Annotated in this window: 102 protein-coding genes, 2 tRNA genes and 1 pseudogene (1 of these 105 running past the window's edge); 32 read left to right on the top strand and 73 right to left on the bottom strand. The window is 43.5% G+C overall.

The genetic code is table 11. The features are described 5' to 3' along the window. The 4 genes in view from FHS57_RS08100 to FHS57_RS08085 are tightly spaced (at most 21 nt apart) and all read right to left on the bottom strand, a layout consistent with a single transcriptional unit that may run on beyond the window. A protein-coding gene (locus tag FHS57_RS08100) for a hypothetical protein (RefSeq protein WP_183972375.1) crosses the window boundary here: on the bottom strand, window positions 1–217 show its 5' end (the start). It extends 488 nt beyond the left edge of the window; only the first 217 of its 705 coding nucleotides appear in the window; it begins with the start codon at window positions 215–217; the stop codon falls past the left edge of the window. Window positions 218–219: 2 nt separating this feature from the next. Continuing rightward, the gene (gene brxC, locus FHS57_RS08095; protein WP_183972373.1) at window positions 220–3,828 is read right to left on the bottom strand and encodes a BREX system P-loop protein BrxC; all 3,609 of its coding nucleotides are present in this window, start codon (window positions 3,826–3,828) and stop codon (window positions 220–222) included. Between the two features lie 21 nt (window positions 3,829–3,849). Continuing rightward, the gene (locus tag FHS57_RS08090) at window positions 3,850–4,407 is read right to left on the bottom strand and encodes a hypothetical protein (RefSeq protein WP_183972371.1); all 558 of its coding nucleotides are present in this window, start codon (window positions 4,405–4,407) and stop codon (window positions 3,850–3,852) included. After that, a complete protein-coding gene (locus tag FHS57_RS08085) occupies window positions 4,394–5,146 on the bottom strand; it encodes a BrxA family protein (protein ID WP_183972369.1) in 753 nt (250 codons plus the stop codon). Before FHS57_RS08085 ends, FHS57_RS08090 begins: the two co-directional genes overlap by 14 nt. Window positions 5,147–5,724: 578 nt before the next feature. Between FHS57_RS08085 and FHS57_RS08080 the strand changes: the two genes are divergently transcribed. The 3 genes from FHS57_RS08080 (at window position 5,725) to FHS57_RS08070 (ending at window position 8,154) form a co-directional block, all read left to right on the top strand. Next, window positions 5,725–6,144, top strand: coding sequence for a hypothetical protein (locus FHS57_RS08080; RefSeq protein ID WP_183972366.1), 420 nt, complete (start codon window positions 5,725–5,727; stop codon window positions 6,142–6,144). Next, complete coding sequence (locus tag FHS57_RS08075; RefSeq protein WP_183972364.1) at window positions 6,141–7,010, top strand: hypothetical protein; 870 nt, start codon at window positions 6,141–6,143, stop codon at window positions 7,008–7,010. The genes FHS57_RS08080 and FHS57_RS08075 overlap by 4 nt, the downstream gene beginning before the upstream one ends. Window positions 7,011–7,134: 124 nt before the next feature. Continuing rightward, on the top strand, window positions 7,135–8,154 hold the full coding sequence (locus FHS57_RS08070; protein ID WP_183972362.1) for a pYEATS domain-containing protein: 1,020 nt from the start codon (window positions 7,135–7,137) through the stop codon (window positions 8,152–8,154). Between the two features lie 286 nt (window positions 8,155–8,440). Here FHS57_RS08070 and FHS57_RS08065 read toward each other — a convergent pair whose 3' ends face one another. The 9 genes from FHS57_RS08065 to FHS57_RS08025 form a co-directional block, all read right to left on the bottom strand. Further along, complete coding sequence (locus tag FHS57_RS08065) at window positions 8,441–10,153, bottom strand: phospholipase D-like domain-containing protein (protein WP_183972360.1); 1,713 nt, start codon at window positions 10,151–10,153, stop codon at window positions 8,441–8,443. An 18-nt stretch (window positions 10,154–10,171) separates the two neighbouring features. After that, the gene (locus FHS57_RS08060; RefSeq protein ID WP_183972358.1) at window positions 10,172–11,224 is read right to left on the bottom strand and encodes a DUF2278 family protein; all 1,053 of its coding nucleotides are present in this window, start codon (window positions 11,222–11,224) and stop codon (window positions 10,172–10,174) included. 313 nt (window positions 11,225–11,537) lie between these two features. Continuing rightward, a complete protein-coding gene (locus tag FHS57_RS08055; RefSeq protein ID WP_183972356.1) occupies window positions 11,538–12,146 on the bottom strand; it encodes a ribbon-helix-helix domain-containing protein in 609 nt (202 codons plus the stop codon). A 388-nt stretch (window positions 12,147–12,534) separates the two neighbouring features. Continuing rightward, a complete protein-coding gene (locus FHS57_RS08050) occupies window positions 12,535–15,150 on the bottom strand; it encodes a DUF6371 domain-containing protein (RefSeq protein ID WP_183972354.1) in 2,616 nt (871 codons plus the stop codon). A gap of 94 nt (window positions 15,151–15,244) precedes the next feature. Continuing rightward, window positions 15,245–15,532, bottom strand: a complete 288-nt coding sequence (locus FHS57_RS08045; RefSeq protein ID WP_183972352.1) for a hypothetical protein — start codon at window positions 15,530–15,532, stop codon at window positions 15,245–15,247. A gap of 108 nt (window positions 15,533–15,640) precedes the next feature. Next, the gene (locus FHS57_RS08040) at window positions 15,641–16,486 is read right to left on the bottom strand and encodes a hypothetical protein (protein ID WP_183972351.1); all 846 of its coding nucleotides are present in this window, start codon (window positions 16,484–16,486) and stop codon (window positions 15,641–15,643) included. After that, window positions 16,422–17,627: a site-specific integrase gene (locus FHS57_RS08035; protein ID WP_183972350.1), complete on the bottom strand. Its 1,206-nt coding sequence runs from the start codon at window positions 17,625–17,627 to the stop codon at window positions 16,422–16,424. Before FHS57_RS08035 ends, FHS57_RS08040 begins: the two co-directional genes overlap by 65 nt. 318 nt (window positions 17,628–17,945) lie before the next feature. Beyond that, window positions 17,946–18,019: transfer RNA gene (locus tag FHS57_RS08030), tRNA-Asp, on the bottom strand. A gap of 35 nt (window positions 18,020–18,054) precedes the next feature. Beyond that, a tRNA-Asp gene (locus FHS57_RS08025) sits at window positions 18,055–18,131 on the bottom strand. A gap of 257 nt (window positions 18,132–18,388) precedes the next feature. On the opposite strand from FHS57_RS08025, the gene FHS57_RS08020 reads away from it, so the two are divergent. From FHS57_RS08020 to FHS57_RS08010, 3 genes are all read left to right on the top strand, one after another. Further along, window positions 18,389–19,489, top strand: coding sequence for a Nif3-like dinuclear metal center hexameric protein (locus tag FHS57_RS08020; RefSeq protein ID WP_183972349.1), 1,101 nt, complete (start codon window positions 18,389–18,391; stop codon window positions 19,487–19,489). 68 nt (window positions 19,490–19,557) lie between these two features. Then, window positions 19,558–20,289, top strand: a complete 732-nt coding sequence (locus tag FHS57_RS08015; RefSeq protein WP_183972348.1) for a zinc ribbon domain-containing protein — start codon at window positions 19,558–19,560, stop codon at window positions 20,287–20,289. A gap of 157 nt (window positions 20,290–20,446) precedes the next feature. Then, on the top strand, window positions 20,447–22,285 hold the full coding sequence (locus FHS57_RS08010; RefSeq protein ID WP_183972347.1) for an alkaline phosphatase: 1,839 nt from the start codon (window positions 20,447–20,449) through the stop codon (window positions 22,283–22,285). On the opposite strand, the gene FHS57_RS08005 is transcribed toward FHS57_RS08010, so the two are convergent. Together FHS57_RS08005 and FHS57_RS08000 are read right to left on the bottom strand one after the other, a co-directional pair. Next, window positions 22,265–23,395 (bottom strand): glycerate kinase, encoded by a 1,131-nt coding sequence (locus FHS57_RS08005; RefSeq protein WP_183972346.1) that lies wholly within the window; start codon window positions 23,393–23,395, stop codon window positions 22,265–22,267. The genes FHS57_RS08010 and FHS57_RS08005 overlap by 21 nt on opposite strands. A gap of 6 nt (window positions 23,396–23,401) precedes the next feature. Further along, the gene (locus FHS57_RS08000) at window positions 23,402–25,726 is read right to left on the bottom strand and encodes a penicillin-binding protein 1A (RefSeq protein WP_183972345.1); all 2,325 of its coding nucleotides are present in this window, start codon (window positions 25,724–25,726) and stop codon (window positions 23,402–23,404) included. Between the two features lie 184 nt (window positions 25,727–25,910). On the opposite strand from FHS57_RS08000, the gene FHS57_RS07995 reads away from it, so the two are divergent. After that, a complete protein-coding gene (locus tag FHS57_RS07995; RefSeq protein ID WP_183972344.1) occupies window positions 25,911–26,546 on the top strand; it encodes a TetR family transcriptional regulator C-terminal domain-containing protein in 636 nt (211 codons plus the stop codon). Next, the gene (locus tag FHS57_RS07990) at window positions 26,543–27,877 is read left to right on the top strand and encodes an ABC1 kinase family protein (protein ID WP_183972343.1); all 1,335 of its coding nucleotides are present in this window, start codon (window positions 26,543–26,545) and stop codon (window positions 27,875–27,877) included. Before FHS57_RS07995 ends, FHS57_RS07990 begins: the two co-directional genes overlap by 4 nt. 45 nt (window positions 27,878–27,922) lie before the next feature. Here the strand turns inward: FHS57_RS07990 and FHS57_RS07985 are convergent, their stop codons facing one another. The 7 genes from FHS57_RS07985 to FHS57_RS07955 form a co-directional block, all read right to left on the bottom strand. Further along, the gene (locus FHS57_RS07985; protein ID WP_229601286.1) at window positions 27,923–28,483 is read right to left on the bottom strand and encodes an SCO family protein; all 561 of its coding nucleotides are present in this window, start codon (window positions 28,481–28,483) and stop codon (window positions 27,923–27,925) included. Window positions 28,484–28,587: 104 nt separating this feature from the next. Then, the gene (locus tag FHS57_RS07980) at window positions 28,588–29,154 is read right to left on the bottom strand and encodes a toxin-antitoxin system YwqK family antitoxin (RefSeq protein WP_183972341.1); all 567 of its coding nucleotides are present in this window, start codon (window positions 29,152–29,154) and stop codon (window positions 28,588–28,590) included. A 14-nt stretch (window positions 29,155–29,168) separates the two neighbouring features. Continuing rightward, entirely contained in the window at window positions 29,169–29,912 is a 744-nt protein-coding gene (locus FHS57_RS07975) for a YHYH protein (RefSeq protein ID WP_183972340.1), read from the bottom strand. 171 nt (window positions 29,913–30,083) lie between these two features. After that, window positions 30,084–30,599 (bottom strand): Spy/CpxP family protein refolding chaperone, encoded by a 516-nt coding sequence (locus FHS57_RS07970; RefSeq protein ID WP_183972339.1) that lies wholly within the window; start codon window positions 30,597–30,599, stop codon window positions 30,084–30,086. Between the two features lie 9 nt (window positions 30,600–30,608). Next, window positions 30,609–30,914 (bottom strand): hypothetical protein, encoded by a 306-nt coding sequence (locus tag FHS57_RS07965; RefSeq protein WP_183972338.1) that lies wholly within the window; start codon window positions 30,912–30,914, stop codon window positions 30,609–30,611. A 21-nt stretch (window positions 30,915–30,935) separates the two neighbouring features. Further along, a complete protein-coding gene (locus tag FHS57_RS07960; protein WP_183972337.1) occupies window positions 30,936–31,508 on the bottom strand; it encodes an RNA polymerase sigma factor in 573 nt (190 codons plus the stop codon). 50 nt (window positions 31,509–31,558) lie between these two features. Further along, on the bottom strand, window positions 31,559–33,079 hold the full coding sequence (locus tag FHS57_RS07955) for a D-apionate lactonase family protein (RefSeq protein WP_183972336.1): 1,521 nt from the start codon (window positions 33,077–33,079) through the stop codon (window positions 31,559–31,561). 216 nt (window positions 33,080–33,295) lie between these two features. Here FHS57_RS07955 and FHS57_RS07950 point away from each other — a divergent pair, with 216 nt between their 5' ends. After that, the gene (locus FHS57_RS07950) at window positions 33,296–33,454 is read left to right on the top strand and encodes a hypothetical protein (protein ID WP_164489961.1); all 159 of its coding nucleotides are present in this window, start codon (window positions 33,296–33,298) and stop codon (window positions 33,452–33,454) included. A gap of 94 nt (window positions 33,455–33,548) precedes the next feature. On the opposite strand, the gene pepT is transcribed toward FHS57_RS07950, so the two are convergent. The 3 genes from pepT to FHS57_RS07935 all read right to left on the bottom strand — a co-directional run bounded on the left by pepT (window position 33,549) and on the right by FHS57_RS07935 (window position 36,316). Further along, window positions 33,549–34,787 carry a peptidase T gene (gene pepT / locus FHS57_RS07945; protein WP_183972335.1) on the bottom strand — a complete coding sequence of 413 codons (1,239 nt, stop codon included), beginning with the start codon at window positions 34,785–34,787 and terminating at the stop codon, window positions 33,549–33,551. A gap of 267 nt (window positions 34,788–35,054) precedes the next feature. Further along, window positions 35,055–35,579: a hypothetical protein gene (locus FHS57_RS31655; protein ID WP_221225572.1), complete on the bottom strand. Its 525-nt coding sequence runs from the start codon at window positions 35,577–35,579 to the stop codon at window positions 35,055–35,057. 65 nt (window positions 35,580–35,644) lie between these two features. After that, window positions 35,645–36,316, bottom strand: a complete 672-nt coding sequence (locus tag FHS57_RS07935; RefSeq protein WP_183972334.1) for an NUDIX hydrolase — start codon at window positions 36,314–36,316, stop codon at window positions 35,645–35,647. A 71-nt stretch (window positions 36,317–36,387) separates the two neighbouring features. Between FHS57_RS07935 and FHS57_RS07930 the strand changes: the two genes are divergently transcribed. The 10 genes from FHS57_RS07930 (at window position 36,388) to FHS57_RS07885 (ending at window position 46,545) form a co-directional block, all read left to right on the top strand. Next, entirely contained in the window at window positions 36,388–36,825 is a 438-nt protein-coding gene (locus FHS57_RS07930; protein ID WP_183972333.1) for a DUF2721 domain-containing protein, read from the top strand. 82 nt (window positions 36,826–36,907) lie between these two features. Beyond that, a complete protein-coding gene (locus FHS57_RS07925) occupies window positions 36,908–37,687 on the top strand; it encodes a pentapeptide repeat-containing protein (RefSeq protein ID WP_183972332.1) in 780 nt (259 codons plus the stop codon). A 120-nt stretch (window positions 37,688–37,807) separates the two neighbouring features. Then, window positions 37,808–40,291 carry a S9 family peptidase gene (locus FHS57_RS07920; RefSeq protein ID WP_183972331.1) on the top strand — a complete coding sequence of 828 codons (2,484 nt, stop codon included), beginning with the start codon at window positions 37,808–37,810 and terminating at the stop codon, window positions 40,289–40,291. 100 nt (window positions 40,292–40,391) lie between these two features. Beyond that, window positions 40,392–41,180 (top strand): hypothetical protein, encoded by a 789-nt coding sequence (locus FHS57_RS07915; RefSeq protein ID WP_183972330.1) that lies wholly within the window; start codon window positions 40,392–40,394, stop codon window positions 41,178–41,180. Window positions 41,181–41,272: 92 nt separating this feature from the next. Then, window positions 41,273–42,148, top strand: a complete 876-nt coding sequence (locus FHS57_RS07910; RefSeq protein ID WP_183972329.1) for an Rpn family recombination-promoting nuclease/putative transposase — start codon at window positions 41,273–41,275, stop codon at window positions 42,146–42,148. A gap of 7 nt (window positions 42,149–42,155) precedes the next feature. Next, window positions 42,156–42,554 carry a ketosteroid isomerase-related protein gene (locus FHS57_RS07905; protein ID WP_183972328.1) on the top strand — a complete coding sequence of 133 codons (399 nt, stop codon included), beginning with the start codon at window positions 42,156–42,158 and terminating at the stop codon, window positions 42,552–42,554. An 86-nt stretch (window positions 42,555–42,640) separates the two neighbouring features. Then, on the top strand, window positions 42,641–43,234 hold the full coding sequence (locus tag FHS57_RS07900; protein ID WP_183972327.1) for a GNAT family N-acetyltransferase: 594 nt from the start codon (window positions 42,641–42,643) through the stop codon (window positions 43,232–43,234). A 50-nt stretch (window positions 43,235–43,284) separates the two neighbouring features. Beyond that, the gene (locus tag FHS57_RS07895) at window positions 43,285–44,184 is read left to right on the top strand and encodes a carbon-nitrogen hydrolase family protein (RefSeq protein WP_183972326.1); all 900 of its coding nucleotides are present in this window, start codon (window positions 43,285–43,287) and stop codon (window positions 44,182–44,184) included. Window positions 44,185–44,230: 46 nt separating this feature from the next. Beyond that, window positions 44,231–45,280 (top strand): winged helix DNA-binding domain-containing protein, encoded by a 1,050-nt coding sequence (locus tag FHS57_RS07890; RefSeq protein WP_183972325.1) that lies wholly within the window; start codon window positions 44,231–44,233, stop codon window positions 45,278–45,280. 38 nt (window positions 45,281–45,318) lie between these two features. After that, entirely contained in the window at window positions 45,319–46,545 is a 1,227-nt protein-coding gene (locus FHS57_RS07885; RefSeq protein ID WP_183972324.1) for an MFS transporter, read from the top strand. Between the two features lie 61 nt (window positions 46,546–46,606). Here the strand turns inward: FHS57_RS07885 and FHS57_RS07880 are convergent, their stop codons facing one another. The 21 genes from FHS57_RS07880 to FHS57_RS07780 all read right to left on the bottom strand — a co-directional run bounded on the left by FHS57_RS07880 (window position 46,607) and on the right by FHS57_RS07780 (window position 73,153). Next, window positions 46,607–47,062 (bottom strand): hypothetical protein, encoded by a 456-nt coding sequence (locus FHS57_RS07880; protein WP_183972323.1) that lies wholly within the window; start codon window positions 47,060–47,062, stop codon window positions 46,607–46,609. Between the two features lie 138 nt (window positions 47,063–47,200). Next, the gene (locus tag FHS57_RS07875; protein WP_183972322.1) at window positions 47,201–48,127 is read right to left on the bottom strand and encodes a nucleoside hydrolase; all 927 of its coding nucleotides are present in this window, start codon (window positions 48,125–48,127) and stop codon (window positions 47,201–47,203) included. A 73-nt stretch (window positions 48,128–48,200) separates the two neighbouring features. Next, window positions 48,201–49,952, bottom strand: coding sequence for an ABC transporter ATP-binding protein (locus FHS57_RS07870; RefSeq protein ID WP_183972321.1), 1,752 nt, complete (start codon window positions 49,950–49,952; stop codon window positions 48,201–48,203). 97 nt (window positions 49,953–50,049) lie between these two features. After that, a complete protein-coding gene (locus FHS57_RS07865) occupies window positions 50,050–50,457 on the bottom strand; it encodes a Dabb family protein (RefSeq protein WP_221225571.1) in 408 nt (135 codons plus the stop codon). 19 nt (window positions 50,458–50,476) lie between these two features. Further along, window positions 50,477–52,723 (bottom strand): TonB-dependent receptor, encoded by a 2,247-nt coding sequence (locus tag FHS57_RS07860; RefSeq protein WP_183972319.1) that lies wholly within the window; start codon window positions 52,721–52,723, stop codon window positions 50,477–50,479. A 121-nt stretch (window positions 52,724–52,844) separates the two neighbouring features. Further along, a complete protein-coding gene (locus tag FHS57_RS07855; RefSeq protein ID WP_229601285.1) occupies window positions 52,845–54,119 on the bottom strand; it encodes a HupE/UreJ family protein in 1,275 nt (424 codons plus the stop codon). Beyond that, on the bottom strand, window positions 54,061–55,461 hold the full coding sequence (locus FHS57_RS07850; RefSeq protein ID WP_183972318.1) for a DUF3500 domain-containing protein: 1,401 nt from the start codon (window positions 55,459–55,461) through the stop codon (window positions 54,061–54,063). Before FHS57_RS07850 ends, FHS57_RS07855 begins: the two co-directional genes overlap by 59 nt. 114 nt (window positions 55,462–55,575) lie before the next feature. Next, window positions 55,576–56,331, bottom strand: coding sequence for a LytR/AlgR family response regulator transcription factor (locus FHS57_RS07845; RefSeq protein WP_183972317.1), 756 nt, complete (start codon window positions 56,329–56,331; stop codon window positions 55,576–55,578). Continuing rightward, window positions 56,328–57,302: a sensor histidine kinase gene (locus tag FHS57_RS07840; protein ID WP_221225570.1), complete on the bottom strand. Its 975-nt coding sequence runs from the start codon at window positions 57,300–57,302 to the stop codon at window positions 56,328–56,330. Before FHS57_RS07840 ends, FHS57_RS07845 begins: the two co-directional genes overlap by 4 nt. A 427-nt stretch (window positions 57,303–57,729) precedes the next feature. Next, window positions 57,730–60,027 carry a glycoside hydrolase family 3 protein gene (locus FHS57_RS07835; RefSeq protein WP_183972316.1) on the bottom strand — a complete coding sequence of 766 codons (2,298 nt, stop codon included), beginning with the start codon at window positions 60,025–60,027 and terminating at the stop codon, window positions 57,730–57,732. A gap of 275 nt (window positions 60,028–60,302) precedes the next feature. Next, window positions 60,303–61,298 carry a zinc-dependent alcohol dehydrogenase gene (locus tag FHS57_RS07830; RefSeq protein WP_183972315.1) on the bottom strand — a complete coding sequence of 332 codons (996 nt, stop codon included), beginning with the start codon at window positions 61,296–61,298 and terminating at the stop codon, window positions 60,303–60,305. Between the two features lie 11 nt (window positions 61,299–61,309). Continuing rightward, entirely contained in the window at window positions 61,310–62,569 is a 1,260-nt protein-coding gene (locus tag FHS57_RS07825; RefSeq protein ID WP_229601284.1) for an MFS transporter, read from the bottom strand. Between the two features lie 99 nt (window positions 62,570–62,668). Then, window positions 62,669–63,787, bottom strand: coding sequence for an alpha/beta hydrolase (locus FHS57_RS07820; protein ID WP_183972313.1), 1,119 nt, complete (start codon window positions 63,785–63,787; stop codon window positions 62,669–62,671). Window positions 63,788–63,890: 103 nt separating this feature from the next. Next, window positions 63,891–64,766, bottom strand: a complete 876-nt coding sequence (locus FHS57_RS07815) for an amidohydrolase family protein (protein WP_183972312.1) — start codon at window positions 64,764–64,766, stop codon at window positions 63,891–63,893. A gap of 101 nt (window positions 64,767–64,867) precedes the next feature. After that, the gene (locus FHS57_RS07810) at window positions 64,868–65,974 is read right to left on the bottom strand and encodes a 5-methyltetrahydropteroyltriglutamate--homocysteine S-methyltransferase (RefSeq protein WP_183972311.1); all 1,107 of its coding nucleotides are present in this window, start codon (window positions 65,972–65,974) and stop codon (window positions 64,868–64,870) included. Window positions 65,975–66,046: 72 nt separating this feature from the next. Next, window positions 66,047–66,814: a 3-hydroxyacyl-CoA dehydrogenase gene (locus tag FHS57_RS07805; protein ID WP_183972310.1), complete on the bottom strand. Its 768-nt coding sequence runs from the start codon at window positions 66,812–66,814 to the stop codon at window positions 66,047–66,049. 40 nt (window positions 66,815–66,854) lie between these two features. Continuing rightward, window positions 66,855–68,657 (bottom strand): feruloyl-CoA synthase, encoded by a 1,803-nt coding sequence (locus FHS57_RS07800; RefSeq protein WP_229601283.1) that lies wholly within the window; start codon window positions 68,655–68,657, stop codon window positions 66,855–66,857. Then, entirely contained in the window at window positions 68,654–69,439 is a 786-nt protein-coding gene (locus FHS57_RS07795) for a crotonase/enoyl-CoA hydratase family protein (RefSeq protein ID WP_183972309.1), read from the bottom strand. The genes FHS57_RS07800 and FHS57_RS07795 overlap by 4 nt, the downstream gene beginning before the upstream one ends. Window positions 69,440–69,626: 187 nt before the next feature. Then, window positions 69,627–70,241, bottom strand: coding sequence for a response regulator (locus FHS57_RS07790; RefSeq protein WP_183972308.1), 615 nt, complete (start codon window positions 70,239–70,241; stop codon window positions 69,627–69,629). After that, on the bottom strand, window positions 70,238–72,211 hold the full coding sequence (locus FHS57_RS07785; protein WP_183972307.1) for a tetratricopeptide repeat-containing sensor histidine kinase: 1,974 nt from the start codon (window positions 72,209–72,211) through the stop codon (window positions 70,238–70,240). The genes FHS57_RS07790 and FHS57_RS07785 overlap by 4 nt, the downstream gene beginning before the upstream one ends. Before the next feature lie 132 nt (window positions 72,212–72,343). Then, the gene (locus tag FHS57_RS07780) at window positions 72,344–73,153 is read right to left on the bottom strand and encodes a LuxR C-terminal-related transcriptional regulator (RefSeq protein ID WP_183972306.1); all 810 of its coding nucleotides are present in this window, start codon (window positions 73,151–73,153) and stop codon (window positions 72,344–72,346) included. Window positions 73,154–73,274: 121 nt separating this feature from the next. Between FHS57_RS07780 and FHS57_RS07775 the strand changes: the two genes are divergently transcribed. The 6 genes from FHS57_RS07775 to FHS57_RS07750 are packed head-to-tail and all read left to right on the top strand — an operon-like array spanning window position 73,275 to window position 80,758. After that, on the top strand, window positions 73,275–74,381 hold the full coding sequence (locus tag FHS57_RS07775; RefSeq protein WP_183972305.1) for an OmpA family protein: 1,107 nt from the start codon (window positions 73,275–73,277) through the stop codon (window positions 74,379–74,381). A 15-nt stretch (window positions 74,382–74,396) separates the two neighbouring features. Then, window positions 74,397–75,311, top strand: coding sequence for a hypothetical protein (locus tag FHS57_RS07770; RefSeq protein ID WP_183972304.1), 915 nt, complete (start codon window positions 74,397–74,399; stop codon window positions 75,309–75,311). 10 nt (window positions 75,312–75,321) lie between these two features. Continuing rightward, window positions 75,322–77,355 (top strand): tetratricopeptide repeat protein, encoded by a 2,034-nt coding sequence (locus FHS57_RS07765; RefSeq protein WP_183972303.1) that lies wholly within the window; start codon window positions 75,322–75,324, stop codon window positions 77,353–77,355. 21 nt (window positions 77,356–77,376) lie between these two features. Next, window positions 77,377–78,648, top strand: a complete 1,272-nt coding sequence (locus FHS57_RS07760; protein ID WP_183972302.1) for a hypothetical protein — start codon at window positions 77,377–77,379, stop codon at window positions 78,646–78,648. A 19-nt stretch (window positions 78,649–78,667) separates the two neighbouring features. After that, window positions 78,668–79,678, top strand: coding sequence for a hypothetical protein (locus tag FHS57_RS07755; RefSeq protein ID WP_183972301.1), 1,011 nt, complete (start codon window positions 78,668–78,670; stop codon window positions 79,676–79,678). Between the two features lie 48 nt (window positions 79,679–79,726). Beyond that, entirely contained in the window at window positions 79,727–80,758 is a 1,032-nt protein-coding gene (locus FHS57_RS07750) for an OmpA family protein (RefSeq protein WP_183972300.1), read from the top strand. Window positions 80,759–80,845: 87 nt separating this feature from the next. On the opposite strand, the gene FHS57_RS07745 is transcribed toward FHS57_RS07750, so the two are convergent. Next, window positions 80,846–82,012, bottom strand: a complete 1,167-nt coding sequence (locus FHS57_RS07745; RefSeq protein ID WP_229601302.1) for a PQQ-dependent sugar dehydrogenase — start codon at window positions 82,010–82,012, stop codon at window positions 80,846–80,848. A gap of 142 nt (window positions 82,013–82,154) precedes the next feature. Next, entirely contained in the window at window positions 82,155–83,150 is a 996-nt protein-coding gene (gene mgrA / locus FHS57_RS07740) for an L-glyceraldehyde 3-phosphate reductase (RefSeq protein WP_183972298.1), read from the bottom strand. A 100-nt stretch (window positions 83,151–83,250) separates the two neighbouring features. Here mgrA and FHS57_RS07735 point away from each other — a divergent pair, with 100 nt between their 5' ends. Next, on the top strand, window positions 83,251–83,835 hold the full coding sequence (locus FHS57_RS07735) for a Crp/Fnr family transcriptional regulator (protein WP_183972297.1): 585 nt from the start codon (window positions 83,251–83,253) through the stop codon (window positions 83,833–83,835). 38 nt (window positions 83,836–83,873) lie between these two features. On the opposite strand, the gene FHS57_RS07730 is transcribed toward FHS57_RS07735, so the two are convergent. Together FHS57_RS07730 and FHS57_RS07725 are read right to left on the bottom strand one after the other, a co-directional pair. Beyond that, the gene (locus FHS57_RS07730) at window positions 83,874–85,592 is read right to left on the bottom strand and encodes a tetratricopeptide repeat protein (protein WP_183972296.1); all 1,719 of its coding nucleotides are present in this window, start codon (window positions 85,590–85,592) and stop codon (window positions 83,874–83,876) included. A gap of 23 nt (window positions 85,593–85,615) precedes the next feature. Then, on the bottom strand, window positions 85,616–86,131 hold the full coding sequence (locus tag FHS57_RS07725; protein ID WP_183972295.1) for a nuclear transport factor 2 family protein: 516 nt from the start codon (window positions 86,129–86,131) through the stop codon (window positions 85,616–85,618). 103 nt (window positions 86,132–86,234) lie between these two features. Here FHS57_RS07725 and FHS57_RS07720 point away from each other — a divergent pair, with 103 nt between their 5' ends. Beyond that, the gene (locus FHS57_RS07720) at window positions 86,235–86,603 is read left to right on the top strand and encodes a hypothetical protein (RefSeq protein WP_183972294.1); all 369 of its coding nucleotides are present in this window, start codon (window positions 86,235–86,237) and stop codon (window positions 86,601–86,603) included. Further along, entirely contained in the window at window positions 86,600–87,118 is a 519-nt protein-coding gene (locus FHS57_RS07715; RefSeq protein ID WP_183972293.1) for a hypothetical protein, read from the top strand. Before FHS57_RS07720 ends, FHS57_RS07715 begins: the two co-directional genes overlap by 4 nt. Window positions 87,119–87,176: 58 nt before the next feature. Here the strand turns inward: FHS57_RS07715 and FHS57_RS07710 are convergent, their stop codons facing one another. After that, entirely contained in the window at window positions 87,177–88,490 is a 1,314-nt protein-coding gene (locus FHS57_RS07710) for an amidohydrolase (protein WP_183972292.1), read from the bottom strand. Between FHS57_RS07710 and FHS57_RS31765 the strand changes: the two genes are divergently transcribed. Both FHS57_RS31765 and FHS57_RS32145 read left to right on the top strand, forming a co-directional pair. Next, window positions 88,453–88,905, top strand: coding sequence for a nucleotidyltransferase family protein (locus tag FHS57_RS31765; protein ID WP_229601282.1), 453 nt, complete (start codon window positions 88,453–88,455; stop codon window positions 88,903–88,905). The genes FHS57_RS07710 and FHS57_RS31765 overlap by 38 nt on opposite strands. 12 nt (window positions 88,906–88,917) lie before the next feature. Continuing rightward, a complete protein-coding gene (locus tag FHS57_RS32145; protein WP_183973138.1) occupies window positions 88,918–89,076 on the top strand; it encodes a HepT-like ribonuclease domain-containing protein in 159 nt (52 codons plus the stop codon). A 3-nt stretch (window positions 89,077–89,079) separates the two neighbouring features. On the opposite strand, the gene FHS57_RS07695 is transcribed toward FHS57_RS32145, so the two are convergent. The 4 genes from FHS57_RS07695 to FHS57_RS07680 form a co-directional block, all read right to left on the bottom strand. Continuing rightward, window positions 89,080–90,402, bottom strand: coding sequence for a DUF418 domain-containing protein (locus FHS57_RS07695; RefSeq protein ID WP_183972291.1), 1,323 nt, complete (start codon window positions 90,400–90,402; stop codon window positions 89,080–89,082). Between the two features lie 150 nt (window positions 90,403–90,552). Continuing rightward, window positions 90,553–91,035: a RidA family protein gene (locus tag FHS57_RS07690; protein ID WP_122930757.1), complete on the bottom strand. Its 483-nt coding sequence runs from the start codon at window positions 91,033–91,035 to the stop codon at window positions 90,553–90,555. A gap of 21 nt (window positions 91,036–91,056) precedes the next feature. Beyond that, entirely contained in the window at window positions 91,057–92,604 is a 1,548-nt protein-coding gene (locus tag FHS57_RS07685) for a SusD/RagB family nutrient-binding outer membrane lipoprotein (RefSeq protein ID WP_183972290.1), read from the bottom strand. A 15-nt stretch (window positions 92,605–92,619) separates the two neighbouring features. Next, a complete protein-coding gene (locus tag FHS57_RS07680) occupies window positions 92,620–95,802 on the bottom strand; it encodes a SusC/RagA family TonB-linked outer membrane protein (protein ID WP_221225569.1) in 3,183 nt (1,060 codons plus the stop codon). Between the two features lie 275 nt (window positions 95,803–96,077). On the opposite strand from FHS57_RS07680, the gene FHS57_RS07675 reads away from it, so the two are divergent. Beyond that, on the top strand, window positions 96,078–96,836 hold the full coding sequence (locus FHS57_RS07675) for a DeoR/GlpR family DNA-binding transcription regulator (protein ID WP_183972288.1): 759 nt from the start codon (window positions 96,078–96,080) through the stop codon (window positions 96,834–96,836). Window positions 96,837–96,884: 48 nt separating this feature from the next. Here FHS57_RS07675 and FHS57_RS07670 read toward each other — a convergent pair whose 3' ends face one another. From FHS57_RS07670 to FHS57_RS07660, 3 genes are all read right to left on the bottom strand, one after another. Beyond that, the gene (locus FHS57_RS07670) at window positions 96,885–98,135 is read right to left on the bottom strand and encodes a PQQ-dependent sugar dehydrogenase (RefSeq protein WP_183972287.1); all 1,251 of its coding nucleotides are present in this window, start codon (window positions 98,133–98,135) and stop codon (window positions 96,885–96,887) included. Between the two features lie 111 nt (window positions 98,136–98,246). Next, the gene (locus FHS57_RS07665) at window positions 98,247–98,603 is read right to left on the bottom strand and encodes a cyclophilin-like fold protein (RefSeq protein WP_229601281.1); all 357 of its coding nucleotides are present in this window, start codon (window positions 98,601–98,603) and stop codon (window positions 98,247–98,249) included. Window positions 98,604–98,710: 107 nt separating this feature from the next. Continuing rightward, complete coding sequence (locus tag FHS57_RS07660; RefSeq protein ID WP_183972285.1) at window positions 98,711–99,481, bottom strand: hypothetical protein; 771 nt, start codon at window positions 99,479–99,481, stop codon at window positions 98,711–98,713. Between the two features lie 146 nt (window positions 99,482–99,627). On the opposite strand from FHS57_RS07660, the gene FHS57_RS07655 reads away from it, so the two are divergent. Continuing rightward, window positions 99,628–100,515 carry a helix-turn-helix domain-containing protein gene (locus FHS57_RS07655; RefSeq protein ID WP_183972284.1) on the top strand — a complete coding sequence of 296 codons (888 nt, stop codon included), beginning with the start codon at window positions 99,628–99,630 and terminating at the stop codon, window positions 100,513–100,515. Between the two features lie 2 nt (window positions 100,516–100,517). Here the strand turns inward: FHS57_RS07655 and FHS57_RS07650 are convergent, their stop codons facing one another. The 15 genes and pseudogenes from FHS57_RS07650 to pcaDC all read right to left on the bottom strand — a co-directional run bounded on the left by FHS57_RS07650 (window position 100,518) and on the right by pcaDC (window position 115,263). Then, window positions 100,518–101,711: an ATP-binding protein gene (locus FHS57_RS07650; protein WP_183972283.1), complete on the bottom strand. Its 1,194-nt coding sequence runs from the start codon at window positions 101,709–101,711 to the stop codon at window positions 100,518–100,520. 167 nt (window positions 101,712–101,878) lie between these two features. Then, a complete protein-coding gene (locus FHS57_RS31760; RefSeq protein ID WP_310586988.1) occupies window positions 101,879–102,538 on the bottom strand; it encodes a 3-oxoacid CoA-transferase subunit B in 660 nt (219 codons plus the stop codon). 72 nt (window positions 102,539–102,610) lie between these two features. Beyond that, a pseudogene (locus FHS57_RS31755) lies at window positions 102,611–103,297 on the bottom strand (CoA transferase subunit A); the annotation flags it as partial. A 126-nt stretch (window positions 103,298–103,423) separates the two neighbouring features. Then, a complete protein-coding gene (locus FHS57_RS07640; protein WP_183972281.1) occupies window positions 103,424–103,873 on the bottom strand; it encodes a DUF3237 domain-containing protein in 450 nt (149 codons plus the stop codon). Between the two features lie 89 nt (window positions 103,874–103,962). Continuing rightward, a complete protein-coding gene (locus tag FHS57_RS07635) occupies window positions 103,963–105,198 on the bottom strand; it encodes a flavin-dependent oxidoreductase (protein WP_183972280.1) in 1,236 nt (411 codons plus the stop codon). Between the two features lie 49 nt (window positions 105,199–105,247). Further along, complete coding sequence (locus FHS57_RS07630) at window positions 105,248–106,474, bottom strand: multidrug effflux MFS transporter (protein WP_183972279.1); 1,227 nt, start codon at window positions 106,472–106,474, stop codon at window positions 105,248–105,250. A gap of 169 nt (window positions 106,475–106,643) precedes the next feature. Then, complete coding sequence (locus FHS57_RS07625) at window positions 106,644–106,982, bottom strand: type II toxin-antitoxin system RelE/ParE family toxin (RefSeq protein ID WP_183972278.1); 339 nt, start codon at window positions 106,980–106,982, stop codon at window positions 106,644–106,646. Then, window positions 106,972–107,184, bottom strand: coding sequence for a hypothetical protein (locus tag FHS57_RS07620; RefSeq protein WP_183972277.1), 213 nt, complete (start codon window positions 107,182–107,184; stop codon window positions 106,972–106,974). The genes FHS57_RS07625 and FHS57_RS07620 overlap by 11 nt, the downstream gene beginning before the upstream one ends. Before the next feature lie 67 nt (window positions 107,185–107,251). Continuing rightward, on the bottom strand, window positions 107,252–108,460 hold the full coding sequence (pcaF, locus tag FHS57_RS07615) for a 3-oxoadipyl-CoA thiolase (RefSeq protein WP_183972276.1): 1,209 nt from the start codon (window positions 108,458–108,460) through the stop codon (window positions 107,252–107,254). A 5-nt stretch (window positions 108,461–108,465) separates the two neighbouring features. Next, complete coding sequence (madM, locus tag FHS57_RS07610) at window positions 108,466–109,224, bottom strand: malonate transporter subunit MadM (RefSeq protein WP_183972275.1); 759 nt, start codon at window positions 109,222–109,224, stop codon at window positions 108,466–108,468. A 1-nt stretch (window position 109,225) separates the two neighbouring features. Then, window positions 109,226–109,594 carry a malonate transporter subunit MadL gene (gene madL, locus FHS57_RS07605; RefSeq protein WP_183972274.1) on the bottom strand — a complete coding sequence of 123 codons (369 nt, stop codon included), beginning with the start codon at window positions 109,592–109,594 and terminating at the stop codon, window positions 109,226–109,228. Window positions 109,595–109,699: 105 nt separating this feature from the next. Further along, window positions 109,700–111,187, bottom strand: coding sequence for an acyl-CoA synthetase (locus tag FHS57_RS07600; RefSeq protein WP_183973136.1), 1,488 nt, complete (start codon window positions 111,185–111,187; stop codon window positions 109,700–109,702). A 73-nt stretch (window positions 111,188–111,260) separates the two neighbouring features. Then, window positions 111,261–112,604 (bottom strand): 3-oxoacid CoA-transferase, encoded by a 1,344-nt coding sequence (locus FHS57_RS07595; protein WP_183972273.1) that lies wholly within the window; start codon window positions 112,602–112,604, stop codon window positions 111,261–111,263. A 206-nt stretch (window positions 112,605–112,810) separates the two neighbouring features. Then, a complete protein-coding gene (locus FHS57_RS07590) occupies window positions 112,811–114,001 on the bottom strand; it encodes a 4-hydroxybenzoate 3-monooxygenase (protein ID WP_183972272.1) in 1,191 nt (396 codons plus the stop codon). Between the two features lie 47 nt (window positions 114,002–114,048). Further along, window positions 114,049–115,263, bottom strand: coding sequence for a bifunctional 3-oxoadipate enol-lactonase/4-carboxymuconolactone decarboxylase PcaDC (gene pcaDC, locus FHS57_RS07585; RefSeq protein ID WP_445508834.1), 1,215 nt, complete (start codon window positions 115,261–115,263; stop codon window positions 114,049–114,051). Window positions 115,264–115,343 lie beyond the last annotated feature (80 nt).

Here is a 115,343-nt window from a genome sequence, read left to right as displayed (position 1 = left end):
TTACAATATCAATTGTGTTATCAGGAATTGCTAATTGTTGTGAAAATAAATCCCCTCTTTCTGACTGGCTATGATTTGGAAAACGAATCCCAATTCGGTCAAAATCAGTCCCATTTTGTCCCCATATTTCTGAATGAGGCATATAGCCCGTCTGAAAATATCCATTAAGTCTTAAAAATAAGCCTACCAGCCTTTCCTGAAATTCGCTCTTTTTCATAATCAATTAATTTCAATATCGTCACTATCAGCGGCTCCCGCCAGTTTTTGCAATTCCTGTTGCAGCCATTTTTTGTAGTCACTCACCTTTATTTTTCGGCCCGGCAGCAGGGAAGAATAGGTTTTGGGAGCGGGGGGCGGCGGTGGTGTACCGGGCGGGGGCACAAGAGGAACCGTTCTGACCAAGCTCGAAGCGATGATTTGAATGTCCGTTTTTTTGCTGTTGTACAACTCCAGAAAAGACAGCATTTCCGAATACGTAAACTTCGTCTGTCGGTCTTTGACCTCAAAGGCAATATCCACAGCAGACGAAGTGCGTTGCGAAGCGTATTGCAGAATTGTGTCGGCTTTTTGTTTGGCGGCCATATTCAGAGACGACGGTAGGCTACTGATTTCCTGCACCAGAGCAGTGGCGTCTTTTTCCAATAGCAGATAGTTGGCCGCCATGTCGGTAGCAGCCGCCTGCATGAGTTGGAAATAAGCATCTTTTATCTTCTGAACGGTTTCCTGCAACAGTCTGAAATTCTTCACTACTTCGCCTTTATACAGACTGTTGAAGGTGGCCACCAGCGACGCAATCAAGTCATCATTTTTGGCCGCTTTGGTAAGTTCATCCGTTACGCCATCGGCAAAGCTTTTCCATAAGCGGAGCTTCTCAAGGTTGTTTCGTATAAACCGTTCCGCTTTTTCAATTTCGTAAATGGCATCGGCATACACCTCCGTCTGCGAGAGGTAGTTTTCGGCTTTGTCCATGTAGTTGGCTTCACTGACCGCGCCCGTAAACGAGCCCAATTGATCTTTGCAGCCTTCCAAATTGCTGAACAGCGCCTCAAAATCTTTGTGCGCCCGCTTCATATCGTCTACCTTATCGCAGAAACGCTTGGCGAGTTCTTGGACAGCTTTTACCAAGTCAAAATCATTGGTATTCCAATCCACTTTTTTACCAATGTGGGTTTCACAATCCAACGCCTGAAGGGATGTGACGATGCTGTTCTTTTGGGTCGTGGAGAGTGATTTGGCAATGGCTTTAAACGAGGCTTTTCGCAGTTCCCGGTCGTTGGTGAACAAGGCTGCTACTCCGTCATCTTTCCACGAGAATTTTTCGGAACCGTTGTACTTGGCCATGACCTTTCCACCCCGTAACAGAGCCGCCAGGGTAGTTTTGACAGTCCCCCACCCAAAACCCGTAGGGGGTTGTACCAAGTCCCGCTCAATGGTGGCGACATCCACAAACGTATTTCGGATCTTGTACAGGATTTGTTCCGCCGATTTCAGGGATTCGCCGATGAAATTGCCCTGGGCATCATAAAACTGAAAATCGGTACCAAGTCCGGTAAAGTAGGTGGACAGCCGTTGGGTATTTCCTTCTTTGATGATCCGTTCGGCGATCGTATCCGGCAACTGCGCCGAAAGACGTTGACTATACACATTCTGAATCACCTGCCGTTGGAGGTTGTTCAGGGTCGTTTGCCAGTTATTACGGTCGAGTTGAGCCGTGTTGTACAGATAAACGGACGTGCCCTGCATGAGAGATTGTTCCACCAATTCTTTCAGTCGATTCTCTTTGGTGGAGCGTTCGGCCTGAAAACCCCTCACAATAGCCCCTTCATCCGATTGAGGATTGGTGTATTTTTCTTCGAGAAATTTGATGCGTTCAATTTCGTCCATCAGTTTGTCGATCTCTCGGAACGAGCCATTGTCGGGAGCCAGCCAAATGACATCTTTATCATCGCGGTATTGGGTTTTGAGCTGTTCAATGACGGCCGTTCGGTTAGTGGTAGCGTCGTCTCCGTAATTGTACAGGCTTTTGACCTTCAGCTTGAGATGTTTCAGTGGAGGGTTAGACAGTTCATCGTCGTTGTCGGAGGTGATATAAAAATCGTAAGCGGTGGTGCTGTCATTGATCCGAGCCAAGGCTTTGATGAAAGCCGCATTTTTGAAAGCTGTAATTACCTGCTGTTTCTTTTTGAAGATCTGCACCGGGTACTGCGTCATTTCGTCCAGCAGGCGTTGCTCAATATCGGACGTAATTCGGTAAGTACCGTCGGTCAGCAACAGGATTTTGTGCTCCACTAAGGTTTCCAAGGCTTTAGAAATCAGCCTCTGCGTGGCATGAAAATCTTCGGGTGATTTGATATACGCCTTTACGATATTACTCAGGGAAGTAGTGGCCGTTTCGGCTTCGGTCAGAAAATGAATGGTTTCCAACAAGCGGCGTCCGGGCAAGTCAATGTGCTCGTTTTTTAAGATGCTGTCCGCATTGGAGTAACGGTTCACCAACCGAACGGGAGGGGACGGCTGCGCTTCCTTAGCGATCTGCCACCCGGTCGCTACGCTGTATAGTGTTTCATTTTGAAGTTCATGTTTCAGAATATCGTAGGTGGTAATGATCATCCCCCTTGCTGCCACCTTGGTGGAGGCGTATCCCTGTCGGCCAAAGAGGAAATTTTGCAGTAGGCCGAATTGGTTTTGGTAAAAGGGATAATAAGTGACAAAAGAACTTACATCCTCGGTTTTTCCAGCCCCCGTCAGGCCACTGTGGTCGGCTATTTTGCCCGAGTGGAGTTGGTAGTGTTCCTTTAGTTTCAGCAGCGCAGCATCGTTCTTTTTCAACAAACGGCTTCGGATGATCACATCCACTTCCGTGGCTTCCAGGTGTATCTTGGTTTTAAAGCGGTCGGTTACTTTGGTGAGCTGCGCCTTGCTTACGTTTGAGTTATTGATGACATCATCCAGTTTTTCCTGCGCAATGGCAATGGTCCATACTTTACCACCCATGGAAGACAGCGCTTCGCTGAGTCCTTCCAAATCGAGCAGGGTGAATTTTTTGGAGTTGATGGCTTCACTGGCTTCATCAAACAGAAAAACAACTTTCTCGTCTTTTACGGTTTTAAAGTAATTGCTCAGTTCATCCCGCAATTTTCCCGCGCTGAACTCGTCAATCTCCCGTCGAATGGTTGTGAGGATGTTGGTATAATCCGATTCAGAATTGCCCAAATCAAGGTAAATGTTTTTGATGCCGGCTATGTAAAGCGTTCGGTTGGATTTTAACTCGTACCACGTTTTGCCAGCCTTATCCTGTACAAAATCAGCGGGGTTTCCGTAGGACGCATCGCACATTAGGGAAAAGAGCAGGAATCCGTGTTCGTTTTCGGGTAATTCCAAGGATTTTAGGAAGTTTTTGAACAGGGCATACGCAAACCCTTTGGACGTATCCTGCTTGGCACTGTCTAAAAAAACCACTCGGGCATTGATGCTGTTGAGTTTGGAAATGGTATTTTTGATCAATGCCTCATTTTCAATACCGGCAAATCGTTGCAGGATCCTGTCGCGGGCGGGGGTGCCGTTGATAAGTCGGTTGCTCATCAAATAGCCGAGTAACTTACCGAAATACGATTTACCGGAACCATAAAAGCCTGACAACCATACGCCGGTTTCAATGATATTGGAAGTGAATACCGAAACAAAGCCCTCATATTCTTTGGCAAGGCCATCGGTTATGATATAATTCTCGATCTCTGACTGAATGGCGGCTTCTGAAATGTCCTCCAAGTCAATCACATTTTTAATATCCTCGCTTAAATCAATGGTAAGTAAATCTTTTATCAACATAATGAATGGTCTTTCTAACTATTATTCAATAATCATACAACGGTATTTGGATGCAGGCTGCTTACCGAGAAAAAGCAGTCGGTCGGCTTCATGGGTAGCCGGGTACAGGATAATGATGGGCAAATTTGCCTTCATTACGCTTTCATTCTCCATGATGTGGATATTTTGAATGCCAGTACCGTACAGGGCACCGGTATTGATAAGCACGGGTACTTGGTTCTGTTGAAATGCCGCATGGATTCGGTTTATGATTGCCCTGAACAGGTCCGGAGATTCTTCGCCGACGGGTGCTTTAAAAATTTCGTGCGTAGCCGATTGTAGCATTTCGTACAGTTCAGCCACTTCAGCCCTGTATTTTGACACAAAATCTATCAGGCATTCATTCAAATCAATGATTGAATAACCCTCTCTTGGCAAAAGCCCTTCCAAATAGCGAATGTATTCGACTTCCTTCATGGGGTCGCATACCATGAGGATGGAATTGCCGCCGTTGGCTTTCAGGGTTATTTCCGAGCGCCTTTCCGACTGTACAAGTCGAATCGTTTCATGAATAGTAAACTGTAGATTACCGAAGGACATCGTAAAGCGTTGAGTAAGGGGTCAGGGTTTCTATTTTCAGTTTATCGCCGGTATAATTCAACTCAAAGTAAGTGGAGAACCTTTTTTGCATGATTCTTTCGATAAATACTGGTCGTTCACAGAAAGAATATTTCAACCATTCGCTTTCCAGCAAATTGGGTTTTGGCTCTACCGAGGTAATCCAATAGACAAAAAGCACAAACATTTTATCATTTAGGTACGGATGGAGGATGGTTTTGTTGTGCGAACCTTCCATCAGACCGAACTTCTTGAGCAAAGTTAGGTATTTAGAGGCTGTTACGTTCAATGTCGAATCAGACCATTTTTTCAATTCTCTTTCCGTTTCACTCAACTCTTTTAAGCAAGCAAAGACCTCATCCTGTTTTATACTGATCCTTCCACTGTAAAAAGAGACAAAAAAAGTGTGCTTATTGAGGTAATGTAATAATTCATTATTGAATGAAGCATTCCAGAATAAAAGGAGCAGGCTATCCTGGGAAAGCCCCTCGGACATCAAACTATCTCGTACTAACGCCTCAATCTCAGGGTTCTGGAATTTTATCAGGGTTGCAGAGATCGCATTTTCAAACCGCTTTACCGACTTATCGGTCTTAATTGCCGTAAACGTATGTACCCCTCCACTTTCGCGCATGGATTCCAAACTTTCCCTTAAGAAGACAGAGAGCAGGTTCCAATCAGGGAGGCCGCCTAAAATATTAATATCTGAGTTAATTAACATCGGTTCTATTGAAGCAATAATGTATAAATATTTTTTAAATTTTCTAATATTTTATTTTTACAATAGTTATTTGTATTTTTTTTGTACAATTCCTATTTTTTGATTTTTGTTCATAGATTTTAAAAAGGCTTACTTTGTGGGCAAACTTATCGTTTAAGTAGTATAGCAATGTTAAAGACCCAAAAGTACATACAAATCGTAGTACACCGCGTCATACATTCAAAACACTTTCATCCACTTTTGACACCTAAAGAGAAAAAACTATGTAACATACTGTTTATCAGATGTTACATGATTTTCTAAACACACACAGTTCTACCAATACCGATGTAATTACATTTTGTCGTTACAAAGCTCAAAAATCAAGAACAGAAAGACGCTATTCTACGTATTTGGGCTTTCAAGTAGAAAACACTTTACGGATAAGGAGGCATCTGAGTATCTGAAAAATAGGAGAACCAAGGCCCGTAAACCGTTTGATAACTTTTTCCTGAACTTTTTAGGGGGAAACATCTTCACTACTTCTAACAAAGGTATCTTTGTTAAAACCTTATCTCACAATCAACTACTTACAACGTATGGAAACAAACCTCAGATTAGACCTGACCATTGAAGAGCTCCAATTTTTGATTGAAACCCTTCATAACTTACCCGATAAGCCCGACGAGCTACTGGAAAAACTTTTGAATAAATACTTCAAGGCAATTACCCCTGAAATAAAAGAAACTCCCCCTGAAACGGAGCTTTCGATTGAAGTGAGGGAATTAATTACGCGTGCAATTTCTATTCTAACTGGAAAACCACAAGCAGAGATTCAACCGACAGACGAACTGGTAAACTTAGGATTAACACCTACCAAACTCGAAAATCTACGAGTGCATATCAATCAGTTTATTAATAAAAAAGGGAGTAAAAAGTTTATCACGACGGCAGACATGGGCAAAATTGAAACAGTTGGTGAATTAAAAGATCTCACATTAACAAAACTAAAGCCATGATGAAGCGACTATTAATTATCGGACTTGTTACGGCACTGGGAGCAAGAGCACAAAAACCTCAAGAAAAGTTCTTCAGCCGATTGTCACTGCGCCAGTCATTTCAGGGAAAACTAGAAAGAGAGGAAGCTGCGTACCTTAACTTAGTCTATCCCAAGGGTGACACCAATAGTTTCAACTATAGTGTTGCCGTAGGCTATCAAGTACTTAACATCAATCTCACTCAAGCTAAACTCCGCCCCTTCGTAGAATTGCAGAAGAATACCCTCATCAAAAACAAGCAAGATGTGGTATTAAGTGGGCTTGACTTCCAAAGTCCGTTATGGGATGTTTTAAAAAATGCGCGTAGTTGGACACCCTATGTGACATCAAAGGTCAATTATAAAAAAGACAACGTAAAAAAAACGGAAGGTGCTCAAGGGAGTCTGTATGTCTCACCTGTATTCAACGGAAAAGACGGAAAGTTTACCTTATTACCTGATGCTGTCACAGACGTTAAAGACTCGGTGTTGCTTTTCTATTACAATTTATACGGCGGAGTTGAATATGAAGATAGAAATAGCTCAAATAAGGCATCTAGTGGTGATGTATGGCGCCTCGCTTACCGATTAACTGCAAATTTGACGCTCTGGAAAAAAGTTGAAATTATTCCAGATTATATAAGTCGTCAACTGATATATCGAACAACCGATACTGAAAAGACAAGAAGCGAACTGTTCAAACTCACGTGTAATTTTATACTGGCAGAAAAATCAAAAAACAAGTTTGCAGACATCAAAATTGGTATCGACCATACCAAGGGAGTCGACCCCACGAAGGGCTTTGACAATCAGGAATTCACTACCATTACCTTCAAAATGAAGATTTAAGCACCGCAATTATTCGTTTTGGAGAAAACGAAAGTGCTTTCCTTCCCTTTTGTGAAAACTCCCTCACTGAACTTGGGAATGTAGAAAATCTGAACAATGACAATCTTAAACACATTCGTTGATCATGTTACAAAATCTCAAACTCATATTTACACCCAATACTAAAGACCCCTTCGGGGCGAGGTTTACATTCAGCCTCATGGTATTTATTGCTGTTGGTCTACTTTTTATCGTTTGTCAAGGAGTTGCCCTTATCAACATCACCTTACTTTTGGCCGCAGCTTGTCTAGTAATAGGAGTCTTGGTTGGTTTTTTATTTGGGATTCCTAAATTTTTACAAAATAACAGAGCCCAACCTATCTTAAACTCTACTACCTACCAGTACGTTCCCAACACCAATTTGGAAGAAATTTCGGATTGGCTTACCAAAATTATTGTAGGTCTTGGATTAGTACAGCTCAAAAGCGTTCCCCAGCAACTCCAGCAGACTTCCGAGTATATAGCGCCTAAAATCGTTAAATCTGCCATAGACAATGAAGCAGCCATAACATTGGTTAATTCTCTAATAATCTATTTCCCAATTGTTGGGTTTATTGGTGGCTATCTTATCACCCGTATGTACCTGTCGGGCGCAATACGAAAAGCCGATTTAGAATTAACAGATTCAAACGATTTGAAAGAGGTATTAAAAAATACACAGGAAGCTTTTTTTAATGTTCAAACCGTTATCAATGAAATACAAGCTAAATCCTCCCAAACAGAGCAAGGTTTGTTAAGCCTGCGAGGTGATGATAACAATGACCCTCAAAAAGGACAATGGGGTGGCCTCAATGAAAGAAATGGAAGAAGGCTAAGCGCTATTGTAAAATCATCAGAAGGCAAAGAAGGTCTATTTGATGTTTTCCTAAAAGTGGAAAGCATCGACGCCAATCTACCCTTGACAGGCGCTGTGAAGTTTCACTTACATCCTACATTCTTCAACTCCAACCCCATTATTTTTGTACAAGATGGCAAAGCAGAACTCAAATTGGTAGCTTGGGGAGCATTCACAGTAGGGGCTGAAACTGAAAATGGAAACACCCAACTCGAACTTGACCTGGCAGATGAGAAATGGGGTTTCCCAGAGGCATTTAGAAACCAATGAGGTTGTAATTTCAACAAATAAGTAATCAATTTTTGTCTTGCTAAATCTCCTTTGGCAAGACATTTTTTTGTTTTTAAACAACCAAGACTGGGTAAGTCACTAGTGTTCATACAAATCGTAGTACACCACGTCATACACACATAATTCATATTCTATTCTTTTACTCTCAAAAAAGAAAAAATCATGTAACATACTGTTTATCAGATGTTACATGATTTTATAAACACACACTATTCGACCAATACCGATGTACTTACATTTTGTCGTTACAAAGCCTAAAAATTAGCTACGAAAACAGTAAACGGTCTCGGTGTTTGCTAGTAGTTTCAGTAAATGCTTCCTTCCACCACGCTTCCTGGCCACTTTGTGGGGGTTTCGACAAGAAAATCTTTGCATTACGTGCTTCCGCCTGCTTCACTCGAAAATGATAATGGTCAAAAAGCCGTAGCGCTTCTATCATGTATGAAACTGCTACTTTTTTATCCTTGATGAGTACCAAATTTTCGCCGTTATTTCGGTCGGCAGCATTTGAAAAATTATAGGAACCTAAATACACTCGTGCCGATGGCTTATCGAAATCCAAAACGACAAACTTATGATGCAACTGTGTACCTGTCCCCCCACTTGGCTCCGACTTGAATGGCTCAGGGAGGGCTTCATCCGTTAAGTTGGAGGCAAAGACAGGAGCTACATTTCCATTCGGTTTCTGTAAATCAAGCCCTCCCCTACGTTTGTCAGACATTCCGTAAACAAAAATTCGCGGATCAGCCGTTACTTCGTCAATAGCCGTTACTAATGCCCCTGTTTTACTCATTTGGTGTAAAAAAGCCAATGAATAGAAAACAGAGGTTTTTGCTTTCTTGATGTCAGCAGCTATGGACTCCAAAACAGAATTGTCACGGCTGTGAGGTGAAAAAGTAACTTTTGCGTCAATCGTTGGTAGCCCTAAATCATTCCAAACCGCAGAGTTTGTTTCAACAAATTTGGCTTTAATATTATCACTATCCCAGTAATTGTTAAAAGCAGCTTTAGCAACGTCAACCACCTGCTTCCCTTGCACAATCAGTGCATTATTGGCCTGTACAAAAAAGCCGCGCCAGCTAAAATTTGTGGACCCGAAAACAACTGCTTTTCGCCTAGGACTATCTACCACAATCATCTTATTGTGCTGCAATCCCCCCAAGTTTTGGCGTTTTACATTGCCATTTCCAGCAGAAAGAGCCAGTTTTGAGGCAACCTGATTTTCCCCTGAGTCATGTTCGTTGTGGTCACCACTGTCATCAATAATAATTTTCAGTCGAGCACCTAGTTCTTGTAGTTTATCAGCGATTTCTTTAATGCTTAAATCATAAGCCACCACGTACACCTTCGACTCTTGATCTTCTATGGCCTCAGAAAGCAACTGATTGATTTTTTCGCGGGCCTCAAAACCCATCCATTCAAGTGCTTCCTTTGACTTTGGATGCGTAGGAACGAAATCTACTCCCAAAGCGGCCTTAAGTGGCAATAATGTTTTCACTGCCTCTTTACCATATCTATCAACAAAAGCTTGTGATGCAATAAAACCTCGCGTAAAAGTGACATTTAGCTCATCAGGGTAGGTGTCGGAAAACAAGTCGATAGAAACAACTTGGGGCTCGCCATACGTGAGTTCACTTTTTGAGCTCATAAAAACGGGTGTAACACGGTAGGTAAACAACCCAACATCATTGGTTCGAGTAGGAAAATGAACCCAACGAAACATTTGAATGGGTGAACGTAACGAAGAATACCTGTCCGAATCTTTCTCAAAACCTTCAAATGTAATACGGTTTTTAATCGGTATGTAGCGATTACCCTTAGGGTACTTATACTCGATTGCAAATCCGACAAAATCATTTGTTGGAGTGCCATTGAGCCAATTCATTGCTAATAATGCCATTCCTTCGCCCCGATGCACCTTGAGGCTGAATAAAGCATTAGGGTTTTTACCCACAATTTGAAATGAATTTGTTGCCATTGTGTGTTTGTTTCAAGATTAGAATGAGATAACCCGTCCTTCTTTACTAGCCTGCTCTTTGGTATACTGAACCCCCGCAACTTTGATGTTGTCACCGTTAAGCAAGGAAATGGTTCCCCCAGTATTTCCCAACTTGAATACACTGCCTCTCGATATTCGGATGTCAGTGGTTCCTCCAGCTGATAAAATCACATTCATAATCGTAAACTCATTTCGATTCCTATCCACGAGTTTCCAACCACTCAATTCAATATCGTTTTCGGTGGTGTTCAATAAAATCACTTTTTCTTTACCATCTTCATCACCTCTTGGATTAACCAAGGCACCGACAATAACTACATCTTGCTCCAACACTGAAGGCGAATCAGCAGGTGTAGGACCACCTGATACATTGATTCGATTCCCTGTGGTATCGTCGGTATGTAGCGTAGTTGGATTTAGCGAATTAAACTGAGATTGGAAAGCTAATAGAATGGCAGTCCATCGGTTTAGACTCGGATAATAAATTAAAATGCCACCATCCTGAAAAACCCCATTGTCCCTTTCAAAGCGTCCAGGTGGGTTTCCTTGGTTCATGTGAATATCGTGGATTCCTTGGTCTCGTATCTCAGGAAAATACCTATCGTTTCCAGGAGTGCTCGGCCATTTTTCACCAAAAACAAAAACAAGTGAATTGGGATCTGCTTTTGACTTTTCTAAAGCAAGTCGAAGTTTGTCCTCTAAATCATTATCAAGCCCTGGAGCATTGTTGGGTAAAGGCATCATTTTATTGAAGTCTCCTACCATGTTACGCCGTAAAAAATCAAGCCCAAATTGTTTTCTCTTGACCGCTTGTCCAATGTCATACACACCTTGTTGGGTAAACTCAGCTAATAATCGACTACAAAGCTCATGTCTAAAATCATTATCTACGAGCGTCATCAACATAGAACCATCTTGCGAACGAACATTCACCGCAACCCGATAAAAGTCGCCACCGGTATTTAACTTTATTTCAAAATGATTGGCGTCGGGAGCCATTAAACCTCGTTCGTAGCGGCCGACAAATAAGTGATAGTGTGAGAGGGGCATAAATATGTTGTTTAACGTGAGTAATTATACTGTGAATGAAGGTCATGAGTTTTTTAATTAAATACAACATACTGACCATAAACCTATTGTTAAATTTATCAAACGGTCAAAAAGACTAGTTTTAAAGCTACTTTCACAGTTTTGTACATACAGTTTGAATAACAATTAGTATGCACATCTAAAATAATCGTAGGAATTGTGGCAAAAACAAAAAAACAGCACGTAACATGCTGTTTTTCAGAGGAACCCTTATTTTAGACCATGCTCCAGCAGTTATTTATCCAATTGAAGCAGTACCAATACACTGTAGGCTTCACTTTTTTACATCAGATTCCTTTTTTTCCTTAAAAACCTCAACAATTCGAGGTCGCTTGGAAAGCATCCAAGTCCAGCGCCAATACAATACCATAATCAACCCCAAAAGCAGAGTTCCAATTAATAACCTGTATCGTTTGGTAAGCTCCACAGCCATAGCCCATGTAAACGGTTCACTTTCTTGAATTACAACAGGACTTGCTTCTAACTCAATAATGGGTACATCTATAGCTCCTTCTGTTGAATTTTCATTTGCGTCATTTATTCTGATTTCAGCTTTGCTTATCAGGAGCGTTAAAATGTCTTTTTTCGTGGAAATAATTTTCCCATTTATTTCCATTCCTTTTGCTCGTACAAATAACGCATCAAGGACATCATTTTCCTCGTACTGTCGCAAACGTATTGAGGTTGAAGTGAGTAAATGATTCGTAGCATTCCATTTTCGTAGCAGTTCATCGTATTTTACAGCATTTTCTTTTGCACTTTGAAGGCTAAAAATTGCTTGTCGAATACACTCACTTTCACTTAGTGAATATTCTGCCGAAAGTTCTTTAAGAAGTTCTTTTGTTGAAGTATCGGCACGGAGGGTTATCACCTGATTTTTCATGGTGGTCTTAAGATTAAAAGTTAAACAATAATTTGTTTGAAAAAAGCTCTAAAAAGGACACAACGTAAGTCGATAGTCTGCAAGATTCCACCGTACCTTACTTTTTACACTAAAAAAAAGGGGTCGTTTTTTTACAACACAACAACACCAACACATCTAACTGTATATCAGTAACTTACAAATTTTTTGTCGTTGTAAATTCGTTGTAAATCGTTGTAAGCGCTACAACAACCAAAAAATATTTTAGTTACAACTTTACAACAGGTTTACAACAACATTACAACACTAGAAAACAATTTATATAATTGATTATCAATACTTTACTTACATTGTTGTAATGTTGTAAAAAATAAGGCTCATTTTTTCGAAAAAAACTTCTTACCAGCTTCTAACTGGAAAATTCAAGGCCAAAACGTTTCTTAACAAACTCGTATCTCACAGAAAATGAATTACTTACCATATCTTTCAAGGAGCTATCATCTGTTCTATCTACGCTTCGAAACCTAATAGTCTTACAAACCTCTTTTTCTTGCCTTGGCAGTTCCATTTGAAGGATTTCGGTTACAATACTATCCTTATCTGGTGGCGTCTTAAAGAAGACATTTCTATACTTTTCCAAAAACAGTGGATATATTGATGGAAAACGTAGATACAATAGCTCTTTATCAATCCGATAGTGAATTCCTGCGTGAATCTTATTCTGTTCGTACAGAACCTGTAAAATATTGAAAAATTCAGTCAATACAGACGTATCGCTTTGAATGGAAAATTGCCGCCTAATGCTTTTTTCACCAAAACTAACAAAGTCTTCGAGCACATCTGCTTTATCTACTGATTCACAGACTCTAATTTTTCCATTGATGTGCAAGATGTAAGCACATGTTAGCGCTTGAGACATGTTCGCAAATAACCGTTCAGGGAGTCGCTCATTTTGAAATCGATCTTTTAACTCCTTGTAAAGCAACGAAAATGCTTCTAAGTAGTTGTCTTCTATCAATCTACGATGCCTTACGAGCTCAACTGTAACAGCACCTAAGCCGTTGCTTTCGAGTGAACTAAGATGAATATACGCATTATTCTGTTTTTGTGTTTTTTGTTGCGTATAAATCGGTAAAAACAAACAGCGCGAAAAGAATATAGGGTTTTGCGGAATAAAGTTACTAGTAAGCGCTACTGCCGAATTAATATCAATACTCTCAGTATCAGAGCTATTTCTTGAATTATCGGGAGTTCGATGATACCCTGAATTATCGTATGCCGCTTGTAAAATCCCTTCTTGTGGCATATTATTCTCGTATTCATCCATCCATATAATTGTATTAATAGCCTGACTCATCAGCTTTATCAAAGCTACATCTGTATTCTTGCTTTTTAAGTTGATGTCGTCTTGCTTCCCACCAAATAAGTGGGTAATGCTCCTAATGAGCGATGATTTCCCTGTTCCTGCTGGTCCTTTAGCAAATAAAATGGGTGAGAAACCCTTATGTCTCACTAAAATATCTCTATAAAGTGACATAATATAAAAGCTCATTGGTAGAAAGGCATTTTCCCAAAGATGTGTTTCACAGTAAGCTTCAAACCATTCATTGAACGTGATTTGATAATGAGTAAGTGTAAATCGGTGTTTCTTTCCATTAGGAACTTTCGGCATTGAAATACTACATCCATTGTTTGTAACGATACCAAAATCATCAGGCGAAAGCATTTCACCAAACGATGTAACTGCATGATTCGCAAACAGATACAAATCTGACAATTTATGGTACCCAAACTTATTTACTTTGACAACCGCAGTATGGCGCTTTAATGCAAATAAATAATCAATAATTTCCTCCCATTGTTCCTCATTGACTTTGAGACTCAACTCCTTGGCGGTCATTATGTTTTTCAATCTACGGGTCGAACAAAAATCTTCATGACTGACTTCAAGAAAAACTGGGCTGATGTCTCTTTTGTGTAGCTCCAAAATCCAGCTTTTGCGCTCTAAATCATCTTCAGCAAGGTATTTAATAAATAAATGAAAGTTGGATACTCTACTCCAGTTCTTCTTTGTCTGAACCCATATACTTCCATCTTTTCGATAATCCACTGTATTTCGACTGACCTCTGTATCTTGTTTAAGATCTGTTTTATCATCAGGAATTGTAAGCTTTGGGAAAATCTTCATTTGAATGGAATCTGCTATATCGTAGCCATCACTTCGCTCAGGAAACAAATCAATAATTTCGTAAGCAACTCTATTACGTTTCAGGCACTCAATGCTTGAAGCTTGTCTACCCGCCTTATCTGCATCACACAACCAGACAACTTTCCGCCCTTTTAAGGGTTCCACTTTTTCATCGGTTAGTCCATTTGCGGATCCACATGATACCCAGTCCCAATCAGGATAAAAAAACGAAGCTATCACTTTCGTTTTTTCAGATTCAACAATCACCACTGTCTTTTGCATCTCGGGATCCAACAAATCTTCCCCATACAGGCAAAGACCGTACCTCGTTTTAGGGTCAATCGGCTGTTTCATTGAGAAAGCTTTAATCTTCTTATCCCTTTTCCCATCGGAAGAGTAAGTAACCCATTTTGCGTTAACAATCTGGCCTTGAAAATTCTTAAACACGAATACAGTATGTCCTTTAGAACTAGTGCCGACTCCGTGTTTTCTCAAGTGTAACTCATCCACACCCAGGCTTAGACAATACTGATGAAAATTACTCCCAAGATTATTCAAGTAACCTTCCATTTTTTTGAGACGTTCTTGATCAGGCAAAACCAGCTGTTTATTTTGCTCTGTTGGTAAAGCCAAGGGAGCAATTTCGAAAAGAGGAATGGTATTACCATCTGGGTGGGAATGGTATCCACAAGAGTTGATTCTCTCACACTTACCGAAAACTGTATCCATACGGATACCATCTTTTTCGTAATATCGAAAACAATCCTGATGCCCACAATTAGGGCAAGTACCTTTCTTTTTAGGGTGTTTTTCAAACTGAAAAAAATAATTACTCATGGATGCTAAAAGTTAAGTCAATAAGAACCCAGCCGTGGTATTTCCACGACATTGGGAATCACTAAAATTGGTTTGTGTGAAAAGTAGGAAACAACTAGAAGAAATCTTTCGGAAAAAGCCTTTGAAGGTCCGAAGCATAAACATATACCTTCCCTCCTATTTTCGTGGTGCGAAATAATCCATCGCGCTTGAATTGCTCGAATTTCGATCTTGACCATCCCATCTTTTTGCAAACGTGTGATGGCTGTAACTTTTCAAGCGATTCGTTACTTTCTTTCCGTGTTTCAAGCTTTTTAAGCACTTCATCCAAGCGCTTATTGATTTCCTCACGCATGGCTGTCAATTCACTGTTGACTTGCTTTTTGTTCTCTACAGTTTTCATGAATTATGATTTGTTGTTATTTACAATGCAATGATAGAAATAAATGTTGCAATAATTCAAACAAAACATTTATATTTTTTTTCACTTCTTTATACGAAGAAATTTACTTTAAAAAAAAAGCGCCTTAGGCTTGGCGAAATAATACTTATCTAACAGATAATCAATATCTTGATAGAAAACAGCTACCCTTTGTGGATCTAGTTGTAAAGTATCGACAAATCTTTTCTTAAAGTCACCCTGAGCATAGTCCAAGACACTAGCTCCCAATAACCCATACTCAGCATCCCTAAGCTTAAATTGTTTATAGAGTATTTTCCAAGTCCAGAATACTTCCGAAAATTTTTGTTTGATCCCTGGCTTCAACAATTTTTGAGTCTCAAAATACCTCAATAATTCGAGAGGGCTGATAGAATAGTCTCCAGCAACAGTTTGAGCAAGTACTTGAAAATCCAGTGAATCTGGTTCTAATTTGAGGTAGTCTTTTATCTCTTCTGCCAATAACCGATCTATGACTTTGTCTAACTCGTAGTAGAAATATTGGAAATCGTAAAAAAGCTCATTGACATTAAATTCATCTTGTTCCTTGTTATCCTTGACCTCATTATAGGCTCGACTGATAAAATCTATTAGGAAAAGGCTTTCCCTTTCTAATATTTTTTCAATCTCCTTGGTTTGGTTTTCAAACTCATTGAGTGTACACCACAAATTAGCTGCACTCTTAATCTTAGCCGTGATTCGATTGAACGTAATACGAACGTAAACAGCATGTTTCCACTTATTCGGTTCTTTTTCTTCCTGTTCGTCATTCACATACGGGCGAATGTAGAGATTCAAATAGTGTTTAACTGTAATCTTTTTAAGCGTACTGTTTACCCTATTTACCTTATTATCATTTATTTCCGCTGTCATCGGAACCTTTGCTGGTCTGCTTAAATATTTTTTTGAGGGCTTCATTTTGAACTTGTTGAACTGCGTGAACGTACTTGTCTGTCTGATCTCTTTTACTGTGTTGAAGTTGGACCTGTACTAATTTGTCGTCTCCTGACAACATATAGAGATTTGTCCCAAAGGTATCTCTCGATGCTTTAAAATACAATTTCGGGTTTACGTATGCCATCCTTGCAATTTTTTTCAAAAGCTTATTTACCTTTTGACTGTACATACCTCGAAAAATTTGCACATCAGGCCTCAATGGCAGATGTTTTTTGATTATCTCAGCTGGAGCTCCGTCAAACAATAAGGAAAGAGGCTTATAATCCAACTTTGACGTTTTCTGAGCTTTGTACTTCAAAGCAATACCATCTGCTGTTATCAGTAAGTTTTCAGCGCAAATTTTGGAACAGTCACTATGCCTAAGACCTGTATAACATGCGAATAGGAACATATCTCTGGCCAACTCCAACTCTTTCTGTTCCGGGGTAAATTCTAAAGCTTCAATCCTCTTTCTTTCCTCAGGTAGCAAAAAGATCACTTCTGTCTCCTCCGTAACTAACTTGAATTTTTTGTAAGGATTACGATCTTCAGGCAGAAAATCATGTAGAATAGCCAAGTTAATGTATTTGCGCAAATGACGATGATACTTCTCTATTGTATTTATACCTTTCCCTCTTTTCGACACAAAATTGTTGAACTCCTGAAGAAAGGCAAAATTCAAGTCACTGAATTCTACTTTTTTTCTGAAAGCGCACAAAGTTTTAAAAGTCACCCGGTGTGTAACTAGAGTTGCCTTGGCTAACTGAGGTTGCTTAGTTAGTTGATCGCGAAAGAACTCCGTGAACGTCAGAATCTCTCTCTTTTTGCTAGGTTTCTTGGACTCAAGGTAGAAATCGAAGTCTTGAAGGCTGAATTGCTTGTGGAGTGCTCGATACTCTATTTCGAAGGTTTCGAGCTCCTCGATTTGATTTCTTAACAACCTTGCCGTGTAAGGATCTTTAGGGACATTTTTACTTCGATCCCACTCTTTCAATGTAAGATGAAGTTTTGTAGAAAAATAGCGACGTTCACCATTTAGATACGCTTGAATCTGAACCAGCCCTCTCCCTTTTTTGCTGGCTTGTTGTTTCCGATCGTATACCAGTTGATACTTGACTTTCATTTGTGCATGGTTTATTGTTGGCACAAACATATAATTTCAATATCGTGAAAAACAGGTATCAAAAAAGTATCAAAAATTATGGTATGATTTAGCACAACATCGTAAAAAATTTCACCTGAATGCAATAACCAAACTTTTATCAAGACCAACATTTGAACGCATTTTTCATTGGAAACATCAGTGAAGTTAGATGACTAAAGCAGAAGGTATCAAAAAAGTATCAATTTTAGGAGAAGCTGCAAATGCCCCAAAAGTGCCTTAAAACCGTCAAAAAAGGGTTAAAAACAAAAAAAGCTCAGATTTCTCTGAGCTTCCTAGCGGTCCGGACGGGACTCGAACCCGCGACCCCATGCGTGACAGGCATGTATTCTAACCAACTGAACTACCGGACCAAAATGTACTAAAGAACGAAACACTTACTTTGTGTTGGCGGTCCGGACGGGACTCGAACCCGCGACCCCATGCGTGACAGGCATGTATTCTAACCAACTGAACTACCGGACCAATTATTTTTTGTCTTTGGTAAACTTTACGAGACTGGCATCTATTAAAAACAATCGCCAAACGCTTTGTGAACTACCGGACTAAACTCTGTTTTTTTTTACTTTTTTGCGTTTTGGTGTCGCTGAAAGTGGTGCAAAAGTACTATTTTTAACTTTCAATGCAATACTTTTGCCAACAAAAAAACAGACTTTTTTTTGAATTATTTTCAATTTTTAAGGCATAATTCTGATTTTTAAATAGTTACACGCTCAAAAAAAATGACAAAAATTAAAGACATTACCCACTTTTTAGAAACCATAGCCCCATTATCCTACCAAGAATCATACGACAACGCTGGTCTTATCGTTGGTGACTCTACGGCCTCCGTTACCAATGTGCTCGTTTCGCTTGACTGCACAGAGGCCGTCGTCGATGAAGCCATTGCCAAAAACTGTAATTTGATTGTCGCCCACCACCCCATTGTATTTAAAGGGTTGAAAAAATTTAATGGGCGCAACTACGTCGAACGTACGGTGATCAAAGCCATTAAAAACGATGTTGCCATTTATGCCACGCATACCAACCTCGACCACGTGGTCGGTGGTGTCAATTTTATGATTGCCGAGCGCCTGGGCTTGCAAAACGTTCGCGTGTTAGCCCCTAAAAAGGATTTGTTGATGAAACTTGTCTTTTTCGTTCCCGTCGAAAACGCGCAATCGGTCGTCGATGCGTTGCACAACGTCGGTGTCGGCCAAATCGGGAATTATGACCATTGTAGCTTTAGCGTAAATGGCACGGGTACTTTTCGACCCAATGAAGCAGCTACGCCTTTTATTGGGAATGCAAATGAAATCGAACATGTAAATGAAAGCCGAGTTGAGGTCATTTTCCCTGCTTATTTGGAAGCAACAGTGATGCAAACGCTCAACGAAACCCATCCGTATGAAGAGGTGGCGCACTATCTTACGCTCTTGCAAAATACCAATCAAGAAGTAGGTGCAGGGGCAATTGGTCTTTTGTCAGAAGGCATTGCAGCTACCGATTTTTTTGCCTATTTGAAACAAAAAATGCAGCTAAATGTCATTCGGCATACCGCCACTTGTTCCCCAATTATTCAGAAAGTTGCCGTTTGTGGAGGCGCAGGAGGATTTTTGTTGAACGACGCGGTTCGCCAACAAGCTGATGTTTTCATCACTTCCGATTATAAATACCATGAGTTTTTTGATGCCGATGGCCGCATCCTCATTTGTGATATTGGACACTATGAAAGCGAAGTTTTTACAAAAGAATTATTGCAACGATATTTGTCGAAAAAATTCATTAATTTTGCGACAATTTTGTCGGAAACTATTACCAATCCAGTAAATTACTACGTGTAAGGTGTCGGTTATCGGACGTAAAGAATGACATTCTAAACTGAACTAACCACACTTCAAACCCAACAAATATGGAACTGACCGTCGCGCAGAAATTAGACTTATTGCTCAAATTGCAGCAAATTGACTCCGAGTTGGATGACATCAAAAAAATACGCGGCGACTTGCCCGAAGAAGTTCGTGATTTAGAAGATGACATTGCGGGGTTTGAAACCCGTATCGGAAAGTTCAACAACGAAATCAGTGTTCTTGACGAAGAAATTAGCCGCCATAAAGCGACTAAGAAAGACGCTGAGAAGTTGATTGCTCGTTATAAGGAGCAACAGATGAACGTTCGTAACAACCGTGAGTACGACGCCATCACGAAAGAAATGGAGCTTCAGACGCTTGAAATTGAACTTGCCGAAAAGAAAATGCGGGAAGCAGAATACAAAATCAAAGCTAAGAAGGAAGAAATCGCAGGAACTGATGGTCTGTTAAAGGAACGTCGCGAAGATTTGAAAGCGAAAAAACAAGAGCTTGATACCATCACTTCTGAAAGCCACGAGGACGAGAAACACTTGTTGGAGCAACGCGAAGCTCAAGCCCAAAAAGTTGAAGACCGTTTGTACAAATCGTACACAAAAATTCGTAACAACTCCGAAAATGGATTGGGCGTAGTGAAAGTAAAACGTGGTGCTTGTGGAGGCTGTTTCAATGTAGTTCCTCCTCAGCGTCAGGCAGATATTCGTGAAAAGAAAAAGATTATTGTTTGTGAACACTGCGGACGTATCTTCGCAGATGTTGACACTGAGTACAAATAGTTTATTGTACTTTTCTAACGCAAAAACGCTTTGGTAACGCTACCAAAGCGTTTTTGTGTTTATGAGCATTTATAAAAATTTCACAGTAACATAATCGCTTGTAGTCCAAATAGTCTGTTTGATTGTATTACTATTGTTGCCGCACTAAATTTTATTTATGAAAACTTCGTCTTTTGGCCTTTCATTATTGTTGGCAGGTTTTGTTCATACCAACCTTCATGCACAAATCAACTACACGAATGCCAACATCCACTCCCACAATGATTATCAGCAAGCAAGCCCATTTTGGGGTGCGCATACGCTTCAATGTGGCTCTATCGAAGCTGACCTTTATTTGTACAATGGAGAGCTGGTCGTGGCCCATTTGCCCTCAGAAGTAAAACCCGACCAAACACTCGCAAAGATGTATTTGCAGCCTTTGCAACAACAGCAAAAGGCGGGCAAGAGTTATCCTTTCCAGTTTCTCATTGACCTTAAAACACCTGCTTCACCTACCCTCGATTCGCTGGTAAGTCAGCTGAGTCGCTACCCCGAACTTTTTGGCGAAGGAAAAAATGCGCGGGTGGTCATCAGTGGCAGTATGCCAACTCCTGCCCAATTCGCCAATTACCCTTCCTGGATTTCATTTGATGGTCGTTTTGAACAAACCTACGATGCTGCCGCCCTCAAGCGTGTGGCACTCATTAGTGCGCCATTTACACTCGTATCTCGTTGGGACGGCAAAGGGCTATTCCCCAAAGAAGACCGCGAAAAGACAGTTGAATACGTTACGCGGGCGCGTCAACAAGGAAAAAAGGTCCGTTTTTGGGGTGCTCCCGACAACGAGGCCATTTGGAAAGAACTCACGGCACTTGGCGTTGATTGGATTGGAACTGACCGCCCACAGGTATTAGCTGATTATTTCAAAAACAATAAACCAGCTGATAATCAGCATACTTACTCATCATCTCCTTATGCTGTATATCAACCTACTTACCGTAGCGATGGTGCTGCCAAAACACCTAAAAACATTATCTTTTTAATCGGGGATGGAATGGGACTTGCTCACATGCAAACGGGGTTGGTCGCTAATCACGGTCAACTTCACTTGGCTTTGTTCAAACGCCTGGGCTTGATGCAAACCCAACCTGCGGAAGGCTATATCACCGATTCGGCGGCGGCTGGAACAGCTTTGGCAACTGGGCATAAAACCAAAAACGGTACCATCGGCCTGGACGCAACCTTGGTGGCGCGTCCGTCGTTGGCGGTTGTTGCACGGCGCAATGGCAAAAAAACGGCGGTTATTTCTTCAGGTCCCATAACGGATGCCACCCCTGCCGTTTTTTATGCCCACCAGCCCAAGCGTAGTATGCAAGAAGAAATTGCGGCAGATTTTCTAAAAGAGCCTACGGATGTATTGGCAGGTGGAGGCACCAAATACTTCTTTGAGCGCAAAGACAAAGCCAATTTGGGCGATTCGTTAGTGGCACGTAATTACTCCGTTATTCGTCGGTATGCCGATATTACTTCTGAAACCAAGAAAGACAAGTTTGTCGTTCTTGACGACCAAGCGGGGCTTTCGATGGAAAAAGGGCGGGGCAATTTTCTACCTTTAACAGTGGGAGAAACGGTCAAACATTTTAAGAAAAATGCCCCAAAAGGCTTCTTTATGATGGCCGAAGGGGCGCAAATTGACTACGCTGGACACGCCAACAATGTCTCTTATGTGATGAATGAAGTCCTTGATTTTGACCAAGCGGTAGCAGAAGCACTTCGTTTTGCCGATCAAGATGGGCAAACGCTCGTTATCGTAACGGCCGACCACGAAACTGGCGCCATGGCCCTTACGGGTGGTAGCGAAAAAGAGGGAATGTTAAAGGCTAATTTTGGTTCAAAAGGCCACTCTGGCATCATGGTTCCTGTGTATGCCTATGGCCCCCAATCGCAGTTATTTGGAGGAATTTATCAGAATACTGAGCTTTCTGATAAAATAAAGTCATTGTTGGAGAAGCGTTAATAACGACACCAACGAATGTGAGGTTTCCTTTACTCCCTGATAGGCGTATTCAATCGCCTCAGGGAGTGCCATTGGGCGGGGCAAAATGGACCTTGCATACGAAAGCCCCAACGACTGTATGTCGTGGGTAGTCAACAGGAGTGTTCCACACAAGGCTATTACAGGAATATTTCTTTCCTTGGCTGCTCGGGCAATCCCTGCAATCAACTTCCCTTGCAGGGTTTGTTCATCCATTTTTCCCTCGCCAGTAAAAACCAAATCGACGCCTGCTAATTGTTCTTCAAAGTGCGTTTGTTCCATCACAATTTTGACGCCTTCTTTGAGGTTGGCCTTGAGAAAAAATAAAAGCCCAAACCCTAGCCCACCTGCTGCGCCAGTACCAGGTTGGTGTGCCAAGTCTATCCCAAAATCACGTTGAATAACCGCTGCTACGTGTTGTAATCCAGCATCTAAGGTTTTTACCGCTGCCTCATCCGCTCCTTTTTGGGGTCCATAAACATAAGCTGCCCCTGAGGGTCCAAAAAGCGGCGCAGTTACGTCGCAAGCTACGTCGATGGTGACGTCAATTACGGGGCTTTCAGGCGGGATAATTTGTTCAATTTGAAGTAAATTTTCGCCGATGGGCGCTAGTTCATGGCCTGTTTTATCACAAAAACGCCAACCAAGTGCCGCCGCCATTCCAATACCCGCATCGGTAGTAGCGCTTCCCCCAATCCCCAAAATAATGTGTTTAGCTCCCGCTTCAATCGCCTTTACGATTAGCTCTCCAGTTCCGTAAGTGCTTGTTTTTAAAGGATTTCGTTCTTCCGAACGAAGCAATTTGAGCCCCGAAGCGCTCGCCATTTCGAGATAAGCCGTTTGGTGGTTGGGACTCATCCCAAAATTGGTTCTAATAGGACGCCACAGCGGATCCATCACTTCCGCTTCTACAAAAAAACCATCCGCATCTTGAGTTAAAATTTCTGCTGTGCCTTCTCCCCCATCTGCCATTGGAATCGCAATCACTTCGGCCGTTGGGTTGGCGGCCAAAATACCATCACGCATGGCGTTACAAACGTCGAGCGCGGTCAGCGAACCTCTAAATTTATCAGGGGCTAAGAGGATTTTCATCAGGGCTTAAAACAGAATACTTTCATCGTCGGTTACCCTTGGCCGCATGTAGGTATTGAGGGTGTCCAATTTAGGGCCACCGCAACCCAAGTTCGCTTCCATGCCATCTGGTTTATAAAAACGCTCGCGACGATACGGCGAACGCTCATTGCCCGCCAAATCAGGGTCTGCATATATTTTTTGCATATAAAGTCCCCATGCAGGCATCGCAATCCGTGCCCCTTGTCCCAGCGCCATCGTCGTAAAGTGCACGTGGTTATCTTCTCCACCTACCCAAACACCCGTCACCAAATTAGGTGTCATCCCCATAAACCAGCCGTCGGTATAGTCTGAGGTCGTACCTGTTTTGGCCGCAATGTCATTATTTTCCGAAAGTCCGTATTGGGTACGAAGGCGCTGCGCCGTTCCCCACGGATCTTCAACGGCACCACGCATGATAAACAACATTTGATACGCCATGCTCGGGCTAATTACCTCTTTTTCATCGACAGGAAACTCTGCCAACACTTGTCCTTCTTTATTTTCGATACGGGTTACAAAACGTGGTTGAACGTGTTTTCCTCCGTTGGCAAAAGTTGAATATGCATTGACCATTTCAAAAACCGATACGTTGGGCGTTCCCAAACAAATGGTTACTTCGGCAGGAATCGGGCTTTTTATCCCTAGTTTATGCGCGTATTCGACCACTTTTTTAGGCCCTACCATGCTCATCAAGCGCGCACTAATGGAGTTGACCGATTTGGCCAACGCTTGGCGCAAGGTAAGTTCTTGACCCGAAAAAGAACCCGTTGAGTTTTTGGGACACCAATCACCGATACAAACCTGTGCATCGCGAATGGTCGTACAGGGCGTGACAAAGCTTTCATTGATGGCCGAACAATACACAAACGGCTTGAAGGTAGAACCAGGTTGGCGCTTTCCTTGATATACTTGGTCGTACTTGAAGTGTTTGAAATTAATTCCTCCTACCCACGCTTTTACATCACCATTTCGGGGATCCATCGACACCATCCCGATGCGCAAAAATTTATTGTAATATTTAATCGAATCCAGCGGACTCATAATCGTGTCACGGTCGCCTTGCCACGAGAAAACCTTCATTTTGATGGGTTTCCGCAATTCTTGCCATATTTTTACCTCATCTTCGCCATACACTTTCTTTAATTCGCGGTAACGCCAGCTTCTGCGTACAGCCCGTTTTTCAAAATAAGGATCGGGCGCATACCCACCGTTTGTTCCTTTCACAACCCAAGGATTCATTTTAAGCTCTTTGAAGTGCGTAAAAAACTTGGTTTGTTGGTCACGCATGTGTTGGTCGGCGGCCTGTTCGGCATAATTCTGCATTCTTGAATCAATCGTCGTATAAATACGAAGTCCATCACGGTACAAGTCATAATCGGTGCCGTTTTCTTGATTATATTGTGTCAACCAAGATTTCATCCAGTCACGAAGCACTTCACGGAAATAAGGCGCAGGCCCAGTATTGTGATTCTCGATGTAAAAATTGAGGGCAAGCGGTTTCAATTTATTTTGTGCAAACTCCTCTACCGTTAAGAAACCATATTTCATCATTTGCCCCAACACCACATTACGGCGTTCCAAAGCCCGCTCTTTGAACAAACGAGGATTAAAACGAGAAGGGTTTTGCAACATCCCTACCAGCAAAGCGGCTTCGGGAAGGTCGAGGTTCCAAGGTTCTTTTTTGAAGTATGTCTTTGCAGCGGTTTTAATCCCATCGGCGTTGTTACCAAACGACACGGTGTTTAGGTACATCGTCATGATTTCTTGTTTGGTATAATTCCGCTCCAACCGCACCGACAAAATCCACTCTTTGGTTTTGGCAATAACGGTTTTTATAATTGGCAAATCTCCCAACGAACCTTTGTATTTGTCGCTGCGGGTTTGAAACAAGTTTTTGGCCAACTGTTGGGTAATTGTACTCCCTCCCCCCGTTGTACCTTGGTCGCTTGACACGAGCCCTTTGAATACCCGAAACATAGAACGGGGGTCAATACCTGAGTGTTTCACAAAACGCGCATCTTCAGTAGCGATAAGCGCCTTCACAAGATTTGGGGAAAGTTGATCAAACTCAACAGGCGTCCGATTTTCAATAAAATATTTTGAGAGCGTCTGCCCGTCGGCCGAAATGATTTCCGAAGCTACTTGACTTTCAGGATTTTCGATGGCTTTTAATTCAGGCATTCCCCCAAAAAGCCAAAAGAAGTTGAAATAGACTGCTACCAAGTACAAAACAGCGCTTCCGATAATAACGGTAGCCAATTGCCAAAATCGAATGATAGGTTTACGGTACTTTCCGTTCAAAAATGCCATAGTAGATGCTTAAATAATACGCCTCAGAACGCAATTATACGGTTTTTAACTGTATTTTTTTTATAATCATGCAAAAAACGTGCAAAACTCGGCATGTTGTTTTGCAAAACTAAATACCCGCTTTTACCAAACCTTTTTAGGGCACAGTTCGTTGTTTAGTGTGTATTTAGATTGACTACATATCATGGAAAAAGCCGAAAAAATCCGTAAGTCGTATATTGATTATGTCCTTGAAAACGGACAACCCCCTGCTTCATTTTATGCTTTTGCCAAAAAATTAAAAATGGCGGAGGCTGAACTCTACGAATTTTATACGTCGTTTGAGTCTATTGAAATGGATGTGTGGAAGTCTTTTTTTGACCAAGCCCTTAAAACTGCCGAAACTGACCCTACCTACCAAGGGTATAGCGTTCGCGAAAAGCTTTTGGCATTTTATTATACATGGGTAGAAGTGCTCAAAGCCAATCGGAGCTTTGTTTCATATAGTTACCGCAAACTTCCTCAGCCTGTTGCGGCCAAAAATCCCCAAGAACTTCGTCTTTTTAAAGAAGCTTTCTTGACGTTTGCGCATGATTTGATGTACGAAGGACGCGAAAGTAAGGAAGTGATTGCTCGTCCCTACATTGCCAATAAATATCCCGAAGCTGTTTGGCTCAACACGCTTTATATTTTAGACTTTTGGGTAAAAGATACCAGTCGAAATTTTGAATTAACGGATACCGCCATCGAAAAAACGGTGAATACAGGCTTCGATTTAATGGGTCGTTCGATTGTGGATACCGTGGTTGACTTAGCAAAATTCATGTATCAGAACCGATGAAAACACAAGATAGTATCCCCACCTCCAAAGTGGCACGGGCCACTCAGTTCTTAAAAACAGGGGCAAAAATTGGCGGGAATTACCTGAAATACAACGTCAAAAAAATCATTGACCCCACCACGACTCGGGAAGAATTGCACCAAGACAACGCCACCGACGTTTATGAGTCATTGAGTGAATTGAAGGGCTCGGCCTTAAAAGTTGCCCAAATGCTCAGCATGGACCGCAGTGTTTTACCGCGTGCCTACGTCGATAAGTTTCAAATGTCACAATACTCCGCACCGCCGTTGTCGGGGCCGCTGGTCGTGAAGACATTTCGGAATTTCTTTGGCAAAGCTCCGCACGAACTCTTCGACCAATTTGACATCAATGCGGCCAATGCAGCCTCTATTGGACAAGTCCATCAAGCGTTTAAAAATGGAAAAAAATTAGCCGTCAAGGTACAATACCCAGGCGTAGCCGATAGCATTAGCTCGGATTTAAAAATGGTCAAACCCATGGCAGTGACCTTGTTTGGCCTCAATGAAAAAGACGTAGAGCGATATACCGAAGAGGTAGAAACCAAACTTTTGGAAGAAACCGACTATGACCTTGAATTGCGTCGTTCGGTGGAAATATCGGAAGCGTGTAAACACATTGATGGTCTTATTTTCCCAAAATACTACCCCAACCTTTCGGCCAAACGGGTTTTGACAATGGATTGGTTGGACGGGTTTCACCTCAAAGATTTTCTCCAAACAAATCCGTCTCAGGAGGTTCGCAATCGGATTGGACAGTTGCTTTGGGATTTTTACGACCACCAAGTACACAGCCTGCGCCAAGTTCATGCCGACCCGCACCCTGGCAATTTCTTGATGCGCGCCGATGGCACCATGGGCGTCATTGATTTTGGCTGTGTCAAAGTCATTCCAGACTACTTTTACGACAATTATTTTACGCTAATCAATCCCGACACGCTGGATGATGATCCGTTGATTGAAAAAATCTTCTATAACCTCGAATTTTTGGTCAAAGAAGACAAACCCAGCGAAAAAGCCTTGTTTAAAGATTTGTTTAAACAAATGATTGTGATGTTGGGCAAACCTTTTGCCGTCGATGAATTTGACTTCGGCGACCATACCTATTTTGATTCGGTCTATGCGTTTGCCGATGAACTAGCCAAAGTGGAAGAAATCAGAAATTCAAAAGTGGCGCGTGGTTCAAAAGATGGGTTGTACATCAACCGCACCTATTTTGGACTCTATTCGATGCTCAATGAATTAGGCGCTAAAGTGAAAACCACACGTCCTGATTGGCTACGAAGTAAGAAAGAAATGGAGCTTATGTCCTAACAATTCACAAAAAAGCCATTGAGGAAAGTTCAATGGCTTTTTTGATTATTCTCGTTTCAACGTTTTTATATCCTCTACCAACTGCTCGATTTCCAGCGGAAGTGTGCCATTGTAAATTCCTCTTATTCGAAGATTTTTATCTACTAAAATGAAATTTTCGGTATGTAAAAAATCGTTTTCACCTTTTCGAATCCCCAAGTTTTCATCCGCAAAATACGACCGACGCGCTGTCTCATACAGGTCTTTACGATTTCCTGTCAACAACTCCCATTTACTAGCTTCAACTTGATGCTGCTGCGCATAGGCTCGTAACACAGCCACCGAATCTCGCTCTGGTAACACACTGAATGACAACAGTTTTACATCGTTATCACTGCTAAATGTACGTTGTAATTCTTTCATATTTCCCATGGTTCGCGGACAGAGACTTGGGCAGGCCGTAAAGAAAAAATTAGCCACGTGAATTTTACCCCGTAAGGAATCCGAATCCACCCATTGATCTGCTTGATTTTTAAAAACAAATTTCTTCAACTGGTGGATGGTATCCATTGAGGCCAACGACGCTACCCAATGCGGGGTAAAATCGGGCGTGTGATAATAGGGCAATTGGGTCGTGTTTCGTTGTTCAGTTATTGGTTGACAAGAACAAGCAATAACCACTACAAATCCAAAAAAACAAAAACGTGTCAACATGGCTGAAAATAAGTACGTTATATTTTTATTGAAGTGGTCTCCCGTTCGTTTTCGCCCATGCAGCCTTTGGCACCGAGTAGCCCAAATCGCCGTCCGTTCTGAATGACATAATTGGCTTTGATTTGCCCATCCACGTACCACATTTGTTGTTTTCCTTCGGGTTGGCCTTCGTTATTGTAAGTGCTCAGGCTGTACATTTGCCCATTTTCAAACCATTCGTGATGAGTTCCTGTGGCTACATCCTCCGAAAAACGATAGTCAAATTTAGGAATCCCATTGGGCCACCAGCCTTTGTGCAAGCCATTTTTGTGGTTACTGTGGTAAGTTCGTTGTTCGGCTAATTGCCCATTTTCGTACCATTTTCGGTGGATTCCTTCCGCTCTTCCTTGCCAATACCCTTCTTTTGAATGTATTTTTTGGGAAGGAAAACGCACCAAAATGTAACCCGAGAAAGGCTCATTTTTGTACAGTAGCAACCCATTTTGAAAACGAAATGCTGAGTCATTTTTCGCAACCTCAATGACTTTATCAGGAATTGAAATTTGAGCAGGCTGGCATCCCAGTAGTCCAACAAAAATGAGCATTATCCATCCCTTTTTCATTTGGTGACTGTTCCAGGTTTTCCGTAAAAACCCGACCCACTGATGTAAGGGTCTTCAGCCGTAATGTGGTAGTGATAAATCCCATTCGGGTATTCGGCCGTGGCGTGTGAATGGCCATGATACGCATCCAAATCGCTATTAGTTACTTTTTTCCCATTTTCAACGGGGCCATACACGGGATAACCATCCAATAAAAAGCCTAAAAGTGCGCCAGTTCCTTTGGTTTTGGTCAAATACAAAGGCTCAACGTGGTAATGGTACGTACCACTGGGATCGGGATGGCCGTTGTACTGGTCAAATGAATTGATTTCATTGGTCAAAGGAGTATTTGGCCCTGCGTATTGATTGTAAAACGGAACCCCATTGAGCGATACGCCAATCGGACCGAGGGGCGTTGCTTGGGGTGAGGATGCTTTTGCAGGAGTGATGGGGATTCTAAACGTGTAATTTTGGGTAGAAATACGATTGGGATTAATGGCAAACTTTGAATTTGTTCCATTATAAGCCTCGTAATTAGCATTACTTGACCCAAAATAGGGGCTTTTGTGGTCTGGCGTTGCCGTACTTTTAATCACCACATAATCACCATCAACGTAGGCATTCAAGCTGGAGTTAAACGCTTTAAAAGCCGTTGGAAGCGTTGTTGTGTTGGTCGTTGTAGTTGGATCAACACTTTCATTAGAACTACTACACGCCACTATACCCACGATAGCGAACGCGAAACCAAAAATAACCTTCATTTTAGATAGCTGGTTAAAAATGTAACAGATTGATTTTTACCATTGCAGACTGCAAGGAGAGGTTATTTCATACGGGGAGTAAAAGCTAAAGGTTGAGGTTTAGACGGAATTTACCCAAAAAGTTTGCGATACATTGCCGTTTTTTTAAAAGATATTTTTCAAATCACTCACTTACCTTGGAGGTGGCGGAGGTGGCATTGGTCCATCGGGGCGTTCTGCGGGTCTTTCGGGGTTGGCTGCCAATCGACGTAGCATTTCATCAATGACCGTATCAAATTTCTTTTGTTGTTCGGGGGAACATATTTTGCGGACATCGCTAAAATGTTGAAAGGTAATTTTATCAATTTGAGCCATTTTTTCGGCAATTGCTTTTGATTTTTGTACCAATGCACTATCCCCTACTTCGGCTTGCCCGATGTGTCGAAAATACGCTTCTTTCATCTGACGAATACTGTCGCGTAGTGCCTTCGTTTTTTGGTGATGGTCTTCGCGCAAAACCCGAAATTCCTCTTTTTGTTGCGGCGTGAAAGCCAACTCTTGCTCTAAAAACTGCCCAGGATTTTCACCTCGGGGGCCATTTGGTCGCCCTTGCGGAGAAAACCACATCCAGCCCACTAACCCTAAGTTGAGTAAAAACAACGCAAGGGTAATTGGCCAAAGATAGTTGGATGAAAGTACGTTTTTCATGAGTTACATCTAGTTTGTATCAAACCCACTAAAGTCGTTGAGGCCATAATCGTTGGCAAACTGCTCTCCAGACTCAGCGTTTGAGGAACGGTGTGAGACTTGATAAATCGTCCATACATTTAGAAGAATAACCACTCCCAAAAACGCATAAGCATACGCAGGTCGCCAATGCCAGCCCGTTTTTACTTGCTTTTTTTTCTCCATTCGCGCCTGCAAACGGGTATAGAAAAAAGGCGTAGGTTCGGCGGACTTTATTCCCTCCAGCGATTGAAGCGTCCGCTCAATCTCCTCCTCTATTTGGTAATTCTTTTTCATGGTTTTTATTCTTTTTTATGGCTATTGAGATGTATAATACGTTTTCAACAAAGATTTTAGATTCGTTTTAGCTCGAAACATCAACGATTCCACCGACGACAACGACACTTGCATCACTTCCGTAATCTCCTGATAGCTCAATCCCTCCACGTGGTGCAGGGTGAAGGCAATTTTTTGGTTATCCGACAACTGATTGATGGCCTTGAACAGCACCGACGCTCGTTCTTTATTTTCCAATTCGACCCCTGGATGCACAAAATCAATCGGTTCGTACACGGCTTCGTTGTTTTCTCCAAATAAACTACTCAAAAAACCTCCCCATCGCTTTTGAGCCTTCTTTTTCCGATACGCTTCTAAAGCTTTGGTTGTGGCAATTCGGTAAATCCATGAGCTTACCTTGGCTTCACCCCTAAACGTATCAATCGACTCATACACTTCCATAAACACCTCTTGAGCGACGTCTTCTGCTTCTTCGGGGTGCTGAACAATGGCCAATACCGTATTAAACACTTTCGTTTGATAGTGCTCAACTAAGTATCGAAACGCCACCGCTTGGCGTGATTGTAGTCCTTGAAGAAGTTCTAAATCGTTCAAATGGAATCAGATTTATTCGTTTAGATGCACCTTCTTCTAAAAACTTGCGGTCAACGGTGATTTTTTTTTGGAAATATTTCAAACGCAGGATACGGATTCCCTTCTAGGGAAAGAATCCCCAGTTGACCAACCGTACGTAAAAGCGTCACAGAAGCCACCCTGCTTGCCGACAAACTCTTCAAAATTCCTGATAACCAATCTTTTGCAAAACCAGTCGATTGGCGTGGGTCTATTTGTTTTGAAAGGGGAATTTGAACATCGGCAGGGGAAGAAGCGTACGGATTGGCGCGGGCTCGTAGCGAAATAAAATTGATGTGAACGGGTTTATCATACAAATGTTCGGCGCTTTCTACTTGGTATTCCAGCGTTTCGGCATTTTCTAAAATCGTAAGATTGTCGAAGGCATGAGCCTGCGGATGGTAGGAAAACGTGACAAAATCGGCTTCTTTGGCCTCAAAACGGTTGCGGTTTAGTTCCGTAAAATTGTAATTGGTACCTACCCCAAATTTTACGTTCGGAAGTTGATTTTTTAAAGTTGGAATTAGGTCAATGATTCGTTGCGGCGTAGTTACCTCATTTGTAGAAAACAACAAAACACTACTGATATTCAAGCGATTCTGTTGACAGATAAACACAAATTCTTCCAAGTTTTTTTCTTCCTCTTCTCCTATCGTAAGGGCTACTTCCAAAGGCAAACCAAGGTCAAAGGCATTTTCGCAGTGGGTAGAAAATTCAGTAATCCACGAGGCGGAAGGAAGTGTAAGGTCGATGCGATAATGCGTTAACTTTAGCTTTTTTAACTGGTCGATGGCTTCCTTTGTCAATTCTATAGATTCAACTGACGCCCCTATTCCCAGTTGATAGGCAGTTGCTTTCGGGGGTAAAACGGCTTCCTCTGGCTTAATTTCTAACGTTGGATTTTCAATGGGCGGTTGGAGCGTAATTCGTTGAAAAACAGTGTTTCCTTTTTTATGCAAAACAGGAAATGGCTTGGACAAAGGTGTACAAAACGTTTTAAAAGACGCATCTCCCCAATTTCGCTGGTCTTCGGTTTCAAACGTATCTCCCTCAAAATCCATTTGATACGCCGCTCCTCCCGCCACTTGCCAAGTCATCGAACGAATCATCAAAAAAGGGTCTTCTGGCGAAATGTATTGGGGAAAAATAGACGTAGAACTGGCACCATCTTCATGAAGAAGAGAAACGGGCTGATTCGCGATTCCTTTGATAGGATGTAACACGCAAAACCCAGCTCTGTTGCTCCATACGTCCGTCAATGCTTTTCCAGAAATTTCAAAGCTAATTATTCCATCGTAGGCGCCATTGATAGCTACCTCCCACTCAAAAATCGGCGTTGAAGCTTCATCTACGTGGTTACACTTATAATGAATTTGAAAGCTAGTATCCTCTTTTTGAACAATTTCATCAAAAATGACTTTGTCAAACGTGCCCCAATTGTGGTCACGTAAGGCAAAATAAATCATCCGAACTACTTCTTTCCCTTGATGTTTTAACTGACGAATGCTCCCTTGTTCGTATAAAAACGCATACTTTCCCGCTTGTAATATCATTAACAATTTGTTTTGTATTAACATTTAAAACCCAAAAAAGGCCACTTTTTATATCAAAATAGCCTATCATTTTATCAAGAACTTACTGTACTCACACAACAACTTTTGGGTGTTCTTGGCATTTGGCTACCCATTAATTGTACTTTTCCAATTCACAATTTGGGCTTTATTTGTATTATTCCGACCTTTGTGGTACATTCATCAAACAGCAATACCATGATCGCAATTAATTTTGAACACATTAAAGCCTATTTTGAACTTGCTCAATCTAAGAACTTGTTCAAACGTTTTTTGACTTGGTTTCTACGTCATCAATCGGCCTTTGAAACCATCGCCCGTACTGGACAACCTTTTGGAGGAAACGTCTTTAAATAACCCATAAAAAGCAAAACACCGCGCCCAAACTAAAAACCAAAACTTCGTTCGCATTTACTCTTTCGTGCGCGGTGTTGCTTTATATCATGTAGCATTAGTGTTTTTCTTCCCAAATTTGGCAAAGGTTCACGATTACCTCGACTGCTTTTTGCATGTCTTGAACCGAAACCCATTCCAATTTTGAGTGAAAAGCGTGGCCACCCGTGAAGATATTCGGACATGGCAAGCCCATGAAGGAAAGTCGGGAGCCATCAGTCCCCCCTCGGATGCTTCTTTTTAACGGAGTCAACCCTGAGCGGCGGATTGCTTCCCATACGTATTCCGAGACATGCGGGTGGTTATCAAGCACTTCTTTCATGTTTCGGTATTGTTCAATGACCTCAAAATCGGCCGTTGAATGGGGATATTGTTGTAAAACTTGGACAAGAATCCCTTTGAGGTAGCCTTCTTTTTCGTGAAGCCCTGCCACCGTAAAATCGCGAATGATGAAGCCAAGGGTCACTTTTTCTTGGATTCCTTCGATGTTTGTCGGGTGGATAAACCCTTGTTTTTCTTCGGTCGTTTCGGGCGAAAGGGCGTCTTTTGGCAAAGCGGCGATCACATCCGCCGCAATTTTAAGGGCATTTTCGAGTTTCCCTTTGGCAAAACCTGGATGCGCACTGATGCCACGAATGGTAATTTTTACAGCGTCGGCACTGAAGGTTTCGTCTTCAAACGACCCAAGGCTTTCGCCGTCGATGGTATAGCCAAAATCGGCACCTAACTTGGCGAGGTCCACTTTATTTGTTCCTCGACCAATTTCTTCGTCGGGGGTAAAGAGGATTTTAATCGTACCGTGCTTAATTTCAGGGTGTTCCAACAAATAACGTACGGCATCCATGATTTCGGAAACCCCTGCTTTGTTGTCAGCCCCCAATAACGTGGTGCCGCTGGCAGTCACGATGTCATTGCCAATTTGTGCGTCTAAATCAGGGTGTTCCGAGCGACGAATCACCTGCGCAGGGTCGTCGGGTAGTACAATGTCTGTGCCGTCCCAAGCCTTGTGCACAATCGGTTTGACACCCGCACCTGAGCAATCGGGAGAGGTATCCACGTGTGAACAAAAGCAAATGACAGGAACGTTTAATTTATCCGTATTGGCGTGAAGGGTTGCATATACATAGCCGTATTCGTCGAGGTGGGCATCCACAACCCCCATTTCAAACAATTCGGTCACCAACATCCGACTCAGGTTTTTCTGTTTTTCGGTCGAAGGTTGTAACGTGGAATTAGGATCTGATTGGGTATCAATTTGAACGTATCTTAGAAACCGTTCGAGTACTGTTGATGACATAAAAGGTTAAATTGGGTTTAAGTTTATTGAGACTTTCCAAGTTTCTTGTTTTTACTCAGGTTAAACGCATTTAAAAAACAGCCTCGTAGAGGCAAAACCTTTGTAGTGAAAGAGGTCACCGAGCGTCGGCCGCCCCGAAGGGGCTTTAGGGGGGAGGTAATTATTTCTTTCTACGAAGATTTGGCTCCTCTGGAGCAATAAATAGTCACTTTTTCTTTTTAATGCGTTCAACCTAGTTTTTGCTAAGTTAAACTTGGAAAGTCTTGATTATTCTACCGCAGGTTTGAGGTCATCGACGGTAATCGTGCCGCCTGCGTGGGTAAATTTCAGTTTTTTTCCAGTTCCATCCTGTGCTTGCTGCACCCCCCAAAGGGTCAAGCCCTCGGTACTGTAACGGGCTATTTTGTCTTCTTCTTCAATCTGCAACACATTTTGAGGGGCATAATAGGCATATTTTGTCCCATTTTGACTACCACTGAACGTCGCAGGAATGGTTTTGATGGGAGTAGCCACGGTGGCATCTTTCTTTTCTGTTTCCTCGGGTTGCGTAGCTTGATGCTCGCGCACAAACGACGCAAGTTCCGCACACAAAGCGGCTACTTTGGCTTTGAGTCCATCGTTGAACATGTCGCCAATCATCACCATTCCTGATTGCCACTGCCCCATTCCTCCCAATTCGGCACTGTTGAATTGCACTTGAAAACCACTTGTGGTTTGTAATCCTTCCAATAACGTCCGTACAGTTGCTTCGGTTATCTGGTATTTGGCGGCGATATCGTGAATTTTTGACATGGCAGTAGCTGATTTTTGGTTAATTGTATAGTATTAATACTACTAAAAAATCATACCAATCCTAGTTATAACTGCTTCAGCAACTCCCAATCTCCTATTGCTTTTAGGTATAGGAAATCAAGTAAAATACCATTGACGTTGTTGATGAGTCGGTGGCCTTCCAAAAATGGCAAAACACAAGTTACAATCCGCTCATTTTCAGAGGCTTCCCCCATAAATCGCTGGTCGTACGACATGATTTTTTCTTTGGGAAGCTCTATCTCACAATAAAAATAGTACATCGCTTCATCGCTTGTGCCCGTTGAAGGATATGCAGGAGCATCCATGAGCCTAACCAGCTGACTTTGTGACACTTCAATCCCAGTCTCTTCCCATACCTCTTTGGCGGCCACTTTGTAAGCGTCCGATTCGCTGTCGAGCATTCCTGCGGGGTGTTCGTACGTGAGCGACCCGTCACAGATACGCCTTTGACGTACCAAAAGTAAATATTTTTCTTTCGTTAGTTCATCAATCAAACATACCAATACGCAAAGCACCTCTCCTTTTAAAAAACAAATAGGGGGAATTTTATCACCTTCAGGCGTAGTGGCATCGAGCATGAGTAGTGAAAACAATGCCTCACCTTTATGGTTGTGGCGGGTAAATTTTTCATCAATTTGATGAATATTGAGGCCATTTTTCAACAATCGACCTTTCCAAAGATTAAATTTGTGGGAGTCAAATACGTTTTCTTTCATCCGAAGCAAAATTTAGCCACAAAGTACGACAATATCACTCATTCTCACATAGTCTCATTTGTTCATTTTACATGGAACTCACTATCTCGACTCCAGCTATTTTATTTTCAACGGTCTCGTTGATGATGATTGCTTTTACGAATCGCTATTTGGCGATTGCGAGCTTAATTCGTGAACTTCACGATAAATTTCGACAAAATCCCGACAAAAATTACGTGGACCAAATCAAGCACCTCCACCGTCGGGTTCACATCATCCGCAACATTCAGTTTATCATTGTCACCAGCCTGTTGCTAAGTGCGGTTTCGATGTTGGCCATTTATCTACATTACCAACCCTTTGCCCAAGCCCTATTTTTTGTAGCGCTTCTCATGCAAATTATCGCCCTTATGCTTTCCATTTGGGAGATTACCATTTCGATTCACGCCCTCAAAATTGAGTTGAGCGACATGGAAGCACAGCTCGGAAAGCGGTTCGATTTATTTGGTCGCTCGCGAGCTAAAGAATAATTTTTTCAACTCTCGTGCAACCAAGCTGTGCTTTTTAGCATCTTATAACAAAAGCCATTTTAACACTAAAAAGCACACAACCATGAAACGCCTTTCCATCTTTGTTTTCGCCATCTGCGTATCTTTTGTCAGTTTTGCACAAAAAGAAGTTTCAGCCAAAAGTATTTTTGAGGCGATTGACAAAAAACAACAAATCCAATACGACGGCGTCGTAGTCATAGGAACGCTGGATTTAACGGAGTTGTCCAACAAAAAACGCAAAAACAACAAAGCGTCTTGGGACGAATACAAAAGTACGGTTGAAGTACCCGTTGTATTCAGAAATTGTACTTTCAAAGGAGATGTCATTGCGTACAAAAACCTCTCAAAAGATGGCAAACGTAAAAGTATCGCAGGTTTCAACATTGAATTAGGCGAATCGAGCACAACCTATTCCACTGATTTTACTGAAAATGTGGTGTTTGAAAACTGTACTTTTGAAGGAGATTCTGAGTTTAAATACTCAAACTTTGCCCGCGTAGCCAACTTTTCGGGCACGAAATTTAGCCAGCAAGCCAATTTCAAATACGCCCATTTTAAGGGTGAGGCGTCATTTTCGGGCAATCTGTTTAGCGAATATGCTAACTTCAAGTATGCGGATTTCGACGACCAAGTGTATTTCAAAAACGCTCGTTTCCGCGACTACGCCGACTTTAAATACGCTCATTTCCACGACGGCGTATCCTTCAAAAGCGGCCGTTTCCAGCGCCATGCCGACTTCAAATACACGAGCTTCTCGAATGATACCGACTTCCAAAGTACCGATTTTGAAGGCTCTAACGATTTTAAATATTCCAACGGCAAACGCTACGTAAGCCGTTAGGAGACGAACATAAAGCGACAAAAAAGGGAGGTTCGACGCCTCCTTTTTTGTTTTGGTAGGTTTTAGACCCAAGGCAGGGCGATTTGATTTAACTTGCGACAAATCAAACAACTAAAACCCATGAAAAAAGCGCTATTCTTTGTCGGGTGCTTGGTCGGTTTTTCGGCCTTTGCCCAAGACAATGCGGGGTACCAGCTACCGCCCAAAGCCCTTGCCGATTTGGTCACGGCTCCTCCTACTCCTTCGGTCAGTGTCGATAGTAAAGGCCAATGGATGCTGGTGTCGGAGCGAAACACCTCCACAACTACCATCGCCGAACTTTCACAGCCCGAACTTCGATTGGCAGGTTTGCGCATCAACCCCGCCACCAGCGGCCCTAGTCGTGCCGTGTTTATCAACAACCTCAAGCTCCGCCGTGTAGCTTCCAATGCCACCGACGTACAGGTAACGGGTTTACCTACCAACCCACAGTTATCAAACGTTCAGTGGTCGCCCGACGAAACCAAGGTAGCTTTTACCAACACCACCGACGCTAAAATTGAGCTATACGTTTTGGACATCAACAGCGCTGCTGCGCGCAAAGTAAGCGATGTTGCACTCAACGCCGTTTTGGGGGTTCCTTATCAATGGTTGTCCGATAGCCAATCGTTTGTCATCCGCGGCATCCCTGCCAGTCGTGGCGCCGCTCCTGAAATCAGCCGCGTACCGACGGGGCCTACCGTTCAAGAAAACCTTGGAACTAAAGCCCAAGCCGCAACCTTCCAAGATTTGCTTAAAAGCCCATCGGACGAAAAACAATTTGAGTATTACGCCACTTCTCAGGCCATGAAGCTAGGACTCGACGGAAGCCTACAACCGATTGGAAACGTTGGGATCATCGCAACCTCTTCACCTTCACCCGACGGTAAGTACGTGTTACTCGAAACCGTTCATCGGCCGTTTTCTTATTTGGTAACTGTTAATCGCTTTCCATCGAAAGTCGATATTTACGAATCCAATGGGACGTTTGTAAAAACTCAAATCGACATTCCCCTCCTCGAAAATGTTCCTTGGGGGCCTGACGCCGCGCCTTCGGGTCAGCGTGGGCACAATTGGCGCAACGACGCCCCCGCCACGCTCTACTGGGTAGAGGCACGCGACGGTGGCGACCCTAAAAAGAAAATCGCTATCCGTGACGTAGTTTTGACCTCAGATGCGCCATTTACGGGCGAACCTAAAGAAATTTATGCGGCAGCTTTCCGTTTTGGGGGCGTGACGTGGGGAAATGCCCAAACAGCACTTTTCTCAGAACGCTGGTATGCCACCCGTAAAACCATTACCAAATTGGTAAATCCAAGCAGTCCTGCCAATCCTGTTGTTTTGTTCGACCGTTCTTCGGAAGACCGTTATAATAACCCTGGTTCGCCAGAATTGAAGAAAAACCAATACGGCGAAAGAGTGTTGGACATTACCCCTACCAACGACATTTACCTCACAGGCCAAGGTGCTTCGCCCGAAGGTGACCGTCCTTTTGTGGATGTATTTAACTTAGCTACCAAGCAAACCAAGCGTCTTTGGCGTTCGGAAGCTCCTTATTTTGAGCGTCCTATCAGTATTTTAAACGCCGAAAAAGGGTTGATTCTCACCTCACGTGAATCACAAGAGGAACAACCAAACTATTTCATCCGTAACCTAAACCCTGCGCCTAAAAAAGGCAAAAAACCTGCCGAACCCGCACTTACGCAAGTGACGTTTTTCCCGCATCCTTACCCGCAATGGAAAGGTATTCAGAAACAACAACTTCGCTACAAGCGCTCCGATGGCGTGGATTTGACGGCTACGTTACTTTTGCCTCCCGGCTACAAAAAAGAAGATGGGCCGCTTCCTTCATTCCTATGGGCTTACCCTGCCGAGTTTAAAAGCGCTGCTGCTGCTGGTCAAGTAAGTGGTTCGCCGTATCAGTTTAACCGCATTAGCTACTGGACGGGTGCCGCTTTTGCCACGATGGGCTATGCCGTACTTGAAAATGCTTCCATTCCAATCGTGGGTGAAGGCGACAAAGAACCAAACGACACCTACGTAGAACAACTCGTGGCTAGTGCCAAAGCGGCCATCGACGAAGGCGTGCGTCTGGGCGTCGTTGATGCCAATCGCGTCGGTGTGGGTGGACACTCCTACGGTGCTTTTATGACCGCCAACTTACTCTCTAACAGCAACTTGTTCAAAGCAGGCATTGCACGTTCGGGCGCTTACAACCGTACGCTCACTCCTTTTGGTTTCCAAAACGAACAACGTACTTACTGGCAAGCCCCTGATGTGTACAACAAAATGTCGCCGTTTATGAATGCCGACAAAATGAAAACGCCGTTGTTGCTCATTCACGGAGAAGCCGACAACAACACAGGGACATTCCCCATTCAGTCAGAACGTTACTACAATGCGTTAAAAGGAATGGGCGCTACGACCAAATTGGTCTTTTTGCCTTACGAAAGTCACGGTTATACGGCCAAAGAATCCCTTTTGCACATGTTGTACGAAATGGGCGGCTGGCTTGATAAATACGTCAAAAACGCTTCTGCCATAAATACAGGTTCAAAAACGGGTAAAATGTCGGGAGAAAAATAGACCATTATTATCGTTTTTTTTACAAGTTAACCCTAGTTCGCAAGGACTAGGGTTTTTCTTTGGTACATTTACCCCCGAAATAATAAACTCACATACTTTAATGAAAACGTTACTTACTTACACGCTTGTTTTGGTTGGTTTACTACTTACCACCACTGAATTTACCCTTGCGCAACGATGGGAACAAGTAGGCAAAAAAGGGGATTGGGAAAATACCCTTGATGTCGTTTCGATGAATGGTTTTTTGTACAGTATTGAAAAAAATGGTACACTTTTCCGAACCGATAAAAACGGAAATTATGAACAAATCGGGACAAAAGGTGAATTTGACAATGCTAATTTCTTGGTTGCCATGGACGGCGAAATTTGGACTGTTGAAGATGGCGACTTGTACCGTACCAATCCACGCGCAAGTACGTGGCAACGGGTTGGGAAACAAGGTGATTGGAAAGAAACAGCTGGCATGGTTTCGCTCAACGGAAAGCTCTACAGCATTGAAACAAATGGAACGCTCTACGAAACCAACAAAGATGGCTCTTGGACACAAATCGGGGCCAATGGCGAGTTTGGCGAAGCAGAAATGTTGGAGTCAATGGACAATCATTTATGGACAGTCGAGAAAGGAACACTCTACAAAACCAATATCCGATTGCTAAGATGGCAACAAGTGGGAAAAGTCGGAGACTGGGCAAATACCGTTGCGATGGTGGCTGACGGAGGTTATTTGTGGAGCGTAGAAAAAGATGGAACGCTCTTCAAAACGGATAAAAATGGCGCCTATCAGCAAATTGGCGAAAAAGGTTTGCTTAGTGAAGTAACCCTCATTGTGGCCATGGACGGAATGCGGTATGTGGTAGAAAACGGAACCCTGTACCGAACCAAGGGCTAATTAAAACCAAAAGCCCCAGCACAAGTTGCTGGGGCTTTTGGTTTGGCAATCGCTATTGTTTTGAATAAATTTGCCTTATATACTTTGTACTTATGTCCATCATTGCCGAAAAATACATAAATCCTTTTACAGATTTTGGGTTCAAAAAGCTTTTTGGCGAAGAACCCAACAAGGACTTACTTCTCGATTTTCTGAATGAGCTTTTAAAAGAGCAAGAAGGTAAAATCAAAAATCTTACGTATCTAAAAAATGAACATCTTGGACTAGGTGAAAGTGATCGTAAAGCTATTTTCGATTTATATTGCGAAAACGAACGTGGCGAAAAATTTATAGTTGAGCTTCAAAAGTCTAACGGTACGACGCTTCGTCAAAATTTCTTCAAAGACCGAACGCTTTATTACTCTACCTTCCCAATTCGTGAGCAAGCAAAACAATCAGATTGGAATTATGAATTGAAAGCAGTTTATACTATTGCCATTTTAGACTTTGTATTTGATGAGGACAAAACCGATAAAAACAAATATCGTTATGATGTTAAATTAACTGATATTCACACCTGTAGAGTATTTTATAACAAGCTTACCTTCATTTACTTAGAAATGCCCAAATTTCAAAAAAGTTTGGAAGAGTTGGATACTAGATTTGAGAAATGGCTTTATGTCTTGCGTAACCTTAATCGTCTGGAAAAAATCCCTGAAAAATTACAAGAGAAGATTTTTGAACGCCTTTTTGACGTAGCTGAAATCGCCAAATTCAGTAAAGAAGAAATTCTGTCCTACGAAGATAGCTTAAAGTACTATCGTGATCTTAAAAACTCTTTGGATTTAGCCAAAGAAGAGGGAAAATTGGAAAAAGCCAGAGAAATTATTCTCAATGGTCAACAAGAAGGTTTATCCATTTCAATACTTTCAAAAATCGTTGGATTGGCCGAAGAAGAAGTAATAAGCATTATCAATGAATCAAAATAGTATCTAAATGACTGCACTAGAAATCGTTCAACAGTATTACTCCCACTTTAATCAAAAAAACTGGCAAGGAATGTTAGACTTGCTCCACCCCGAAGTTCGGCACGAGCCTAACCAAGGAGAAGTCCGCATCGGAAATGAAAAATTTACTGAGTTTATGCAGAAAATGGACGATGCCTACGACGAAACTTTGTCTGACATTGTCTTCTTTTCATCGTCGGACGACACCCGAATTGCGGCCGAATTTGTCGTAAATGGTACCTATAAACAAGCCGAAGAAGGCCTCCCACCCGCCCACGGACAAAAATATGTATTGCCCGCAGGTGCATTTTTAGAAGTAAAAGAGGGAAAAATCACCCGTGTTACTACCTATTATAATTTACCACTTTGGATTAAATTAGTGTCTTAATTCGGTCAGACGATAGTCAGACCGTAACCACTACTCATTCGGTCTGACTATCGTCTGACCGAATGTAGTCTGACCAAAAGACAAAAATGCACACAACACTTTCTTTTGACACCAAACGCGGCGCTGAAATTGCGTCGGTATTTGAAGGACTGGGAAAATTACGCATCGCCGTTTTTCGCGACTTTCCTTACCTCTACGAAGGTACCCTCGAACACGAAAAAGAATACCTTCAAACGTATGCGAATTCAGAACGTTCGTTTTTATTTTCGGTATATGACGGCTCCGAAATGGTAGGCGCGACTACCTGCATTCCTTTGGCCGACGAAACCCCCGAAGTACGTTTGCCTTTTGAAGAAGCAGGATTTGACATTCATTCCATTTTTTATTTTGGTGAAAGTATTCTCTTACCTGCTTACCGTGGACTGGGCTTAGGACACCGTTTTTTTGACGAACGTGAAGCCCACGCGCGCAGTTTTGGCACATTTACAACCACCTGTTTTTGCGCTGTGGTTCGAGATAACCACCCCGCCCAGCCCCAAGATTACCGTCCAAACGACGCTTTTTGGACAAAACGAGGCTACGAAAAAGAACCATCGTTGCAAAGTTCCTTTGAATGGCTCGACCTCGGGGATACGCAGCCCACGGTAAAACCGATGGTGTACTGGATACATACTTTATAATTTTACGCTTCGCCCTAAGAGACACCCCTCTAGGGCGATTTTTACTTTGCATGAAACTAACACTCGCCACCGCCCAATACCCCATCACCGAACATAAAAATTGGGACGAATGGGTGATTCATACCGAAAAATGGGTAGCCCAAGCGGCCCACCAAAAAGCCCAATTGCTTCTTTTCCCTGAATATGGTTCGATGGAAATAGTAAGCATTCTTTCGCCCGAAATCCGCCAAGACATTCGCCAACAAGTGATTGAATTAAGTGCCTTGCAAGGAGATTTTTGCCAAGTTTTCGAGAATTTAGCCCGTAAATACCAAGTTTGTATTGTTGCGCCCAGCCTCCCAGTGGTCGAAGATGGCAAGCCTTACAATCGCGCTTTTGTATTTTCACCAAAAGGATTGATTGGCTACCAAGACAAGTTTTTTATGACGCGTTTTGAAGACGAAGAATGGGGAATACAATCTGCGCCAAAGGTGCTTACACTTTTTGAAGGAGATTGGGGAAGCTTTGGTGTTCAAATTTGTTATGATGTCGAATTTAGCATTGGCGCTCAACGTCTTTGTTCAGCAGGAGCATCATTAATTCTCGCTCCGAGCTGTACCGAAACCATCCGAGGAGCCACCCGCGTTCATGTAGGCGCACGTGCGAGGGCCTTAGAAAATCAAGCGTATATTGCCGTTTCACAAACCATCGGAAATGCCGAGTGGTCACCAGCGGTGGACATTAATTATGGCTACACAGCCATGTATTGCCCTCCAGATAAAAACCTACCCGAGGAAGGTATCGTTGCCCAAACGCCTCCACAACAAGCAGGCTGGTTAGTAGAAACGCTCGATTTTTCGCTCATCGAAAACGTCCGCACAGATGGGCAAGTATTCAACTACCAAGACCATCAACGTCTTCATAATCAATTCATCAGCGATGAAATAAAGGTCATCAAGCGGTTGATTTAAATTCTTTTTCTTGCAAAAAATAGGGTTAACACCCACCAACTAAGCCATGATAAACATTGCCCATCAACGATTAATCAATCAAAAAATCATTGACAGAGGTTTCCAACAACCCCAATATGCGGTAGAATTTTTGGGCGCCGTTCAAGCACAAGACTATCCCATGTCCAAATGGGCAGTGGGGATTCGCACCAAAAACGCTACCGACAAAACAGTAGAGCAAGCACTTGACGAAGGCTTGATTTTACGAACCCATATTCTTCGCCCCACTTGGCACCTTGTATCTCCCAAAGATATTCGCTGGATGCTCGCCCTGACTGCCCCGCATATCCATCAAATTTCGGCGCATTATAACCGAAAAATGGAGTTGAGCAGTGATTTATTGAATCTCACAGACGAGTTATTGGCCAAAGCCGTTGAAGGTCACAAGCACCTTACCAAAGCCGAATTAATGGCCCATTTAGAATTAGCAGGCATAAATACGTCAGAGGGACGTAGTTCGCTCATTTTGATTCATGCCGAACTTAATGGAGTTCTTTGCAGTGGTAAACAAAACGGGAAGAATAACACCTATGCTTTGCTCGAAGAACGGGCAACGTCTGCCCCGAGTTATACCCGAGAAGAATCTTTAGGGCTTTTAGCTCGTCGTTATTTCCGTAGCCACGGCCCCGCAACTCTCCACGATTTTGGATGGTGGTCGGGCTTAAAAATCAGCGATGCTAAAGCTGGCTTGGAGTCTGTCAAAGCAGAGTTTGTATCCGAAACCATTGAAAATCAAACCTATTGGTTTTTGCCCGACAGCCAACCTCCATTACAACCCACGACTTTTTTGCTTCCTGCTTTCGACGAATTTATGGTAAGCTACAAAAACCGAGCGGCTTCCCTCGATTCTTCAAACGTTTCGGCTGCCATCACCGCCAATGGCATTTTCAAACCCATTATTGTCGTCAATGGACAAGTTAAAGGACTTTGGAGCCGAACCGTCCAAAAAGAAAACGTACGTATTCAAACTCATTTTTTTTCTGATACAATAACCGACCCTCTTCTGACCGAAGCCGTCAAGGAATTTGCGTCCTTTCTAGGAAAAGAATTGACGTAAGCCTATTTATCCTTTTAATTTCCTCTCATTCATCACACATGCAAGCACCCCAAACAACAACTTTTACATCTTACCAAAAAATTGTTATTGCCCTCCTAGCACTCACTCAATTTACGGTAGTTTTAGATTTTATGGTGATGTCTCCCTTGGGAGATTCATTGATGAAATCCATGAAAATCTCTCCAACCCAATTCGGATTTGTCGTTTCGAGTTATGCCTTTAGTGCGGGAATTTCTGGCTTACTGACTGCAGGTTTTGCTGACAAATTTGACCGCAAAAAGCTACTTTTATTTTTCTATACGGGTTTTATCATCGGGACGCTTTTTTGTGGGTTAGCACCTACTTACGAAACCATCGTCGCCGCTCGCATCATTACGGGTTTATTCGGTGGCGTTATTGGCTCCATTAGTATGGCTATTATTACCGATTTATTCTCGCTCCAACAACGCGGGCGGGTCATGGGTTTTGTCCAAATGGGATTCGGGACAAGTCAGGTTTTGGGAATCCCTATCAGTTTATATTTGGCCAATGGCTGGGGCTGGCAAGCACCATTTATTATGATTGTCGGTCTGAGTATTATATTGGCCATTGTCATTCTGAAAATACTTCAGCCTATCACCGCTCACTTAGCCATTCAATCGGAGCGAAATGCCCTGTCTCACTTGTGGCATACCATCGCACAACGCAACTATCGAATTGGATTTATGGCCACCTCATTATTGGCGATTGGTGGTTATATGATGATGCCTTTTGGTAGTGTTTATGCTGTCAATAACTTAAAAGTAGGCCAACAGCAATTGCCCATTATTTTTATGGTAGCAGGTATTAGTACCTTGATTACGATGCCCATGATTGGGCGTTTGAGCGACCGAATAAACAAGTTTAATTTATTCACAATTGCCTCCGTTTGGATGGTTATTATGGTGCTTATTTATACGCGCTTACCCGTTATACCTCTCTGGGCTATTATTATTTTCAACGTTTCAATGATGGCTGGAATTATGAGTAGAATGGTGCCCGCTACCACCATGACATCGGCGATTCCTGACCCACAAGACCGAGGTGCATTTATGAGTGTAAATTCATCTTTACAACAAATAGCAGGTGGAATAGCCTCTTTTATTGCGGGTTTAATTGTGGTTCAACCAACAAATTTTAGCCCGCTTGAACACTACGATACGCTCGGAATTGTCACTTCAAGCATTACACTACTTTGTATAGGAATGATGTACCGGGTCAAATTACTGCTGGATACCAGTAAATAAAAAGCGAAAGCCACCGTTTAGGTGGCTTTCGCTTTTTATACAAAGAAATAAGCTAGAGAGATTAATCTTCGTCTCCGTCATCACTTTTTTTGGTGCGAGGTTTCTCGTCAACAAGCTTTGCAAAAAAGCCAGTTCCGATTCCGTCCAAATCTATTTTTTTAATTGTGAAATGAAATTCAGTTGTTCTGTAAGCCAATCCCAATTTGATAAAAATACCTTTCAACAACAATGAAAAACCACGGCCGATTTTAACAAGTTCGAAGGCAGTTGGATCACTTTCGTCTGAAGGGATAAGGTAAAGACCAACAAATCCTTTTTTGTTTTGATCAACACCTACTTTAAAACGAGCTGTCAAAGTAGATTCAACGCCCAAAAATTCGAGGGTAGGTAAAGGCAAGCTCAATTTACCATTTGAAGTAATATGTGCTTCTGGAACAAAAACTTCCTCTTTCACTACTCTTGTCTTTTCGACAAAATTATCCTCTTGTGTGAAGAATTTAATTTCTTTCTTTTTCATTGTTATTTTTTAATATATGTTAAAATTACTTTAACCACAAAGGTAAAAAAATAACATTTCAAAGCAATTTTTCTTTAAATTAAAATGGAAAGCCCCAAAAATGACTTTCCATTTTGAAATTTTTCTAAGAAAGCAATGTTAGTCAAATGAGCTATATAATTGGGCTAAAAATTTCTCTCTTGATGCTTCTAAAACCACCTCCATATTTGGTTTAAGCTTGAGAATATTTGTATGATCTACAATGGTTTGCCCACGGGTAAGCCCTTCTCCCAAAACGACTTCCACATACAGTTTTTTTATGTCAGTTGCGACGGTTCTGTCTAGCGCAACAGCCACGGTTATTGGGTCTGGTAAATCAAAGCCAATTTCCCCTGTTATCTCCGACGTAAAGCGTGCTTTTGCGCCTTGAATATCCACCACAAAATCGGCCAAAGGCTTTTGAATATTCCGTAATTCTTGCGTTGCTTTTTGGTCAAACGCCGCATATTTTATTGAAATATCCCAGCCTACCATTGTCATATTCATTCCCGATTGAAACACCATTTGGGCAGCTTCTGGATCCACCCAAATATTGTATTCGGATACAGGCGTGATATTTCCATATCCAAAACCAACTCCTCCCATGATAACACACGATTTTATTTTAGAGGCAATTTCTGGTGCTTTTGCCAAGGCTAATGCCATGTTTGTCAACGGCCCTAACGTAATGATTTCAATCTCATTAGGAAACTTATTTACGGTATCAATGATGGCATCTACGGCGTGTCCTTCCAATGGTTTTCGGCCTTTTAAATCTAACCCAATGTCGCCCATTCCATCATCTCCGTGAACAAACTGAGCGGTAAATAAAGGGCGAATTAATGGCTTTTCTGCACCCAAATATACCTTCGTTTCATACTGGCATAAATCGACCATATAAAGCGCATTTTGTAGGGCTTTATCGGCTGGCACATTTCCCGCCACAATCGTTATTACTTCTACCTTTACATCAGGCGATTTCATCGCCATCAGCAACGCAACGGCATCGTCCGAGCCTGTGTCTGTATCAATCAACAAATGTCTCATTGGCTATTTCATTACTATACATTAATCTGATTTTTGTTTGTTTTCATTTTCAAGCGAACGAATATCCAAATCGTTACCCAATCGTTTCACTTTCTCCAACTTGCTGACGCCACATGGCGTAATAAAGCCCTTTTTGAGCCAACAAATCGTCGTGATTTCCCGCTTCTACCATCTTTCCTTTTTCAAGAACAAAAATTCGGTCAGCGTGCATAATTGTGCTCAAACGGTGGGCAATAAGAACGGTAATATGCTGCTCATTATTCGATAAATCACGAATTGTTTGCGTGATTTCTTCTTCTGTCAACGAATCTAAAGCTGACGTAGCTTCATCAAAAATCAACAAATTGGGGTTTCTTAACAAGGCCCGCGCAATAGACAAACGTTGTTTTTCTCCGCCCGACACTTTCATTCCCCCTTCTCCAATCACGGTATCTAAGCCATTATCAGCACGGTTTAAAAGCGAATAGGCCGCTGCTTTTTTCAATACATCTAAACAATCGGCATCGGTAGCAGATGGCTTTACAAACTGAAGATTTTCGCGGATTGTACCTGAAAATAACTGAGCATCTTGTGCCACAAACCCTATTTGCTCACGCAACTCATCTTTGTCAATTTCTCGGCTATCTATTCCGTTGTATTTAATGTGCCCTTGCTCGGGATCATACAAGCCCACTAAGAGTTTTATGAGCGTAGTTTTACCACTTCCCGAAGGCCCCGCAAAAGCAATTGTTTCTCCTTTTTTAACCTCAAAACTAACATCTTGTAAAGCCGTTCTCGAAGCGGTCAAATGTTTAAATGAAACGCCTTGAAAATCAATTTTTCCAATTTTTGTCAGCGTGGCAGGTTTGGCAGGTTTAGCTTCAATGGGACGACTCAAAATTTCACGAAAATTATTCAAAGACACCTCTGCTTCTCGGTACAATTGTATCACATTTCCCAACTCTTGAAGTGGGCCAAATATAAAAAATGAATACAATAAGAGTGAAAAATATTGCCCAATCGTCAACACTTCTTTAAAGATAAGCCAAAGCATCAGCGCAACAATACAACTTCGCAGAAAATTAATAGTTGTCCCTTGAACAAACCCAAGCGTCCGAACAAATTTTACTTTACGGAGTTCTAATGCCAGAATTTTTTCAGTATTTCCATTCAAACGCTTTACTTCTTGGTCGGTCAGTCCCAAACTTTTTACCAACTCAATATTTCGTAACGATTCTGTCGTACTTCCCGCCAAAGCGGTTGTTTCGGCCACAATTTTGGTTTGAATTTTCTTGATGCGTTTACTCAACACTGAGCTCAACCACGCAATGATGGGGATGGTCAAAAAATAAACGGGCGCAATGGGCCAATACACGCTCAGGGCGTAAAAAATCACAAACGTAATACCAATCACTGATTGAAAAACGACGTTCACGACCGACGTAATCATGCGTTCGGTATCGGTTTTGACTTTTTGCAACACCCCCAACGTTTGACCACTTCGTTGGTCTTCAAACACTTGATAAGGCAACGCCAACGAGTGTTTAATCCCGTCCGTATAAATCTGCGTACCGACGCGCTGGGTAATCACACTAATAAAATAATCTTGAAAATTTTTGGCAATCCGTGAAACCATTGCGGCCCCAACGGCCATCCCAACGTATTTTAAAACACCCCATATATAATCGCTTTCGTTGAAATCCTTGATGTGCGACGCATAACGATCGATAACCAAGCGGTAAATGTAGGGATCGAGCAGGGAGAAGATTTGGTTGATAGCGGCCAATGTCAAGGCCACAAAAATAAGTTTCCAATAAGGTCGGAGGTAGCGGTAAAGTATATCCATGGGAGCAAAACACCAACCTAGTCCATTATGTTCCTAAAAACAAAAAGAGCGGCTATTCATCTAATTGAAGTAGCCGCTCTTTGTATTACTAAATTTTTTATTGCTGAAAATACTGCACCGCACTTACTGCTTCAATGTAGTCAGCGCCTACTTTCATGTGGGCTTGGTGTTCGGGAGAAGCACCGTAAAGAGGTAAGTCCTTCTTATCTCCAAACGTAAAAACATAGACATGCTTTACGTGGGCGGGGTCTTTGGCATCGTCCACGACGCCCCATTCGTACGACCGAACCATTTTTAATTTAGCTAATCCTTTAAAAGATTGATCAACCACGCCGATTTGCGTGTCAGACGTTCCTGACTTGAACGTCACCGTTACTGCATGTTTGTACAGTTTTTCGGATTGCTGATACGAAGCAAATCCGTACAGGCCGAGCAGCAGTGCTAAGCTTAAAGCAAAAGCAACCACTTGAAAACGAGACGGTTTCATTAGAGTAGAGTAAAACATGGGTTAGAACAAAAGAAACTCAAAACTGCCAACTAATGCTCAACTTGGCATTAAATGGCGTTCCTGGGGTAAAGTGGATTTCTTCCACAGGCTCCGTTTCGTTCTGAAGGCGGCTTTCGGTCGCAAATTGGGTTTCTTTCCATTGGGTATTGAACATATTTTGCACCGATAAACCTACTGAAAAACGATTTTTGGAATAATTCACCAAGGCATCCGTCACAAAGTAGCCCTTGGCCACAATGCTATTGTCCTCATTTGCAGGTCGGTTGCCTATATAACGATAACGTAAACTGCCACTAAAACCTTGTTCTGTTTTTAAAGTTAATCCACCTACACTCGTAAAATTGACGGCCAAGGGCAGATAATTCTGTCCTTCGGCTTCGCCTACGGCGCGTGGTTTGGCCCAATTGGCATCCAAATCAAAGAACAATTTTTTCGATAATTGATAGCGCATCGACACGTCCACGCCTTTGCGCACCGACTTGCCCGAAGGCTCCACTACCCCCGCATCACCCACATAGACAAACTCTTGGTTGAGCCACAAGTACCAGTACGAGGCGTTAAGGAGCATTCGCGGGAATGGCTTCCAAATTGCCCCTAAATCAGAACCGTAAGCGGCTGGCAAAATTTCTAAGCCGTTTTGAGCCACCACCGCGCGGGTGTCGTTGGAATGAAAACCTTTGCCGAGGTTGACGTACAACTGCACATTGGGGTTATAGGTATAATATACGTTCAATTTGGGCGAAACGATGGCCGCATTGGCTTTAAATTTCGTATTATTTTGGAGTTTGTCGAGGTATTGGTTGTTAAAATAATCAAAACGAACCCCTGCCGTCGCCGACAAACGTGGGCTTAATTGGATGGTTTCGTCCACATACACGCCTACATTGGCTTCGTTGACATCGCCCAATTTGATGGCTTCCAATAATTGCGTGCGGTCTTTGGTCCGCGACAATTCCGAACCGTTGGTAAGGTCGTGGCGGTAATTAAGACCCGTGTTAAAAGTTGCTTGTTTGTCGCCAATGGCATGACCTATTGAATAATTGGAGTTATAACCCCACAAATTTCTACCTTCCTTTTGGCGAATTTGGTCACCATTTACGGGGTCAACCAAGAAAAAGGTAAAGTTAGAATACAGTTCAAAATTGTAGTTCGAGTAAAAGAATTGATTCTTCCAGACGTGGTTGCGCTTGGTCAATGTCACCAATTCCGCGTTGACGTTGGTACGGCTGGTCTCACCCCCTTCGTTGGGGTCAATTGCCCCATAAAAACCAATGGAGCCATCGGCCACTGAGCGGTCAGGGATTTGCCCCGAAGCATTCCACTTGCTCCAAAAAGTCGAAGCCGTCAGCGTCAGGTTGGTATTTTGGGTTAAATGCCCGTGGTATTTTCCCAACAAATTGATTCGGTTGAAATTCTGAGGAGCTTCAAAATACGCATCCGAGTAGTTGTATTCACCCGCAAGATAAACATTGTGTTGCTTTGTTTTCAGCACATTAACCCCCGACACCAACCGATAAGTATTAAACTGCCCTACTTCGGCTTTGGCAAAACTGTGTTCCAAGGTTGTTTTAGTACGAAAATTAGCCCAGCCCGCCGTGGCAAAATTTCCTTTGTCGGTGTCGTATAGTCCCTTTTTAAAATCCACCCCTTCAATCAATTCGGGAATGATAAAGTGCGCATCGGCATACCCTTGGCCGTGCGCGTGCGACACCATGTTGATGGGTACGCCGTCCACCGTCAGACGAATATCCGTTCCGTGGTCGATGTCAAATCCGCGCAAGAAGATTTGTTCGGCTTTGCCTCCGCCCGCGTGTTGACCAATGACCAGCCCAGGCACAATCCGAAGCACTTCTTGGGAATTGTTGATGGGACGTGTTTTAATGTCAAGGCTTGAAATCACTTGTTGGTGCTGCGGATTCGAGGCCGAAACCTTTACTTCACTCAATTGAACTTGCGATTCTGACAGTCCAAACTCTAGGTTTACACTCTCATCTTCTTTTACTATTACTAGCTGATTTTGAGCCGAATACCCCACAAACGACACCTCAATTCGATACGTATTGGGTTCTAAATTGTTGATTTGAAAAAAACCTGTCGCATCCGTCGTTGCTCCTTTTTTAGAATCCGCCACCACGATGGTAGCTCCTACAATCGGTTGTTTGGTCGATTTATCAATGACCCTCCCGACCACGCTTCCAAGGTGGGCGAAGGCAACATACATACTTAAATGAAGAATGAATAGTGTGGAAATAAATTTTTTCATGAATTTGAAATAGTGTTTGTAAATACGTTCGGCAAAGTTAGCGACTGAAGATGTTACTTTTTATAACTAGCATTGTTTTTAGAAAACATTTTCTAAAAACAATGCTAGTTATGACCCAACTCTACAAACGAGCCAACCATTCGGTCACAAAATTGGGACTTTCCTGTATTCGTTCTACCATCCAGGCCAATGCCAACAACATCATCATCACTGCTCCTGCGGTACGTATAGGGCCGTAAAAGGAGGTTTTGGCCAATAAAAACAACAGGGGAAATGCCACAGCGAGGAGGGTCAATTGCATTAGTTCGATGCCTACGTTAAACCCTAAAATACTCAGTACCATTTGGGTGGTTGATAAATCAAGATTAGTAAGGGTTTCGGCAAAGGCCAACCCATGAACCAAGCCAAACAAACCTGCAATGATGACTTCACGTTTAGGATAAATCGGTTTCAACGCATGAAACGCCGACACCAAAATCGTAATCGCGATAAGCACTTCAATGGGCTTCGCAGGAAAATGCAACCATTGAAGCGCCCCAATGAGTAGAGTCAGCGAATGCCCAACGGTAAACGCCGTGATAATTTTCAGAAGGTTCAATAAACTGGCTTTCAACTCCAAGCTTTTGCGCCAACGACCCTCCGAAACAACCAGCATCGCAGGAAAAAGAAGCGTCAGAACAAACAAAAGGTGGTCAGTGCCTTCGGCGATGTGGTCGATGCCCAAATGCACCATGTTGGTAAATCCTTTCCAGCGGCTTCCTTGTTGTAAACTTACCAAAAACGGATTCAGTTTGTTATTGACCACATCCCACTCAATGACCCCAATCTGTTGGGTCAGGGTATCTTCCCGCACCAACCCTTGCGCCCAATCTTGCTTGACGTGGATTAGGGCTTTGTGGCTTGCCACTTGGTGCAAGATGACATCATAATCAAAGAAAAAATTGCGCAAGTCGTAGCCAGACGGAGGCACCATGTCAAACTGAACGACCAACTCTTTGTACATTCCTACGATGGGGTCGTTACTTTCCAATAGCTGCATCTCCCCCACCGTAACCTTCCACGGCATTCCCTCAAAACTCTTGGGACGGATATGTTTCACTAAATACCTCCGAAGCGAGTCCCCCAAACGCTCTACCAGGCGCTCGGAATGGTCGCTGACACTCATTCCAATGGCCGATTGAAGCTCGCTTAAAGGCAACAAAACCTCACCTGAAATGTGCTTTTCGTGAATGTTCAATACGACCATAGAACTGGGCATGGGATGGGCAAAGAGATACCCCCCTGCCCCCCATTGGGGGAACAAAAATACGAATAGTAATAGCCCCCTGACCCACGCTTTAGTTGCCACCATAATCTGATTTTCTATCTCTCCAAACTGAGTGAGGGTGAACGCCATTTTTGATGATAATTCCACTTTGCATCGACCATTCAATCCATACACTTGGGCCATCTATCAACAAATAATCACCTTGGGCTGCCATGGTTATACCTCCGTAGTAAGAAACATAGGTTTCGTCTAACTCCGATTTGTATTTGGCTAATACCGCCGCAGCCGCTTTATCATCCAAATCATCGACGTAGGTTTTAATCGCGGCCAACAATAAATCTTTCTGAGCGGTGGTCAAGTTTCCAGCCTTTACCCCCGTTTTTGTGGTCGGGAAACTACCATCTTTTTGAGGGCCAACAATCAAATCATTTTGCGCCGCCGAACGTTTTGCCGTGGCTAGTTCGGTCGTACTTAGGCTTTTCATAAAATTAGCAAATGCTGCTGTTTCTTGCACCAAAGGCTGTACTGTTTTTCCAGTATTGGTCGATGTCCAAGTTGGGTAGGGTTCTGTTGAGCGGAACGATGGCGTTCCTCCAGTCATTTTGCCGCCACTGTAGGTATAAATGATGGTTCCGTGGTGTCCTCCGATTTGCAAACACCACAAACCCGTTGTGCTTGGCGTTCCTAAAAACCCAATGTAGTAATTACCTGAACCATAGCCACTATCGCCTCCGTTGGCTCTTAGGTAATCATCTGCATCAATAATCCCTGCATATTCTTCGCTGCCTTCGTTGGCACCTGTTCCCGTGGCTGCTTTCACTAAGTTGTAAAAGGCCGTCCATTGCGCAGTTGAAAACGTACTTGACGCCAACCCAACACGTCCTTTGTACAACGATTGGGGCAAATTACTCCAAAGTTTGGCCTGCGCGACGGTGTAGGTATATTGTGCCGAGGCCACCTGCGAAGAGGTCAAAGTAGCTTTAAACGCCTCAGAAGCTACCACAATCGCCGCAATATTGGTCTCCATTGACCATACCGTACCTGTGCCCGACGACGAACTTGCAGCCGATACTGTAAGCGACAACGTACACGATTGGCCACCTAATGAAATGGCAAAAGCAGCCGTCCCGCTGGCTGAAGGAGTTCCTGAAATGGCATAGGTCACTGAACCTGCCCCCGACGCCAAAGTTCCTGCTGCTAACGTGGCGGTCAAGCCCGTGACGCCCGTAGAGGCAATTCCCGAACCTGCCGAATATGCCACGCCATTGCCACCCGTATAGGGCACGGTGGCCGTTCCAGTAAAAGCCGCGTTGGCTTGTGGCGTTCCTGAGAAAGTCACCGAAGCACAGGTAAGGGTAGTAACCGTCGCCGTTGAAGTCGTAGGTGTCGGGTCATCAGTTGACTTATTGCAGGCAATCAACAGTACAATTGTTCCTACAAATACACTTGCGAGAAAATGATTGATTTTCATACTAACTTATTGAATTTGGTTTCAATTAGTTAGACGCAAGTTTTGGAATCTATGTTGAAAAAAATGGGTGGTTTGGAAGTGAAAAGGAAAAAAATGGAGGTGAATCGTCGTTCTTTAATTTTGTTCAAACCATCGCTTAAAAGGCGTCACTTTTTCTTTGCTGATGATAATCGAAAAACTCGCTTCGGGTTGAACTTTTACGTTGACTCGGCTATTAAAGTGCGATTCAATTTCGATTATACTTTCCCGCGAGAGAATGTATTGACGATTGGCGCGGGTAAATTCTGCGGGGTCAAGCTGCCCTTCCAAATCCTCCAATTTAAAGTCAACCACCAGTTTACGTCCGTCATACAATTGACCGTACACCAGTCCATTGTCAATAAAAAAGTAAGCAAATTCTTCGGTCTTAATGGGCAAGAGCTTATCTCTAAATTTTACTAAAAAGCTTTTGCGATAGGCTTTGGGCATAAACACTTGCTTCTGAATCAGTTCGTTCAGGCGTTCTTGTTGCATCAACTGCTGGTTTTGAAACTTCTCAATCGAAAAACGCAACGAGTCTTCGTCGATAGGTTTCAACAAATAATCTACACTGTTGTGCTTAAATGCCCGAATGGCGTATTCATCAAAGGCCGTCGTAAAAATGATAGGCGTGTTGAGCTGCACTTGCTCATAGATGTCAAACGAAATTCCATCGGCTAGCTGAATGTCCGAGAAAACTAAGTCGGGACTGGGATGGGACGTAAACCATTTGATACCTTCTTCTACGCTTTCAATGACAATTTCGACGGGGTCTTCCACGCCTATTTCTCGTAACAAAAACTTCAATTGACTTGCCGCCGCTGGCTCATCTTCCACAATGACTATCTTCATGGTATTAATGGTAAAACAACACAAAATTCCTCCCCTTGTTTGATTTCGATTTCACGGTGAGTCAACAATTTAAACCGTTGGTTGAGGTTAGCTAGCCCAATACCCGTCCCCGCCGAATTTGGCCTCAGATTCAACGAATTTCGCACCAACAAACTCTTACTATCCGACTGATAATCAACAAAAATACTCAAGGGCAACGCCGACGAAATGACGTTGTGTTTGATGGCATTTTCAATCAAAAGTTGAATCGAAAGAGGTGGGATTTTGACGGAAGCCTGCTCATCCACGTTCTTACAAATTTTGAGGTTATCACCAAACCGCATTTGTAAGAGAAAAATGTAGCTATCCACCAAATCCATTTCTTCTTTGAGGCTCACCAGCGACTGCTCTTGCATCGTCAACGAATACCGAAGTACTTGCGAAAGTTTCTGTAAATAACGCTGACTTTTGGCTTTGTCTTCGTTGATAAGCCAGCTGAGGGTATTGAGAGAATTAAACAAAAAATGCGGGTTGAGTTGGTTTTTAAGGGAGTTAAGTTGAACCAATACATTTTCGTGTTTAAGCTGTTCGTTTTCCAGCAAAACCTCATTTTTTTTCTCCGCTTCGGTCATAAAACGGCTAAAAAAGTAAGCAATAATTGCCATCAATACGCCGCGAACCACGACCGTCCCTCCCGTTTTGAGGGGCAAACCAATGATAAAATAATTGGCTAATGTCAACCCAACACTATATGCCACTAGTATAGCCCCCGCTCCTACCCACTGCTTAGTTAGCCCTTCGTTTTTCTTCGTTGCTTCATAAATCCATTGAATAAAACCCATTGCAAAGGCAACACTGAACGCTACCTGCAAAAAAATATCCAATTGAACAATGGGACGGTTCAATCGAGGAAGGTTGATAAAAACGATGGGGAAATTGACAAACGATGCCACAAACAAGGCGATTCCCCACACAAATCTTTTTTTCGTCATTGTGAAATATCAAGCTTTACGCTAATAACTGAAATGTGTCATTTCTTATTCAAACCACGAAGGTAAATAAACGTGAAAAGGAAAAAATGGCCAGTGAATCTAATAGGCAAAAAGCGTTCAGCCTGAAATTCATTTCAAACGGAATACGTTGTTTATTAAGTTTCTTTATAATTTACCCGCAGATTTACGCTGATTCTAAAACCGCAGATAACCGCAGATTTTGGGTGATTAATTCGGCTAATGAGCTTATCTGCGCCAATCCGCGTTGAATTTTAATCTGCGTTATACTCCTTTTTAAACAAGGTACTGAACGCTTTTTGTAAAATCGTTTGCTTTTTACTTTTTCGTATTGGGCGGGTTGTTGAGCAACCCGCTACACACTTCAAGCGGGTTGTGAGCAACCCTTGGCACGAAGGTGCACGAAGGGCTATTTTCTAAACTTCGTCACGCGGGTATCTTTCATTACCCCTTTCCAATTTAATCCAAAACCAAAATTATAGACGTTTCCATCGGTATCTTTGTGGCAAGTCAAATCGTACGGAACGTCTTCTGCCTGTTTTTCGACGGTCTTCATGTCCAACGGCATTTGCATTGGCAACAACGCCGACGGCTCTGATTTGCCCGCAATGGTTTCAATGATGGCTTGGTCTTGCACTCCAAAACTCAACAAGATGGCACTTGCCGCAGGCTCAATCTCCGAAAACAACATCGGATTGGTAGTATTTACCGACACAATCACAGGTTTTCCTTTCATCTTCGTTTTGGTATCTTGTACCAATTTCATATCAGTGTTGTTGGGCGTTTTTACCGTTTTTCCCTTGTACGAACGATTCGTAAAGTTTTCTAACGCATCGCCTCCCGCAATACTCACTTCGCGGGCATCGGTAGCCGTATAGTCATTGTACTGCAAACTAATGGGGATGTAGCCATTTCCTCCTTTGGTTACATCTTCTTTGTCATACCCAATGTTTGCCTTTGGATTTTCGATAAAAACAAGGGCAAAATCGGCCTCGTCGGCATTATCGGTGACATTAAAGTACTTTTTGACTATCTCCATATTCACAGGATAATCTTCTGAAGCGGGCGTTTCCATTCCTAAGAAATTGCGGCTTGCGGCCACAAAACGTTTGGGTACGTACACTGTCTTTTTGGAGGTAATCGGCAAGGCTTGTCCGTGGTTTTTCAACAACACAATTGACTTCAATTGTGCTTCGTAGCCTGCTTTCATAAACTCAGGCTTACCGACTGTTGCTTTCGTCTCTTCTGGGTTTAGATAAGGGTTTTCGAACACCCCCACTTGGAGTATATTTTTCAACAAACGCACTGCCGATTGCTCCATCCGTGCCCTGATTTTGGCCTCCCCGTGTTCTTTTATGCCCAATTGATACGCGTCCAAAATAGGTTTCATATCATTGACGCCCCCATATTGATCAACCCCCGCCATCAAGGCTTTATAGTGTAGTTCGGCCAACGTTAGGTTTTCAACACCCCACGATTTTCCGTCCATAAACGAGTCCATCGACGTGTGCAGTTTGGTTACATTCCAGTCGGTACACACCACGCCGTCGTAGCCGTATTTGGTACGAAGCAAGTCCGTAATGAGGTATTTATTGTAATTATTGGCCACGTTCTCGTGGTTTTTCTTGTCTTGGTTCCACGAGATGGTGTAGTAAGGCATGACCGCCGACGCCATTTTGGTTTTTCCTTTCAACTTAAACGCTCCCTCGGTAAACGGTATCAAATGGGCGTCGAAATTATTGCCAGGATACACCGCAAATTTTCCATTGGCGTAGTGGGCATCTCTACCCGCCTCGCCCGAACCGCCTCCTGGCCAGTGCTTTACCATGGCATTGACGCTCATCAAGCCCCAATCGGCCGACTGAAAACCTTCACAGTAGGCTTGTCCCAAAGCAGCAGAAAGTAGCGGACTTTCGCCAAAAGTACCATTGAAACGCGACCAGCGAGGCTCGGTAGCAATATCAACTTGGGGCGAAAGTGCGGTGGTGATACCCAAAGCGCGGTATTCAGCCGCCGCGATTTTGCCGAATTTTTCAACCAGCATGGGGTCAAATGTAGCTGCCATTCCTAACGAACTTGGCCACATCGAAATCTCACCTCCCGATGCCGCGTCGTACTCAGCACGCGAACGCGTACCATGGCGCGGGTCAGAACTGTTGTTGGCAGGAATACCCAGTCCGACACTTTCACAAAACGCCTGCATTTTGTTGTTCCATTTGGCCGCAATTTCAGGACTTTGAACGGTCGTAATCAACACGTGTCGGAGGTTATCGTCGGCCAAAAATTTCTTTTGCTGGTCGGTCAGGTCCGTTGGGTCAGTTTCTCCCGTTTTAAACGGCTTTCCGTTGTACGTCCCCGAAAAATACCCACCAGCGCGGGCAGGAATCGACTGATGCGAAGAGTACAGCATCAATCCAGCGATTTGCTCTACGGTCAATTTTGAGGCCAAATCTTTGGCCCGTTCGGCGTAGGATAACCGCCAGTCTTCGTAAGCATCTAGCTTACCGTTTTTGTTTAAATCTTTAAAAGCAAAGCCATTAACTGTCAACAGCTTTACCCCAGACATTGGGGAATAACCAAGGGTTTGACCACCCTGATTTTTTACAATCGTTACTCCGCCTTGTGTAGTTTCAGTCCATTTTTGTTGGGTAAAAGCAGTGGTAATGATGCCTAAAAATAAGCAACCTGAAAGGGTAATTTTATTCATTGTTGTTAGGTCAATTTGAATGTATCATTTCGATACAATGATAGTTTATATTCTCCAAAAAGCACAATTTTGTAGTTGGTAAATCCATGATTCGGGGGGAAGAATCGGCAGATGGGGCAATCGGCTCGACGAGTTTATTCTACTAAAAAGTCGGGTTGTAAGCAACCCTCTGCACGATAAAATCGGGTTTTGAGAAACCCTTTGCACGAGAATTCGACACTCTGCACTCTACATTCGACACTAACTTATCGAGCTATGAGAAACCCTCAGCACGGTCACACGGTTACTACAATCTTGCTTTCGTCCCCGCTAGCAGCTTTTTCCAACGCTTTTTGGAGTTCATTCAGCGGAGCAAAACTTGAAATGATGTTGCTGGGAGTAACCACTTTTCGCTGAATCAATCGGATAGTTCGTTTAAAATCAGTGGGATGATGGTATATAATCGAAGGGACAAACGTAATTCCTTCGCGCGCTATCCGTAGAGGTGTAAACTCCGCAGGGCGTTCTGATAACCCCACCAACACCACTTCCGAACCACGCGGTGCTGCCGACGCCGCCAACGTCGCTGTAGCAGCCGAACCTGCACATTCAAATACCGCAACTACCTCATTTTCAACCCACATCGAAAGCAATTTTTCGGCATTACCATTGATAGGAATTGCCCCCTCTTGCGTAGCTTTTTGTAATTTTTGTGGGTTAATTTCAGTAACCAGAACCCGATAACCCAATCGAAGTGCTAAATGATTAAGCAACAATCCTATCGCTCCTAACCCGATAATGGCAATGGCATCGCCTGGCTTAGCAGAAGAAGTAAACAAGGCGTGAACCCCCACGGCCATGGGCTCAATACAAACGGCGTCAAGGTCTGAAATATCGTCGGGAACGGCCCACGCAAACTCCGAAGGAATGCACACATATTCGGCAAAACAACCATGTTCAAGTAGTCCAACAACCCGCTTATTGACACAAATATTTCCTCGTCCACTTTGGCAGTATCTACATCGATGGCACGGAATGTTGGGTTCCACTACCACCCGTTCTCCTACTTGTCTGCCCTCCACTTTTTCTCCAATTTTATCAATATATCCCAGCCCCTCGTGCCCAATTACGGTAGGTTTGGCTAGCGTTCGATGCCCCATAAACAAATGAACGTCAGACCCACAAATCCCTACGTTGGTGAGTTTTATCCGAACCTCACCCGCTTTGGGCTCGGGAGTATCAATGGCGCGATGAACAATTTTTCTCGGTTCTTCTAAAAATGCTGCTTGCATTTGTATTTCAATTATAGCTTATCAGACTTTATAGACCAAATACACCCACCCATGACCAGCAATGGAATAGAAAATGCCACAAACAAGGCATTAATGCTCATGCCAGCGTCGGAAAAATAGCCAAAAAGAAGTGGCCCCAAAATGGCACCTACTCGGCCTATTCCAACGGTATATCCGACACCTGTGGCGCGAAGGTGAGTGTCGTAGAGGCGGGATAGCGTTGGCCAAATGCCGTTGAAACCACCTTGCACAAAAAAGCCAATCAGGAGTACCAAACCAAAAATCAACCCCGTCGTAAGGGTTGAAAACGCATAGACTTGCATTACCCCAAAGGCGATTAGCATAAACATCAAGATGGTTTGACGAAGTCCCAATCGGCTACCAATCCCACCTACCGAGGCCGACCCAAAAGCGGCCCCAATGTTGAGCATAATTCCCACCCAAGTTGCCAATTCAAACGGCAAACCTGAATCTTTGGCGATGGTCGGCACCCAACTCATCAGGGTATAAAGTGTTAGAAAACCAAAGAATGCCGCCACCCACACTTTGATGGTACTATCCTTATAATGAGGCAAAAACAACGCTTTTACACCCACGTTTTCTTGATTTTTGACGACAACAGGCAGCGCTTCTAAGTTCGGAAGCCCCATTCGTTTCAGCAGTCGATTAACGGAAGGTAACGTATCCGTAGTTGGATTTTGTAGCATGTAGTCAATGGAATCGGTCATGTAAAAATACACCAATAACCACATCAGCAATGAAATGCCCCCTGCCACCAAAAAGGCCGTATGCCAGCCGTACACAGGAATGTATTTTGCACAAAAAAGCCCCGTCAAGATTGCCCCAATCGGCCAGCCTGCTTGTACTAATCCTACGTTGAAATCTCGGTATTTTTGATTAGAAAACTCGGCAGCGGTTGCCGCCATGGTAGGTAAAATACCGCCAATGCCCAGCCCCGTTATGAAGCGAAACAGGAGCATCAAGTTATATTGATGCCCAAAACCAACCCCAAACATACCAATCGTAATCATCCCAACTGAAATGAGGAAAATTCGTCGGCGTCCGTGTTTGTCGGCCAAGGGTGCAATCAAAAAACAGCCTAACGTCATCCCCGCCAAGCCCGCACTGAAAATATAGCCCATTTCGACCTTGGAAAGTCCCCATTCTTTGATGATTTCGGTGCTGGAAAAGGAGACAATCAGTACGTCGATGCCATCATTGAAATTTAAAATAAAACAAATCGCTACCATCAGCCACTGAAAACGTGACATAGGGCGTAATAAAAGTTCCTGATTTGGGTTCATACATAATTAGGCCAAAAACCTCTGAATATCAATCACTGATAATTCAGTAATGATTAACAAATAACGCTACTCCACAAAGCCCGCTTTTGCTTTTTGCCCTGATTTCACCCAAGCTCTTAACTCGTCAAACGCTTGTCCCGTTTGCTTATCGGTAAAATTGCAATGGCCTTGTCCATTGGTATATTTTACGGTAAAATAAGCCTGTTTTCCCTGTTTTTGAAGCATATTTTCGTAACTCGCAATCGCCAAATCGGCAGGAATCAACTGGTCGTACATGGTATGCAATGCCAACGCAGGTTTGTTGATGTTGCCCGTGCGGTCGTATTTATCAAATAACGTATTCTGACTAACGGTAGCTGCTAATCGTTCAGCTTTTTGATTGACTTCTAGCGCATTAGGAAAACGGCCATAAACGGTATTGGTATTGTCGTACGGATTTCCTCCTGCTTTTTGAGCAACGTCCCGCAAAACTCCCTCACCAAATGCCAACGCAAAGGCAAGGTCGTCGGGCTTCATGTCAAAGTGTTTGGCAAATTCCACGGCAAGTAATGAATCCTTAGCAAAAATGGCTTTTTTCATGATGGCTGCTTTTCGAAATGCCGCAAACATGGGCATAGGCTCCTTCGATTTTGAGACATCAAAAATCTCGTGCAATGAGGTCGCAATGCCAGGAAAAAGGCCGTTGAACGTCGCAAACATATCAAACTCCTTGCGGGTTTGGAGGTAAATTCTTCCCGCCAACGGGCACATGGGCAACCCGCCTTGGTAGTTTTGACCAAAATTTTCGAGGGTCGCTAACGTAATTCCTCCTCCCATCGAATGCCCCGCCATAAAGGTGGAATCAGGTTGTCCGTACGTTTTGACAAAATACTGGCGCAAAGCTTCGGTATCGTCCACTCCTTGCACCAACGCCAACCCCTGAATTTTATAATCCGAAGCGGCTACGGCATAGCCCCGTTCCAAAAAAGGAGTCATTCGCTTGAGCCAAGCAGGGTCTTGACTTTGGCGCGGCTTTGAACCCATAAATTCGTAGCCGTGGGCGTACATGACGAGTTTTCCTTTCCAATTTTCGGGAAAAAGAATGCGGTAACGCGCCCCGTCAATGGCACCTGAGTCGATTTTGGAGACGTTTTGGGCCCCCAACACTCCAGATAGAAGTAGTAAAGGCAGGAATAGTTTTTTCATTTGGCAAGTACTTTTTGGGACACGGAGTAGCACTGAGTTTTTCTCAAAGCTCCATCTCTTCTGTGGAACTCCGTGTCAAACTTTGTGCTACTCTATGTCCTGTTTATTTGATTGGTTTCAACCCCAACATTTTAATCGCATTTTCTTTCAAAATCAACGGCTTTACTTCTTCTTTAAAACCCGCTTCTGCAAAGTCTTTCATCCAACGTTCGGGCGTAATCAATGGAAAATCTGTTCCGAACAACATTCGGTCTTTCAATAACGTATTGGCGTACTGAATGAGTTGTTTGGGGAAATATTTGGGCGACCAACCGCTCAAGTCGATATACACATTGGGTTTGTGCATGGCTACCGACAAGGCTTCGTCTTGCCAAGGCCAGCTCGGATGGGCAATGATAATGGGACAATCAGGAAAATCAATGGCCACGTCGTCGAGGTGCATGGGGTTTGAATATTCTAATCGAAGCCCTCCACCTCCACGCACGCCACTCCCAAAGCCTGAATGACCGCTGTGAAAAAGCATGGGGAGTTTATATTCGGCAATCACTTCGTACAAATGGTACGCCATTTTATCTTGCGGATAAAAGCCCTGCACCGTTGGGTGAAATTTAAAGCCTTTAACCCCGTAATTTTCGATTAAATCGCGGGCTTCGCGAGCACCCATACGCCCTTTGTGCGGGTCGATACTCGCAAAAGCAATCATTACATCGTCATTTTTTAAGGCACATTCGGCCACTTCTACATTTGGAATGCGCCGTTTGCCCACATTATGCTCTGAATCAACCGTAAACATCACAAACGCTAGATTATTATCCCGATAAAAATCAGCCGTTTCCTGAATGGTGGGACGTTTATCGGACTTAAAATACTTGGCAAACGCCTCGTCCAATTCTGGTCGGTAATCGTCGTGCGGCTGACAACACGACACTTCGGCGTGCGTATGTACGTCGATGGCTATTACTTTTTCGATGTCTATCATTGTGATGCTTTACCTAATGTGCTTTCTTTTCATACTATTTAGTGATTTGATTCACAAAAAATCATACTATTTAGTGAATCAAATCACTAAAACTACACTTTCTACGCCGTCCCCCACACTTTGATGGCAGTGTTTACGACCAGTTCCATTTTACGCCATTGGTCGTCGTGGGTCATGTCATTGCCGTGGTGGGTCGATGAAAAACCACACTGTGGACTCACGCACATCTGCTCCAACGGCATGTATTGCGCCGCTTCGTCGATGCGTTTGGCAAGGTCATCAATGCTTTCCAGGGCTTTTACTTTGGAAGAAATGATGCCGAGCACCACCATTTTATCTTTGGGAACAAAACGCAACGGGGCAAAATCGCCCGAACGCTCGTCGTCGTACTCCAAGAAATAGGCGTCCACGTTGATACTATTAAATAAAATATCGGCCACAGGCTCATAGCCTCCTTCGGCAAACCATGTACTGCGATAATTACCACGGCAAAGGTGAATCCCAACGGTGAGGTCTTTGGGGCGGTCATCAATCACCGAATTAATCAAAGCCGCATAGGTTCGCGGTAGTTCGTTCGGGTCTTCACCACGTTCGACGGCCGCTGCCCGCATTTTGGGGTCGCAGAGGTATGCCAAGTTTGTATCATCCAACTGCAAATACCGCAAACCTGCTTTGTACAAATGGTCGATTTCTTGGCGATAGGCCACTGACAAATCATGGAAGAATTCGTCCATATCTGGATACGAATTGATGTCAATGGATTTGCGTCCACCGCGAAAATGCACCATCGTTGGTGAAGGGATGGATACTTTTGGCGTCTGACTTACGACCGATTTAAGGTAGTTAAAATCCGCCACTTGGATGTCTCTAACGTGCTTCAATTTGCCCGTGACACTCAACTTTGGCGGGGTAAAACCATCTTCGGCTACTTTGGCGTTTGGATTGGCTTCAATTCCACCCGTTACAGTAACACCGTCTAGTTCTTTCAAAAAATCGAGGTGAAAATAATCCCGACGAAATTCGCCATCGGTGATGGCTTTCATCCCCGTCGCTTCCAATTTTTTTACGGTTTCGGCAATCCCTGCATCTTCAATAGCACGGAGTTCTTCGGCCGAGATTTCGCCTTTTTTCCACTTTAAGCGGTTTTCTTTTACTGCTGGCGTACGCAACAAACTACCGACGTGGTCGGCTCTGAAAGGAGGGTTCATAGTAGTAAAGCCCCCGCCCCCAATGGGGGAGTTTTTTGTTGAAAATAGCCCCCGTTGGGGGAAGGGGGCTTGTTATTTCGCTGCCATACGGATGGCACCGTCGAGGCGAATCACCTCTCCGTTAAGCATTTGATTTTCAATAATGTGTTTTGCCAAAGCCGCATACTCGTGCGGCTGTCCCAACCGCGACGGGAACGGCACTTGTTGCCCCAATGAAGCTTTTACATCGTCGGGCATTCCCATCAACAGTGGCGTTTCAAAAATTCCTGGCGCAATGGTCATCACGCGAATGCCCATTTTGGCAAACTCACGGGCAATGGGCAAAGTCATTCCGACAATGCCACCCTTGGAAGCCGAATACGCTGCTTGCCCGATTTGCCCATCGAAAGCAGCGACGGAAGCCGTATTGATAATGACTCCCCGCTCACCGCTTTCGCCAGGTTCGTTTTGTTGCATCGCCGCCGCCGCCAATCGGATGACATTGAAGGTGCCAACTAGGTTGATTTGAATAACTTTTGAAAATAGATCAAGTGTATGTGGTCCGTTTTTTCCTACGACCCGCTGGGCTGGACCAATCCCCGCGCAGTTCGCTACTCCATTAATACTTCCGAAAGTCGTAATAGCCAATTCAATGGCCACTTGTACGTGTTCTTCGTTGCTGACGTCCGTTTTCACAAAGCGAGCACTGCCACCTAGTTGTTCTTCAGCTTTTTGTCCTGCTTCCTCATTTACGTCGAGTAATACGGCATTTCCACCATTTTCGACAATCATTTTGGCCGTTGCCAGTCCAAGTCCCGAAGCACCACCTGTTACGAGAAAAGTTTTTTGTTGTATGTTCATAGCTCCCTGCCCCAATGGGGAAATTTAAAGTTAAAAGCCCCTAAAGGCCGTACAATTTTTCCACCAAGTTAGCTCTATATTTCAAAACTGCACGCTGATTCAGCGAGCCTTTATCCGTAATTTCTCCTAAATCAATGGAAGGTGGTTCTAGCGCAACGATGTATTTTGCCACCCGACTTGCACTACCAGTTGCCTGATTTTCAAGCTGTACCAGCATTTCATCCAAGTAGTTTATCACTTTAAAATGTGTAAACACCTTTTCGTGGCTCGTTTCGGATTCTAAACCTGCATGAACTCGGCAAGCTTCGACGTTTAAGAACAAAATCGCCCCTACGTACTCTTTGTCCAACCCTGTCAGAACCACGTCCTGAACAATAGGCGAGCCTGCCGTCAACACCTTTGCTTTTAAGACACCCACATTCACCCACGTTCCCGTCGAGAGCTTGAAATCCTCGGCGATGCGTCCGTCAAAAATGAGTCCTTTATCGGGATTATTTTCGTCTAAAAATTTGACGGCATCCCCCGTTTTGTAATACCCCTCTTCGTCAAAAGACTTCGCTGTCACTTCGGGATTTCGCCAATATCCTGGCGTTACGTTGGGGGCTTTGTAGCGAGCCTCTAGTTTGTCGCCATCGGGTACTAATTTCACTTTCATCCCTGCGACGGGTACGCCCAACAAGCCCGAGAAACTTCCTCCCCAATTGGCAAACATCGCCGAAGGCCCCGATTCGGTACAGCCCAATCCCGTAATGATAGGGACTATTTCGCCCGTGTTTTCGACGGCCAATTCCTCCCAACGGTTCCAAACAGGCTGTGCCAGCGAAGCCCCCGCATAAAACAGAATTTGTAACTTCTTAAAAAAGGTCTCTCGAAGCTGAGGCTCACGATCAAAATATGGGATCAACATTTCAAACCCTTTTGGCACGTTGAAATAGGCCGTTGGGGAAATTTCCCGAAGGTTTTGAACCGTCGTTTCGATACCCTGGGGCGTTGGTTTTCCATCGTCAATATACAGTGTCCCTCCGTTGTAGAGAGCCAATCCAAAATTATGATTTCCTCCAAATGTATGGTTCCACGGTAGCCAATCAATAAACACGGGCGGTTCGGTTTTCAAAAAAGGAAATGCCTGCGTTATCTGCTGCAAATTGGCGCACCACATTCGTTGGGTATTAATCACCCCTTTGGGCAAGCCCGTTGACCCTGAGGTAAAAAGAACTTTAGCTACAGTATCAGCATTTACCTTTTCAAAAGCTTCCTCAACTTGAGAAGTTGGTTCAATGGAAAGCATCTGTGCAAAATCAACTCCTTTACCCCCATCGGCTGTCACAAAAGTAGCCTCAGAAAAAAGAGCCTCTGCCAACTCCAAAGCCTTGGCATAAATTCGTCCGTTTTGAGCAAAAATCAGCCCTGGGGTCATCAATTGGAGCGTATGACGGAGTTTTCCCGAATCATCCGACACCAACGAATAAGGGGGAGAAATTGGCGAATAAGGAATTCCTATATGGACGGCTGCTAAGGCCAAAAGTGCATGTTCAAGGCTATTTTCAGACAAAATCACCAAGGTTTTTTCTTCCGAAAGTTCTAAATTCAGTAAGTACTGCGCTATTCGCTCCACTTTTTGGAGGGTTTCGGCATAGGTCAATTTTACCCAAATTCCGTCTTCGTTTCGCCTTGCGATGAAGACCGACTCAGGTTTTTCCATCGCCCAATAGCGCAATTTCTCCGTTAGTTTTACAGGATATTCTTCTAAGGGTGCCAAAAGCTCAAACTCAATTGTGCCGTCTGGATGAACGTTTTTTTGAGTTTGAGTAGGGCCAAAATGAACGTTTTTGAAAAGCATCATTCCCCCACTTTTTTAGCTCGTCCTTCCAAAAAATCACGCAATCTTTCTTTGGCTTCGGGGGCACTTTGGGCAATGGCAGCCATCAGTGATTCCATCAGCAGCCCTTGTTCTGGCGAAGCATCCACAATTCTTGGCAGCACCTGTACCAAGGCAAAATTGGTCATTCCTGCGTTGGAAGCGACTTTTTCTGCCAGTTCAAGGGCTTTTTCTAGGCTTTTTCCTGTTTCTACTAAATATTGAGCAAGTCCAATTCGCTCGCCTTCCTCGGCTTTATACACCCGCCCTGTGAACATCATGTCGGTCATACGTGCCAATCCAATCAGTTTGGGTACACGCACCGACGCCCCTCCCCCAACAAATATCCCCCGCTGTCCCTCAGGCAAGGCATACATGGTTGTAGCATCCGCAACTCTAATATGACAAGCACTCGCAAGTTCCAAGCCTCCGCCTACCACGGCACCGTGCAAGGCTGCAATCACGGGCACTCGGCCATACTGCACCTTGTCCAACACCCGATGCCACATACGGGAATGATACACTCCTTCTGAAGCATTTCTTTCTGTTAATTCGGATAAATCAAGCCCTGCGGAAAAATGTTTCCCTTCGCCATAAATAACCATGCACCGAATGGAAGCAGGTAACGCATCCATTACTTTTTCTAAGTCTAGCAGCAGGGCATCGTTGAAAGCATTCCGTTTCTCGGGTCGATTGAGTCCTACCAAAAGGGTGCTTTCGAGTACGGTTATTTTAAGAAATTCTGAGGGAGATGGGAAGTCAATCATTATTCAATTTTGAATTGATTTATTTCAACACAAAATTGAATAATAAAAAGAAGTTAAAATAGGAAAAATGTGGGCATTAGTGCGCAATATCAATCATTTTTTAATTTTGCAACCATATAAGTCATATAAGAGATTATAAGAAAACAACTTATATGGCCTTATATGTCTTATATGGTTGCAAAAAAACTCATATCAGCTTTTCAGTAATCGCCAATTTTATCAATTGAGCCGTGTTTTGCACATCGTACTTGGAAAGCATGTTTTTTCGGTGGCTATTCACCGTACTAACATCAACAAACAGTAATTCAGCTATTTGCTGATTTGTTAACCCATCCGCAATTTTGATTAATATCTCTTTTTCTCGGCGAGTCAGCGCAGGAATTTTTCGTTCATCAGGTTTTTTGAGGGTATTCGAAGCGGATACACTAAAATAGGTTTTCCGTTGAAGGACAGTTTTTACGGCATCGACAATTTCATATTTGGCTGCGTCTTTCAAAATATAGCCACTAGCTCCGTTTTCCATCATTTTCTTAATGATTCCTTTCTCATTATTAATGCTCAGCGCAATGATATAAATCCGTGGGTATTTTTCTTTAACCATTTTACAAAGGTCAATACCGTTAACGTCAGGCAGATTAATATCCATCACAATGACATTAGGCTGGTGAAATGGCAATCTCGCCAGTAAATCGTTACCCAGTTCAAAACTTTGGGTGCAATTCATCCCACTTTCTTTTTCGAAAATGGCTTTGATACCTTCTGTAACCAATGGATGGTCTTCTACCAAATATATTTCAATCATTTCGTCAACGGTATTTCAATATAATACGAACAACCACTACCCAAGCCCGTTTGCAAATCAACTTTTCCTTTCAAGTAGTCGATTCGATTGTACAGATTTTGTACACCCATGCTTGGTTGTTTATTTACTTGTTGCGGTTCAAACCCAACACCATCGTCCTCAATCGTAATATTAATTTGATTATCCTTTACCATTACCTGTACCAAAGCCTCCTTGGCATTTGAGTGCCGTATGATATTGGTTGTTAGCTCTTGAATCACCCTAAATATCGTCGTTTTGTAGATATTTTCGAGCTCCACATCCTCTAACCCAAAGCTTTGGTACGTAAAATTGATTTCTGAGTTTTCGTCCAAGGTTTGAATGTAATTTTTTAGGGCGTCTTCTAACCCCAATTTCGCCAAGCTCTCAGGCATCATATTGTGCGAAACACGGCGCAATTCTGCTAGCGATTCGTCGAGTAGATTCATACTACGCTCAAAGGCCAAAGCATGTTCATATTGTAAAATGAATGACTGTTTCATGTTTTGAAATGAATATTTTACGCTTGATAATATTCCACCCAAGCCATCGTGTAAGTCTTTTGCCAAGCGGCTTCGTTCTTCGTCTTGCCCTTGCAAAACTGCTCGGCTGGCCATAAGCTGCTTTTCGTTTTCGAGTTGCTTGAGCTTTTGTTCGTGTAGGATTTGCTCCTGCTTACGAATACGATTACGGTTTTGCATCCAAAGCCAAAAGAAAATCAGCGCTACCGAAAGCAAAATGACAGAAAAAATAAGGAGGCTAATCTGTCGTTTTTTGTTTAGGTTTTCTATCGAAAGTTGCTGAATCGACCTCTCCTTTTTATCGGTTTCATATTTGGTTTCGAGCTCTTTGGTGGTTTTTAAAATGTTTTTGTTGAAACTTACTTCTCGAAGTGAATCCGACAAATTATTGAATTTTTCGGCTAAAATAGGGTCGTTTTTATAAGCTAAAATCACTTTAGCATAGTGAGTATAATACTGCTGTAAGTGCTCCGTGTTTTGCAGTTTCTCTGCTTTTATTACGGCTTCATTAATATAATTATACGATTTTGGGTAGTTTCGATTGAAATAGTACGCCACCGAAAGCCAATAATCTGCCAAAGTGGTTCGCTCAGCAGATTGCAGTTGAGGATTCAGTTTTGCCAGTTCTTGAGCATGATTCAGCAATTTTTCGTAGTGCTTCCTTTCTACGTCATGATTGCATTGATTTTGCAAGGCATCTGCCATATCAACCACATCATTTAGTTTTCGAGCCAAAGCAATGATTTGATTATTGACCTTTTCGGCCTCATTTCTTCGTTTGAGTTTCCACAAAATATTTTCTTTATTGACCAAATGGCTCAAATAATACCCATCTTCCAATTTTTTACTGATTTCAACAGCTCGATTGATGTAACTTAATGCTCTTTCTTGTTTATCTGTTTGCGTAAAAACATTAGCTAAATCGCTGTACACATTGGCCATTTTCAAACTGTCTTGAAATCCCTCAAATATGGGTAAAGCTTTGAAATAATACGTGGCGGCCGAATCGAGCCGTTGCATTTCTTGGAATGTGTTCCCCATGTTTTCGTACATTATCCCCTCGCGCATACGGTCTTTACGGTCGATACTCAGCTTCACTCCTTCACGCAGAAGCAACATGGTTTGGTCGTATTTGCCTTCTATATTGAGCAACTCGCCTTCGCTCGAAAAGTACCGAATGATTCCTCTCAAATAATCCAGTTTTTTACTCAACTCATAGGCATCTTTATAATATTGGCGAGCGGTTTTGATGTCGTTGTAAGCATATTCGTCGCCAATTTTATTGAGCAAACGTACTTTATTGGTATCGGGCTTCGACGCTTTCAACTTTTCCAAAAGTGGCTTTAAATCACCCGTTTGGGCATTTGCTATATTATTTAACAAAATCAAAGCTAGTAAAACTCTGTGTAAATCCGACAAAATCTGTTTCATATGGATGCATCTTATGCTGCTCAAAATTAGGCATTACCTACCAAACAAAATTCCCCCTTTTGGTGGAGAAAAAACATTTTTTCACCCACTACTTTTGGAACATCAACACATCCTCAAATTCCATCAATTATGTTACTCAAACCAGCCCATTGTTAATGCTTTAGCGGTCAGTTCGGCCATGTTTTTGACCTCACATTTGACAAACATATTGGTGCGGTGGTGCTTGACCGTATTTTCACTAATGCCAAGCTCGGCCGCAATTACTTTAATACTTTTTCCTTGGGCAATCAGCTCAAGTACCCGTTTTTCGGAAGGGCTAATGGGAAGTGATTGGGTTTTACGAATAATCCCTTCGTGTATGGGAATATTTTTCATGTGTTCAGGATTATTCGTGTCGAGTAGAAAAAAACGAAGTTTGGGGATTGGGTCCAGGTGAGAGATGTCGGTAATGAGGTCAAATTGAAAGACACCGTTGCCCAAGTTATCAAAAAACAACGTGGAGCTTTGTTGAAGCGCATGAAATGAAGTACCGTTTTTACGCAAAAACTGATACGTATGCGACGATTTAACATTTTTACGGTAATCGACGGGTTGCGAATAAAAATAGTGCCAAAAAAGCTCGGCCGATTGAACCGTCGCCATGAGTTGCTCGGGGGTAGTGAAGCGAGCTGCCTGAATAAAGGAAGCGTTGGTAAGTTCGTCTTTTGAATAGCCCGTCATTTGCTCAATGGCTCCTCCGACTTTCACCCATTTGGCGCTTTTCATGTCCGAAATAAACCAACAATACGGCCCTACGGCATAGATGCGCTCAATAGTTTCGGTAAATGAAAATTGGTCGATGTACGAATCCAACGCCGAATCTCTCGGCAAATATTCATAAAAGCTTTTCAGCTTTTTATAAATCTGTTTAATCTCATTTCGAAACCGTAGCAAATCGCTCATAGTCAAGGTGTTTTTACGAAATATAGGTATTTTCGAGCAATTCAATAGCACAAATGTGCCATTGACAGGCGCAAGGGCTTTTCCTAGTTTTAGAACGTCGTTTAAACCTACTTTTAAAACAATGAAAAAAAACCTTCTCTTTGCAATTTTCCTTGGTTACAGCCCATTATTTGCCCAAGTTTCGGAAAAATCGTACGCAAAATTTGACTTTGTCCCAGGGGATAAGGTATTGTTTGAAGACAACTTTACGGGCGAAAGTTCTGACGAAATTCCATCGCATTGGATGATTAGCAGTGGGAAAATCGAAATCGCCAAAATTAACGGCGAATTGGTCATGGGTTTCTTGGATGCTTCCCCCAAAGCTTATCCTCGCATGGCCAAAAATAAAAACCTTATCGGTACCAGCCGATTCACGGTCGAGTTTGATTATTTGTGGCGGCACAACACCAAACCTTTTGCACAAGCCATCGGCGACGGCAACAGCGATGGCGACAAATTACTGATTCAATTTGCTACCGACAAAGAATGGGACAGCGTACGAGAAAAACTCGGCGACTTTGAAGAAAGCATTTACCTCTATTCCATTGGTAATGTTGAGTTTAAATCTTTCAAAGGGCAATACAAGGGTGGCAAAAAAATAGCAGACAGCGAATATATTTATGAAGACCTCTGCGACAAATGGGTGCACGTTTCGATGGCGGTTACCGAAAAATCATTGAAGGTCTATCTAAACAGCGAACGCGTTTTGAACGCCCCTATCGAAAGTGGACAAGCCTTTAACATCGAGATAGTGGCCGATGGAAGTACGTACGAAATGAGTTCGCAGTTGTTCTTGAAAAATTTTCGCATTGCTGCTGGAGGCGTTGACCCCTATAAAACACTAACGACCGATGGGAAATTTGTCGCACGGGGCATCCATTTTGACGTTGCCAAGGCGACCATCAAACCCGAAAGCATGGGAACGCTCAATACGATGATCGCGATGATGAAAGAACACCCCGAATTAAAATTTGAAATTGGTGGGCATACCGATGCCGATGGCAACGAAGCGGCCAATCTAAAACTATCCCAAGAAAGAGCCGATGCCGTGAAAGAAAAACTGGTTTCGCTCGGAGCAGATGGCACCAAACTTACCACCAAAGGTTACGGCAAAACCAAGCCCATTAGTGACAATACTACTTTTGAGGGAAAAGCCGAAAATCGTCGCGTAGAATTTGTAAAACTCTAAAAATCACCCCTAATCATGAAAAAAACCACTTATACAGTCATCATTTTAGTCACTTTTTCAGCCTTTCGTTTTTGGGATGATTTGGCAAAATATAAAGTCAACGTACCCGAATTTAAAGAAAAAATTGTGGAGCTTGCTGCCATGAATACCTTTCCCAGTTTTCAATTTTACATTCCAAAAGAAGTGAAAGACCTTGGCAGTAAATTGCCCGCTGCCGAACAAGCCGCCATGGCCCGTGTCGTAGGAACGTTTGCCAAAACGTACGTCAACTCCTCGGCTTTTGTCGCTGATTTAGGAAAAAGTTTGGATGCTCAAAAACAAGGTACCGACCCTAATTCGTCCGAACTAAAAGAATTCTATGCCGAAAAATACAACGAATCGCTCAGCGAAATCACCGAGACGATCAAGGCTGGAATACTGAACGACGAGTATTTTAAAGGACAACAACAGATGCTAGATGGACTAAAACCTGTCTTAGAAAAGCCCAATCCGTACGGTGACACCCCCGAAGGAAAAGCCACTTACACCGCCGAAATGAAGGGAATTAAACAAATGGTGGGAGATTTGGAAGCAATGCTGGCGATTAAACCGTTGTTTCAAACCAACAAAACAGAGTTTGCCAAAAAGTATGCCACCATCCGAGCCAAATCAGAGGTCAATCAGCGCATTGGTACTATTGTAGAAAAAAATGCCGAAATCGACGGCAAAAAAAATTACAAAGCAAACATCAAAGCACAGCTTCAGCAGTTTTTGGATGAATCGACCGACGTTGATTTTGAGGCGAAGGTTGAACAAAAAAATGGTCGTCGTGAATTCGTAAACGACGACTATCGCCGCAAATCTTCTATCTGGAAACAGTGCTTTCGTATGGGTAAACCTGCGACTATGGAATTGCGTAAAATAGCCGAAGTTTGGCTCAAGGAACTATAAGACACTCATTATGAAAACTTTATTCGTCTTTTATCTAACCTTAATTGGAGTAAGTGTACAAGCACAGTACGTGTGGGATGCGGTCAAAGATTCCGAAGAACGCCCGCTCAAAGAAAATAGCAGCTTGCATTATGACCAAATCAAAACCCCTACGGAGGAGGTTCTCACCAAATTGATTTTCCAATCTAAAGGGATTGCTGTGGCGTTTTTAGATAAAAAAAATAGAAATTTTAGAATAGAGCTAGACCGAAACATCAGTAGCGCCAATGGCAGTGAGTTAACCGATTTAGCCACTCTTTTTTTCTTGAAAGGAAGTTCGTATGCCGCCGTTTACTTGTATGCAATGGCTGCCGAAAGAAACCGAATTGACACGACTATTTACCGCAATTTAGGCGTATGCCTCAAGAACATCGACGCCTATTTATTGTCGTACAAAATTTTGTTATATGCCCGAAAACAAACACCTCAAAACCCTACATTACTGGCTAACCTCGGTTGGGTTGCTACTTCGGTAGGGGATTTTACAACGGGGAAAAAACACTTTGAAAATGCACTGTTAATCGCGCCCAACCTCTACCATGCGATGAATGGTTTAGCGACGATTGCAGAAGCACGAGGCCAAAATACAGAAGCAGACCGCTGGCGTAAACTGGCTTGGTCTAAAAAAATGACATTTGCAGGTGCCATACAAAAAAAGGATGACCAGGCTAAAAAAATAGCGAAAGTCAATCAAAACGAAGGAATGAACGAAAGCACAACTTTACCCGCCGTAAACGACGTGCTTCCCCTCATAGATTACGAAGAGCGGCCTTTTGGAGGAAACGCCGCCAGTGGGCTTCATTTTCCTGAACCTCCCGCCGAATACAGTAGTAACTTGCTCAAAACGATGCAAAACGAACGGATTATTGAAGGCTTTCACACTTCGTTGGTGGACGAAAATCACCAACGAATTGAGCGCGTGATGGCTTCGTTGAGTACCCTCGAAACGCAATGGCAAGAACAAGCCAAAGTAAAAGTAACTGATAATCATATCGTTGTCCCTTACCCTTATACCAAAGAGCTGGCAGCCCTTGACTATTATGAACAGCTCTTTAGCAATCGTTCCATTTCCTTCACGCGCCGTTTTAACAACGAAACAAAGGGGTCTTACTTGCAAATGAACGAAAAGTTTATGGCTGCCAAACGAGCTTACGAAACCAGTGCCCAAAAGTGCGGCGATAATGAAGGCTGCCAAGAGCAAGAGCGTAATAAGTACTGTCAAAATGTTCAAAAGTTGTTGAATAATCACCACCAGTATTTTTATTCAGCATGGCTGAGTTTGTATAAAAACACTACCAACGACATAAGGTCGTACGAGTCCAAAACCGACCGCTACGTGATGGCACTCAAAAACCCCCAGCTCCATCAGTTGGCCAATACGCGCCGCAAAGAAGCCGCCCAACTGATGTACCAATATGGGTTGGCCCATGCCAGTTGGGCTGCGTGGGCAAGCAATGCCGCCAATACATTTTGCGAAGTAGAAGAGAAAATTGAGGAGGACTCAGTCATTACGGAACAAGTACAACGATTGATGAGAACTCACAAGCTCGAACTTTGGGAAGATGACGACGAATGCCCCCTGCCTACGTGGAATATCGACGCGGGAGTGATAGAATCGGAAGCGAATTGCGAAAAAATCAACTTTTCAATCAATACCCCCAGCCCAGGGGTCAAAGGAACGCTCGGGTTAGAGCTAACGTGGGGAGACGATTGGGGCGAAGATGAACTCGAATTACAAGCGGGACTAAAAGCTGAAAAAGAAGTAGGTGGCTTGAGCGTAGGTGGAAAGGTCGTCGAATTTATCACCATCACTGGTAATAAAGGGATTGTGGATGCAGGTTTAAAGGGGGAAGCTACGGCTTCATTGTCGGGAAAAATTTCGACTAACGGCGGTGATTTGGGCTTAAAAAGCGAGGGGAAAATTGAATTTGGCATCTCTGCCGCCAAAGGAATTGCCCCACTCACACCTTCACAGGCCTGGAAATTTACCCCAGGAGTTGATTGACATTTATTTATTTTCAATACTATGCCTCAGAGTTATTACCGTTTTCTTCAGCTTAAAGCGTCTTTTCTCTTTCATTGGGGAATAGTCTTCGTTTGTTTTCAGGCCCATGCCCAAGAAGGCCGCCCCGCTTTGGCCATTGAAACTGCCGAAAGCCAACGGGTGAAAAGCATTATCAAAAATGCGCTTCCACATCAGTTGGAAAATTGGGCAATCGAACGCGAATCAGATACCGACGGCGACACGTGGTTTCATAATGGTAGCGTGGGCTACAGCTCATTTTTTTCGCATGAGTTTAAAATTCGATACGTGCGTAAAAATGTAAGCGAGGATGAAAAGAACAAGTGGCGCACCATTGCCGTTGACATGGCTGGCATCCAAAAAATGATGGACGAAACGGAATGTGAAATAGACGTTTATGTAAATGCGTTCGAAAACGAGCTGACTACTCAAGGTTCCCTTCATCCCAAGCCAATACCTCCATTTCCCTTTGTGATGGTGGGTCCGCACGACGCTCGCTTGTGCATGGGAAAAGGTTGGAAAGTTGCTAAAACAACCCCGCTTGACGATGGCCAAACGCTGTATCGATTTGAGATGCCGCCCAGTTTTACCGTTCCCATGACCCAAATCCAAAGTATATTAATCTTGGTGAAAGGGTCACCGACAGTACTTGATTTTTTCTTAAAAAACACTGATTTAAAAGCACTTAAAGACTTGATGGGTGAAAATAAAATCCCTATTCCTAACCCAAGCCAAGCACCTCCGATGGAGAAAACGCTGGCAAAGCCTTTGGCAGGAACTAACGAGATTGAATTCACGCTCAACGGCGGAGATTTTAACCAGCGAACCGTTCGTTTAAAGCCATCGGTGGATAATCAGTTTGGGTATTTACGAAACAATCATCCCAATCGTGCCATTACCGAAAATGCCATCACTCGTATTTTAATTTCCGAAGACTCCGATTTTAAAACCTATACCAGTGCTGGTTTTCTGGATATTACGATTCCATTTATTCGACAAACGGGGCAGTTTGAGACCTTCCCAGGGAGTGAAAAATCTTCTTTTCGTGGAGGCATAAATTGTTGGAATGGCTGCGAATATAGCTTTGACTCCAACGGAGTTACCATCAAAATCACCAGTTATGACCCCGTAGGTGGCTTTATCGAAGGTACATTCGAAGGGGACGTTAAAGTGGGTTACAAAATCCATGAACCCATTGGCACAGACCAACAAAAACGACCCGACGCTCATATCAAAGGGCATTTTAAAGTAAGAAGGCAAAAAGATAGGTATTAATCCAAAACAATCAATATTTATGAAAAGAGTGATTTTTTTTCTCCTTTTAAGCATCTCCTTATTGGAAGTTAGAGGGCAAACTCCCGAGGGCTGGACCAAAGAAATGTGGGACGAAGTCATTGCCAGTAAAGCATTTAAGCTTTCCTTGGTTTCGGACAAGGGGCTATTAGAAGCCTCTGAATCTTGTCAATTAAGCATCGACTTGTTTATTCTACCTAAAGCTAACCCCGACGACGAGACGCCTGAACTCCGCCGTAAAGGACAGACCATTAAACTACCGAGCGGAGAAACAAGTCCTTATCGGGTAACTAACTGGCGGATTGTGGAAGGAGGTGGTCGAATCGCTTCAAACGGTCTGACTGCTTCTTACACAGCTCCCGCTGCTGCACCCGCCAACAAAAAAATGATTATATCGGTTGATTTAACCCCAACAGAGCCCAATTTGCCCAAAGTACAACTCCTTAAAACTATTTATTTTTCCCAAAACGAAACCTTTTTTACGCTACACATACCAGATATGGGCATCATCAATGCCAAGTTTGTTACAAAACTGACAAGTATTGATAGCAAAATGCTACCCCAACAAGCGGTAAACGCCATTAAACAGAAAGGGTACTCTATCAATGGGCTTACGGCCAGCGCCATGTACATCTATGACCCAAATCGAAACCTCTCAGTCCTTCGCTTTAGCAACTTAGCCCTTGAAGCTATTGACACAGAAGACAATGGGAGTAAAAACATCGTGAACGGCAACTACCTGCTTGCCATTGCCTATCGAGGATTAGGAGCTGGTTCGTTTGATTTAAGCGCCGAAAAAAGTGGGGTCAATATGGTCGTTGGTCTTCAGCTGGGAGTAGGTTGTGGAGACACCAACGAAGATATGATTTGTGACGGAGGTGTTAGGATTACGCATGAGGACAGCACCTACATAGAAGGCTATATCAACACCATTGTGTATGCAGGGGATGCCAATGGTCAAAAAGCCCGAGGACGCCTAAATGGAAAATTCAGAGCTATGAAAGCCAATTGATTCCCAAACTCTTAGCAAGTTTTAAAAATCAAAAAACAATCAAATCACATGAAAAAAGTAATTATTTTCTTACTCCTAACAATTCCCCCAATGGGGGGCAGGGGGCTATTCGCTCAAGACCTGCGCGCCTATCAAAACTATGATTTTGTGGCAGGTGATAAAATTATTTTTTCAGATGATTTTACCGATAGTCAAGAAGGCGAATTTGGTACTCATTGGAAACTAAAAGAAGGGCAAGCAGTCGTCAACAAATCGGGGGACGAAAAAGCATTTTTTATCACAAAATTTTATACCAAGTTAGCTCCAAGGGTAAAGACGCCCGCTTATTTGCCCAAAGAATACACCATCGAATTTGATGCTTATTTGGATGCGGGTTATGACAGCAACCCAGGCATTCGCATTATGCTTATGAATGGCGATGAAGCCAGCGTAACAATAGAAACTTCCCGCGATTACACCACTTTTTATGGCCCAGGTACCCAGCTCAATGGCGATAATCCAAAGGACTTATTGGGAGATGACTTCTTCAACAAATGGATTCATTACGCTGTTGCGGTCAAGGGAGGACAAATTAAAGTTTATGCCAACCAAAATCGGGTATTGACCGTCCCTGAGGTGGAGTTTAAAGCTACTACCTTGCTGGTCAGCGGAGATTACAGCGACGGAAAACCCATGGCTTTTAAAAATTTCAAATTGGCCGCAGGGGGAGACCAAAACTTAATTGGGAAAGCTTTTACCGACGGAAAATACATTTCGCACGGTATCAATTTCGACGTTAACAAATCAATCATCAAGCCTACCTCGATGGGGGAATTGAACGCCATTGCCAAAATATTGAAAGAAAATTCGGCCCTAAAAGTAGAAATCGGTGGACATACAGATGCTGATGGGGACGACACCAGCAACCTCAAGCTTTCAGAAGCGCGCGCCTTTTCGGTCAAGAATCAATTGATTACAATGGGCATCGACGGCAGTCGATTGAGCACCAGAGGATACGGCGAAACCAAGCCGCTTGCGCCTAACACTACTTTTGAAGGAAAAGCTGAAAACCGTCGGGTAGAGTTTGTGAAAGTCAATTAGCTTCACAAAAAATAACCATATAAGACATATAAGGGATTATAAGAAAAACTTATATGGTCTTATATGGTTGCACAAAAAGGCAAGAAATTATTTCTTAGAAATACGATACAAACGCCCTTGGTCAGTCACGGCGTAGATAGCCCCGTCTTTGCCTTGTGTTACGTCACGGAAACGTTGGTATTCTTGCGAAAGAAGACGCTCCTCTCCAACCACTTTGTTGTTTTCAATCACCAAACGCGCAATGTGCATCCCGCTCAAACAACCCACAAATAGGTTATTTTTCCACTCAGGCATCATGTCACCGCTGTAAAACGTCATTCCGCTTGGCGAAACCGATGGGTCCCAATAATAAACAGGTTGCTCCATCCCTTCTTTTTGCTGAATCACCTCTCCAATCTGCTTCCCACTGTATTCGATTCCGTAAGTAATCACAGGCCAACCGTAGTTCTTACCCGACTGCACACGGTTGATTTCGTCGCCGCCCCTTGGGCCAAACTCATTTGACCACAAATCGCCCGAAACAGGGTTAAATGTAAGCCCTTGCACGTTGCGGTGTCCGTACGAATACAACTCTGGTTTGGCTCCCGACGTGCTGGCGAATGGGCCATTGGCAACGGGTTTTCCGTCGGTAGTAATGTGGACAATTTTTCCTAAACTAGAGTTCAATTGTTGCGCTTGAGGGCGGGTTACCATGTCGGAGCGCTCGCCTGTACTCACAAACAAATCGCCTTTTTTATCAAACAAAATACGGCCTCCGTAGTGAAGATTTCCCTTGTGGGCAGGCGTGGCACGGTAAATGACCGTTGCCCCTTCAATTTTTGTCTCATCGGCTGAAAGTTTTCCTTTCGCTACCGAAGTAAGCGTGCCACCGTCAAAATTTTCGGCGAACGTCCAATAGATCATTCGGTTTTTGTCAAAATTAGGGTCGATGGTAATTCCCAAAAGTCCACCCTGACCACTGGTATTTACGGCAGGAAGTCCCGTAATCGGCTTGCTCAATTCGCCGTTGGCTTTGGCAATACGTAAATTCCCCGCTTTTTCGGTGATAATCAAACGTCCGTCTGGCAAGCTTTTTACGCCCCAAGGAAACGTCAAGCCTTCCGAAAGTACCTTGAACTCATACGGTGTTTGGGTTTTTACGCCACCAATTCGGGTTTGTCCAGCAAAGGCCGATTTGTAGGTAGAATTGGGAGCTTTTGTTTCAACTGGTTCAGTTTGACCCCACGAAGCGTACGCCAATGTGCCAAATACCATTGAAAAAAGTGCTGTTTTTTTCATTTGTAAGTTGTTTTTCTTTTGTTTAATAAGTTAAAATTAGAACACTGATTTAACGGATTGAACAGATAACTACTGATAAAAATCCGTTTTATCCGTTCAATCTGTGTTCCATTAAATATTAGCCTAAAATTTGATTAATCTTCTGCAACTCCTCCGCCGAAAACTCCTTATTCTCAAGGCATTTCAACGAATCTGTGAGCTGTTCGGGTTTACTAACGCCCAAAATTACCGAAGTAATGCGCGGGTCTTTTAGTATCCATGCCAACGCCATTTGGGCTAAGTTTTGGCCTCTTTGTTGGGCAATTTCGTTCAATTGAAGCACCTGATTAAGTTTATCTTCCGTGATACGGCCACTTTCCAACGCTCCATTTCCACGTCCCGAAGCCGCTCTTGAGTCAGACGGAATGCCCTTCAAGTACTTATTGGACAACAATCCTTGAGCCAAGGGCGAAAACGCAACGCAACCCGCGCCGTTTTGTTCCAATACATCGAGGAGGCCACCTTCCACCCAACGTTCAAACATCGAATATTTCGGTTGGTGCACCAAGCAAGGTGTACCCATTTCACGTAACATCTTTACAGCCCTTTCGGTTTCGGCGGCGTTGTAATTTGAGATACCCACGTAAAGCGCCTTCCCCTGACGAACAATCAAATCCAAGGCTGCCATGGTTTCTTCCAAAGGTGTTTCGGGGTCGGGGCGGTGGTGATAAAAAATATCCACGTAGTCCAAGCCCATGCGCTTCAGGCTTTGGTCGAGGCTCGATACCAAGTATTTTTTAGAACCCCATTCGCCGTACGGGCCTTGCCACATATAATAGCCTGCTTTGGTGGTAATAATCATTTCGTCGCGGTAAGGCATCAGGTCTTTTTTCAAAACTCGACCGAACGTTTCCTCTGCTGATCCCGCAGGCGGGCCATAATTGTTGGCCAAATCAAAATGGGTAATGCCTTTATCAAACGCTAGTGTGATTATGTTTCGGGCATTTTCGAACTGGTCGATTCCACCGAAATTGTGCCACAAGCCCAACGAAAGGGCAGGAAGTTTGATGCCACTTTTGCCGCATCGGCGGTATTCCATGGCGTCGTAACGCTGCGGAGAAGGTAAAAAAGCCATAGTGTGTTATTTTTGCGTTGATTTTAAAAACGATGCGCAAAAGTCGGGTTTATCAATCAAATAAAAATTGAACTAGAACAAGAAATTCTTTAAAGAAAAAATGCACTCACAACTTCATCAATATATTTCCCGCTTTGTTCAGCTTACGGAAGAAGAAGCCCAAGTGGTCGCCGACTGTTTGAAATGGAAAACTTATCCCAAAAAAACGGTGCTACTGCAAGCAGGCGATGTCTGCCATTTTGAAGCCTATGTCATTAAAGGGTGTATTCGAGAATATTTTACTGACAAAGACGGCACCGAACTCACCTTGGAGTTTGCCGTTGAAGATTGGTGGGTGAGCGATATTAGCAGTTTTGAGTACCAAACCCCCAGCCAAATGACGATTGAGGCGCTCGAAGACTGCGAGTTGTTGGTACTTTCTCGGGAATCTAAAGACGAATTGCTCCAGCGCGTCCCTAAACTAGAACGTATGTTTCGCCTGATGATTCAACGCCACTTGGCCGTTATTCAAGCCCGATTGCTCCGCACGGTATCTTATTCGGCCATGGAACAATTAGAGGAATTTTTGAAACGCTACCCAACCCTACCCAACCGCGTGCCACAGCAGTACATTGCGTCGTATTTGGGAATTACACCCGAGTTTTTGAGCAAGTTGCGAAAGCGACAAATGACGGGTAAAAACTAACAACAGCCCCCCCACTACAGCAACACGAATAGCCAAAACTACTTCTTTTTCAGCGCATATATTCCTTTGTCGGCATATAGGGTCGCTTCTTTTAGTTTACGTTCAAACTCTTTGGACTTTTCTGCGTCTCCTTTTTGAGCATAGACCATCGCCAAAGCATGCAAGACATACGCACTCTGGGGAAATCTTTTGAGCAAATCATGGTATTTTTCAATGGCTTTTTCTGATTTCCCTTCCTTTTCGTATGCTTTTGCCATACTCATTGTCACAGGACGGGCGTATAGAGGCGGCTCACCATAGCCCAATTCTGTTTCGTTTTTGTGGGCTTGTTCCAAGATTTTCAGGGCTTCTTCCTGTTTACCTTGTTCGCTTTTTATACAGCCTTGAAGTTCCAAACTGGCCGTATTGAGCATATTTTGTAGCCATTTTTGCATGGTGCTGTCTTTGCCTGTCTGTTTTTCGTTACGCCAAAGAAAGGCATCGAGGCTGTTTGAATAGGTTATAGCTTCGTCCAGTTTATTTTTAGCAACGGCATCCATACCTTTTACAAAAAACAACAAGCCACTTTTAAAATCCATGTTCGACAGGCCGTAAACCGAGTCTTTGTCTTGTATCAATTCCAACTGGGCGGCGGCTTTGTCCCAATGCCCAAACGCCATTTCCATTTTGGCAGGCGCTAAAATGCCTTGGTTGAAAAATGTACCGTCGTATATCTTTTTACGGTCTTTGGTGGTGGGCATATTTTTCAATTTTTCGGCATACCACAACGCTTCCTTGTGCCGTCCGTCATGCACGCAATTATTGATTAAGTAATTGATATTGTGAATGTAATTCCAGTTATCTACTTCCTGAACCCCTTCGTTTTTCATGTAAGCCGAATCCACTTTTACGGCTGCCACAAACGAATCGTGGGCTTTTTTGTAATCGCCCACGCGGTTGTAAATATGCCCTGGCATGTGGACGATATGGCCTGATGTCGGGGCAAGCGAAGTCAACATATCGGCACTTGCCAAGGCCCGTTCGGGGCAGCAATGCTCCATAATGTGAATCCAATAATGATGAAAAGCATGGTTGTTGGGTTCGATGCGTTGTACATCTTTAAGCAAAAACTCGCTGTACATTTGTCCTTCTCTGGGCTTCATGTCGGTATCAAAGCCACTCATTTGCATCAAGGCCAAAAACAACTTGGCATCAATATCATCAGGGAATTTGTGGATAATCAATTCATACTTTCTGGCTATTTCTGGATAGGCTTTTTCTTTGAGTGAATCGGCCAAAAGTGCTAATTCGGCATATAGTTTTTCGTGTTCGTTGGCAGTTTTAAGTAATTTTCTTAACTGTTTCAACGCCATTTTTTTCTGGCTTGTCAGTACGCTATCCTCTTCGGGACCAGGGGCTTGTAGCAGCCCCCAATAGGGCATTATCGCCGTAGAATCGTGTCGAATGGCCTCTTTGAAAGCTCGGTAGGCTTCAAAATCCCAAAAATCGTGCAGTAGATTCAGCCCTTGATTAAAATACGCCTGCGTTTTGTCGGATTTGGTTTCAATCTTCATTTTTGATTGTCCAATTCCCGTCATCAATTTGGGCGACGGCAGGTTGTGGATATAGAAATTTTGCGTTCGTGAGGCTTGGATATGGGCGAGGTGATTGTGGCTGTTTTTCGTGTCGTCCACGTGGTGGTCGTGCTGGGCGTAGGCGTTTGTATGAGCGGCGAGGACACCGCCAACGACAAAGATGAGAAGAAACAGTTTTTTCATTTTGAGTTTTGTTAAAAGGGTAATCACTTCAACGCCTCCCACTCTTCCTTGGAAGCTTTGGCTTTTTGGTATTCCATCAAACATAGCCACTTGCCATCGCGCTTTACCAGTAAGGCTTCCAAATGCGTGTAGCCCTCCGAAATGAGCTTACCCGTGCTATCATGGGAAGTGAAATAAAAAATGCCCGTTTCGTGCGCGGTGGTTGCGTCACCTATTCGTTGGGAAAAGCGAAACTGCACATTATCCAGCTGCTTTCCTTGTTTGGTATTGAGAAAACCCTGTTTCCAGCCAGCCAATGCCTTAGTCATCGGATAAGACTGCTTATTTTTACCCGAGGTCGTTACCAAGACGGCATTTTCGTGGCAAGTGGCTTTGTAGCCTTCAAAATCACCTTCTTTCACCGTTCGGGATATTTCTGTCCAATAGCTCTTGTCTATTTCTGATATGCGAAGCTGGTCTGCTGTCGATTGGGCAATCGTTTTGGTGACTGTCAGGAAAGTTAAAAGCAGGGTTGTCAGCAAAAGGATATTTTTGTTCATTGTCAGGGTTGATTTTTAGATTAAAGATAGTAAAAGATAATTTTAAGTCTCAGTAAGTATTATTTTTACTACAAAAAAGTAACAAAAATAGTACCTTTGCGAAATGAATTGGTACGAACAACTTCCGCCTAATTGTCCGCCTGAAGAAGCAAGTACGCCAAAAGCCACTTACTTTCGTTTGGGCAGTATTCCACCCGATGACAGTGACTTTTGGTCGCATCGGAGGCGATTCCCGCATAAAAAGTTTCACGTCACTGAATGTGTTGCACGATCATTGTCAATTTTTGATAACCAAGATGCGGCTGAACAACTAAAACGATTATTGCCAGCGATGCGACTAAAACCTATTTTTAAAATAGACTTACTTGACAAGGATGGTTTAGTCCAACAAACGGGCAACAATTTACATCATTTTTCATGGTGGCGCAGCACAGAATTTGACATAGAAACCATTAAAATTTTAGAAATATGAAAATCTCACTTACTGTTCAAGAAACTTTAATTTGGCACGACTACCCACATTTGTTTGTAGCAAAAGATAAAATTGGTGGACTTCAATTGTGTATTGCCATAGACGATACGCCACAATATATTTCAGTTGCCTTATCGGTGAATCGATTACAAGATTTAAAATTGAGCAAAATTGACCTTTACAGCGTTTTTGCACAACCCGAGTTAGATGCTTGGTTTCGCGTCAATTTAACCGACAAAAATGAAATTTTAGCTCAGGCCATGCCTTCAACCGAAAAAATACCGACTGAGTGGTTGCCAATGCCTAACGCGTTTTTACCTTATTCAAACCCTTTGCGCCCTGAAACTTTTGACGTTGTAAAAGTGAGCGCAGTTGCCAAGGAAGCAGGCATGAATCCCACATTATTACGACAATATTTATCGGGCATTAAACACCCCTCGCGCGAACAAGCCTTGCGGGTACAAGATGCGTTGCATCGTGTAGCACAAAGACTGTTAGAAGTGCAGTTTGTTTGATTTTCATTTTTGAAATTGATTTTTAGATTAAAGATAGTAAAAATATCATGGGAGCATTTCACTGTTTCTTACTCTCCTCTGCATAATCAAACACCAAATTGCAAAAAGTAATCACGCCTAATTTAAAGGCAGTATCATCAATCATAAACTGGGGTGTATGATGAGGCCCTGCCGTTTTGGGGTCTTTTCCTTTGGACATACCACCTAAGCGAAAGAACAAGCCAGGCACTTTTTGGGCATAAAACGAAAAATCCTCTGAGCCCGTAACCGATGGAATCAAAAGTACATTTTCTACTCCTGCCGATTTTTGTAAGGAAGCTAACATAGATTTTGTCAGTGCTACATCGTTAAAGGTAACAGGATAACGAATCGTATAAGGTAGTTCCACCACTGCTGTTGCACCTGCTGCTTCGGCAGTTTTCTCGGCTACTTGCCTAACACGGTTAAAAATCAACTCCTCGTCTTCGTTGCTTAAAGTTCTAACTGTACCCAACATCTCCACTTGTTCTGGAATAATATTCCCCCTATTTCCCCCATTGATAGCACCAATCGTAACTACTGCGGCATTGTCGGTAAGTTTTATGTTTCGACTGACAATCTGTTGAAGACTGACCACGATTTGAGAAGCTACCAAAATGGGGTCAACAGAAAGCCATGGATAAGCTCCATGACTGGGTTTGCCTTTTACCGTAATTTTAAAATCAGAAGCTCCTGCCATAAATCCAGCGGGACGATAAGAAAGACTACCGACTTCCAATTGGGAGTTTATATGCAAGCCAAAAATTGCCTCTACTTTTGGGTTTTCCAGCACACCTTCTTTCACCATCAAGTAGGCCCCGCCTTCTTCACCGTTTGGTGCACCTTCTTCTGCTGGCTGAAAAATGAATTTGACGGTGCCTTTTAAGTCCTTTTTCATGCTGGCCAATACTTCAGCGACACCCATCAATATGGCTACGTGAGCGTCATGTCCGCAGGCGTGCATGACACTGGTTTCTTTTCCGTTATACATGGTTTTTACTTTGGAGGCAAAGGGCAACCCGTTTTTTTCTTCTACGGGTAGGGCATCCATATCCGCTCTCAATGCAATTACAGGACCCGCTTTATCGCCTTTTAAAATACCTACCACGCCTGTAACACCCACTTTTGTTTTTACTTCTATGCCCAGTGATTGTAAATGCTTGGCAATGAGTTCGGCAGTACGAACCTCTCGGTTTCCCAATTCGGGATTTTGGTGAATATCGTGTCGCCAAGCAATGACTTTTTGCTCAACTTTGTCGGCGCTTTTGGCAATGAGTTCGCTATAATTGCTTGACTGTCCTGACGCAAAAAAGACATTGAACAATGCAATGATGAAGAAGGTTAATTTTTTCATTTTAAAAGTTGATAGTTTGGTTGAAAAATTGAAGAAAGAGAGGGAACTCCTTAGAGAAACGTATAGTTTTTGGGTTTGGGATAAATTGAATAGTTTTGTATTAAATAAAAAAATTAAAACGGGTATGATTGAATCTCAAAAAATAAAAGAGCTTTTGTTCGCTATCAAGCCTGAGCTATTCAAACGCTACCCAATTAGTCGTTTGGCTATTTTTGGGTCGGTAGCTCGCAACGAAACAACGCCATTAAGTGATGTTGATATTTTAGTTGAGTTTAACAAACCCATTGGCTTTCAGTTTTTTAATTTGGCAAAAGAACTTGAAAATTATCTCCAAATGCCCGTTGATTTGGTTTCTCGTAATGGCATAAAACCTTCTTATTTTGCCGAGATTGAACCCGACTTGATGTATGTCTAAGCGTAACCCCAAATTACTGATAGCCGATATGCTCCTAAAATTGCTTGGCATGGCGTTATTAGTTTTCGTAATAGACTGATCCACGGGTATTTTGGGGTTGATTATGAGATTCTTTGGTATATCATACAAAATGATTTGCAAGAATTAGAAGAACAACTTTCAACCTTTTGATATTCACCGCTTCAGCGGCTGGACCTTCCAATACGTCAGACTCCGCCACAGCCATTCGAGTGGGCCAAAAAGAAAGTATTTTAGACAAATTGGACTGATAATCAACTGAAAAGCCCAAATAGCAAGTACCACGATGTAAATTTGATAAAACGCCAATTCAGCGTAGTAATTCAGGCCGTATCCAAAAAAGAAAAGTGTACAAATCACCGAATGCGAAATGTAATTGGTAAATGCCATACGCCCTACCGCCACCAAACGGTTCATCAAGCCTTGTATCACACCCGATTTGTAGAGCAAAATTAGCGCTGCGGCATGAGCCATCACCAGCAAAATCCGCTGAAAAGGGTAAATTAAATTAACCCAGTTGATGGGTACTTCTTCCATACGAGCAAGATTGGCTTCAAGCGTAGAGAAATGATGAAACGCATAATAATTGCTATAAATCACCAAGGGTAACCCAAACCCGTAGCCAATTTTGGCAACTGTCCAATATTCTTTGTTTGACCACGCTCCCGTCAGAAAACCCCATTTGAAAAGTGCTAAACCCAACAGCATTAATGCCAGCGAATCCCAAATTTCAAAAGGCAAGTACTTTGTCTGAATATCCAGCGCAATGGGCCGCAAATAACCCGCAACGGTACTGTAATCTGACTTCATCTTTTTGGTGTTGGCTTTCGCATCTTCGCGATTAGGAATCATCGTTTTCTCAATCTCACGCCATTCGGTCAGCGCTTTTGTTTGAGTAGCGGTCAGGGTTTTGTTCTCACTTTTGGCTTTGGTGGCTTCGGAGTAGGCGATGCGTTTTTCACGAATGTCTTGGTACTGAATGGTACCCGCCACAAAACTAGCCACTGCCACAATGGGCACTGCCCACACCAAGTATCGGGGTGGCACGTTGCGAAACAAATACAAAATCATTCCACAAACGGCGTAGAGGTACAAAATCTCGCCAATCCATAATATGAGGTGTGAATGAATTAGGCCAAAAATCAACAACCAAAACATGCGACGGTAATACAGCCAATGCACTGACGTACCTTTACCGCTTTTGTTAGCAACAAAAAGCAAGACACCCGCTCCAAAAACCATCCCAAACATGGCTCGCATCTTGCCTTCAAAGAACACTCCAATGAATTGATAAAGCCAAAAATTGAAACTATCAGGGTCATTTTTGAATGCCTCAAAAGAATAATCGGCCATCGAAAAGCCTGGAATATTCATCATTAAAATACCCAACAACGCAAAGCCTCGTAACATATCAATGAGGGAAATACGGCTGGTTTCTGGCACAGGTGCAGCAACGCTGGAAGGCGTGAGTTTTTCCATGGGTTATGAACGTTTGACGAAAAATAGAGTTTAGGTATGAAAAAGTACGTAATTTTTTTCTCATCAAAAAATTAAAAAAAATCCCTTGCAAGAGACAAGCTCCTACAAGGGAAATAAATCGGGGTTACGTGAAGGCGTTTGGCTTGTCGGTTATTCGTATAATTCAAACATTGCTTCAATTTCTACGGGAATGTTGTCGGGTAACGTGCCCATTCCAACCGCGCTCCTTACACCAATGCCGTGTTCGGTGCCCCACACTTGGGCAAATAACTCACTGCATCCATTGATGACGTACGGATGGCGCAAAAAATCGGACGTGCAGTTCACCATTCCCAATACTTTCATTACCCGTTTTACACGGTTCAATGAACCCACGTGCGTTTTGATGGTTGAAAGCATGGTGAGCCCCACTTGACGGGCGGCTAATTTGGCTTGTTCCATGTCTAACTCCTCACCTACCCGCCCGATTATCAAGCTTTTATCGTCTTGTACTGGCCCGTGTCCCGAGAGAAACAAGTACTTTCCATCAATCAAATAAGGCTTATAGACGCCCAGCGGTGCGGGTGCTGGTGGTAACGATAATTCGAGGGCTGCAAACGCCTCTTCGGGGCTCAATGTTTCAATCACTGTCATGTTGTTGATTACTTTTTTGAATTACTGTTTATCCCACCAAACGCGCGTCAACAAATCGTCCGCTCCTTGGCGTTGAACGGCCTCATTGTACGAAGCTCTGTTTAATGTTTGTTCTAAAACTGGGTACAAGAAACGACGGAAAATCTTACCACCCGTGGCATTTCCTGGATATACGTTTGGTACCAACGCAGGGTAGCCCGTACGACGGTAGTTGTTGTAAACCTCCTGAGCATCGGGGAAAATACCCGCCCAGAACTGGTAATAAATTTGCTCAGTTTGTTCGGCCACCGTTCCCGATGTTTTCAAGGCATGAGCCGTGATATAGCTGTCAATGCGGGCTTTGTCGATGACGTTGGTGACACCACTGATTAAATCCCACTGCTGCATGGCGGCACGAATACCTGTCTCGTATAAGGCAGAAGCCGTTTCGGTTTTATACCAACCTTTGATAGCTGCCTCCGCCAACAAAAAGTTAGACTCTGCGACGGTAAACAACAACAAAGGCGCATCTACTTTCAACACCGTCGTTTGCTTCGGTTCAGAATACGTTATAAAATCGGAAGGCTTGGTACCATTGATGGTAGCAGGTAGTCCTTTTTGAATGCTCTCATCCGAACTGGCAGCTCCATTGACATATACGACCGACAACACGCCTAGACGCGGATCTTTATTGGTTTTCAAGGAGTTAATAAATACATCTTGGTATTTTCCGCCTTCGGTGTTGTTTGTTCCATCGGCACGGAGGTAGTTGTCGTTCAGCAATTGCCATGCGATTGGGTTTTTGTTGATATTTTGACCCGAAGCCAAGTAACTCACTTTCGCAATGTCGGCATAGTCACGAATCACTCCGCCCGCGATGGCTTTTGTCACCCAGCTCTGCGAGGCAGCCGCGTCCACTTTCGACAAACGCATTCCCAAACGTAACATGAGCGAATACGCAAACTTTTTCCATTTCGTACTATTGCCTTGATAAATCAAATCTGAATTACCGAAGGTTGTGGTGTTTGAAGCATCAAATGAATTGGCTGCCGTTTCCAACTCTTTCAACATATCGGCATAAATCGCACTTTGAGCGTCGTATTTGGGCTGGAATATCGAAAGGTTGTAGCCCTGTGCTGCTTCCGAGTACGGAATATCGCCGTACAAGTCAGTCAGGCGGCTGTAACAAAACACGCGCCAAATACGCGCTGCGGCATAAAGATTTACCTTGGTGGGGTCATCTTTTACTGCCTTGATGACCTCACCGATTTGGTTGATTTGAGTAGGGTAAGAATTGGAAAAAACACCACCCGTGGCATTAACTTGCGAAGCAGTGTATTTTGAACCAAAGCCTTCCACGTCGTTGTAGCTGGTGGTGTATTGCATCAATCCAAACAACAAACTGCCTTTGTTTCCGCTGTTGGCAGCTCCGTCGTAGATAGCTTTGCTAAAAATGTAAGGGGTCGTCGGCACCGAAACCGCATTGGGGTTAGTGTTGATTTCGACAAAATCTTTATCGCACGAAGCAAGGAGAACCATGCTACTCAATGCGAAAATGGGGAGTTTATATCTTGACAATAACTGTTTCATTTTCTTGTACTTGGGTTAAAATTTCAGGTTCAAGTTAATCCCGTACGAGCGTGTACGCGGCAAGCCAATCGACTCAATTCCTTGAGCAGAACCGTTGGTCAGTCCTTGTTCTGGGTCAAAGTTGTCAGTCTTCTTAAAGAGAATCAACAAATTACGACCCACCAACGACACACTTGCCGATTTTACGCCAACTGCTTTCAGTAGCCCCGCAGGCAAGTTGTACGAAACGATGATTTGGCGTAGCTTAACAAAACTTGCGTCGTGGACAAATAGCTCCGTATAACGGTTCAAGTTGTTGTAGTAAGCACTGCGTAAGTTAGCCACAGGAACGGTGTAGGCATACGCATCGCCTTTGGCCGTTACCCCTTTCAAAGCCAATCCATTTTCTCGTCCTGGCAAGGTAGATTTCATCAAACCCAAACGCGTAGCATACACCTCCATCACGGAGAAAATACTACCGCCAAATTTTCCGTCCACTAAGGCATCGAACGTAAAGTTTTTATACTTAAAGGTATTGGTCAAGCCCATCGTATAAGGATGTACGCCATTTCCTAAGTACTGGTTGTTGTCGGTTTGCAACGGAAGGTTTGAGTTGATATCGTAAATGATATTCCCTGCCGCATCCTTCTTCATGCGGTATCCATAAATTCCGCCAAAAGGCATTCCTACTTGGTTGTTGATAAACGCATTACCGTTTGCTGAGTTTCCAATGGAGAAGGTCGAAATCCCGTCGGCCAATTTTAAGACTTCACTTTTGTTATAGGCAAAATTGAAGCTTGTATTCCACGAAAAGTTGGCTGATTTGATCGGAGTTCCTTCAATCAACAACTCAATCCCTTTGTTGCTCAACTCTCCTGAGTTCAAAATCGCACTCGTATAACCCGAAGCCCCCGAAATAGGCACACTTACGATGTCGTTGGTTGATTTTTTGTTGTAAACAGCCGCGTCGATGTTGATTCGTCCGCCAAACAAACGCGTTGTAAAACCAAACTCAGTCGTGGTAGAAGTAAAGGGTTTAAGCTCGGCATTGGTGATAGAATTGGAGCTTACGTTTTGCAATGGCACCGAACTAGCACTTGGCACGCTACTATAGGCAAGGTTGATAGCGTAAGGATCAGGACCTCCACCACCTACTTGCGCCCACGAAGCCCGCAATTTTAAGAAATCCACGGCATCTGGCATTTTAACAATATCCGAGAGCATCAAACTTGTCCCAACACTTGGGTAAAAAATACGGTTATTTTTTGGACTCAAAGTCGAAAACCAGTCTTGACGACCCGACAATGTCACAAACCAGCTATTTTTCAAATCCAAATCCACCGACCCAAACACCGAATTGGTCTTTATTTTACTGGCAACAGGTGTAGCAATGGACGTTGCTAAGTTTGAATAACTGTAGAAATACGGAATGGTATAACCTTGGCCAAAGAAATCAAACTGATTGTTTTCAAATTGGCGCGTATTGGCTCCTGCCAACGCCGACAAACCAATCGACTCCCCAAAACGGGTATTATACGATGCCGTAACCATGCTGTTGGTCTCGGATACATCCGACTTGATGCCGTCGTACTGCCCTTGCGGAATGTACTGTCCGCCCGTTGGCATGATACTCGTGAAATTATAATTGTAAAAATCGCGCGTAGTCGTTGCCTTCAGCGTGAGGTTTTTTAAGAGATCGTACGACACCGACGCTTGCCCAATAAAGCGATCTTTGGTATCGGTCTGTTTGAACTTATTGATAAAGAAATACCCGTTGGTCACAATTCCTGCGTCATTCCAGAAAATTTCGTTTCCGTTGGCATCATGACCTGGATTCAGCCAGCGAACGTCCACCGTATTGGCCACTTCATAAGCCATCCAGTTGGGGTTTCCGAGAGCATCCCCCGCAATCGGGCGGTTATGGCCCTGTTCGCGGTTATATTGCATCACGGCCTCTGCGCGGAGTCGGCTACTCAAATTGGCAGAGATGCTCAAGTTGGCCGATTTACGGTTATACGTATTGGACGGCAACACACTTTTAGCATCCAAATCAGACACAGATAAACGATACACTACGGCATCGTTTCCACCCGACAGCGCAATTGAGTTGGTAAGATTAATGCCCGTTTGGTAGAAATTTTTTAAATTATTCTTTTGGGCAACATAAGGGTGCGTTTTTCCGTCGGCGGCTACATAATCCGTTGACCCATCAATTTTTGACCCAAACGAACGACGACCCGTAGCCTGTGCCTGAGCGAGTGTGGTAGGTTTTACGCCACCGTCGCCTTGGCCGTATTCGTACTGAAAATCAGGGAATACCGATACGTTTTCCATCGTAAAAGTACCGTTGTATTCTACCCCAACTCCCTTTTGAGATTTCCCTTTTTTGGTGGTAATCAAGATAACCCCATTGGCTCCCCGAGAACCATACAGTGCTGCCGCAGCGCCGCCTTTGAGCACCGTCATCGACTCAATATCGTCGGGATTGATGGCGGCAATCCCATCCCCACGGTCGGTACCTGCTTTTGTCCCTAAACCATTGACCAACGAGCTTCCACCTGGTACGCTGTTGTCAATCGGCATCCCGTTGATTACGTACAGAGGCTGGCTATTGCCTGTCAATGAACCATTTCCACGAATTACGACACGACTAGATCCGCCTGGCCCCGTCGATAAACCTGTGGCATTGACCCCCGCAATTTTACCCGTCAGGGCATTGGCAACGTTGTTTTCTCGGGCTTGCGTAAAACCCGTCCCCGCAATCTCGGTGACCGAATACGACACCGCTTTTTTATCCTTTTTAATACCAAGGGCAGTGACAACTACTTCGGCGAGCTCTTGCGCACTTTCTTTAAGTTGCACTGTAACAGACGTTTGCGAGGGGCTAAGGGTTAGTTCGTAGGGTTCATAACCAATAAAACTCACCACAATAGTTACGTTTGTGGTATTTAGTGCTTCGGGAAGGGTTAATTTAAAGTTACCCTCTGCATCGGTACTTGTACCAATTCGCTGATTTCCTTTCACAATTACCGAAGCACCCACCACGGGCGTTGCGTCTTTTGCGGACACTACAGTGCCCTTTAGCTCACCAATAGCCGCAAATTTTGCAGCATTTTGCAAATTCTCCCTTCCAGTCCCATGCGCTTCGGAAGGGACAAAAGGGCTAAAAGTCAAGCACCCTGCCAGCGAAAGCCACAGATAGCGTTGATTTTGCTTCATAAGTCGATTTTTTTTCATATAGAGTTAAAACAGTTTGATAAGAACAAGGTGTTAGTAGTAATAGCGTTAAATATTCGCAATATTTGCACAATGTTAAAAGATTATTATTTATTTACCGCAAAATTTGCAATTAAATTTTACCAAATCCCGCATAGTGCGTATTTTTACTTACTATTTTTGCTGTTTTTGCAATATTCTAGTTAAAGCTTTAGTAGCCATTTAGAATTTTGCCTATCTTTGTATCGTACAATCGTTTGTTAATTTTTTGCAATAAAATGCCTGTCAATCTGCTTAAAAAAGAGCGGAAGGACCTGATTTTGAAAGAAATCAACGTCCATACGCGTATTTCGTTAAATGAGTTAGTGGATAAACTCAATGTCTCGGAGGATACTGTTAGAAGAGACATCAATGAGCTTTCGGAAGAGGGAGAAATTATTAAGATTCGGGGAGGTGCCATGTCCAAGGCATACCACCATACCTCCAATCTCAAAGAGACCTACGCACATTCTCAGAAGGAAATTATTGGCCGCAAAACGCTCAATTTACTGAAGGAAGGAATGTTGGTCATCATTGGCGGCGGAACCACCATTCGCGAATTTGTCAAGCTCATTCCCGATGATTTTTCGGCAACGTTCATGACGGTTAACCCGCTCACTGCTGTGGAGTTGCTGGACAAACCTAACCTTGAAATTATCCTGATTGGGGGTCAATTGTCGCGCTACAGCCAGATGTCGGTGGGAGGTGAAGTACATCACCGACTTTCGGAGATGAAAGCCGACCTATGTATTATTGGTACCAACGCCATTGATGTACAAACGGGTTTAACGGATTCTGACTGGGAAACCGTACAGGTGAAGAAAGCCATGATGAAAGCCTCTGACAAGGTGGCGATTTTGGCAATTTCAGAAAAATTAAACTCGGTAATGAAGATGAAAATCGCCGATTTGGACGAAATTGACTTCCTCATCACCGAACTTCCCGCCGATGCGGCTATGATGGCGGCGTACCAAAATAGCAAATTGAAGGTGTTGTAAGAGGGGGAGTTTTAGACTGAATTTTAAGTAAACAACGGTTATATTCCATCATTCTTTGTCAATTTTATACATTCTTCCCCCGTCGGTAATCGCATAAAGCGCACCATCCGTTCCTTGGGTAAGGTCCCGAAACCGTTGTCCTTCAGAAGTAAGAAGACGCTCTTCACCCGTGACTTTATTGTTGGCAATGACCAGTCTGGCAATGTGTTGACCACTCAACGCACCTACAAAAAGGTTGTTTTGCCATTCGGGAATGCGATTGCCTTGGTAGAAAGTCATGCCGCTGGGAGAGATAACAGGATCCCAATAATAAACGGGCTGTTCCATTCCATTTTGTTGTTGAATGCCCGAACCAATGGTTTGTCCACCGTATTCGATACCGTACGTAATGGTAGGCCAACCGTAATTTGCACCTGGCAGCACCCGATTAATTTCATCCCCGCCCCGTGGTCCATGTTCGCTTTGCCACAACTCTCCCGTCGTTGGATGCAGCGCAATGCCTTGCGGATTTCGGTGACCAATGCTAAATAGTTCAGGCAAAGCCCCTGTTCCGTTAAATGTTGGATTGCCCGAGGCAGCTGCACCATCGGTTGTGATGCGAACGATTTTCCCCAACGCCCCCGAAACCGATTGCGACAGCGGACGGGTAGCTAAGTTAGAGCGTTCGCCCGTACTGACCAGTAAATGTCCCGTTTTATCAAACAAAATGCGGCCACCATAATGCAAGGTACTGTTTGCCGCAGGATTTGCTCGGTAAATGATGGTTGCATTTTCGATGGCCGTCTCGCCCGCTGCTAATTTTCCTTTTGCCACAGCGGTGACAGTTCCCCCCGTTACATTTTCCGAGAATACCCAATAAACCATTCGGTCGGTGGCAAACGACGGCGAAACGCATACCCCAAGCAAGCCCCCTTGCCCGCCTGCGTTGACGGCTGGGATACCCGTGATAGGCGCGCTGACCGTTCCCGAAGTCGTAACGATTCGCATCATTCCCGATTTTTCGGTGACCAACAATCGACCATCGGGCAGCGGAGTAATGCCCCAAGGCGCACTAAGCGCAGACGTGAAAAGGGTAACTTTATATGGCGTGGTGGTTTTCACTCCTCCAGCCCGAGTTTGTCCCGAAAAAGCGGGTTGATAGCTCGTATTGGCAGGATTGGTTTCAACGGGTTGCGAAGCGACGGGAAGTTCGGGCTCAGGCACGTTCGCCGTGGTTCCGTCATCGTTTTGTTTTTCCGTACAAGCACTTAATAAACCGAGAGCTACAACAATGATAGCGAGTGGTGTGGTGGTTTTCATGTTCGTTAATTTTAAGAGTAAAACCAGAATCATGTTTTGGTATATTAACGAAAGTAACGACGAGCTTGTTTGATTTAGTGATTAGAAAGGAGGGAAATTATACGATTTCAATCATTCCTTCACCTCAAAACTCACCTTCACCTCCCCCGCTCCAAGAGCCGCTTGCAGTCCTATGGTATCGTCAATTTTACCGATTTTGGTGTAACTGTAAGAGGTAGAAAATCCTTTGTAGAACAACACTAACGTACGAGAACCGTACAGCATCAAATCACCTACCTGAATACTCGACGGAACAGAGGCGTTGGTTGGCAAGGTCGTTGGCAAATCGGCGTATTTTTCGTTATTATTCAACTCTAACATATTAATAGCCAACGGCAATTGAGCAACAAAAGCCTTGGACGTGGCATTATCTGCAAGGGTTGCCGTGAAGGTTTTATTACCGATTTTTACATTGATTTTATTCTTCATATTCAACTCAATTGAGGGGCTGATTGTAGATTGATTTTCTTTTTGACAAAAGGCCAACAATAGGCTCATTGTCAATAACAAGAAAGGATTAAATTTTATCATAGAGGTCAGTTTCTTTTGATAAATCGTTTGAAATTATAATTCAACGTTACGTTCCACATAAAATCCTTATTACCTGGGACATTTGATTTGAATGTTTGGTTGATGGTAGATTGTAAACTAATAGGCGACTTTTGGTGCGACACACTTACCGTGAGGGTAAAGTAATCACCTCGATAGCCATCGGTATGCAAGAAAAAGATGGTAGGGAATAGGTTTAATCGAAAGTTTTGGCTCAATTTGAGATTAGTAAAACTGGTATTCAGAAACAATACCCTCGTGAGCTGTGGCCCATGCTTTTGTAAAGCGTTTCCTTGTAAATACGTAGCACTTACCCCAACGTGGGGCGTGATTTGGTAACTCGGCACAACCTCAAACGCAAGAAATCGTAGCATTTCGGTTATTTCGGTAGTTTTGCCGTTTTCGGTGTCTAGTCGTTTTATAAACGTAAAAGCGGGATGTGTTCCTACCCTAAAACCAAACTTTTTCTGGTCAATCAATTTATAGCGAAACCACCAGAGAAAACCGCCATTTTTGGCATCCAAAGCCACCCGAATGTCAGGGTCGAAACTAAATCTTTTTTTGCGAAACGATAACGTACTTACAATGGCTGGGCTATTCAGAGAAAACGAGGGAATGATAGAAAATCCATTGTTGGTTAAACCCACCGATCCCGAAAAAGTAGCGGTCTTGTTAGGGCTATCGGGCGTTTGTCCGATGCTAAGTAAAGAGGTTAAAATAAATAGAAACAGAAAAAGAAAATTCGTTAAACAATTCATTGACAGGTATTTATTTATTTTTTGCAAAGTTAGCGTGAGCATTTAGGATAACTTTTATACATTTCACTGTTTTACCTACCAATTTTACCGATGGTATTCCAATTCAACATTTAAGGATGTAGATTTGGTAAAAAAATACCAAGCCGATGATTATTTATGATAGCATAAAAACCTATAATGAAACCTTCAATCACCCTACTTTACACCCGCTCATCAGTGTGCTGGATTTGAGCAAAGGCAACCCTTTGAAGCGAGACAAATTTCGAATGGATTTCTATGCCATCATCATCAAAGACAGCAAATGTGGCGACTTACGATATGGCTTGAGGTACTATGATTATGACGAAGGAAGCATTATTTTTTTTGCTCCAGGGCAAATTACTACCTCCGAACCCGAAGGCGAATGGCATCAACCCTATGGCCTTGCCCTTATTTTTCATCCCGATTTAATCAAAGGAACGAGCTTAGGCAAGCAAATTCACGAATACACCTTTTTTAACTACGATTCTTACGAAGCACTGCACGTTTCGGAGAAAGAAAGAAACTTGGTGGATATTTGTTTTGCAAATATTGAATTGGAAATCAAGCAAAATATGGATGCCCACAGCAAAAAACTCATCGTGGCCAACATTGAATTGTTATTGAAATATTGTAGCCGTTTCTACGACCGCCAATTCATCACGCGGAAACACGTAAATCACGGAATTATCGAACAATTTGAGCAAAAACTAAATGAATATTTTCAAGGTGAAGAACTAAAATTCAACGGCTTACCTTCGGTGGCATACTTTGCCAATGAATTACATCTCTCTGCCAATTATTTTGGTGATTTGGTAAAAAAACAAACGGGTAAAACAGCTTTAGAATACATACAGCTTCGCTTGATAGATTTAGCCAAAGAACGCATCTTCGACAACAGCAAATCGGTGAGCGAAATAGCCTACGAATTGGGTTTCAAATATCCGCAGCATTTTACCCGATTTTTTAAGCAAAAAGTGGGGGTAAGTCCTGTGGAGTATCGAGGGTTGAATTAAAGTTAGCTAAAGTCAAATAAAAACTGCCGCAACGTGAGGTGATGAATCCCTTTGTAGGTATTGGTCGTAGCAAAGCTATTTTGACTAATAACGTATTTTGGGTAGTTATCATTGATAAGCAGTAGGTTACCAAATTCTCGGTCAATAGTAGCTTGTTCGTGGAGTAAGTACGCAACTTGAAAATAACTTATTTCCTGATTTTTAGTGGCGATAAAATCTATTTCTTTATCGGTCCAGGCCCCTGTTTTTACGTCATAACCACTTGATTTTAAGTGATTAAACACTACATTTTCATACACCTTTTGAATATCTTTTGGGGAGAAACCAACAATATTGTTTCGGATACCGATATCCTCAAAGTAGTACTTTTCGCCCACTTCAAAGATTCGTTTACCATTTATATCTTGTCTTTTTACTTTACGTACAATAAACGCATCTACCAAAAATTTGAGATAATCAATTACCGTATTGATGGATATTTGTATTTGCTGTGATTTGAGATAGTCACTGATTTTTTTTGCAGAAAGTTGACTCCCTACGTTGTCGGCAATGTAGTTGACCAAGTTTTCCAAAAAAGCCACATTTCGTATTTGATTACGTTTGATGATGTCTCTGTACAAAATCGAATTATAGATATTTTGTAAGTATTCACGCTTTATTCTGCTATCTTCTGGTAGTATTGAAAGACCTGCCAATCCCCCAAATTGTAAGAATTTCTCAAAATTAATTTCATTGTTTTCGGCTTCATTGAGTTCTAAAAACTCTCGATAGTCCAACGGAAACACTTCTATTTCAATAAGGCGACCACTGAGTAGGGTAGCCAATTCGCTCGAAAGCAGATTAGCATTACTTCCTGTGACATAAATATCAACATTGGGTCTTTTGTAAAAATTACGTAGCGATTTCTCAAAATCTTTTATCTCTTGCACCTCATCAATAATAATAGCTACGTTTGATTGAGTTGTGTTGGCTATGATGTAATCGTTGAGGGATCGGTAGTCAATAATGGCATCAAATTCATAGTTTTCTTTGTCAATATAAATCACCTGCACACCACTTGCCGAAAGTTCGTCGGCAATCATTTGTAGCAAAAAACTCTTCCCTACCCGCCGCTGACCTAACAGCACCTTTATAAGCGGCTTATTGATATAAGGTCTAATTTGCTGGAGGTATTTTTCTCGTCTAAGTACTTTCATTATAATAAAACTTTACTGTAAAAGTAAATTAATTTTCACTATAATGAAAACAACTCCAAGTTAGGTTTCAAATATCCACAAATTTTTACTCAATTTTTTAATCGCACAGCGCAAAGTCACAGCGCCAACCTCTGCGGCTTTGCGCCTTTGCGTGCATAAAAATCTCGCTACACCTCAATCACAGGCACTTCGCCTTCAACGATTAGCTTGCCTTCCGTGACTGATTGAATGTATTCGACCGTAATGCCAGGGGCTATTTCGAGCAATTTGAAGCCTCCCTCAGGCACTACTTCAAAAACCCCGAGTTCGGTCACAATTTTTTTGACGCAGCCGATGCCCGTCAGTGGCAACGTGCAGCGTTTCAACAATTTAGACTCTCCTGCTTTATTGACGTGCTGCATGGCTACAATGATGTTTTTGGCCGAAGCTACCAAGTCCATCGCGCCACCCATCCCTTTTACCATTTTACCAGGAATTTTCCAGTTGGCGATGTCTCCGTTTTCGGCCACTTCCATGGCACCCAAAATCGTCAAGTCCACGTGCTCGCCGCGAATCATGGCAAAACTCTCCGCCGAACTGAATAACGACGAACCTGCTTGCATGGTCACAGTTTGTTTGCCTGCGTTGATGAGGTCTGCATCCACGTTTTCTTCCGTCGGGAATGGGCCAATACCGAGCAAACCATTTTCGGATTGAAGTACTACATTGATTCCTTCGGGGATATAATTGGCAACTAACGTGGGGATTCCAATGCCTAAATTGACGTAATAGCCATCGCGGAGTTCTTTGGCAATGCGTTTGGCGATGCCAAATTTGTCTAACCCCACCCCTTCCCTTCGCACCGGCGAACCGCCCTGTAGGGAGGGAGTTAGAGCTTCCTTTTCAGAAGTTGGAATACTGACGATCCGTTGCTCTATCCGTTTTTCGTAATTTTTCCCTTCAAAAATCCGCTGCACATAAATCCCTGGAACGTGAATTTCGTTGGGGTCAAGTTCACCCGCAAGAACAAGCTCTTCCACTTCGGCAATGCAAATACTCCCCGCTGCGGCCATCATGGGGTTGAAATTGCGAGCAGTGCCTCTAAAGACCAAATTCCCAGAGGTATCTCCTTTCCAAGCCTTCACAATCGAAAAATCGGCGCGTAACCACGATTCCAGCAAGTATTTTTTTCCGTTAAACTCTCGTACTTCTTTGCCTTCGGCTACTTCGGTGCCTACACCTGCGGGGGTAAAAAACGCAGGAATTCCTGCCCCCCCTGCCCGTACACGTTCGGCCAATGTTCCTTGGGGAATCAGTTCCACTTCCAACTCACCTGAAAGCAATTGCCGTTCAAATTCCTTATTTTCACCGACATACGACGAAATCATCTTTTTAATCTGTCGCTGCTGAAGCATCAAGCCAATTCCAAAGGTATCAACTCCCGCATTGTTGGAAATGCAGGTCAGTTCTTTCACTCCTTTCTCTACCAATGCTGAGATGCAGTTTTCGGGAATACCGCACAGACCAAATCCTCCAAGCATTAGTATGGCCCCATCTTTTATATCTGCCACGGCCTCAGCCGCGCCACTTACTACTTTATTTATCATGGTTTAGTCTTTGTTAATCTGTTTATGGATACAATTGGGTCTGACTATCGTCTGACCCTGTTTTGGCTCACGGTCAGACGGTAGTCAGACCGATACCATTGATTGTTAAACGACCCACGAATGGCGTTAGTTTATTTTATAGACCTGAATCAGCACTTTATCGGGCTTACGAATTCCCGTTGCTACAAACACCGATTGAGACAGCCATACATACTTGGGGTCGGCGGTTTCAAATACGGGAATGGAGCGAAAATAATACTCCGACGGATCAACTTCCTTTCCTTCCGACAAACGTTTCATCACCTCCGCAGGCCCTCGCCGAAGTCCTTGGTTAACAATCGTAATCAAGGCACCATCATCGGTTTGAAGCACATAACGGGCATCCAACTCCGCTACCCCATCCGTACGAATTACCTGCCAATCGTATCCTCCTGCTTGAACCTTTCCTTTGATGGCAGGGCCCTCAAACGTTCCACCCGTAATTGGAATCATACGACGATTGCCACGGTGGGTATCGCCCATAAACTGTATATCTGCAACCTCTACCCGCAACTCAAATGCAAATTCTAATTCCATCTTTATTTTTTGTTCAAAGTCCTATTCACCCTTGTATTCATTCACTTTTTCAGTTTTAAATTTCTCGGTTTTACAGTTTTGCGGTTCCATTATCCTTTCCGATTTAGTGTCTGAACATCAAAACCCGCTATTTTTTTGTAGTGATCCATGACTTGCTCCAGTTCCTCATGCGGGACTTCATCGGGGGTAAACCCTTGTGGAAAACGCTCTTCCATCATATCCATAATTTGGTCGGGGCCTTTGGCGCGGTTTTGCAGCACCACTTTTGCGGCGGCAGGAACTCGCTCTTGGTCGTAAGCCTCTAACGCCTCCAATGGATTTTCAAATTTGAGCAAACATTCCATCAGATAATCAGCATCTAAAATCGCTTGCGATGCTCCGTTTGAACCAATTGGGTACATCGGGTGGGCCGCATCTCCCAAAAGGGTTACACGCCCAAACGTCCAGCGGTCGAGCGGGTTACGGTCGCTCATCGGAAACTCATACACGGCTTTAGCACCGTTAATCATCGCAGGAACATCTAGCCAATCAAACGTCCAATCTTTGTAAATTTCCACCAATCGTGCTTTGTCAGCTTCGCGGTTCCAGTCGCGTGCGGTGAGTTTCGATTTTCCTTCTTTCAAATTTCCCACCCAATTGATGAGCAAATCTCCATTTTCGTCGGGCGTAGGGTCAATGGGATACACGACCATTTTTTGCTGCATACTTCCAATCATCGCCATCGACGTGCCATTCAAAAATGGTTTCATACGAGTCGTACCTCGGTAAAGGACGTTTTCGGAATAAACAGGCGGGCCTTCGTTGGGGTACAGTTGTTGACGAACAACGGAGTTGATTCCGTCAGCACCAATCAGAACATCACCCGTTTCTTGGCGAATAATCTCTCCCGTTTCACGGTTGGTAAAAATCGCCCTTACCTCTTTTTCATCCTGTTCAAAATGAGACAAATGGTGGTTTGAAATGAGCTTATCCTCACCGATAACCCGTTTTGCTTCTTCCCACAAAAGCATTTGTAACGTACCACGGTGAATGGAGAATTGCGGCCATTTATAGCCCGCAAAACGTCCGCGAGGCTCCGTCCAAAACTGCTGCCCAAACTTATTGAAATACACCAAATCGGTGGTTTCAATGGCATTTTTTGCCATCCTTTCTTGCAAACCAAGGTGAGTGAGTACTCGTACCGAATGAGGCAGCGTGTTGATGCCGACGCCAAGGGGTTTTACCTCTTTGACCGATTCAAAAACGTTAACATCAAAACCAGCTTTGTGCAAGCAAAGCGCGGTGGTAAGTCCTCCAATTCCTCCGCCGATAATAATAATTTTCATGAATTAATCTTTAAAATAAGGCAGTCTGATTTTTGAAAAGCATAAAAAATCAATGGTCTCCCGCGAAAACCGCTTCGTCATTTTTGTCGAATGGTTGACTATAATTAGAACCAAACCCTAATCCAGCTAACCCAATGAATGCCACTCCTGCCATGACACTCACCATAGGCATGGCCGTACCGTCATCAAAATAGCTACAAATAGCCGAGGCAACCGCCCCCGCTCCCATTTGAAAACTCCCCAACAATGCCGTGGCCGAACCTACATTTTTGGAAAAAGGGAGAATTGCCAAGGCCATCGCATTGGCTCCTATCATGCCTAAACAGAACGTATAAACGGCCACTAGACTCATCAACGAACCCAACGAAAGGTACGAAAATGCCACAACTATCACCAAAAAAACGCCCATTACCGCTTGTACCAGCAAGCCTCTTTTAGCAATGGTTTCGCTGGAATGGTATTTCAATAACCAACGATTAAGCTGGCTTCCAACAACAAAAGAAGCGGCATTAAGACCAAATACCCAGCCAAAGGTCTGTTCGTTGAGCCCCAGCAATTTCATATAAACAAAAGGTGCATTGGCAATAAAGGCAAAGATTCCCGCCGTGTTCATAGCAGCCATTAAGGTGAAACCTAAAAACGCGCGGTTTTGTAAAATGGAATAAAAGTCCGTTAGAACAGCTTTGGGTTTCAGTGATACACTTCGGTCCTTTCCGCGTGATTCGGGCAAAAAGTAATAAACCAAAACCAAAATGAGACTAGCAAATGCCGCCAATACCCAGAAAATAGCCCGCCACCCCAAACAAACCACGACAAATCCACCCACCGAAGGCGCAATGATGGGGGCAATTCCCATCACCAACGTCATGGTAGAGAAAACCTGTGCCAAGCGGTTGGCAGGAAACACGTCCCGAACAATGGCGCGATTGGCCACCATTCCCATGCTTCCTCCAATGGCTTGAAAAAAGCGGAGTACAATTAATCCTTCAACGGAATTGACCATCGAACAGCCAATACTCGCTATGATATAAACGCCTAACATCAGCAATAATGGGTTTTTACGCCCAAAACGGTCAACTAACGGACCATTGAGAAGTTGTCCCAAACAAATTCCAACGAAGTAGCTACTCATCGAATAAGCGACTTCGGCGATGGTTACGTTCAATTCTTGGGCAATGGTAGGAAAAGCCGCCAAGTACATATCGGTCGAGAATGGGCCAATTCCTTGCAGCGCTCCTAATAATAAAATGATGTTTTGTTCTTGTTTTTTTGTCATGGAGAGGGGGTTGTAAACCTATGAGGTTTTGTAATCGTCCGAATCAGAAACCTCATAGGTTTAATTAAACCAAAAATGACTAATTATTGGAATAGTGCAAATTTCCAATAATTAGTCAAAAAATGGTTAGGCGAAATACGCTTTATTTTATGCAGAATCAATCAGCAATTTACTCAAATGCATCCTTTACGATTTCAAGTAGGGCCTTTTTAGTGACGGTACTTTCCTCTGATTTATCATAAATCGCTACCAGAAAAATGATACATCCCTGCTCAGTTTCTTCAAAAAGGTATGAAATCACCCTAAATCCGCCACTTTTTCCCTTTCCTTTACTTTTTACTGCCAATCGAATTTTATAAAGCCCAGCCCCCAGTGCCTCACCAATTTTGGGATTTTCAAGAAGTGCATTAACCAGCTGCTCTACATCTTGATCAAGAGAATTAAACTTTTTAACAAGCCTCTTAAAACGATTGTCAAAATAAGGAGTTGTAAAAACCTCATTTTTCATTCGCTATTTCCCTTTTTAAATCTGCAAATGTTCGGCGAGGTAATTTCCCCTCTTGAATGAGCTTTACTTCTTTTAACCCCTGCTCAACCCCTTCTAAAAACACTTCTACTTTCTCATTTTTATCTATGAGCTGTTTGAAACGCTTTTTTTCTTTCTCAGGCAAATGTGTGTAAAGTTCGTATAAGGCGTGTGCTTGTGACATGATTTTTGAATGTTAATTTTCAAAGTTAACAAACAAATTCAACAATTCAAGCCTCACATTCCCCCCACTACACCCGCTCAATCACTACGGCATAACCCATGCCGACGCCTACGCACATGGAAGCCAAGGCATAACGCTGATTAGTACGAACAAGCTGATTTACTGCCGCTTGCACAATACGCGTCCCCGACATACCAAGCGGATGCCCAAGGGCAATGGCTCCTCCGTTGGGATTGATACGGGCGTCGTCATCGGCCAATCCGAGGTTGCGCGAAACGGCCAAACATTGAGCCGAAAACGCTTCATTAAACTCAATGACCGCCATGTCATCGAGCGTCAATCCTGCTTTTTGAAGGGCTTTTTGCGAAGCACCCACGGGCCCAATTCCCATAATCCGAGGCTCAACTCCCACCACCGCCGAGCTAACAATACGCGCTTTGGGGCTGAGATTATAGCTTTTTACAGCCTCTTCCGACGCAATAAACATGGCCGCTGCCCCGTCGTTTAAGCCCGAAGCATTCCCCGCCGTAACCGTTCCACCTTCTTTTTTGAAGGCAGGTTTTAGTTTGGCTAATCCTTCCAAAGTAGTGTTTGGCTTGATAAATTCGTCTTTGGCAAAAACCGTTACATTGCCTTTGCGGTCAGTCATTTCAACGGGAATGATTTCTTCCGCTAAAATCCCATTTTGCTGTGCGGCTGTTGCTTTTTGCTGAGAACGCAACGCAAACAAATCTTGGTCTTCGCGGCTAATGTTGTACATTTCAGCCAAGTTTTCGGCCGTTACGCCCATGGCATCGGTTCCGTACATTTTTTGCATTTTGGGGTTAACAAAACGCCAGCCAAAACTCGAATCAAACATTTGAGCATCATTCCCAAAGGGTTTTGAGGTCTTTGAAATGACCCAAGGCCCACGCGTCATGTGTTCCATTCCTCCAGCAATAAACACCTCACCGTCACCTGCTTTGATGGCGCGGTTGGCGTGCACTACCGCCGACATTCCTGACGAACACAGTCGGTTGACGGTTTCGCCTGGAATTGTGTAGGGAAGTCCCGCAAGAAGCAAAGCCATTCGCGCTACGTTGCGATTGTCCTCCCCTGCTTGATTGTGACAACCCAAAATGACATCTTCAATCACCTCCGTTGGAATCGAAGGGTTTCTTTTTATCAATTCAATGATGGGCAAGGCCGCTAAATCATCGGCTCTTACGGGTGACAAACTGCCACCAAAGCTACCAATCGGAGTACGAATGGCATCTATGATAAATGCGTCTTTCATAGTAACTATACGATTGTTCTTATGATGAGATAAAAAACGGAAGGACACAGTAAGCATCCAAGTCCCGTATAAAAAGTAGCTGTAAGTGCGCCATAAGGCACTAATTTGGGGTCAGTAGCGGCTAATCCAGCCATTACGCCTGCGTTTGTTCCCATAATTCCCCCAAATACCATGGCTGTGTGCGGATTGTCTAAGCCTATACGCTTGGCGAGCAAAGGGGTGGCAATAGCTACTACTGTCGCTTTTACGACACCCGTGGCGATACTCAACGCAATCACTTCCGAACTCGCTCCAATGGCAGCCCCCGTCACAGGGCCTACGATATACGTACAGGCACCTGCCCCAATGGTAGTGAGGCTGACGGCGTCGTGGTAGCCCATGACCCACGCGACACTCAACCCAACGGAAAACGCAACGATAATTCCTATTATCAACGAAATAGCTCCGACTATCCCCGATTTGCGCATCAGCAAAATACTTGCTCCAAACGCCGTGGAAACAATCGCAAAGTCGCGAAACATGGAACCACCCAATTGACCCATCCCCGAAAAAAGTTTCACATCGGCAATGCCCTTTTCCCCTCCCGAAATCGTACCTCCTACATACGCTAATAGTAATCCAAAAACGATGGCCACCGCTGGGGTTGGCACTTTTTTATTAAGCAATCGCTTGGATACGGTATCAGCCACTAAAATCATTAACCCAACCACCAAAAACGCAACAACTAACCCATTTTTTTCCAAAAACTTGAGAAGTATTTCCATCTTATTGTTCCGTTGAAGGTTTAAAGGCTTTGGTCAAATAAGGAATCATAAAGTAACAAACGGCAACGGGCAACGCTCCAGCCAACAAGGCCACCGCTCCGCTCGAAACGGCGAGTTTGACGTTTTGGATAGAGGCCATTGCTACGATAATCGGGATGTACATCTGATTCCAAAACTGAATACCAGATTGTGTCAAGTTATCCAGTTTTCCCTGCTTTTCTAACCAACTGTTGACGACAATCAGCAAAAGCATGGCAAAACCTACCCCGCCGACGTTGGCCTCTACCCCCAACCAACTTCCGAGGTATTCGCCGACGACTTGTCCGACGAGGTAACAAAATGCTAAAAGGGCGACACCGTAAATGACCATGGGGCAGGAATTAATTCAATTTGAGAATTTGAAAATTAGGCAATTATGATTATTCTCCTCTAATTCCAGCCTAAAGGCTGGAATTAGAGGAATATTCAGGTGGTCTCACAAAAACAACGGTTTCAAGTCATTTTTGGTCACTTTCCCCATGGCGTTACGCGGAAAATCATCCACTATTTTATACTGACGCGGGGTTTTGTACGCAGGCATTTTTTCCCGAATCCACGTATTCAATTCTTTCAAATCGACCGCTACGCCGTCGGTGATGATAGCTGCTACGACCAACTCACCCCATTCTTCATTGGGAATGCCAATCACGCTACAATCTTTGATGGCAGGGTGAGTGCGAAGTACTTCTTCAATTTCGAGCGCCGAAATTTTATATCCTCCCGACTTAATAATATCAATCGAATCGCGCCCCAAAATACGGTAATAGCCTTTTTCTTTAACGGCTACGTCTCCCGTTTTGAACCAGCCATCTTCGGTAAATGCTTTTTGCGTCGCTTCGGGACGACGCCAATATTCCAGAAAAACGTTATTGCCTTTTATTTGAATTTCGCCCGCAGCACGGCCTTTTACTTCGTTTCCTTCGTCGTCCACCAACCGAACTTTCACCCCCGCCAAAGGCTTTCCGATGTATCCTGCTTTGCGTTCGCCGTCGTACGGATTACTAATTCCCATTCCGATTTCGGTCATACCGTAGCGTTCCAAAAGCGTGTGCGTGCTTATTGTTTTCCACTTTTCCATCACCGTTACAGGCAATGCCGCCGAACCCGATACCATCAAACGAAACTTCGATAGCGCTTCGGTGATTTCTTGTTGACGTTCAGCAGGCAAACCTTCCCAATAAGAAATGAGTTTAAAATAAATCGTCGGGACAGCCATAAACAAGTTGACTTTCCCCGCTAAAAAAAGCTCAAACAACGCTTCAGCGGAAAATGACGGCAAAAATTGCACCGTCGCTCCCGACCATAATGCACACGAAACGACATTGATAATCCCATGGACGTGGTGCAACGGCAACACACATACGATGTGGTCGTTTTCGCTCCATTTCCAAGATTTTATCAAGGTTGAAATTTGGGCTTCGAGGTTTGCGTGGGTCGTCACCACGCCTTTGGGAAGGCTCGTCGTTCCACTGGTGTATAAAATCATCGCCCGACGACTCTTTTCCAACGTTGGCAGCCCCGCTGGTGAACCATTTGCTTCTTTTTCTTCACTCAATACAATAAAACGCAAGCCTTTTTCCAAGACCCAGTCTTTTAACAAAGCGGCATATTCAGGGCCAACGACCACTATTTCGGCTTGGGTATCTTCAATAACATACTGCAACGATGGCAGCGGATACGTAATGCACAAGGGCGCCGCAACGCCTCCCGCCAACCAGATTCCCCACTGTACACGCACGTAATCGAAGCTTGGCGATACCATAAAGGCCACGCGAGTTTCCTTCAAGTCATCAGAAGTTTCAAGAAGTTGGTGTGCAAAAGCCCTTGAGGCGTCGATTAATGCTTGGTAGTTATAACTTTCTTCTCCTGCAACAATCGCCTCTTTGGCAGGGTTTTTAAGTGCATTGGCCGTAATGTTCAACATTTGTGATAAAAATGTTTGGGTGAAGTCGGTTACAATAACCGACATTGAGGTTTCTCAAAACCTCGGTTGAAATTTATAATGCTACCTCAAAGTTAGCACTTGTTTTGGCAATTACTTCTTCGAGGGTGACGTTTGGCATTAAGCCCGTTAACGTAAGTTTACCGTTCGGAAATTCAAACACCGCCAATTCTGTAATTACCATATCCACTACCCCCGATGCTGTGAGGGGTAAAGTGCATTGAGGCACAATTTTAGAAGAACCATCGGGGTTGGTGTGGGTCATGGTAATGATAAGTTTTTTAGCCCCTTTGGCCAAATCCATTGCTCCACCTACGCCCAGCAACGGCTTTCCTGGCACGGCCCAGTTGGCCAAATTCGCCGCTTCGTCCACTTCTAACCCTCCCATAATAGCCACGTCGATGTGCCCACCGCGAATCATGGCGAAGGAATCAGCACTGTCAAAATAGCTACTTCCTTTTAGGGCTGTGACAGGAATCTTTCCCGCATTGACAGGGTAGTCCATCGCACCGCCGCCGTCGGTAGGCACGGGGCCAACGCCCAACATTCCGTTTTCGGTGTGCAAAATGATACCGTGTTCTTCGGTGATTAAATCGGCCACCAATGTTGGTATTCCAATACCCAAATTGACAACGTTTCCTTTCTGGAGTTCGGCCAATGCGCGTTTGGCCATGTTCATACGGCTTTCATCCACTTTTTTAGACGACGAAACCGAGGCAGACGTCCCCAAGTCTTCCAAGGTAAGTTTTGCCACCACAACGTAATCGACAAAACAGCCTGGCGTATGTACGTTTTCGGGCGCAATTTCGCCCACGGGAACTACTTCTTCCACTTCTACAATCACCAAATCGGCAGCAGTAGCCATCGCTTTGTTGAAATTATTTTCGGTCATTCGGTACTGCAAGTTTCCTGCGGTATCGGCCCGCCACGCCCGAATAAACGCGACATTTCCCCGTAAGGCTTTGATAAACACCTGCTCTTCACCGTCAATGACCTTGGTTTCACGCCCTTGGGCGATAAGCGTCCCCGCCGACGTAGGGGTATAAAATCCACCAATACCTGCTCCACCCGCTCGAAGCGCCTCGGCCAAGGTTCCTTGCGGAAGTAACTCATACGCCACCGCCCCCGACTGTGCCGCCTTAACGGCATCGGGGTTGGAGGTGAAAAAAGAGCCTATCATTTTTTTGAGTTGACCGTTGCGTAGCAAGCGCCCTCCTCCTAAGCCAGGCTCTCCCGTATTGTTGCCAATAAATGTCAGATTTTTAGTCCCAATTTCGGCCAAAGCGTGCATGAGATGGACAGGGTTACCCGTCATTCCAAAACCGCCTTGCAGCAAAATATCCCCTTCTTTCACCATACTAGCGGCAGTGTGAAGGTCTATAATGGGTACTTGTTTCATATTGTTATGATAGTTGGAGAATGGATATTTCAAACCCGCTTGATACGTTATTAAGTAAATAATTTCATTTGTTTGACCCGCAGAAACTCGCTGAATCATACAAACGCAGATTTTCGCTGAAAAGAACTTAATGATGCAACTAATCGGCGTTTATCTGCGGTTCTCAATCTGCGCCAATCAGCGGGTAAAACTTCAAAGTACTCAATTTACTCAAACGCCTCAAAAGGCAGTCCAACGTAATTTTCGGCAATGGTAGTCGCGTAGGCTTTTGAGATACTGATGTAATCAAACTTCGCCTTTTGTAAGTGATACTGAAACGACCCGTGTGCATCTTGTTTGTGAAAAAGCGTGGTCATAAAGTTGGAGAAATCTTGCGCTCTCCAAATTCTTCTCAACGCAATGTCCGAATAAGCATCCAATAGTTTCATGGAGTTGTTTTTGTAAAAATCCACAAAGCCATCCACCAAATGTTTTACGTCGGCTACGGCCAAGTTAAGTCCTTTTCCGCCCGTTGGAGGCACAATGTGTGCTGCATCACCCGCTAAAAAAAATCTTCCCGCTTGCATATTATCGGTAAAGAAACTGCGCATTGGAGTGATACTTTTCTCAAAAATAGGTCCCGATTTCAGCGTCCAACCCTCCGTTCCCAAACGCAGCGAAAGTTCTTCCCAAATGCGGTCGTCCGACCAGTTATCTACGTGGTCATTGTTGTCAACCTGAATATACAAACGGCTTACTTTCTCCGAACGAAGGCTGTGTAAGGCAAACCCATTTTGGTGGTAAGCGTAAATCAATTCTTCCGACGAAGGAGCCACGTTTGCCAAAATCCCTAACCAACTGAATGGATACGTAATAGAAAACTCATTAAAGGTATTTTTTGGTAACGTTTTACGACCTACTCCGTGGAAACCATCGCAGGCCGCTACAAAATCACACTCAATCACTCCTGCTGCTTCTTCATGCACAAAGTGGATTTTGGGTGAAGTAGTATCAAAACCTTCAATTTGAGTGGCAGCTGCTTCAAAATAAAGTTCTCCTCCGCCCGCCAACCACGCATCGGTTAGGTCTTTGACCACTTCTTGTTGGCCATAGATAGTAATATTTCGTCCATTGGTATGTTCTCCAAATGGCACCCGAATGCGGTTTCCATCAAAACTTAAATACACACCGTGGTGCTCTTGTCCTTCCCGAACGAGTCGGTCGGCCAAGCCCAACTGTTTGTAAATATCAACGGTGTTTTGTTCCAACAATCCTGCACGAACACGTGCTTGAACGTATTCACGGCTTCGATTTTCGATAATCACCGATTCAATACCATGTTTACGGAGCCAATGTGCTAGCGTCAGACCCGCAGGCCCAGCTCCAATAATACCGACTTGGGTTTTGATTACTTTCATTTTATCAATGTTTACAGTAAGCTGATGAGGCAGGATGATTTTATATTTTAGAATGTGCCATTTATTTCTTTAAATACTTCTTCGGCTGTATGAAAGGCTTCATTGGCAGCGGGCAAGCCACAGTACAACGCAGCGTGCATAATAACTTCTTTGATTTCGGTCACAGTCACGCCGTTGTTTAGCGCCGCTTTAACGTGCATTTTAAACTCCGCTTTTCGGTTGAGAGCTATCAACATCGCCATCGTAATCAGGCTTCGATTATGCTTCGACAAGTCGGGGCGAGTCCAAATCTCTCCCCACGCATAACGCGTAATAAAATCCTGAAAATCAGCATTAAAGTCATTGATTTTGGCATTGGCGCGATCCACGTGCTCGTTGCCTAAAACGGAGCGACGAACGTGCATCCCTTGCTCATAAGTGGATGTCCCTACCAAAAAATCAATCAATACCTCAGCATATTCTTTGGGCAATTCTGTACTTGCCAAATGCCGTGCGTGCAGAACTTTGAGTTGCGCATTGGGAATGTGATTGACCAAAAACTGGGCTTGTTCTACGTTTGTCACAGGGTCTTCGTCGCCCGTAATGACCAACGTTTCTACCGATAATTGGTGGAGTTGTTCCCGAAAATCAGCATCCCGAATTGCTTCGCAGCACTTAGAATAACTTTTAATATCACTTCGTAAAAACATCGCTTTGGTTTCAGCAACTCGGGTTGGATTAGCTTCTCTAAAAGCCTCCGTAAACCACCGTTCCATGGTATCATCAACGATGGCCTGCATTCCGTTTTTAGTAATGGTTTCAATTCGGCCATTCCAGCGCTCGTCGTTCCCGATTTTAGCCCCTGTGTTGCTCAAAACTATTTTATGAAAACGTTGCTGATGATGAATCCCCAGCCATTGACCAATCAAGCCCCCCATCGAGAGTCCGCAGTAGTAGGCGCTTTCAATGCCCAATTCATCCATCAATTGAATAACTTGTTCACCTAAGTCACCAATTGAGCAGGGCTTATCTAAATCTTGAGGGCTGGTCGTATATCGTAATACCTGAAAGTAGGGCAATAGATACGGAACTACTTCGTCCCACATCATCATTTCTGACCCTAGCGAGTTTGAAAATATCAAAACAGGGCTATTGGGCGTACCTTGCAATTGGTAGTTGGTGTTCATTTTTTTTACAATTTCGAGTTCTACGAATGACGAATTTTCCGAATCGCCAATTAGTTTGTTCTTAGTTACGAGCAGTGCTACTAAGTACTTGACCATATTTAGTTTTCATTAAAAGGGCTAAAATTTATATTGAGATGGGTACCTACATTAGCCATACACCGATTCACAGCGTAGAG

This window comes from Runella defluvii, assembly GCF_014195535.1.
Classification (GTDB): Bacteria; Bacteroidota; Bacteroidia; order Cytophagales; family Spirosomataceae; genus Runella; species Runella defluvii.
This window is presented reverse-complemented; position numbering and strand designations above follow the sequence as displayed.

Bases quoted from the DNA above. Each gene is read 5' to 3' on its own strand.
- FHS57_RS07810 (WP_183972311.1), bottom strand. From the start codon at position 65,974: ATGAACCCTCCTTTCAGAGCCGACCACGTCGGTAGTTTGTTGCGTACG.
- FHS57_RS07725 (WP_183972295.1), bottom strand. From the start codon at position 86,131: ATGAACAAAAATATCCTTTTGCTGACAACCCTGCTTTTAACTTTCCTG.
- FHS57_RS08065 (WP_183972360.1), bottom strand. From the start codon at position 10,153: ATGGCAACAAATTCATTTCAAATTGTGGGTAAAAACCCTAATGCTTTA.
- FHS57_RS07655 (WP_183972284.1), top strand. From the start codon at position 99,628: ATGATTATTTATGATAGCATAAAAACCTATAATGAAACCTTCAATCAC.
- FHS57_RS07675 (WP_183972288.1), top strand. From the start codon at position 96,078: ATGCCTGTCAATCTGCTTAAAAAAGAGCGGAAGGACCTGATTTTGAAA.
- FHS57_RS08090 (WP_183972371.1), bottom strand. From the start codon at position 4,407: ATGTCCTTCGGTAATCTACAGTTTACTATTCATGAAACGATTCGACTT.
- FHS57_RS08070 (WP_183972362.1), top strand. From the start codon at position 7,135: ATGTTACAAAATCTCAAACTCATATTTACACCCAATACTAAAGACCCC.
- FHS57_RS07955 (WP_183972336.1), bottom strand. From the start codon at position 33,079: ATGATATTACAAGCGGGAAAGTATGCGTTTTTATACGAACAAGGGAGC.
- FHS57_RS07635 (WP_183972280.1), bottom strand. From the start codon at position 105,198: ATGAAAATTATTATTATCGGCGGAGGAATTGGAGGACTTACCACCGCG.
- FHS57_RS07900 (WP_183972327.1), top strand. From the start codon at position 42,641: ATGCACACAACACTTTCTTTTGACACCAAACGCGGCGCTGAAATTGCG.
- FHS57_RS08075 (WP_183972364.1), top strand. From the start codon at position 6,141: ATGATGAAGCGACTATTAATTATCGGACTTGTTACGGCACTGGGAGCA.
- FHS57_RS07735 (WP_183972297.1), top strand. From the start codon at position 83,251: ATGCACTCACAACTTCATCAATATATTTCCCGCTTTGTTCAGCTTACG.
- brxC (WP_183972373.1), bottom strand. From the start codon at position 3,828: ATGTTGATAAAAGATTTACTTACCATTGATTTAAGCGAGGATATTAAA.
- FHS57_RS07730 (WP_183972296.1), bottom strand. From the start codon at position 85,592: ATGAAAAAACTGTTTCTTCTCATCTTTGTCGTTGGCGGTGTCCTCGCC.
- FHS57_RS07995 (WP_183972344.1), top strand. From the start codon at position 25,911: ATGGAAAAAGCCGAAAAAATCCGTAAGTCGTATATTGATTATGTCCTT.
- FHS57_RS07825 (WP_229601284.1), bottom strand. From the start codon at position 62,569: ATGTCACGTTTTCAGTGGCTGATGGTAGCGATTTGTTTTATTTTAAAT.
- FHS57_RS07630 (WP_183972279.1), bottom strand. From the start codon at position 106,474: ATGACAAAAAAACAAGAACAAAACATCATTTTATTATTAGGAGCGCTG.
- FHS57_RS08055 (WP_183972356.1), bottom strand. From the start codon at position 12,146: ATGAAAAATCAGGTGATAACCCTCCGTGCCGATACTTCAACAAAAGAA.
- FHS57_RS07930 (WP_183972333.1), top strand. From the start codon at position 36,388: ATGGAACTCACTATCTCGACTCCAGCTATTTTATTTTCAACGGTCTCG.
- FHS57_RS07760 (WP_183972302.1), top strand. From the start codon at position 77,377: ATGCCTCAGAGTTATTACCGTTTTCTTCAGCTTAAAGCGTCTTTTCTC.
- mgrA (WP_183972298.1), bottom strand. From the start codon at position 83,150: ATGGCTTTTTTACCTTCTCCGCAGCGTTACGACGCCATGGAATACCGC.
- FHS57_RS07830 (WP_183972315.1), bottom strand. From the start codon at position 61,298: ATGCAAGCAGCATTTTTAGAAGAACCGAGAAAAATTGTTCATCGCGCC.
- FHS57_RS08035 (WP_183972350.1), bottom strand. From the start codon at position 17,627: ATGAAAGTCAAGTATCAACTGGTATACGATCGGAAACAACAAGCCAGC.
- FHS57_RS07595 (WP_183972273.1), bottom strand. From the start codon at position 112,604: ATGAAACAAGTACCCATTATAGACCTTCACACTGCCGCTAGTATGGTG.
- FHS57_RS07815 (WP_183972312.1), bottom strand. From the start codon at position 64,766: ATGATAGACATCGAAAAAGTAATAGCCATCGACGTACATACGCACGCC.
- madM (WP_183972275.1), bottom strand. From the start codon at position 109,224: ATGGAAATACTTCTCAAGTTTTTGGAAAAAAATGGGTTAGTTGTTGCG.
- FHS57_RS07800 (WP_229601283.1), bottom strand. From the start codon at position 68,657: ATGATGCTTTTCAAAAACGTTCATTTTGGCCCTACTCAAACTCAAAAA.
- FHS57_RS07720 (WP_183972294.1), top strand. From the start codon at position 86,235: ATGAATTGGTACGAACAACTTCCGCCTAATTGTCCGCCTGAAGAAGCA.
- FHS57_RS07805 (WP_183972310.1), bottom strand. From the start codon at position 66,814: ATGAACATACAACAAAAAACTTTTCTCGTAACAGGTGGTGCTTCGGGA.
- FHS57_RS08045 (WP_183972352.1), bottom strand. From the start codon at position 15,532: ATGAAAACTGTAGAGAACAAAAAGCAAGTCAACAGTGAATTGACAGCC.
- FHS57_RS07885 (WP_183972324.1), top strand. From the start codon at position 45,319: ATGCAAGCACCCCAAACAACAACTTTTACATCTTACCAAAAAATTGTT.
- FHS57_RS07765 (WP_183972303.1), top strand. From the start codon at position 75,322: ATGAAAACTTTATTCGTCTTTTATCTAACCTTAATTGGAGTAAGTGTA.
- FHS57_RS07715 (WP_183972293.1), top strand. From the start codon at position 86,600: ATGAAAATCTCACTTACTGTTCAAGAAACTTTAATTTGGCACGACTAC.
- FHS57_RS07820 (WP_183972313.1), bottom strand. From the start codon at position 63,787: ATGAAAAAACTATTCCTGCCTTTACTACTTCTATCTGGAGTGTTGGGG.
- FHS57_RS07835 (WP_183972316.1), bottom strand. From the start codon at position 60,027: ATGAATAAAATTACCCTTTCAGGTTGCTTATTTTTAGGCATCATTACC.
- FHS57_RS07910 (WP_183972329.1), top strand. From the start codon at position 41,273: ATGTCCATCATTGCCGAAAAATACATAAATCCTTTTACAGATTTTGGG.
- FHS57_RS08050 (WP_183972354.1), bottom strand. From the start codon at position 15,150: ATGAGTAATTATTTTTTTCAGTTTGAAAAACACCCTAAAAAGAAAGGT.
- FHS57_RS08080 (WP_183972366.1), top strand. From the start codon at position 5,725: ATGGAAACAAACCTCAGATTAGACCTGACCATTGAAGAGCTCCAATTT.
- FHS57_RS07865 (WP_221225571.1), bottom strand. From the start codon at position 50,457: ATGTTTTACTCTACTCTAATGAAACCGTCTCGTTTTCAAGTGGTTGCT.
- FHS57_RS08010 (WP_183972347.1), top strand. From the start codon at position 20,447: ATGAAAACTTCGTCTTTTGGCCTTTCATTATTGTTGGCAGGTTTTGTT.
- FHS57_RS07775 (WP_183972305.1), top strand. From the start codon at position 73,275: ATGAAAAAAAACCTTCTCTTTGCAATTTTCCTTGGTTACAGCCCATTA.
- pcaDC (WP_445508834.1), bottom strand. From the start codon at position 115,263: ATGGTCAAGTACTTAGTAGCACTGCTCGTAACTAAGAACAAACTAATT.
- FHS57_RS07950 (WP_164489961.1), top strand. From the start codon at position 33,296: ATGATCGCAATTAATTTTGAACACATTAAAGCCTATTTTGAACTTGCT.
- FHS57_RS07690 (WP_122930757.1), bottom strand. From the start codon at position 91,035: ATGACAGTGATTGAAACATTGAGCCCCGAAGAGGCGTTTGCAGCCCTC.
- FHS57_RS07860 (WP_183972319.1), bottom strand. From the start codon at position 52,723: ATGAAAAAATTTATTTCCACACTATTCATTCTTCATTTAAGTATGTAT.
- FHS57_RS07975 (WP_183972340.1), bottom strand. From the start codon at position 29,912: ATGAAGGTTATTTTTGGTTTCGCGTTCGCTATCGTGGGTATAGTGGCG.
- FHS57_RS08005 (WP_183972346.1), bottom strand. From the start codon at position 23,395: ATGAAAATCCTCTTAGCCCCTGATAAATTTAGAGGTTCGCTGACCGCG.
- FHS57_RS07625 (WP_183972278.1), bottom strand. From the start codon at position 106,982: ATGAAAAATGAGGTTTTTACAACTCCTTATTTTGACAATCGTTTTAAG.
- FHS57_RS08085 (WP_183972369.1), bottom strand. From the start codon at position 5,146: ATGTTAATTAACTCAGATATTAATATTTTAGGCGGCCTCCCTGATTGG.
- FHS57_RS07980 (WP_183972341.1), bottom strand. From the start codon at position 29,154: ATGCTCATTTTTGTTGGACTACTGGGATGCCAGCCTGCTCAAATTTCA.
- pcaF (WP_183972276.1), bottom strand. From the start codon at position 108,460: ATGAAAGACGCATTTATCATAGATGCCATTCGTACTCCGATTGGTAGC.
- FHS57_RS07970 (WP_183972339.1), bottom strand. From the start codon at position 30,599: ATGAAAAACGTACTTTCATCCAACTATCTTTGGCCAATTACCCTTGCG.
- FHS57_RS07790 (WP_183972308.1), bottom strand. From the start codon at position 70,241: ATGATTGAAATATATTTGGTAGAAGACCATCCATTGGTTACAGAAGGT.
- FHS57_RS07785 (WP_183972307.1), bottom strand. From the start codon at position 72,211: ATGAAACAGATTTTGTCGGATTTACACAGAGTTTTACTAGCTTTGATT.
- FHS57_RS07670 (WP_183972287.1), bottom strand. From the start codon at position 98,135: ATGAAAACCACCACACCACTCGCTATCATTGTTGTAGCTCTCGGTTTA.
- FHS57_RS07925 (WP_183972332.1), top strand. From the start codon at position 36,908: ATGAAACGCCTTTCCATCTTTGTTTTCGCCATCTGCGTATCTTTTGTC.
- FHS57_RS07745 (WP_229601302.1), bottom strand. From the start codon at position 82,012: ATGGTATTTGGCACATTGGCGTACGCTTCGTGGGGTCAAACTGAACCA.
- FHS57_RS07750 (WP_183972300.1), top strand. From the start codon at position 79,727: ATGAAAAAAGTAATTATTTTCTTACTCCTAACAATTCCCCCAATGGGG.
- FHS57_RS07840 (WP_221225570.1), bottom strand. From the start codon at position 57,302: ATGACGAAAAAAAGATTTGTGTGGGGAATCGCCTTGTTTGTGGCATCG.
- FHS57_RS07880 (WP_183972323.1), bottom strand. From the start codon at position 47,062: ATGAAAAAGAAAGAAATTAAATTCTTCACACAAGAGGATAATTTTGTC.
- FHS57_RS07695 (WP_183972291.1), bottom strand. From the start codon at position 90,402: ATGGAAAAACTCACGCCTTCCAGCGTTGCTGCACCTGTGCCAGAAACC.
- FHS57_RS07905 (WP_183972328.1), top strand. From the start codon at position 42,156: ATGACTGCACTAGAAATCGTTCAACAGTATTACTCCCACTTTAATCAA.
- FHS57_RS07855 (WP_229601285.1), bottom strand. From the start codon at position 54,119: ATGGCGTTCACCCTCACTCAGTTTGGAGAGATAGAAAATCAGATTATG.
- FHS57_RS08015 (WP_183972348.1), top strand. From the start codon at position 19,558: ATGGAACTGACCGTCGCGCAGAAATTAGACTTATTGCTCAAATTGCAG.
- FHS57_RS07590 (WP_183972272.1), bottom strand. From the start codon at position 114,001: ATGAAAGTAATCAAAACCCAAGTCGGTATTATTGGAGCTGGGCCTGCG.
- FHS57_RS07780 (WP_183972306.1), bottom strand. From the start codon at position 73,153: ATGAGCGATTTGCTACGGTTTCGAAATGAGATTAAACAGATTTATAAA.
- FHS57_RS07770 (WP_183972304.1), top strand. From the start codon at position 74,397: ATGAAAAAAACCACTTATACAGTCATCATTTTAGTCACTTTTTCAGCC.
- FHS57_RS07850 (WP_183972318.1), bottom strand. From the start codon at position 55,461: ATGAAAATCAATCATTTTCTCGCAAGTGTATTTGTAGGAACAATTGTA.
- FHS57_RS07920 (WP_183972331.1), top strand. From the start codon at position 37,808: ATGAAAAAAGCGCTATTCTTTGTCGGGTGCTTGGTCGGTTTTTCGGCC.
- FHS57_RS07795 (WP_183972309.1), bottom strand. From the start codon at position 69,439: ATGATTGACTTCCCATCTCCCTCAGAATTTCTTAAAATAACCGTACTC.
- FHS57_RS07650 (WP_183972283.1), bottom strand. From the start codon at position 101,711: ATGAAAGTACTTAGACGAGAAAAATACCTCCAGCAAATTAGACCTTAT.
- FHS57_RS07845 (WP_183972317.1), bottom strand. From the start codon at position 56,331: ATGAAGATAGTCATTGTGGAAGATGAGCCAGCGGCGGCAAGTCAATTG.
- FHS57_RS07600 (WP_183973136.1), bottom strand. From the start codon at position 111,187: ATGTTGAACATTACGGCCAATGCACTTAAAAACCCTGCCAAAGAGGCG.
- FHS57_RS07685 (WP_183972290.1), bottom strand. From the start codon at position 92,604: ATGAAACAGTTATTGTCAAGATATAAACTCCCCATTTTCGCATTGAGT.
- pepT (WP_183972335.1), bottom strand. From the start codon at position 34,787: ATGTCATCAACAGTACTCGAACGGTTTCTAAGATACGTTCAAATTGAT.
- FHS57_RS07665 (WP_229601281.1), bottom strand. From the start codon at position 98,603: ATGAAGAATAAAATCAATGTAAAAATCGGTAATAAAACCTTCACGGCA.
- FHS57_RS07660 (WP_183972285.1), bottom strand. From the start codon at position 99,481: ATGAATTGTTTAACGAATTTTCTTTTTCTGTTTCTATTTATTTTAACC.
- FHS57_RS07710 (WP_183972292.1), bottom strand. From the start codon at position 88,490: ATGAAAAAATTAACCTTCTTCATCATTGCATTGTTCAATGTCTTTTTT.
- FHS57_RS07755 (WP_183972301.1), top strand. From the start codon at position 78,668: ATGAAAAGAGTGATTTTTTTTCTCCTTTTAAGCATCTCCTTATTGGAA.
- FHS57_RS07990 (WP_183972343.1), top strand. From the start codon at position 26,543: ATGAAAACACAAGATAGTATCCCCACCTCCAAAGTGGCACGGGCCACT.
- FHS57_RS07620 (WP_183972277.1), bottom strand. From the start codon at position 107,184: ATGTCACAAGCACACGCCTTATACGAACTTTACACACATTTGCCTGAG.
- madL (WP_183972274.1), bottom strand. From the start codon at position 109,594: ATGGTCATTTACGGTGTCGCCCTTTTAGCATTTTGTTACCTCGTCGGA.
- FHS57_RS31655 (WP_221225572.1), bottom strand. From the start codon at position 35,579: ATGTCAAAAATTCACGATATCGCCGCCAAATACCAGATAACCGAAGCA.
- FHS57_RS07680 (WP_221225569.1), bottom strand. From the start codon at position 95,802: ATGAAGCAAAATCAACGCTATCTGTGGCTTTCGCTGGCAGGGTGCTTG.
- FHS57_RS07875 (WP_183972322.1), bottom strand. From the start codon at position 48,127: ATGAGACATTTGTTGATTGATACAGACACAGGCTCGGACGATGCCGTT.
- FHS57_RS08040 (WP_183972351.1), bottom strand. From the start codon at position 16,486: ATGAAGCCCTCAAAAAAATATTTAAGCAGACCAGCAAAGGTTCCGATG.
- FHS57_RS07965 (WP_183972338.1), bottom strand. From the start codon at position 30,914: ATGAAAAAGAATTACCAAATAGAGGAGGAGATTGAGCGGACGCTTCAA.
- FHS57_RS07640 (WP_183972281.1), bottom strand. From the start codon at position 103,873: ATGGAATTAGAATTTGCATTTGAGTTGCGGGTAGAGGTTGCAGATATA.
- FHS57_RS07935 (WP_183972334.1), bottom strand. From the start codon at position 36,316: ATGAAAGAAAACGTATTTGACTCCCACAAATTTAATCTTTGGAAAGGT.
- FHS57_RS07895 (WP_183972326.1), top strand. From the start codon at position 43,285: ATGAAACTAACACTCGCCACCGCCCAATACCCCATCACCGAACATAAA.
- FHS57_RS08020 (WP_183972349.1), top strand. From the start codon at position 18,389: ATGACAAAAATTAAAGACATTACCCACTTTTTAGAAACCATAGCCCCA.
- FHS57_RS07890 (WP_183972325.1), top strand. From the start codon at position 44,231: ATGATAAACATTGCCCATCAACGATTAATCAATCAAAAAATCATTGAC.
- FHS57_RS08060 (WP_183972358.1), bottom strand. From the start codon at position 11,224: ATGCCCCTCTCACACTATCACTTATTTGTCGGCCGCTACGAACGAGGT.
- FHS57_RS07870 (WP_183972321.1), bottom strand. From the start codon at position 49,952: ATGGATATACTTTACCGCTACCTCCGACCTTATTGGAAACTTATTTTT.
- FHS57_RS08000 (WP_183972345.1), bottom strand. From the start codon at position 25,726: ATGGCATTTTTGAACGGAAAGTACCGTAAACCTATCATTCGATTTTGG.
- FHS57_RS07915 (WP_183972330.1), top strand. From the start codon at position 40,392: ATGAAAACGTTACTTACTTACACGCTTGTTTTGGTTGGTTTACTACTT.